The 115,343-nt window shown below is 69.7% G+C and carries 98 protein-coding genes (1 of these 98 only partly in view); 48 read left to right on the top strand and 50 right to left on the bottom strand.

Annotation, left to right across the window (positions count from 1 at the left end; all coding sequences use genetic code 11):
- Both BJ972_RS08435 and BJ972_RS08430 read left to right on the top strand, forming a co-directional pair.
- Positions 1–1,343, top strand: partial view of a M20/M25/M40 family metallo-hydrolase gene (locus tag BJ972_RS08435; RefSeq protein WP_129173901.1) — the 3' portion only. It extends 7 nt beyond the left edge of the window; the window shows 1,343 of its 1,350 coding nt (coding positions 8–1,350); its start codon lies beyond the left edge, outside the window; it ends in the stop codon at positions 1,341–1,343.
- 66 nt (positions 1,344–1,409) lie between these two features.
- Entirely contained in the window at positions 1,410–2,804 is a 1,395-nt protein-coding gene (locus BJ972_RS08430; RefSeq protein WP_129173903.1) for a hypothetical protein, read from the top strand.
- 60 nt (positions 2,805–2,864) lie between these two features.
- Here the strand turns inward: BJ972_RS08430 and BJ972_RS08425 are convergent, their stop codons facing one another.
- From BJ972_RS08425 to BJ972_RS08415, 3 genes are all read right to left on the bottom strand, one after another.
- Complete coding sequence (locus BJ972_RS08425; protein ID WP_129173905.1) at positions 2,865–3,152, bottom strand: DUF1905 domain-containing protein; 288 nt, start codon at positions 3,150–3,152, stop codon at positions 2,865–2,867.
- A gap of 9 nt (positions 3,153–3,161) precedes the next feature.
- On the bottom strand, positions 3,162–3,770 hold the full coding sequence (locus BJ972_RS08420) for a dihydrofolate reductase family protein (RefSeq protein ID WP_129173907.1): 609 nt from the start codon (positions 3,768–3,770) through the stop codon (positions 3,162–3,164).
- Between the two features lie 96 nt (positions 3,771–3,866).
- The gene (locus BJ972_RS08415; RefSeq protein WP_129173909.1) at positions 3,867–4,436 is read right to left on the bottom strand and encodes a GNAT family N-acetyltransferase; all 570 of its coding nucleotides are present in this window, start codon (positions 4,434–4,436) and stop codon (positions 3,867–3,869) included.
- A gap of 158 nt (positions 4,437–4,594) precedes the next feature.
- On the opposite strand from BJ972_RS08415, the gene BJ972_RS08410 reads away from it, so the two are divergent.
- Positions 4,595–5,983 (top strand): LPXTG cell wall anchor domain-containing protein, encoded by a 1,389-nt coding sequence (locus BJ972_RS08410; protein WP_179419936.1) that lies wholly within the window; start codon positions 4,595–4,597, stop codon positions 5,981–5,983.
- A gap of 94 nt (positions 5,984–6,077) precedes the next feature.
- Entirely contained in the window at positions 6,078–6,551 is a 474-nt protein-coding gene (locus tag BJ972_RS08405) for an NUDIX hydrolase (RefSeq protein ID WP_129173913.1), read from the top strand.
- A 19-nt stretch (positions 6,552–6,570) separates the two neighbouring features.
- Here BJ972_RS08405 and BJ972_RS08400 read toward each other — a convergent pair whose 3' ends face one another.
- Positions 6,571–7,212: an NADPH-dependent F420 reductase gene (locus BJ972_RS08400; RefSeq protein WP_129173915.1), complete on the bottom strand. Its 642-nt coding sequence runs from the start codon at positions 7,210–7,212 to the stop codon at positions 6,571–6,573.
- 153 nt (positions 7,213–7,365) lie between these two features.
- Here BJ972_RS08400 and BJ972_RS08395 point away from each other — a divergent pair, with 153 nt between their 5' ends.
- The gene (locus BJ972_RS08395; RefSeq protein ID WP_129173917.1) at positions 7,366–9,990 is read left to right on the top strand and encodes an ATP-dependent Clp protease ATP-binding subunit; all 2,625 of its coding nucleotides are present in this window, start codon (positions 7,366–7,368) and stop codon (positions 9,988–9,990) included.
- Positions 9,991–10,114: 124 nt separating this feature from the next.
- Here the strand turns inward: BJ972_RS08395 and BJ972_RS08390 are convergent, their stop codons facing one another.
- The 5 genes from BJ972_RS08390 to BJ972_RS08370 all read right to left on the bottom strand — a co-directional run bounded on the left by BJ972_RS08390 (position 10,115) and on the right by BJ972_RS08370 (position 19,130).
- The gene (locus tag BJ972_RS08390; protein ID WP_129173919.1) at positions 10,115–11,839 is read right to left on the bottom strand and encodes an HNH endonuclease signature motif containing protein; all 1,725 of its coding nucleotides are present in this window, start codon (positions 11,837–11,839) and stop codon (positions 10,115–10,117) included.
- A gap of 277 nt (positions 11,840–12,116) precedes the next feature.
- Positions 12,117–12,467, bottom strand: coding sequence for an ArsR/SmtB family transcription factor (locus BJ972_RS08385; protein ID WP_129173921.1), 351 nt, complete (start codon positions 12,465–12,467; stop codon positions 12,117–12,119).
- A gap of 49 nt (positions 12,468–12,516) precedes the next feature.
- Positions 12,517–14,073 carry a hypothetical protein gene (locus BJ972_RS08380; protein ID WP_179419935.1) on the bottom strand — a complete coding sequence of 519 codons (1,557 nt, stop codon included), beginning with the start codon at positions 14,071–14,073 and terminating at the stop codon, positions 12,517–12,519.
- Positions 14,070–17,822, bottom strand: a complete 3,753-nt coding sequence (locus BJ972_RS08375; protein WP_129173923.1) for an ACP S-malonyltransferase — start codon at positions 17,820–17,822, stop codon at positions 14,070–14,072. The genes BJ972_RS08380 and BJ972_RS08375 overlap by 4 nt, the downstream gene beginning before the upstream one ends.
- A 72-nt stretch (positions 17,823–17,894) precedes the next feature.
- A complete protein-coding gene (locus BJ972_RS08370) occupies positions 17,895–19,130 on the bottom strand; it encodes an MFS transporter (RefSeq protein WP_129173925.1) in 1,236 nt (411 codons plus the stop codon).
- A gap of 210 nt (positions 19,131–19,340) precedes the next feature.
- On the opposite strand from BJ972_RS08370, the gene BJ972_RS08365 reads away from it, so the two are divergent.
- Positions 19,341–19,886 (top strand): YbhB/YbcL family Raf kinase inhibitor-like protein, encoded by a 546-nt coding sequence (locus BJ972_RS08365; RefSeq protein WP_129173927.1) that lies wholly within the window; start codon positions 19,341–19,343, stop codon positions 19,884–19,886.
- A 6-nt stretch (positions 19,887–19,892) separates the two neighbouring features.
- On the opposite strand, the gene BJ972_RS08360 is transcribed toward BJ972_RS08365, so the two are convergent.
- Positions 19,893–20,870 (bottom strand): GTP-binding protein, encoded by a 978-nt coding sequence (locus tag BJ972_RS08360; protein WP_129173929.1) that lies wholly within the window; start codon positions 20,868–20,870, stop codon positions 19,893–19,895.
- Positions 20,871–20,921: 51 nt separating this feature from the next.
- On the opposite strand from BJ972_RS08360, the gene ykgO reads away from it, so the two are divergent.
- Positions 20,922–21,044: a type B 50S ribosomal protein L36 gene (ykgO, locus tag BJ972_RS08355; protein WP_129173931.1), complete on the top strand. Its 123-nt coding sequence runs from the start codon at positions 20,922–20,924 to the stop codon at positions 21,042–21,044.
- Positions 21,045–21,246: 202 nt separating this feature from the next.
- Here the strand turns inward: ykgO and BJ972_RS08350 are convergent, their stop codons facing one another.
- Positions 21,247–22,323: a trans-sulfuration enzyme family protein gene (locus BJ972_RS08350; RefSeq protein ID WP_129173933.1), complete on the bottom strand. Its 1,077-nt coding sequence runs from the start codon at positions 22,321–22,323 to the stop codon at positions 21,247–21,249.
- 9 nt (positions 22,324–22,332) lie between these two features.
- Positions 22,333–23,604, bottom strand: coding sequence for a diaminobutyrate--2-oxoglutarate transaminase (gene ectB, locus BJ972_RS08345; protein ID WP_129173935.1), 1,272 nt, complete (start codon positions 23,602–23,604; stop codon positions 22,333–22,335).
- A gap of 166 nt (positions 23,605–23,770) precedes the next feature.
- On the opposite strand from ectB, the gene BJ972_RS08340 reads away from it, so the two are divergent.
- Entirely contained in the window at positions 23,771–24,355 is a 585-nt protein-coding gene (locus tag BJ972_RS08340; protein ID WP_129173937.1) for a histidine phosphatase family protein, read from the top strand.
- Positions 24,356–24,384: 29 nt separating this feature from the next.
- On the opposite strand, the gene BJ972_RS08335 is transcribed toward BJ972_RS08340, so the two are convergent.
- Positions 24,385–25,848 (bottom strand): MFS transporter, encoded by a 1,464-nt coding sequence (locus BJ972_RS08335; protein WP_241830765.1) that lies wholly within the window; start codon positions 25,846–25,848, stop codon positions 24,385–24,387.
- 399 nt (positions 25,849–26,247) lie between these two features.
- On the opposite strand from BJ972_RS08335, the gene BJ972_RS08330 reads away from it, so the two are divergent.
- A complete protein-coding gene (locus BJ972_RS08330; RefSeq protein WP_179419934.1) occupies positions 26,248–28,104 on the top strand; it encodes an alpha/beta hydrolase family protein in 1,857 nt (618 codons plus the stop codon).
- 53 nt (positions 28,105–28,157) lie between these two features.
- Here BJ972_RS08330 and BJ972_RS08325 read toward each other — a convergent pair whose 3' ends face one another.
- Entirely contained in the window at positions 28,158–29,117 is a 960-nt protein-coding gene (locus tag BJ972_RS08325) for a sugar-binding transcriptional regulator (RefSeq protein ID WP_129173943.1), read from the bottom strand.
- Positions 29,118–29,233: 116 nt separating this feature from the next.
- Here BJ972_RS08325 and BJ972_RS08320 point away from each other — a divergent pair, with 116 nt between their 5' ends.
- Positions 29,234–30,949, top strand: coding sequence for a glycerol-3-phosphate dehydrogenase/oxidase (locus tag BJ972_RS08320; RefSeq protein WP_129173945.1), 1,716 nt, complete (start codon positions 29,234–29,236; stop codon positions 30,947–30,949).
- 48 nt (positions 30,950–30,997) lie between these two features.
- Positions 30,998–32,515 carry a glycerol kinase GlpK gene (gene glpK / locus BJ972_RS08315; protein ID WP_129174072.1) on the top strand — a complete coding sequence of 506 codons (1,518 nt, stop codon included), beginning with the start codon at positions 30,998–31,000 and terminating at the stop codon, positions 32,513–32,515.
- Positions 32,516–32,613: 98 nt separating this feature from the next.
- On the opposite strand, the gene BJ972_RS08310 is transcribed toward glpK, so the two are convergent.
- Positions 32,614–33,270, bottom strand: a complete 657-nt coding sequence (locus BJ972_RS08310) for a TetR family transcriptional regulator (protein ID WP_164989903.1) — start codon at positions 33,268–33,270, stop codon at positions 32,614–32,616.
- Positions 33,271–33,412: 142 nt separating this feature from the next.
- On the opposite strand from BJ972_RS08310, the gene BJ972_RS17665 reads away from it, so the two are divergent.
- A complete protein-coding gene (locus tag BJ972_RS17665; protein ID WP_129173949.1) occupies positions 33,413–34,462 on the top strand; it encodes a helix-turn-helix transcriptional regulator in 1,050 nt (349 codons plus the stop codon).
- A gap of 42 nt (positions 34,463–34,504) precedes the next feature.
- Positions 34,505–35,308 (top strand): siderophore-interacting protein, encoded by an 804-nt coding sequence (locus tag BJ972_RS08300; protein WP_129173951.1) that lies wholly within the window; start codon positions 34,505–34,507, stop codon positions 35,306–35,308.
- A 10-nt stretch (positions 35,309–35,318) separates the two neighbouring features.
- Here BJ972_RS08300 and BJ972_RS08295 read toward each other — a convergent pair whose 3' ends face one another.
- The 4 genes from BJ972_RS08295 to BJ972_RS08280 all read right to left on the bottom strand — a co-directional run bounded on the left by BJ972_RS08295 (position 35,319) and on the right by BJ972_RS08280 (position 39,003).
- Positions 35,319–36,764, bottom strand: coding sequence for a sugar porter family MFS transporter (locus BJ972_RS08295; protein ID WP_129173953.1), 1,446 nt, complete (start codon positions 36,762–36,764; stop codon positions 35,319–35,321).
- Positions 36,765–36,941: 177 nt separating this feature from the next.
- Positions 36,942–37,226: a hypothetical protein gene (locus tag BJ972_RS08290; protein ID WP_129173955.1), complete on the bottom strand. Its 285-nt coding sequence runs from the start codon at positions 37,224–37,226 to the stop codon at positions 36,942–36,944.
- A gap of 124 nt (positions 37,227–37,350) precedes the next feature.
- Positions 37,351–38,133 carry an SDR family NAD(P)-dependent oxidoreductase gene (locus BJ972_RS08285; RefSeq protein ID WP_241830766.1) on the bottom strand — a complete coding sequence of 261 codons (783 nt, stop codon included), beginning with the start codon at positions 38,131–38,133 and terminating at the stop codon, positions 37,351–37,353.
- A gap of 54 nt (positions 38,134–38,187) precedes the next feature.
- On the bottom strand, positions 38,188–39,003 hold the full coding sequence (locus BJ972_RS08280) for a shikimate 5-dehydrogenase (RefSeq protein ID WP_129173959.1): 816 nt from the start codon (positions 39,001–39,003) through the stop codon (positions 38,188–38,190).
- Between the two features lie 126 nt (positions 39,004–39,129).
- Between BJ972_RS08280 and BJ972_RS08275 the strand changes: the two genes are divergently transcribed.
- A complete protein-coding gene (locus BJ972_RS08275) occupies positions 39,130–39,423 on the top strand; it encodes a DUF4287 domain-containing protein (protein WP_129173961.1) in 294 nt (97 codons plus the stop codon).
- Positions 39,424–39,433: 10 nt separating this feature from the next.
- On the opposite strand, the gene BJ972_RS08270 is transcribed toward BJ972_RS08275, so the two are convergent.
- Both BJ972_RS08270 and BJ972_RS08265 read right to left on the bottom strand, forming a co-directional pair.
- The gene (locus BJ972_RS08270; RefSeq protein ID WP_129173963.1) at positions 39,434–40,120 is read right to left on the bottom strand and encodes an IclR family transcriptional regulator; all 687 of its coding nucleotides are present in this window, start codon (positions 40,118–40,120) and stop codon (positions 39,434–39,436) included.
- 10 nt (positions 40,121–40,130) lie between these two features.
- Positions 40,131–41,300, bottom strand: coding sequence for an adenosylhomocysteinase (locus tag BJ972_RS08265; protein ID WP_129173965.1), 1,170 nt, complete (start codon positions 41,298–41,300; stop codon positions 40,131–40,133).
- 126 nt (positions 41,301–41,426) lie between these two features.
- Here BJ972_RS08265 and BJ972_RS08260 point away from each other — a divergent pair, with 126 nt between their 5' ends.
- The 3 genes from BJ972_RS08260 (at position 41,427) to BJ972_RS08250 (ending at position 44,614) form a co-directional block, all read left to right on the top strand.
- Positions 41,427–42,065, top strand: a complete 639-nt coding sequence (locus BJ972_RS08260) for a ScbR family autoregulator-binding transcription factor (RefSeq protein ID WP_129173967.1) — start codon at positions 41,427–41,429, stop codon at positions 42,063–42,065.
- A 53-nt stretch (positions 42,066–42,118) separates the two neighbouring features.
- On the top strand, positions 42,119–42,994 hold the full coding sequence (locus BJ972_RS08255; protein WP_129173969.1) for an aldo/keto reductase: 876 nt from the start codon (positions 42,119–42,121) through the stop codon (positions 42,992–42,994).
- 264 nt (positions 42,995–43,258) lie between these two features.
- Positions 43,259–44,614, top strand: a complete 1,356-nt coding sequence (locus BJ972_RS08250) for a CotH kinase family protein (protein WP_129173971.1) — start codon at positions 43,259–43,261, stop codon at positions 44,612–44,614.
- A gap of 145 nt (positions 44,615–44,759) precedes the next feature.
- On the opposite strand, the gene BJ972_RS08245 is transcribed toward BJ972_RS08250, so the two are convergent.
- Both BJ972_RS08245 and BJ972_RS08240 read right to left on the bottom strand, forming a co-directional pair.
- On the bottom strand, positions 44,760–45,101 hold the full coding sequence (locus tag BJ972_RS08245; RefSeq protein ID WP_129173973.1) for an NIPSNAP family protein: 342 nt from the start codon (positions 45,099–45,101) through the stop codon (positions 44,760–44,762).
- 32 nt (positions 45,102–45,133) lie between these two features.
- Entirely contained in the window at positions 45,134–46,222 is a 1,089-nt protein-coding gene (locus tag BJ972_RS08240) for a LacI family DNA-binding transcriptional regulator (RefSeq protein ID WP_241830767.1), read from the bottom strand.
- 137 nt (positions 46,223–46,359) lie between these two features.
- On the opposite strand from BJ972_RS08240, the gene BJ972_RS08235 reads away from it, so the two are divergent.
- The 7 genes from BJ972_RS08235 (at position 46,360) to BJ972_RS08205 (ending at position 56,735) form a co-directional block, all read left to right on the top strand.
- A complete protein-coding gene (locus BJ972_RS08235; RefSeq protein ID WP_129173975.1) occupies positions 46,360–47,289 on the top strand; it encodes a carbohydrate ABC transporter permease in 930 nt (309 codons plus the stop codon).
- Between the two features lie 143 nt (positions 47,290–47,432).
- Entirely contained in the window at positions 47,433–48,242 is an 810-nt protein-coding gene (locus BJ972_RS08230) for a carbohydrate ABC transporter permease (protein ID WP_129174076.1), read from the top strand.
- A 76-nt stretch (positions 48,243–48,318) separates the two neighbouring features.
- The gene (locus BJ972_RS08225; RefSeq protein ID WP_129173977.1) at positions 48,319–49,662 is read left to right on the top strand and encodes an ABC transporter substrate-binding protein; all 1,344 of its coding nucleotides are present in this window, start codon (positions 48,319–48,321) and stop codon (positions 49,660–49,662) included.
- Between the two features lie 91 nt (positions 49,663–49,753).
- Positions 49,754–51,511, top strand: a complete 1,758-nt coding sequence (locus BJ972_RS08220) for a glycoside hydrolase family 35 protein (protein WP_129173979.1) — start codon at positions 49,754–49,756, stop codon at positions 51,509–51,511.
- 7 nt (positions 51,512–51,518) lie between these two features.
- On the top strand, positions 51,519–53,474 hold the full coding sequence (locus BJ972_RS08215) for a beta-galactosidase (protein ID WP_129173981.1): 1,956 nt from the start codon (positions 51,519–51,521) through the stop codon (positions 53,472–53,474).
- Positions 53,475–53,549: 75 nt separating this feature from the next.
- The gene (gene argG, locus BJ972_RS08210; RefSeq protein WP_129173983.1) at positions 53,550–54,977 is read left to right on the top strand and encodes an argininosuccinate synthase; all 1,428 of its coding nucleotides are present in this window, start codon (positions 53,550–53,552) and stop codon (positions 54,975–54,977) included.
- A 126-nt stretch (positions 54,978–55,103) separates the two neighbouring features.
- Entirely contained in the window at positions 55,104–56,735 is a 1,632-nt protein-coding gene (locus BJ972_RS08205) for an alpha/beta hydrolase (RefSeq protein ID WP_129173985.1), read from the top strand.
- Positions 56,736–56,881: 146 nt separating this feature from the next.
- Here the strand turns inward: BJ972_RS08205 and mgtE are convergent, their stop codons facing one another.
- On the bottom strand, positions 56,882–58,222 hold the full coding sequence (gene mgtE, locus BJ972_RS08200) for a magnesium transporter (RefSeq protein ID WP_129173987.1): 1,341 nt from the start codon (positions 58,220–58,222) through the stop codon (positions 56,882–56,884).
- Between the two features lie 122 nt (positions 58,223–58,344).
- On the opposite strand from mgtE, the gene BJ972_RS08195 reads away from it, so the two are divergent.
- Entirely contained in the window at positions 58,345–59,028 is a 684-nt protein-coding gene (locus BJ972_RS08195; RefSeq protein ID WP_129173988.1) for an NAD(P)H-binding protein, read from the top strand.
- Here the strand turns inward: BJ972_RS08195 and BJ972_RS08190 are convergent.
- From BJ972_RS08190 to BJ972_RS08170, 5 genes are all read right to left on the bottom strand, one after another.
- Positions 59,000–59,488 (bottom strand): LysM peptidoglycan-binding domain-containing protein, encoded by a 489-nt coding sequence (locus BJ972_RS08190; protein WP_129173990.1) that lies wholly within the window; start codon positions 59,486–59,488, stop codon positions 59,000–59,002. The two genes, BJ972_RS08195 and BJ972_RS08190, sit on opposite strands and share 29 nt — an antisense overlap.
- A 195-nt stretch (positions 59,489–59,683) precedes the next feature.
- Positions 59,684–61,096 carry a hypothetical protein gene (locus BJ972_RS08185; RefSeq protein ID WP_129173991.1) on the bottom strand — a complete coding sequence of 471 codons (1,413 nt, stop codon included), beginning with the start codon at positions 61,094–61,096 and terminating at the stop codon, positions 59,684–59,686.
- Complete coding sequence (locus tag BJ972_RS08180) at positions 61,086–61,844, bottom strand: TIGR03943 family putative permease subunit (protein ID WP_129173993.1); 759 nt, start codon at positions 61,842–61,844, stop codon at positions 61,086–61,088. Before BJ972_RS08180 ends, BJ972_RS08185 begins: the two co-directional genes overlap by 11 nt.
- Positions 61,834–62,862 carry a permease gene (locus tag BJ972_RS08175; RefSeq protein WP_129173995.1) on the bottom strand — a complete coding sequence of 343 codons (1,029 nt, stop codon included), beginning with the start codon at positions 62,860–62,862 and terminating at the stop codon, positions 61,834–61,836. The genes BJ972_RS08180 and BJ972_RS08175 overlap by 11 nt, the downstream gene beginning before the upstream one ends.
- Positions 62,863–62,941: 79 nt before the next feature.
- Positions 62,942–63,796, bottom strand: coding sequence for an SDR family oxidoreductase (locus tag BJ972_RS08170; RefSeq protein WP_129173997.1), 855 nt, complete (start codon positions 63,794–63,796; stop codon positions 62,942–62,944).
- A gap of 90 nt (positions 63,797–63,886) precedes the next feature.
- Between BJ972_RS08170 and BJ972_RS08165 the strand changes: the two genes are divergently transcribed.
- From BJ972_RS08165 to BJ972_RS08150, 4 genes are all read left to right on the top strand, one after another.
- On the top strand, positions 63,887–64,252 hold the full coding sequence (locus BJ972_RS08165; RefSeq protein ID WP_129173999.1) for a winged helix-turn-helix transcriptional regulator: 366 nt from the start codon (positions 63,887–63,889) through the stop codon (positions 64,250–64,252).
- Between the two features lie 61 nt (positions 64,253–64,313).
- Positions 64,314–65,066 (top strand): SDR family NAD(P)-dependent oxidoreductase, encoded by a 753-nt coding sequence (locus BJ972_RS08160; RefSeq protein ID WP_129174001.1) that lies wholly within the window; start codon positions 64,314–64,316, stop codon positions 65,064–65,066.
- Positions 65,066–66,784 (top strand): D-apionate lactonase family protein, encoded by a 1,719-nt coding sequence (locus BJ972_RS08155; RefSeq protein ID WP_129174003.1) that lies wholly within the window; start codon positions 65,066–65,068, stop codon positions 66,782–66,784. Before BJ972_RS08160 ends, BJ972_RS08155 begins: the two co-directional genes overlap by 1 nt.
- A gap of 146 nt (positions 66,785–66,930) precedes the next feature.
- Complete coding sequence (locus BJ972_RS08150) at positions 66,931–67,230, top strand: DUF1540 domain-containing protein (RefSeq protein ID WP_129174005.1); 300 nt, start codon at positions 66,931–66,933, stop codon at positions 67,228–67,230.
- A 169-nt stretch (positions 67,231–67,399) separates the two neighbouring features.
- Here the strand turns inward: BJ972_RS08150 and BJ972_RS08145 are convergent, their stop codons facing one another.
- Positions 67,400–67,828 (bottom strand): VOC family protein, encoded by a 429-nt coding sequence (locus BJ972_RS08145; RefSeq protein WP_129174006.1) that lies wholly within the window; start codon positions 67,826–67,828, stop codon positions 67,400–67,402.
- Positions 67,829–67,918: 90 nt separating this feature from the next.
- Positions 67,919–68,674, bottom strand: coding sequence for a FadR/GntR family transcriptional regulator (locus tag BJ972_RS08140; protein WP_129174008.1), 756 nt, complete (start codon positions 68,672–68,674; stop codon positions 67,919–67,921).
- 125 nt (positions 68,675–68,799) lie between these two features.
- On the opposite strand from BJ972_RS08140, the gene BJ972_RS08135 reads away from it, so the two are divergent.
- Genes BJ972_RS08135 through BJ972_RS08110 form a run of 6 tightly spaced genes read left to right on the top strand, consistent with a single transcriptional unit; the run spans position 68,800 to position 74,263 of the window.
- Positions 68,800–70,530: a dihydroxyacetone kinase family protein gene (locus tag BJ972_RS08135; RefSeq protein ID WP_129174010.1), complete on the top strand. Its 1,731-nt coding sequence runs from the start codon at positions 68,800–68,802 to the stop codon at positions 70,528–70,530.
- Between the two features lie 17 nt (positions 70,531–70,547).
- Entirely contained in the window at positions 70,548–71,054 is a 507-nt protein-coding gene (locus BJ972_RS08130) for a ribose-5-phosphate isomerase (protein WP_129174012.1), read from the top strand.
- A complete protein-coding gene (locus BJ972_RS08125; protein ID WP_241830769.1) occupies positions 71,048–71,860 on the top strand; it encodes a triose-phosphate isomerase family protein in 813 nt (270 codons plus the stop codon). Before BJ972_RS08130 ends, BJ972_RS08125 begins: the two co-directional genes overlap by 7 nt.
- The gene (locus BJ972_RS08120; protein ID WP_129174014.1) at positions 71,857–72,654 is read left to right on the top strand and encodes a sugar phosphate isomerase/epimerase family protein; all 798 of its coding nucleotides are present in this window, start codon (positions 71,857–71,859) and stop codon (positions 72,652–72,654) included. The genes BJ972_RS08125 and BJ972_RS08120 overlap by 4 nt, the downstream gene beginning before the upstream one ends.
- A complete protein-coding gene (locus tag BJ972_RS08115) occupies positions 72,651–73,514 on the top strand; it encodes a phosphogluconate dehydrogenase C-terminal domain-containing protein (protein WP_129174016.1) in 864 nt (287 codons plus the stop codon). The genes BJ972_RS08120 and BJ972_RS08115 overlap by 4 nt, the downstream gene beginning before the upstream one ends.
- A 53-nt stretch (positions 73,515–73,567) precedes the next feature.
- Positions 73,568–74,263: an NUDIX hydrolase gene (locus BJ972_RS08110; protein WP_129174018.1), complete on the top strand. Its 696-nt coding sequence runs from the start codon at positions 73,568–73,570 to the stop codon at positions 74,261–74,263.
- Between the two features lie 138 nt (positions 74,264–74,401).
- Here the strand turns inward: BJ972_RS08110 and BJ972_RS08105 are convergent, their stop codons facing one another.
- On the bottom strand, positions 74,402–75,823 hold the full coding sequence (locus BJ972_RS08105) for an MDR family MFS transporter (RefSeq protein WP_241830775.1): 1,422 nt from the start codon (positions 75,821–75,823) through the stop codon (positions 74,402–74,404).
- Between the two features lie 163 nt (positions 75,824–75,986).
- Here BJ972_RS08105 and BJ972_RS08100 point away from each other — a divergent pair, with 163 nt between their 5' ends.
- Positions 75,987–76,670, top strand: a complete 684-nt coding sequence (locus tag BJ972_RS08100; RefSeq protein ID WP_129174022.1) for a VOC family protein — start codon at positions 75,987–75,989, stop codon at positions 76,668–76,670.
- Positions 76,671–76,674: 4 nt separating this feature from the next.
- Here BJ972_RS08100 and BJ972_RS08095 read toward each other — a convergent pair whose 3' ends face one another.
- Together BJ972_RS08095 and BJ972_RS08090 are read right to left on the bottom strand one after the other, a co-directional pair.
- Positions 76,675–77,436, bottom strand: coding sequence for an MBL fold metallo-hydrolase (locus tag BJ972_RS08095; protein ID WP_373366815.1), 762 nt, complete (start codon positions 77,434–77,436; stop codon positions 76,675–76,677).
- A gap of 24 nt (positions 77,437–77,460) precedes the next feature.
- Entirely contained in the window at positions 77,461–77,964 is a 504-nt protein-coding gene (locus BJ972_RS08090; RefSeq protein ID WP_129174024.1) for a MarR family winged helix-turn-helix transcriptional regulator, read from the bottom strand.
- Between the two features lie 128 nt (positions 77,965–78,092).
- Between BJ972_RS08090 and BJ972_RS08085 the strand changes: the two genes are divergently transcribed.
- Positions 78,093–78,662: an NADPH-dependent F420 reductase gene (locus BJ972_RS08085; protein ID WP_129174026.1), complete on the top strand. Its 570-nt coding sequence runs from the start codon at positions 78,093–78,095 to the stop codon at positions 78,660–78,662.
- Between the two features lie 161 nt (positions 78,663–78,823).
- Entirely contained in the window at positions 78,824–78,961 is a 138-nt protein-coding gene (locus BJ972_RS08080) for a hypothetical protein (protein ID WP_164989904.1), read from the top strand.
- Between the two features lie 13 nt (positions 78,962–78,974).
- Here BJ972_RS08080 and xylB read toward each other — a convergent pair whose 3' ends face one another.
- Positions 78,975–80,378, bottom strand: coding sequence for a xylulokinase (gene xylB, locus BJ972_RS08075; RefSeq protein ID WP_129174028.1), 1,404 nt, complete (start codon positions 80,376–80,378; stop codon positions 78,975–78,977).
- A 180-nt stretch (positions 80,379–80,558) separates the two neighbouring features.
- A complete protein-coding gene (gene xylA, locus BJ972_RS08070; RefSeq protein ID WP_129174030.1) occupies positions 80,559–81,749 on the bottom strand; it encodes a xylose isomerase in 1,191 nt (396 codons plus the stop codon).
- A gap of 194 nt (positions 81,750–81,943) precedes the next feature.
- On the opposite strand from xylA, the gene BJ972_RS08065 reads away from it, so the two are divergent.
- The 8 genes from BJ972_RS08065 to BJ972_RS08030 all read left to right on the top strand — a co-directional run bounded on the left by BJ972_RS08065 (position 81,944) and on the right by BJ972_RS08030 (position 94,626).
- On the top strand, positions 81,944–83,119 hold the full coding sequence (locus BJ972_RS08065) for a LacI family DNA-binding transcriptional regulator (protein WP_257022736.1): 1,176 nt from the start codon (positions 81,944–81,946) through the stop codon (positions 83,117–83,119).
- A gap of 20 nt (positions 83,120–83,139) precedes the next feature.
- A complete protein-coding gene (locus tag BJ972_RS08060; protein WP_129176756.1) occupies positions 83,140–85,194 on the top strand; it encodes a beta-galactosidase in 2,055 nt (684 codons plus the stop codon).
- Between the two features lie 74 nt (positions 85,195–85,268).
- Positions 85,269–86,564 (top strand): ABC transporter substrate-binding protein, encoded by a 1,296-nt coding sequence (locus BJ972_RS08055; protein WP_164989980.1) that lies wholly within the window; start codon positions 85,269–85,271, stop codon positions 86,562–86,564.
- Positions 86,565–86,593: 29 nt separating this feature from the next.
- A complete protein-coding gene (locus tag BJ972_RS08050) occupies positions 86,594–87,523 on the top strand; it encodes a carbohydrate ABC transporter permease (RefSeq protein ID WP_206736548.1) in 930 nt (309 codons plus the stop codon).
- Positions 87,520–88,476 (top strand): carbohydrate ABC transporter permease, encoded by a 957-nt coding sequence (locus BJ972_RS08045; protein ID WP_206736549.1) that lies wholly within the window; start codon positions 87,520–87,522, stop codon positions 88,474–88,476. Before BJ972_RS08050 ends, BJ972_RS08045 begins: the two co-directional genes overlap by 4 nt.
- Positions 88,477–88,479: 3 nt before the next feature.
- Positions 88,480–90,855, top strand: a complete 2,376-nt coding sequence (locus tag BJ972_RS08040; protein ID WP_129176762.1) for a glycosyl hydrolase family 95 catalytic domain-containing protein — start codon at positions 88,480–88,482, stop codon at positions 90,853–90,855.
- The gene (gene yicI, locus BJ972_RS08035) at positions 90,852–93,188 is read left to right on the top strand and encodes an alpha-xylosidase (RefSeq protein ID WP_129176764.1); all 2,337 of its coding nucleotides are present in this window, start codon (positions 90,852–90,854) and stop codon (positions 93,186–93,188) included. The genes BJ972_RS08040 and yicI overlap by 4 nt, the downstream gene beginning before the upstream one ends.
- 247 nt (positions 93,189–93,435) lie before the next feature.
- Positions 93,436–94,626 carry an ROK family protein gene (locus tag BJ972_RS08030; protein ID WP_218851003.1) on the top strand — a complete coding sequence of 397 codons (1,191 nt, stop codon included), beginning with the start codon at positions 93,436–93,438 and terminating at the stop codon, positions 94,624–94,626.
- Between the two features lie 131 nt (positions 94,627–94,757).
- Here BJ972_RS08030 and BJ972_RS08025 read toward each other — a convergent pair whose 3' ends face one another.
- On the bottom strand, positions 94,758–95,750 hold the full coding sequence (locus tag BJ972_RS08025) for an LLM class F420-dependent oxidoreductase (protein WP_129176766.1): 993 nt from the start codon (positions 95,748–95,750) through the stop codon (positions 94,758–94,760).
- Positions 95,751–95,853: 103 nt separating this feature from the next.
- On the opposite strand from BJ972_RS08025, the gene BJ972_RS08020 reads away from it, so the two are divergent.
- A complete protein-coding gene (locus BJ972_RS08020; RefSeq protein ID WP_129176768.1) occupies positions 95,854–97,623 on the top strand; it encodes an ABC transporter ATP-binding protein in 1,770 nt (589 codons plus the stop codon).
- Between the two features lie 128 nt (positions 97,624–97,751).
- Here the strand turns inward: BJ972_RS08020 and BJ972_RS08015 are convergent, their stop codons facing one another.
- The 13 genes from BJ972_RS08015 to BJ972_RS07955 all read right to left on the bottom strand — a co-directional run bounded on the left by BJ972_RS08015 (position 97,752) and on the right by BJ972_RS07955 (position 113,519).
- Positions 97,752–99,077: a GNAT family N-acetyltransferase gene (locus BJ972_RS08015; RefSeq protein ID WP_129176770.1), complete on the bottom strand. Its 1,326-nt coding sequence runs from the start codon at positions 99,075–99,077 to the stop codon at positions 97,752–97,754.
- A 70-nt stretch (positions 99,078–99,147) separates the two neighbouring features.
- A complete protein-coding gene (gene arfA, locus BJ972_RS08010) occupies positions 99,148–100,656 on the bottom strand; it encodes an arabinosylfuranosidase ArfA (protein ID WP_129176772.1) in 1,509 nt (502 codons plus the stop codon).
- Between the two features lie 26 nt (positions 100,657–100,682).
- Positions 100,683–101,555 carry a sugar phosphate isomerase/epimerase family protein gene (locus tag BJ972_RS08005; RefSeq protein ID WP_129176774.1) on the bottom strand — a complete coding sequence of 291 codons (873 nt, stop codon included), beginning with the start codon at positions 101,553–101,555 and terminating at the stop codon, positions 100,683–100,685.
- Entirely contained in the window at positions 101,552–102,754 is a 1,203-nt protein-coding gene (locus tag BJ972_RS08000) for a dihydrodipicolinate synthase family protein (RefSeq protein ID WP_129176776.1), read from the bottom strand. The genes BJ972_RS08005 and BJ972_RS08000 overlap by 4 nt, the downstream gene beginning before the upstream one ends.
- 1 nt (position 102,755) lies before the next feature.
- Entirely contained in the window at positions 102,756–103,895 is a 1,140-nt protein-coding gene (locus BJ972_RS07995; protein WP_129176962.1) for a Gfo/Idh/MocA family protein, read from the bottom strand.
- Between the two features lie 159 nt (positions 103,896–104,054).
- On the bottom strand, positions 104,055–104,723 hold the full coding sequence (locus BJ972_RS07990) for a rhamnogalacturonan acetylesterase (protein WP_129176778.1): 669 nt from the start codon (positions 104,721–104,723) through the stop codon (positions 104,055–104,057).
- Positions 104,720–107,365 (bottom strand): exo-rhamnogalacturonan lyase family protein, encoded by a 2,646-nt coding sequence (locus BJ972_RS07985; protein WP_129176780.1) that lies wholly within the window; start codon positions 107,363–107,365, stop codon positions 104,720–104,722. The genes BJ972_RS07990 and BJ972_RS07985 overlap by 4 nt, the downstream gene beginning before the upstream one ends.
- Positions 107,362–108,006, bottom strand: coding sequence for a DUF1961 family protein (locus BJ972_RS07980; protein ID WP_129176782.1), 645 nt, complete (start codon positions 108,004–108,006; stop codon positions 107,362–107,364). Before BJ972_RS07980 ends, BJ972_RS07985 begins: the two co-directional genes overlap by 4 nt.
- A complete protein-coding gene (locus BJ972_RS07975) occupies positions 108,003–108,884 on the bottom strand; it encodes a carbohydrate ABC transporter permease (protein ID WP_129176784.1) in 882 nt (293 codons plus the stop codon). The genes BJ972_RS07980 and BJ972_RS07975 overlap by 4 nt, the downstream gene beginning before the upstream one ends.
- Entirely contained in the window at positions 108,884–109,852 is a 969-nt protein-coding gene (locus tag BJ972_RS07970) for an ABC transporter permease (RefSeq protein ID WP_129176786.1), read from the bottom strand. Before BJ972_RS07970 ends, BJ972_RS07975 begins: the two co-directional genes overlap by 1 nt.
- Positions 109,853–109,908: 56 nt before the next feature.
- On the bottom strand, positions 109,909–111,420 hold the full coding sequence (locus BJ972_RS07965) for an extracellular solute-binding protein (RefSeq protein ID WP_218851002.1): 1,512 nt from the start codon (positions 111,418–111,420) through the stop codon (positions 109,909–109,911).
- Positions 111,421–111,499: 79 nt separating this feature from the next.
- Positions 111,500–112,207 carry a YesL family protein gene (locus BJ972_RS07960; RefSeq protein WP_164989981.1) on the bottom strand — a complete coding sequence of 236 codons (708 nt, stop codon included), beginning with the start codon at positions 112,205–112,207 and terminating at the stop codon, positions 111,500–111,502.
- Positions 112,208–112,484: 277 nt separating this feature from the next.
- A complete protein-coding gene (locus BJ972_RS07955; protein ID WP_241830891.1) occupies positions 112,485–113,519 on the bottom strand; it encodes a LacI family DNA-binding transcriptional regulator in 1,035 nt (344 codons plus the stop codon).
- A gap of 196 nt (positions 113,520–113,715) precedes the next feature.
- Between BJ972_RS07955 and BJ972_RS07950 the strand changes: the two genes are divergently transcribed.
- Positions 113,716–115,056 carry a Gfo/Idh/MocA family protein gene (locus tag BJ972_RS07950; protein ID WP_129176794.1) on the top strand — a complete coding sequence of 447 codons (1,341 nt, stop codon included), beginning with the start codon at positions 113,716–113,718 and terminating at the stop codon, positions 115,054–115,056.
- The last annotated feature ends 287 nt before the right edge of the window (positions 115,057–115,343 follow it).

Genomic DNA, 115,343 nt, shown 5'->3' with positions numbered 1-115,343 from the left:
ACCGCGGAACCCTCGCCCAGCAGACGACCGAGCTGCTGCAGCAGCTCATTCGCAACCGGTGCGTGAACGACGGCACGCCCGATTCCGGCCACGAGATCCGCACCGTGCGCACCCTGCAGCAGTTCTTCGCGGGTTCGGGGCTCGAGGGAATCGTCGTCGAGCCCCATCCCGGGCGGGCGTCGCTCATCGTGCGCATCGAGGGCAGCGACCGTTCGGCTCCGACCCTCGCCCTCGTGGGGCACACGGACGTCGTACCCGTCGAGGAGGCGGGCTGGGAGCACGACCCGTTCGCGGCCGAGATCATCGACGGTGAGCTGTGGGGTCGCGGGGCCATCGACATGCTGAACCTCACGGCGTCGTACGCCGTCGTGACGCGCGCGCTCGCCGAGGGGGTTCCCGGGGCGGCGCGCTTCCGGCCGCGCGGCGACCTCGTCTTCGCCGCCGTCGCCGACGAGGAGAACGGCAGTCGATTCGGTGTGCAGTGGCTGACCGAGAATCGACCCGACCTCATCGACGCCGACTACGTGCTGACCGAATCGGGCGGAGCGCACGCCGGGCCGCAGCCGTCTCTCACCGTCATGGTCGGCGAGAAGGGCATCGCCACACGTCGGCTGCTCGTGCGCGGCACGCCCGGTCACGGGTCGGCGCCGTGGGGTGCGCGGAACGCGGGAGTCATCGCGGCCGAGGCGGTGACGCGCATCGCGCGATTCCGGGGCACGACCGTCATCTCGCCCGAGTGGCGCGCCTATGTCGACGCCCTCGCCTACGACACCGAGACGAGTGCGGCGCTCACCGATCCCGATCGCTTCTACGACGCGCTCGGGTCGACCGGCGCGCTCGCCGGATTCGCCCACGCGTCGACGCACACGACGATCTCTCCGAACATCGTGCGGGCGGGGGAGAAGGGCAACGTCATCCCGGGGGAGGCGAGCATCGATCTCGACATCCGGATCCTCCCCGATGTGTCGGCCGACGACGTCGAAGGGTACCTGCGCGAGGCGCTCGGCGATCTCATGGACGACATCACGATCGAGGGAGACCTGTACGGGGCGTCGACCGTATCGCCCCTCGACACCCCGGTCGTCGAGGCGCTGCGCTCGGCCGTGCGTCGCGCGTACCCCACGGCCGAACTGCTGCCCATGCTCGGCGTCGGCGGAACCGACGGGCGCTTCTTCCGGCGGCGAGGCGTGCCCGCCTACGGCTTCGGCGTCCTGAGCGAACGGTGGGACTACGGACGCTTCCGCCGGCTCTTCCACGGTCACAACGAACGCATCGACCTCGACTCCATCGACCTCACGGTCTCGGCGCTCGACCGCGTCGTGCGTGAGGTGCTCGGCGAGTAGCGCGCACCTCAGAACTGCCCTGTGGAGAACCCACCGGCGTGAACATGTTCATCGCAGAATCGGATGGTGTCTGAATCCGTCGAGTCGCGAAAGAGCATCGAGCTGAGTTGGGGGTGGCGTCGCAAGCCGGTCGAGACCGGCGAGCCGCATGACGACGCTGAGGTCTTCGTCGGGAAGCACGACGACTACTGGCGGGGGATGCGAATGACTCTCCTTCGAGCGTCGATCGTGGCCACCGTCGCTGTCGGGGCAGTGTTCCTCCTCCGTGAAATCGCTGCGCTGACGAACACCGGTACCAGCCCGATCCGCATCCTTCTTCCCCCGCTGCCCGCCGAGGTCTTCCTCGCGACTCTCGGTGTTTCGGTGACGATCGCCATCGCTCTGCAGGTCGCGGTGCGTGCAGAGGTCTCCGGTGACAGGTCCCGCGATGTCTCTGGCGCGGCCCGCCGGTATGCCCTCGCGCAGGTCGCCGATGCGCTCGCCATCGCGACTCTCGCGCTCGGGCTGTATCAGTCCGTCCAGAACGTGACCGGGCCGACGTCGATCGACGTCCTTCGACTGTTCGGGCCGCTCATCGGAGGAGTCCTCGTCGCGCTCGTCGCTTCCGATGCAGCCGTGGCGGGCGATGAGTTGCGCAAGGGTCGCGACCTCGTCCGCGAGTGGCGTCTCCGACGTCGAGAGGCGGCCGCTCGTCCCCTTCTCTCGGTGACAACGGGCACACGGCGACCCAGCGGGAGGGCGAAGACCCGGCAGTGGTCGACTCTCGTGATCGCATCGGTGCTGGCGGGACTCATTCCCCCGATCGTGATCGATTCGTGGGAGGGTCTGGGTGCTCGGGCCGCGGCGGTGCTCATCAGTCTCGCCGCAGGTGCTGTGGTCGTCGCCGTCGCTACGTACTCGTACCAGCTCTCTGTGCAGGGCGACTGGGTGACGCTCGTGATCGTGTGCGTCGTGATCACTCTGATCAGCGTGCCCGTCGTCATCCTCGTGTACATCGTCGTGTGGGACGCCGCGGTGGTCTACGGCTCGCCGTTCGGTGCGGCGATGCTTCTGACGTGGGTCGTCGTCTCGATCACCGTGCCCTCGGTGCTCGCGTCACGATATCTCGGCGTTACTGCCTCGATCCGCGGCCGAGGGGTGCTCCGCGAGATCGTTGCTCGTCATCTCGCGCGGGCGCTCGCGCGCCGGGTCGCCGAGGCGGCGCGGCAGCCGGACGAGCCCCCCGTTCCGCTCAGCGCCCTCGCCGTCGTCGCCTGCATCTTCTGCGTCATCCCACCGGTCGGCCTCGCGCTCGCGGAGGCCGCGCGTGTGCGGATCGTGCACTCACACCGGGGCGCTCAGGTGTTGCGTGGCGCGAGGGTGGCGACCTTCGCACGGTGGGCATCGATCGCCGTGCTCGCACTCGGGCTGTGCGGCGGCATCGCACTCATCGCGCTGACTGCGGACTCCGCCGGTGGCTGACCGCGAGTGAGGCCGCGCCGTGCAGCGAGAGCCATCTGACCGGGTCGTCGCCGGCGCAGCTCACACCCCGATACCGAGGCGCACCGTGACGACGTCGTCGAGCTCGATGCTCTCGGCGCGACGCACGTCGGCCTTGAGGGGAACGATGTAACCGTCATCCTTCGGCCAGAGGGATGTCGACCACGACGTCACGCCGATGGTGACCGTCACCGGCACCATGCCCCAGCCGTAGGTGACGTGGGCCGCGACCTCGCCGATCGAGTCGGCCTCGTCGACCGGAACGGTGACGAAGTGGAAGGGCGCCGGCCCGCGCCAGTACCAGACGGGACCGGTGAACTCGAGATCCATGGGTGAGGCTCAGATGTCGTCGATGTTGCCCGTCACGACGTCTCCCGCGCGTTCGTAGACGAGCGATACCGATCCGCCCTCGAAGCCGCGGGGCGGCTCGGTCAGTCGGAATGCGGCGGGGAGGGTGCCCGTGCCGAAGAGCCGCTTCCCGCTGCCGAGCGTGAGCGGGTGGAGCCAGAGGTTCAGCCGGTCGACGACGTCTGCTTCGAGGAGCGAGTTCAGCAGGTCGCCGCTACCGATGAGGTGCACCTCGTTGAAGTCGTCGCGAAGACGCCCCGCTGACGCGGCATCCCGCAGCACCGTCGTGCCCGCCCAGGTCGGGTCGACGAGCTCTCGCGAGACGACGAACTTGGGGATGCGGTTGAAGCGCTCCGCGATGGGGTCGGAGTCGCCGTGACCGGGCCAGTACGACGCGAAGATGTCGTAGGTCTTCCGGCCGAGCAGCAGCGCGTCGATCTTCGCGATGTTGGCGAGGATCGTCTCGCCCGCATCCTGACCCGGGAACCCGGCCTGCCAGCCGCCGTGCTCGAAGCCTCCGCTCGGGTCTTCGTCGATCCCGCCCGGCGCCTGGTACACGCCGTCGAGGGTGAGGAACAGGTCAGCAGCGATGATTCCCATGAGATCTCCCGGTGCGGGCGCCTGCGGACGAGAGCGCCGCTCTCCCCATCTTCGGCCTGCGGCCGAGCGGAGTAAACCGTCGGAGGCCTGCGGAGGTCAGAGGGCGAGGCGCATGAGCACGCGGGGGAAGCCGTTCAGCACCGAGTCGGTGTCGGCGGCGTGTGTGAATCCCGCCTTCTCGAAGAGGTTCCGCGTTCCCACGTACGCCATCGTGAGGTCGACCTTCGCGCCGCGGTTGTCGACCGGGTAGGCCTCGACGGCCGGTGCTCCGTGATCGCGCGCGAACGCGACGGCTCCCTCGACGAGTCGATGCGAGATTCCCGAGCCGCGGTGCCCGGGGCGCACGCGCACGCACCACAACGACCAGACGTCGAGGTCGTCGATGACGGGGATCTTGCGGTTGCGCGCGAAGCTCGTGTCGGAGCGCGGATGGACGGCCGCCCACCCGACGACCTCGTCGCCGTCGTAGGCCAGCACACCGGGCGGTACCGTCTGGCGGCACAGTGCGCGCACGCGATCGCCGCGCGCGGGGCCGACGAGCTCGCGGTTGTCGGCCGACGGGATGCGGTAGCTGAGGCACCAGCACACGTTCGCATCGGGACGCTTCGGCCCCACCATCGTCGCGACATGGGCGAACACCGTCGCCGGCCGAATGTCGATCGCCATCACGCCACTGTGCCACTCGTCGTGCCCCGCGTCGAGATACCCGTGGAACCACGGATACCGGAGGCGGCGGTCCGCTTCATAGCATCGTGAAGCCGAGTGCTTACCCCCGTTCGGGGTGTGAGCCGCGACCATGGGGAGACCACACCACGATGACATTCATGCCGACACGACCGAGAGCGAAGCGTGGCCTGTGGGCCACAGCGCTCGCCGGAGCCGGGGCCCTCGCGCTCACCGCGGGAGGGATCGCCGGTGCCGCGTTCGCCGCATCACCCGTGCCTGCCGGGCAGTACACGGGTACACAGGACGACCTCGATTCGCCCGTCTCGTTCGAGGTGAGCAGCGACGGACTCGTCAGCGGCTTCTCCACGCAGAGCGCGATCTACTGCTTCGGCATGCCCGCGATCACGCCGTGGGCCGACATGCCGCCGACTCCCGTCGAGGAGAACGGCTTCTTCGGAGCCGACTGGTACGTCGGAGATCCGGGCGCGCAGATCCGATTCGTCGTCGCGGGAATCATCGAGGCCGACGGAACCGCGAGCGGCCAGGGCGTCGCGACGATGCCCGACCTCGGCTGCTCGGGCAACACGTTCGAGTGGGTCGCCGAAGTGAGCGGGCAGCCCGAACCCGAGCCGGAGCCGGAGCCGGAGCCTGAGCCGGAGCCGGAGCCGGAGCCGGAGCCTCAGCCCGAACCCGCCATCGCCCTCTCGGCCACGAGCGTCTCGGAGTCGGCCCTCGTCGACGACGGCATCGTCGTGACCGCCTCGGGCTTCCTCGCCCAGTCGAGCGTCGAGCTCGCGGTCGATGGGTCGCCCGTCGCGACCGAGACGGCGACGGATGACGGTGAGGCGCGCTTCACGTACTCCGGCCCCCTCGGCGCGGGAACGTACTCGCTCGCCGTATCGAGCGGTGCCGCGAGTATCGCGACGACGCTGACCGTCACGGCCGATGTGCCTGCGCCGGAGCCGGAGCCCGAGCCTGAGCCTGAGCCTGAGCCTGAGCCGGAGCCCGAACCTCAGCCGCAGCCCGTCGTCGTGCCGTCGACCACGACGCCGACCGTGAGCGACCTCGCTTCCGGCATCACGATCACGGCGACCGGATTCGGTGCCGACGAGTCGATCGACGTGCAGTGGGACACCCAGAGCGTCCTGACGCTCGACGCCGACACCGACGGTGCCGCGACGGGAACCCTGACGATCGCGAACGCCGCCCCGGGGCAGCGCACGCTCAGCCTCGTCTCTGCGACGCGATCGGTGAGCATCCAGCTCACCGTGGTCGCCGAGCCGGTCGTTCCCGAGCCCGAGCCCGAGCCCGAGCCCGAGCCGGAGCCCGAGCCCCAGCCGGAGCCGGAGCCCGCGCCCGAACCTGCGCCCGAACCGGCACCGGAGCCCGCGCCTGCACCGGCGCCGGCACCTACGCAGGGTGACGCACCGCGCGAATCGCTCGCCGAGACCGGAATCGATGCCGCCGGTGCGGCGACGCTGTTCGCGGGAGGGCTGATGCTCCTCGTCGCCGGCGGATTCCTCGTCCTGCGCCGCCGAGTGGACTGACGCACACGCAGCACCAACGTCGAAGCGCGCCCCGGGAGCATTCCCGGGGCGCGCTTCCGTCGTCTCATCAGGCGCGTCTCGCTAGGGTGGCGGCATGGCCACCCCTGACTTCATCCTCGAACTCCGTCGGCACGTGGGAACCGTTCCGCTCTCGCTCGTCGGCGTCACCGCCGTCATCCTGCGGGGCGACGACGTGCTGCTCGGCCGCCGTTCCGACAATGGTGCGCTGACGCCCATCACGGGCATCGTCGATCCCGGCGAAGAGCCGGCGGACGCGGCGCGTCGCGAGGCTCTCGAAGAGGCCGGCGTCGTGATTCGCGTCGAGCGCCTCGCCTCGGTCAGCACCGTGCCGCGGATCACCTACGCCAACGGCGACCAGGCCGACTACCTCGATCTGACGTTCCGCTGCGCATGGGTCGAGGGTGACCCGTACCCGGCCGATGGCGAGATGACCGATCTCGCGTGGCATCCGCTCGCCGATCTGTCGGCGGTCGCCGCCGAGCACCGCGCCCGAATCGAGGCGGCGCTCGACGACACCGTCGCCGCGCGATTCCTCGGCGGCCGCTGAGCGACGCCGAGCACCGCGACTACGGCAGGCGGTTCGCCTTCGCGAGGTTCGCGACGAGCTCGTCGCGGTTCTGGCGCACGACGTAGGCCGGGCGGTCGCGCTCGACGCGCCACGAGTCCTCGAGGGCACCGATGTTGACGGTGTCGAAGCCGAGCTCGTCGTAGAAGCGGGTGATGAACTCGATCGCATCGGCGTGGTCGCTCGCCGTGGCGAGGGCGCGGCGGTCGGGCGTTCCCGCGGGAGTGCCGTCGGTCGGGATCGTCGCGGCGACGATGTGGTTGAAGCCCTTGACGACCTTCGACTCGGGCAGGTGCGCCTGCAGGAGCGACGATGTCGTCGTCTCGCCGCGGTCGAGGGCGTCGATGTGACCGTCGCGCTCGAAGTAGTAGTTGTTCGCGTCGACGACGATCTTTCCGGCGAGGGGAGCGACGGGAACGTCGCGGTAGTTCTTGAGGGGCACGGCGACGAGGACGACGTCGCCCGCCGCTGCGGCTTCCTCGGCGGTCGCGGCTCGCGCCTTCCCGCCCAGTTCGCCGATGAGGTCGCCGAGCGTCTCCGGTCCGCGCGAGTTCGAGATGACGACGTCATATCCCGCCGCGATCGCGGCCCGCGCGACGTTCGATCCGATGTGTCCTGCTCCGATGATTCCGAGTGTTGTCATGTTCGGGACAACGGTGCTCGCGCGCATGAATTCCTGGATGTCGGCAGATGACAGCAACCTCTCGGGAAGAAATCGACGCACGCCGGGAATACCCTCGCCCCGCTCGCGTTGAAGTTGAGCGTAAGGCACTCAAGTTTCAACCCAGGAGGTTTCGTGCCCGAGAACTTCACCCCCGAGAACGCTGATTCCCGCCCCGACGACGGCAACTCGTTCGACGACTTCCTTGCGCGCTACCTCGACGGCGAGCGTGCTCGTGCGGCACGATCCATCGACCTGAGCCGCTTCCTCACCGCGCGGACGCAGAGCATCCTGCAGCAGGCCGGGCGCTTCGCGCTCGAGCGCGGTCAGACCGAACTCGATGCGCTGCACATCGTGCGCGTGATCGTCGAGGACGAGACGGTGGCGCAGGCCATCGCACGAATCGATGTCGATCCCGAGCGCATCGTCACGGCCGCCGAGTCGCGTCTGCCCGCGGCATCCGAGGGCTTCGAGGCCGGCGACCCCCGCGCTCGGGCCGCGACGATCACCCCGTCGGCGAGCCGTGCGCTCTTCCACGCGTACCAGGTGGCGCGCTCGTCGGGATCGACGTACATCGACCCCGAGCACCTCTTCTTCGCGCTCGTGCTCGGTCAGGATGCCCCCGCGGGCCAGGTGCTCGCGCGCGCCGGCGTCACGGCTGAGGCACTCACTCAGGGACTTCGCGACGGCGTCGGCGACGAGCAGAACTTCACGGCGACGGATGACGGTGAGGCCGCCGCGCCCTCGGACACCCCGATGCTCGACCAGTTCGGCACCGACCTCACGGCGCTCGCCGCGCTCGGATCTCTCGACCCCGTCATCGGGCGCACCGACGAGATCGAGCAGGCCATCGAGATCCTCTCGCGACGCACGAAGAACAACCCCGTGCTCGTCGGCGAGGCGGGAGTCGGTAAGACCGCGATCGTCGAGGGGCTCGCTTCGGCGATCGTCGACGGCGAGGTTCCCGAGCAACTGCGCGACAAGCGCGTCGTCTCGCTCGACCTGCCCGCGATGCTCGCCGGCACGCGTTACCGCGGCGACTTCGAGGAGCGACTCACGAAGCTGATGGACGAGATCTCGGCGCACCGTGACGAACTCATCGTCTTCATCGACGAGGTGCACACCGTCGTCGGTGCCGGTGGAGCGGGCGATGGCGGAATGGACGCCGGCAACATCTTGAAGCCGCGTCTCGCGCGAGGCGAGCTGCACCTGCTCGGCGCGACCACGCTCGCGGAGTACCGCCGCATCGAGAAGGACCCGGCGCTCGAGCGTCGCTTCCAGCCCGTGCGCGTGGGCGAACCGTCGATCGAGGACGCCGTGCTGATCCTTCACGGACTGCGTCCTGCATACGAGGAGCACCATGGTGTGACCTACACCGACGAGGCGCTTCGTGCATCGGTCGAACTCTCGGCCCGGTACCTCGGCGACCGCGTGCTGCCCGACAAGGCCATCGATCTCATCGACCAGGCGGGGGCACGACTGCGCCTGCGCCTCGGGCGTCAGGTCGACGTGAGCGGGCTCATCGAGCAGCTCGCCTCGCTCGAGGGCGCCAAGAATGCGGCCGTCTCGGCCGAGCACTACGAGGAGGCGTCGCGGCTGCGCGACGAGATCGCCGGAGTGCAGGCGAAGCTCGACGAGGCCAGTGCCACGGGTCGCGCTGCGGCGTCGTCGCCGGAGGCCGTCATCGACGAGGCGCAGATCGCTGCGGTGATCGCGCGTGCCACCGGCATCCCCGTCAGCCGTCTCACCGAGGGTGAGCGCGAACGTCTCGGACACCTCGAGGCCGAACTGCACGCCCGCGTCGTGGGGCAGGATGACGCGGTCGCCGCTGTCGCGAAGGCCGTGCGTCGCAACCGCACCGGCATGGGCGACGCGCGTCGACCGGTCGGGAGCTTCCTCTTCCTCGGCCCGACGGGTGTCGGCAAGACCGAGCTCGCGAAGGCTCTCGCCGAGTCGCTCTTCGCTGACGAGTCGGCCGTGATCCGCTTCGACATGAGCGAGTTCGGCGAACGGCACACCGTGTCGCGTCTCGTCGGTGCCCCTCCCGGATACGTCGGATACGACGAGGCCGGACAGCTCACCGAGCGCGTGCGGCGCAACCCGTACTCGATCGTGCTGTTCGATGAGATCGAGAAGGCGCACCCCGATGTGTTCAACCTGCTGCTGCAGGTGCTCGACGACGGTCGCCTCACCGACGGCCAGGGTCGCGTCGTCGACTTCAGGAACGCCGTCATCGTCATGACGTCGAACCTCGGTTCGGAATTCCTCGCTTCGCGTTCGGGTGCACTCGGATTCGTCGCGCAGGCGGATGCCGCCGCCGGAGGTTTCGCGTCGGAGAAGGACCTGCGCGATCGCGTCATGGGCAAGCTCCGCGAGGCGATGCGACCGGAGTTCCTGAACCGTATCGATGAGATCGTGCTGTTCAGGAAGCTCGACACGGCACAGCTCTCGTCGATCGTGCGCCTGCTGCTCGGTGCGACGTCGGCGCGGCTCGCCGCTCGAGAGATCGACTTCTCGGTGACGGATGCCGCGGTCGACCTCATCGCGGAGATCGGATACGAGCCCGAATACGGCGCCCGGCCCCTGCGTCGCGTGATCCAGCGCGAGGTGGATGACCGCATCGCCGAACTCGTCGTGAGCGGTGAGCTCGGAGACGGTCAGGCGGTCACCGTCGACGCGCACGAGGGAGCGATCTCGGTTCGTGTCGCGCGCGCTGGCCGGTTCGCGAGCGGTGCGCAGTTCGGGGCACTCGCCGCGTAGGCGTTTCGCTCCCGCGAGAGGGTGCTCGTCGCCGGCGACTCGGTCGCCGCGACGGCACCCTTTCGTCGTCTCTGCTCCGTCATCTCCATCTTTTCGTCTTTCCGTTGCCGTCACGTCGTCGCCATCATGTCGTCGCCATCACGTGGGCACGGTCATTGCGGGCGCGCCTGCGAGCATCGGCGCGTGCTGGCGCTCGGGCTGCGGCTGAGACCGTGGCGTGGACTGGCGGTGGTTGTGCTGCGGCATTGTCTGGTGCTGCGGGGTTGCCTCGTACTGCGGGGTTGCCTGGTGCTGCGGGGTTGCCTGGTACTGCGGGACGGCGGCGGGTGGAGGGCGCGCGCGTGAGGCCTGAACCTCCGCGCCGTGGAGTGCGTGATGGATCAAGGTGGACCGGGGGTGTGAACCAGGTCTGGTTGCCGTCGATGTGAATCTTCCAACCATCCGCATGGACGCGATGGTGATGGAACGAGCACAGCATGATGCCGTTGCTGAGGTCGGTCGGGCCGTTGTCGCGAGTCCACCATCTGATGTGGTGCGCTTGGGTGTGCGAGGGCGGCATTCCGCAGTCGGGCCACGCGCATCCGCCGTCGCGCTCGGTGAGTGCGATGCGTTGCGCAGGGGTGAAGAGGCGGCGATCTCGTCCGAGGTCGAGCACTTCGCTGTCGCCCCCGAGGACGAGCGGGATGACTCCGTGCGACGCAGCCATCCGTCGTGCCGTCGCAGCGGACACCGGGGTGGAGATGCCGTCGATGGTGGCGTACCCCGAGCCGCGCTTGTCGATCGGTGTCGACGAATCGGCCTCCGGTGCGAGCGAGTCGAGCGAGTCGATGAGGTCGGCGTAGTCGATACGTGCGACGACCGTCGCGGCGCGCAGAGCGGGTGGTGCATCAGTAGACGCGAGCGAGAGCAGTGCGATCGCCGTCAACGCATCGGCCCTGATCTGACCGAGGGAGCGTGTCTCGCGAGTCGTGGGATCGGTGTCGCCGTCGTCGCCAGTACCGAGAGGGGTGGGAACGCTGCCGCCCTCAGGGCCTGTCGATGGCCGGGGTTCACCGCGACTCTCGTGCAGGGCTGCTCCGACGAGAGCGTTGATGGCTGTCTGGATGGGCGCGCCGTTCTCGGGGTCGAAGGTGCCCGTGAGGCGGATGAGTCCGTTGCGGTCTTCGCGAATGGTGAGGCTGCGGGCAGCGCGGAGCGCGTCTTCGCGCGGCTCCACCCCGTCGGGGTCGAGGTGCGCCTCGAGACGCTTGATCAGGCGTGTGATGCCGTCGGGCCCGACATGACGGGCGCGTTCGACGAGGAAGCCTTCGGCGTCGTTGAGTTCGTCGGTGCTGGCGCGGAGCGCGATGCGGTCGAGGAAGGTGCTGATGAGCGCGGCGACCGCGAGAGTCATCCGCCCGCCTGCCAATGCGGCAGCAAGGATCGGATGGCGAGCGGGTAGCCGTTCGCCGGTGAAGGACTGCCGCGGCGCGGTCGCGACTCCGACGGACACGATGCGAGAGGCGGCCCCGAACCCGGTGCCGAGGGTTGCCGCGATGAGTCGCGTAGCCGACGAATACCCCTCGGAGCGGGCCAGATCGTCGTCGTCGCCGGTGGAGCGCTCTGCGATGCCGTGCGCGACGCGAACCTGCAGCGCGTCGAGCTGTCGAGAGAGGTGGGACAGGGACCGCTGCACCCGGAGTAGACCCGCCGCGCTCATCGACATCACGTCGTCAGAGGCATCCCACTCCGACGAGCCCCACGGGTCAGAGTTCACTCGCACGCCGCCGATGAGCGCGCCGGCCCACGCATCGGCGACCGAACCGCACGCGTCGAGCAGCGGGTCGACCGCCTCGGGTGTGGTGCTCATGCGTGTGCCATCCTCTGATTTCAGAACAGATACGACAGGCACGACGTACTTTCAGTGTACCAGATAATGGAGATATGTTCTATTGGATCGCAAGATTAGAGCGTCTAATTAGAAGATGTATACGAAGAATCGCACCGAAGTACGAGCGGGTTGGGGCGGAAGAGATGGCGCTGCTGGCAAGGGTGGAAAAGATCGACAGTAGAGCGGGCGACGCGGTGAGGTGATCTGAGCTGCCAACCCAGCCGCCCAGCGCAACCGCCCCCAGTCGCCCCGATTCCTACAGGCTCTGACCGAGGCTGTCGACGACGGCCGCGATTCGCTCTTCGTTGCGGCGGTAGTGCGTCCACTTGCCGATGCGTGTCGACGTCACGAGCTGCGCCCTCTCGAGGACGCTCATGTACGACGAGACGGTGGACTGCGCGAGTCCTGCCTTCTCGGTGATGTGGCTCACGCACACGCCGACTTCATCGGGATCGGCGATGGCCCGCTCGGCGTCGAAGTGCGCCCGAGGCTCGCGCAGCCACTGCAGGATCTGCAACCGCACGGGATTCGAAAGCGCCTTGAAGACCTCAAGGGTGTCGTCGGTGAGTCCGGCCGGTGCTTCGTCGACGGTGACGCGCGGGGGCATGGGTGTCCTTCGTGGTGGCTCGATCAATCGGAATATATCGATTCATAGATTACACCGAGGCGGGCGATGGTTCGCCGTCCTCCCGGGAGAATTCGGGCCGTCCGCCAGTGACGCCGTCCCGCGCCGAACGGCCCGGCTCCGACCCACCCGCGAACGAGAACCGCCCCAGCACCCCCGGTTCCACGCTGTCGGGTGCTCGCATCCGCAACGCCCACCCCACGAGGGCGTGGTCGAGCATGTAGAGGCGCGCTGACTCCATCCGACCGCCGGGGGAGAGGTGATCGACGACCCAGTCGTACGGCGCGCGCCCGCCGTACGCGGGGTGCGGCGAGGAGAACAACTCGCCGGCCCCGAGTTCGGCCGCGATGTTGAGCGCATACGCGAACGGATACGGGCGATTGGCGCGCCCCTCCGCTGTGAGTTCGAGCGACGGGAAGGCGCCCACCATCCGGTCGAGCATCTGCTCGGTGATGAGGTCGGCGCGTCCCGTGAAGTACGCCAACTGTGCGAGGTACGGATACGAGATGCCATACAGGAAGTAGTCGCGCCCCGGGTCGATCGTTCGCCACTGCGCGACGAGCGGTTCGACGAAGGCATCCAGATCGGGCACGTCGTCGTCCAGCCGGCCGAGGTTGTGCAGTGCCACCACGTAGTAGAGCGCCATGTGCGTGCGCTCGACGGGCTCAAGCTCGGCCATCAGTCGGGAGGCCTCGGCGATCCGATCCCGCGGCACCCGACCTCCGCCCGCCACGGCGACCGCGTTGAGCATCGTGAGCAGCGGGTAGATCGCGACGAACTGTGCACTCATGGGGCTCGGGAACGCCGGGTGGATGCCGATGCGATCGGCGTCATCCAGCGCGGCGAACACGCCACCCACGGCATCCGTTTCGCCGCTACGTAGGGCATCGCCCCGCCTCAGGAGGGCGATCGCGGAGACGAGCGTCGCCCCGCCCCTCCCGCGGAAGAACGGCGCAGGGATGCGGGGGAGGGATGCCACGGCCTCGGCCACGCGATCCCGGCCGGGGGTGACGAGCCGGTGTCCGATGTCGGCCTGGCCGAAGGCGAGGAAGACGGCCGTCCAGGCGGCGACGCGCTCGTAGTCCCCGTGCCGCCCGTGATTCTCGTCCTGGATGCCATCGGGCTGGATGAGGTCGACCGCGGCGAGGATCTCGGCGGGCAGATCGCGTGCACCGGGCGCGTCGATGACGAGCGACGCATCGACGCCGAGTTTCGCCACCGCGCTGAGCAGGATGCAGCCCGCCGTCACCCGCGAGTACGGGTTCGCGATGGCTCCGAGCGCGACCCTCGCCCGCTCGACGCGAACCGCGACCTGCGCCCGGGTGAGCGACTGCGCGGGGTCGGTCACGTCGAGAGCGAGCTCCGCCACGGCGCGCGAGAACGTCGAGTACGGGCTCGCATCATCGAGCCGCGCGCCGAGCACGTCGAACGACCGCCGGATCTGCGCCGCCGCGACGCTGTCGTACCCGACCGGGTGCTGACCGAGACCGATGCCGCGCACGATGCGGCTCCAGGGCGTCGCGAGCACGCGCGCTTCGACCGACAGGTCGGCGAGCCCGGAGATTGGCGGTGAGATGAGTCGCGTCATCGTGCGAACACCTCCGAACGGACATCCACCCCGAGGAACTCGGTGCGGGTGCCCTCGAGCATCTCGAGTGCCCAGTTGAGCCACTTGATGCCCTCGCAGTAGATCGCGATCGGTCGTCGCTGCACGTCGGGCGAGTCGACGAGAGTGCCCTCGATCTCCGAGCTGAAGTGAAACGGCGGCATCGCGGTGAAGTGCGTGCCCATCGTGAAGACGAACCGCGTGATCCAGTGCGGGTCGTCCGCATCGTGATCGGATGACTCGCCGGCCCGCACGTACACGGTCGACATGACGTCTGCGAAGTGGTCCTCGATCCCGCGGGGGTGATCGCGGTCGATCGGTCGCCCGTGCTCGACGGCATCGCTCACCCGGTACGCACGCTGGTACGGGTTGTCGTCGTGGAACGCGATCGAGATCGAGGGTGTGCCGTCGGCCGCGGACGAGACATCCAGATCGAACAGCTCGTTGTGCATCTCGTCGTAGTGCCCGATCGAGTTGTGCCACGGCTTGTTGTCGTACATCGGATCGTCGCGGGTGTCGGCGCCATCGCTCCGATAACCGATCGCGCGCGGGTCGAGGAACTTCAGGCGGATCGACTCGGCGGTGATGTCCGAGAGCGCTCGGGCGACGCGGTCGTCGCTCGCCCCCGCCTGCATCAGCTCCTGAGCGCGGAGGAGGGGAGCGCTGTCGCCGATCTTGATGTTCTCCGTGTTCGTGTCGCCGATGACGAGCGAGTGGAACCGCGACTCGAGCACGCTCGCATAGGCGGGGTTCGCTCGGAACTCCGACAGCAGCGCGCGGTAGTTGCGGTACGGGCGCCCGTTGATGACGATCCGCTCCGAGTCGAGCAGAGCAGGCCCGAACGTGCGGGGCGCGGTCTGGCGACAGAGGTCGAGGCGGTCTTCGATCTTCCGGAAGTACTGCTCCTCGATCGTCGCGCCCGGTGACGGCGTGCGGCGTTCGGAGTGCACGTTGCGGTGCACGAAGCCGATGATCTCCTCGTACAGGCGCGCGATGATCGCGGCGGGCGGCGTGTGCTCCCGCACGTACTGACCGACCTCGTCGCCCGCGACGTAGCTCATCTCGTAGATGACCTCGCGGCAGACCCGCTCGCCGCGGGCCTGATCGGGCAGGGTGATCTCGCGTTCGACGACGTCGTAGACCTCGGGGAAGAACGGACGGAGCGCATCAGGCAGCGCGGCCAGGTACTCCGCCTGACGCTTGGCCTTCGTGAAGGGAGGAAGCATCGGACCGGTTCCGGCCGGGTCCCAGCGCGCGGTGGTGAGCGCCTCGCTCAGCACCTTGCGAACGAGCACCTCATCACCGCCGTCGCGTCGGAAGAAGATCGTCATCGATTCGCTGCCGCCCTCGCCGAAACCGACGACCGTCTCGCCGGCGTTGACGTAGGAACTCACCGTCGTGTGCAGGAGGTTCCGGCGCCGGGCGTACGCGGCGGTGGCACGCCGTTCCGGCGACGAGGTCAGGAGCACGCGCGAGTCGGCACGATCGAGCGCGGGATTGAGGCCCGCGTGCCAGAACTCGTCGGCGGCGCGCACCACGATGACGGCGTTCGCGTGCGGGGCCGTGTCGAGACGGGCGAGGCGGCTCGCCGATCCGAGCGCGATGACCGTGCACGACGCGTTCAGGTGGATCGACCGACGCCCGCCGCGTGCGTGACCGCGTTGGAAGACGGCGACAGTCGCCGCGTGGAGGTCGTGTCGTGCGAGGACGGGCGCTCCGTCGGGTGAGAGCAGAGGCAGGGTCGCGTCGCGAATCCGTTCGCACAGGCGAGCGACGAGATCGCTCGTCCGGCTCTCAGGCGAGCGCGGCGCGATGACGTGGGCCCCGAGCTCGATGACGTCACCGGGGTCGACGGCGCCGCCCGCGACGAGTGCCAGCAGCCATCCGACGGGGTCGCTGCCGTCGAGGAACACGTGACTCTGACCGACGAGCCCTCTCCGGTGCTGCTTCAGCAGCTCGAACATCGTCACCTGATGGATGATGACGTCGATCATGTCGGCGTGCGCGATGGTCGCACCGAGGCTTCTACTCGGTCGGTCCTCGCGGCGGAGGTGATCGACGATCGCGTCGCGCAACCGCTGGGCGGCCGGCTGCGAATCGAGGAGCTCGCGAGCGGCTCGCGCGGTCTCGCTCGCACGCGCTCGCCGAGGTCGTTCGAAATGGATGACGAGCGCTTCGGTGTCCTCGGTGGCCGAGACCTCGCGGTCGCGTATCGTGCCGCGCGCCGTGAGTATCCGCAGTTCGGTGTACGCGCGTCCGAGGCTCCGCCGCGAGCCCACCAGGCGCTTCTTCTGCCGGGCGTTCACCACGAGTTCGCCCGCGCCGAGGTGATGGCGGTGGGCGAGTGTGAACTGCAGCGTCTCTCGGAACTCGCGGAAGGCGGACGGCTCGGAGTCGTGTTCGGCGGAGGCGGCCAGGGCGCACGCCGTCGTCGTCAGATAGCGGGCGAACGCCGGCTCGTTCGCGGCGAGGCTCGTGAGATCGCGGAGCAGGGTGATGTCGCGACCGTCGGGGTGCGCGGTTGCACCGGAGCGCAGCGCGTCGATCGTGTGTGTCAGCCGGCCCGCGAGCGCCGCTCCTGAGACGATCCGCGAACTGTCGGCGGCGTCGCTCCCCATGACGGCTGCCGGACGTGACGCGTTGTCGCGCAGGAGGTCGAGCGACTTGCCGCCTCGACCGATCTCGATGACGAGGTCGGGGCGCAGGTCGTCGATGAGTTCGACCGTGCGCTGCGAGTGCATGACCTCGTTCGTCATCGCGAGCACGGCGCCCCGAACGTGGTCGCCCGTCAGCAGGAAGCCGCCGCCGCTGTTCGAGATGAGCGGGGTGTGCGGAGCCCGGATGTCGATTCCGTGCGCATCGATGAAGCGATCGAGCGCCTCGCGGGCTCGCGTCATCTTGCGCGAATGGGCGAGGAACCGCGTCGGTTCCTTGAGCTCCTCGGCCGAGACTTCGGGGAAGGACCGCAGGATGTCGGCGAACGACGGAATGAAGCTCGAGCGTACGTAGACGTTCGCCTGGTGACGGGAGTACCGCTTGTGCAGTTCGATGCTGTCGTCGTGGTGTTCGACGGCGTACGCCAGCACGCGCTCGAGAGCGTCGGGAGCGCCTCGCAACGCGATGACGTGCGCCGGTTCCGCGACCGGCGGATGCGACGACGAGTACGTCGGCATGTACTGCTCGAGGGCGTCACCGAACGTGCCCGACGCGCGCTGGTTCGCGGCGGCGAGCAGGAGCGGAGTGAATGCGCGGGCGAGGATGACGCCGTTGCCGATCGTCAGAGAGCCTGCCGCGACCGCCGAGGCGAGCATGCCGAAGCTCTCGCCGGTGAACGCCGTGAAGATCGGGTGGCCCGCGCGGCGGCCGCGCTCGACCAGATCGGTGTGGATCGCGATGTTGTGTGTGAGGACGGCGGCCCCGATGAAGCCCTGGCGCTCGACGGGGTCCGCCGGCAGATTCGCCGGGGTCAGTGCGAGCGACGATGCGGACGAGAGTCCGAGCGCCGCAGCCGCTTCGTCGTAGACCGCCCCGACGCTCGTGAACCCCGACCCGATCGTCTCGAGTCCGACTCCCCGGTAGGCCGCTCGACTGCCGAGTCCGGGGAAGAAGCCGATCGCCGTGAACCGCGCGCTGTCACCCGACGCTCCCGCACCACGGTCGACCGGCGTGATCGTCGAACTCGTCGTCTGAGAATGCCCGTGCGGGTCATCCCGTCTCTCGGTGTGCAACATGGTGTTCCCCTTTTCTCACCAGATGTGTCGTGAATGGATGACGGCCGGAACGCGTTCCGACAGCGGGTTCGATCAGTGCGGCTGCTGCTCGCGCGCCGGGTTCGCGCCGACCGAGACATCCGGACCGGCATCCCTCGGCTCGGCGGACGCGGCGGCGATACTCGCCGGAAGGAGCACGAGCAGTGCGGCGACGGCGAGGCCGGCCCCGACCCAGAGCGGCGACACGAAACCGAGGCCGGCCGCGATGGTCACCCCGCCGAGCCAGGCGCCGAGCGCGTTGCCGACGTTGAGCGCCGCGATGTTCGCGCCCGACGCGACCGTCGGCGCGTCTCCGGCGAACCGCATGACGCGCAACTGCAGACCGGGAGCGGTCGCGAATCCGACCGTGCCGAGCAGGAAGATCGTGACGAGCGTCGCCCAGATGCTCGCTGCCGTCAGGGCGAAGACGACGAGCACCACTGCGAGGAGTGCGATGACGATGAGCAGTGAACGGTCGAGAGCGCGGTCGGCGAGGCGACCTCCGATGAGATTTCCGATGAACGTGCCGACGCCGAAGAGGAGCAGCAGCCACGGCACCGCGGCGACGCCGAAGCCCGTGACCTCGACGAGCGTGAACGCGATGTAGGTGTATGCGCCGACGAGCCCACCGAACGTGAGGATGCTGACAGCCGCCGAGAGCAGCACCTGCGGGCGACGGAGCACCCCGATCTCGGAGAGCAGGCCCTTCGACTCGGGTGCCGGCGAGCGCTTCACGAGCAGTTGGATCCCCACGAGCGTGATGACGCCGATGGCCGTGATGGCCCAGAACGTCGCGCGCCAGCCGTACTGCTGGCCGACGAAGGTCCCGAAGGGGATGCCGACGACGTTCGCGACCGTCAGGCCGGCGAACATGAGAGAGATCGCTCCGGCCCGGCGATGGGCGGGCACCATGTCGGCGGCCACGACGGCGCCGACGCCGAAGAACGCTCCGTGGCAGAGCGCAGCGATGATCCGCCCGACCAGCATGATCGCGTAGGTCGGTGCGATGGCCGAGATCAGGTTGCCGATGATGAAGAGCACGACGAGCCCGACGAGAACGCCCTTCCGCTCGCGCCGGGAGACCGCGGCGGTGAGGGCGATGGCGCCGACAGCGACGCTCAGCGCGTAGCCGGAGACGAGGTGCCCGGCGACGCTCTCGCTGACGGCGAAGTCGGTCGCGATCTCGGGAAGGAGGCCGACGATCCCGAACTCCGTGAGGCCGATGCCGAACCCTCCCAGCGCGAGAGCGATGAGCCCCGCGGGTAGAGCCGTGGTCTTCTGCTGGGTCATGACATGTCCTCCGTGTGTGCGGCGTTCGCCGATATCGACAAATCGGAGATTAGCGATATGTCGATCACGAGGCAATGGTTTCGCTCGATGTGTGACGTGCCGCGTCGCCCGGTGACGGCGCTCGCGACCGATCGCCTCGAGTCGTTGACCTCACATCGTCATATCGGTAATCTCCGATGCAATCACTCACGCCTCGAACGGAGATCCCTCGTGACCACGCCCCATCCGACATCCGCCCTCCCCGCCGCCCCGGCGTTCTCGCTCGTGAGCGAGACGGTCACCGCGGGCGGCTCGTGGCCCGAACCGCAGTTCTCCGGCATCTTCGGGGTTCCCGGCGGGCAGGACCGCTCGCCGCAGCTCGAGTGGACGGGTGCGCCTGCCGAGACGAAGAGCTATGCCGTGACGATCCACGACCCCGATGCGCCGACCGGGTCGGGGTTCTGGCACTGGGCGGTCGTCGACATCCCGGCATCCGTCACCGAACTCGCGGAAGGCGCCGGCGGTGAATCGGGGGAGGGGCTCCCGGCCAGTGCGTACCAGCTGCGGAACGACGCGGCGGTCGCGCGCTACATCGGTGCGGCGCCGCCCGCGGGCGATGCGCCGCACCGCTACGTCGTCATCGTGACGGCTCTCGACGTCGAGCAGATCGGCGTCGGGCCCGACGCGACGCCCGCGCTCCTCGCGCTCACGCTCAATGCCCACGTTCTCGGGCGCGCCGTGCTCGTGGCGACGGCTCAGGTTCCGGCGCTCGTCTGACCCGGGTCAGTGCTCGTCGTGAACCCAGAGCGGCAGGTCGTCGGCTCCTGATCGCCAGGCGCCGGCGCCCTGCAGCCATTCGTCGTCGGTGAGTGCCGCGGCGTCGAGGGCCGTGCTGAGGCCTGCGGCATCGAGGTCGAATCCGGTGAACGCGATGTCCTGCCCGATGGCCGCGATCTCGGCGACGACCTCGTCGGCCGGCAGCGGGTCGAAGGCGATCACGGCGCCGACCTGATTCCAGAACGCCGACCGCTCGGGCCGGGTCGAGAAGCGGCAGAAGCCGCCCGAACGGATGACGCGGCCGAAGCTCTCCGATCCCAGGTCGTCCTCGATGAGCTCGAGCAGTCGCCCCGTGTGGAACGGTCGCAGGTTCTCGTAGCGGAACGTCGTCACGCGCGGGTGCGTCAGGTGCGGGTCGGCGGTTCCGCTGAGCACACGGCTCCAGCCGGGGCGCTCGGCGTGCGGCGTGGCGCTCTCCGTTCTCACGAGCCGATGCAGCGATCGGTGGCCGGGTGCGATCACGACGTGCGCCGTCGGGTTGAGGGCGCCGAGGAGTGCGAGCGTCGCCCCGCGTTCGTCGTCGCCGAGCCGTGTGATTCCGTCGACGACGAGGAGGTCGGCGAATTCGACCTGCGCGGCGAAGAGGTGTGACCGCGCAACGACCTCGCGTTCCGCGACGGGTTCGTAACGGCTGTCGTGCAGACGGTCGACGAGGGTCGACGCTTCGATGGCGGTGATGATCGTCGCCGGCATCCCGTCGGATCTCTCGCGCAGCTCGCCGATGAGGCTCGTCGACTCGGCGAGGCTGCTGCACGAGACGACGTGGTTGCCGGGTGCCGAGCACGCCTCGACGACCATCGCTCCGATGTCGGCTGCCGTCGCCGGAATGCGGATGACGGAGAACGCGTCACGCGGATCGAGGCGACGGATGAACCGCTCGCGGGCGTCGCGATCACCGAGGAGCAGGACGACGTGTTGCGACATGGGCGACCGCCTTCTAATCTAATGAGAAACGTTCTCATTAAGGAGAGACTAATGAAGGTCCGCGCATCACTCAAATCACTGAAGAACCAGCCCGGGGCCCAGGTGGTGCGTCGCCGCGGGCGCATCTACGTCATCAACAAGCTCAACCCGCGCTTCAAGGGTCGCCAGGGGTAGGCGTCGCGCCGGCGCGCCCGGGGGAGTGCCGTTCATGCGTGCGAGTGCACATCGTGAGTGACTCGCGCGCGCGAACGGCACTCCAGCGGGTGGGAATCGCGGGTGTGTGGGTGGTGGAGGCGCGAACGGCACTCGGGCGCGAGGAGTGCGCGGGGGCGCAGGTGCGCTGGCGCGAGTGTGTGAGCGCGAGTGCGCGCGGCGCTCAGCCGAGCGCGTCGAGGAGGTCGGCGCTCAGGTCGTCGATGTGCTCGAGGCCGACCGAGAGTCGAACGAGTCCGGCCGGGATCGTCGGCGCTTCGGCGGGCCAGCGGCGACGGCGTTCGAGCGTCGACTCGACCCCGCCGAGACTCGTCGCGTGCACCCACAGGTGCGTGCGTGACACGACGGCGTCCGCGGCGTCGGCCGCGGCCGCGTCATCCGCTCCCGCGACGACGATCGAGACGATCGCGCCGAATCCGGGGTAGCGCACCTCGGCGAGGGCGGGATGACCGTCGAGCCGCCGCACGAGCTCCTGGGCGTTCTGCTCGGCGCGTTCGAGGCGCACGTGGAGCGTGCGGAGCCCGCGCAGCGCGAGGAACGCGTCGAGCGGGGACGGGATGGCGCCGCCGAGCGTGCGACGCCCGGTGATCGCCGTGGCGTCGTCGTCGTTCGCGGTGATGACGGCGCCCATGAGCACGTCGGAGTGTCCCGCGATGTACTTCGTCGCCGAGTGCACCGAGAAGTCGGCACCCGACTCGAGCGGGCGCTGCAACAGGGGAGTGGCGAACGTGTTGTCGACCGCGACCCGGGCGCCCGCGGCGTGCGCGGCGGCGGTGATCGCGGGGAGGTCCGCGACCTCGAGGGCCGGGTTCGTGGGCGACTCGATCCACAGCAGAGCCGCGCCCTTGCAGGCCGCGGCGACGGCAGTCGTGTCGGCGATGTCGACATAGACCGCGCGGATCAGCCCGCGCGACTCGAGGTCGCTGAGAAGGCCGACGGTTCCCGTGTACGAGTGCCGCGGTGCGACGACGACTCCGCCGACGGGCACGAGGTCGAGCACGGCGCCGATCGCCGCGATGCCCGAGGCGAACGACACGCATCGTCCGCCCTCGAGAGCGCCGAGCGCGTCTTCGAACGCCGTCCACGACGGGTTCACGAAGCGGCCGTACTCGCGCGACCCTCCCGCGACGTACGTCGACGCGAGGTGCACGGGCACGTTGAGGGGTTCGTCGACGTCGTGCGGCGGACGCCCGGCGATGACGGTGAGCGTTTCAGGACGGAAGGCGCGCTGCTCGGTCATCCGTTCGCCTCAGGCCGCGAGGACCGCGTCGAGGCTCTCGCGCACGATCGCGAGGCCGCGGTCGAGCTCGTCGGCCGTGATCGTGAGTGCAGGGAGGAACTTGAGCACCTCGTCGAAGGCTCCCGAGGTCTCGATGACGAGTCCGCGCTGGAAGGCCTCGGCCGAGACGCGACCGGCGAGGGACGTGTCGCCGTCGCAGACGAGGCCGTACATGAGGCCGCGGCCGCGCGTCGTGAGTCCGAGCTCGGGGTGGGCGGCGACGATCTCGTCGAGCGCGGCACGCAGCTGCGCGGAACGCTCGTCGACCCCGTCGGTGAAGGCCGAGTCGGCCCAGTAATTCTCGAGTGCCGCGCGCGCCGAGACGAACGCGAGGTTGTTGCCGCGGAACGTTCCCGTGTGAGCGCCCGGCTTCCAGACATCCACCTCGGGCTTCAACAGCACGAGCGCCATCGGCAGTCCCGACGCGGAGATCGACTTCGACACCGTCACGACGTCGGGAACGATGCCCGCCGCCTCGAACGCGAAGAACGCGCCCGTGCGACCGATGCCCGACTGGATCTCGTCGAGGATGAGCAGGATGCCGTGCTCCTCGGTGATCGCGCGGAGCCGCTGCAGCCACGGGATGCTCGCGACGTTGATGCCGCCCTCGCCCTGCACGGCCTCGACGATGACGCCCGCGGGGAGGTCGAGACCCGAGCCGGTGTCGTGCAGCATCTTCTCGAAGAGGTCGAGCGTGTCGAACCCGTCACCGAGGTAGCCGTCGAACGGCAGCCGCGTGACGTCGCCGAGCGAGACGCCCGCCGCCTGGCGGTACTTGGCGTTGCCCGTCGTCGCGACGGCGCCGAGGCTCAGACCGTGGAAGCCGTTCGTGAAGGCGACGATGTTCGTGCGACCCGTCGCCTGACGGGCGATCTTGAGGGCGGCTTCGACGGCGTTCGCACCCGTCGGGCCCGTGAACTGCAGCTTGTAGTCGAGGCCCCGGGGGGCGAGCACGTACTGCTCGAACGCCTCGATGAAGGCCTTCTTCGCCGACGTCGCCATGTCGAGTCCGTGGATGATGCCGTCGCGCTCGAGGTAGTCGATGAGGGCGCGCGTGAAGAGCGGGTTGTTGTGGCCGTAGTTGAGGGTGCCGGCGCCCGCGAAGAAGTCGAGGTAGTCGCGGCCGTCGGCGGTCGTGAGGACCGAGCCGCGAGCGCGGTCGAAGACGACGGGGAAGGACCGGATGTATCCACGGACCTCCGACTCGCGGCGATCGAAGACCTCGAGAGACGCGTCACTCATGCGTTCACCTTCTGTTGCTCGGCTGAACGCGGGCTCGACACCGCCCGCGATCGATGTATCGAGCTTAGGTTGCCGCGCGGTGACAACTGTTCGCGTTCGCTCCGCGCGTCATCCTGCCGAGGCGGTGAGGGGCGGATGACGCTGGCGGGCGACGTACTCTGGAGTAATGGTGCTTGCTCTCATCCGTCACGGTCAGACCGACTGGAATCTCGCCGAGAAGATGCAGGGGTCGAGCGACATCCCCCTCAACGACACGGGTCGTGCGCAGGCGCTCGTCGCCGCCGCGGTGCTCGCCGAGGGCGACTGGTCGGCCGTCGTGAGCTCGCCGCTGCAGCGTGCGCGCGAGACCGCCGCGATCATCGCCGGTGAGCTCTCCCTCGAACTGGGCCCGACCTACGACGACCTCCGCGAGCAGAATTTCGGCAGCGCCGAGGGGCTCCCGATCACTGAGGTCGACGAGCGGTGGCCGGGCCGATCGATCCCCGACAAGGAGCCCGACTCCGTCGTCGGCGAACGCGGGCTCCGTGCCCTCGAGGAGATCGTCGACGCCTACGGCGACACCGACGTCGTGGTCGTCGCGCACGGAACGCTGCTGCGGTGCATCTTCGCGACGATCGACGGTCGCGACCAGCACGACTACCCCCGCCTCGACAACGCCTCGTCGTCGCTCGTCGGGCGCGGCCCCGACGGATGGCGCGTGCTCACGATCGGCGGAGTGCCGACGATCGCCTCGGAGCAGCGCCTGCTCTGACGAGGGTTCACCGAAGCGACCGTCCTGACTCAACCGAGGTGAACGGCCCCCTCGGCGCCCGCGGGCGGGAGGAGCTCGTCCTTCTTCCCGCGGATGAAGACGATCGCGATGATCGAGGCGATCACGAGGCCGATGGCGGCGCTCGCGAACGCGATCGAGTAGCCGGCGGTGAAGGCCGCGAGCTGTGAGGCCGAGTCGGTGACGACCTGCGCGCCGGCGACCGATGCGTAGAGCGTCGTGAACACCGAGAGACCGATCGATCCGCCGATCTGCATCATCGCGTTCGCCGTCGCCGAGGCGGCGCCCGCGTCGTGCGGCGCGACACCCGCGAGGGCGAGGTTCTGCAGCGGTACGAAGACCATCGCCATGCCGATGCCGAGCACGATGAGTGCGGGCAGCACCTGCACGAAGTAGTCGCCGTCGGCCGTGATGCGGCTGAGGTAGAGGAGCCCGGCCGCACCGATGAGCGGGCCGCCGATGAGCAGCGGGCGCGGCCCGATCGCGGGCAGGAGCCGCGTGGCGATGGGCGCCGTGATCATGATCGCGGCCGTCATCGGCAGCGACGCGAGACCGGCCTCGAGCGGCGGGAAGCCGAGCACGATCTGCAGGTGGAACGTCAGGTAGAGCATCGCGCCGATCATGACGCTGCCCGTGATCGCCTGGATGAGGAACGCTCCGCCGCGCACGCGGTCGACGACGATGCGCAACGGCAGGAGCGGCTGAGCGACGCGGCGCTCGATGAGCACGAAGACGACGAGCAGCAGCACGCCGATCGCGAGGAACGCGATCGTGTCGAGCGAGCCCCAGCCGCCCTCGGCGAGCGTGAAGCCGTAGACGAGCGACCCGAGACCGAGGATGACGGTGACCGCGCCCCACCAGTCGTAGCGGTTGTCTCCCTCGGCACGGCTCTCACGCACGAGCAGCACGCCGGCGACGAACGCGACGATCACGAAGGGCACGTTGACGAGCAGGCACCAGCGCCAGTCGGCGAACTCGGTGAGCACCCCGCCGAGCACGAGGCCGACGGCGGCACCCGCACCGGCGACGGTTCCGAAGACCGCGAAAGCGGTGTTGCGGTCGCGGCCGCCGGGGAACGTGACGGTCAGGAGAGCGAGCGCAGCCGGCGCCATGAGCGCCGCGAAGACGCCCTGCAGGCCACGGGCGATGATGAGCTCGGTGCCGCTCTGAGCGATACCGCCGAACGCGGACGCGAGCCCGAAGCCGACCATGCCGACGAGGTAGGTGCGCTTCCGGCCCCAGTAGTCGGCGATGCGACCGCCGAGCAGGAGAAGCGCGCCGAACGCGAGCGCGTAGGCCGTGACGACCCACTGGCGCTGGGTGTCGCTGAGGCCGAGCTCGGTCTGGGCGGCGGGCAGCGCGATGTTCACGATCGTGCCGTCGAGCACGACGATGAGCTGTGTCGCGGCGAGCACGAGGAGCACCCACCATCGGCGACGGCCGGAGGCCGTGGTCGGAACGGACGACGTGGGCACCGAACCGGTGGCGAGAGGGGAGCCGGATGACGGCATAGGGGTGACCTTCCAGAGAAGAGGGGAGTTGTTCCAGGGGTTTCCAGCCCCGGATCGCCACCCCGCTCTCGCGGATGACCGACCACCTCGACCCCGGGGTCGAGCAGAGGAAGAGTCTACCCCGGGGGTCGGCCGTGAGTGATCTGCACACATGTGCAGCCCGATTCGCTGCCTCCGTCACCGCGGTCGACCTAGAGTCGGCAGTGCATCCGCATCTTCGGATCGGTGCGTGTACGGCGGCGTCCGACGGCGAAGTGGGATGCCGCATTCGCGTGCCCCGACGGTGCCGCTGTGCGACGGTCTTGACCGTCGATACCCTCCGCGGCAGAGCCGCGCATCCCCTGACTAAGGAGTCCTCGACCCATGCGAAACGGTCTATTGCGACGCAACAGCTTCTGGCTGGTCTGCTCGCTCGTCCTCTTCCTGATCTCGGCTGTCGGTGCATCGCTCGTGCAGACGAACGCCGGCAGTGTCACCGTGAAAGACCTCAAGTGGGAGACGTCGTCGGGCCGCATGCTCAACGCACTCCTCTTCAAGCCGGCGACGGCCACGGCAGAGAACACCGCGCCGGCGATCGTCGTGAGCCACGGCTGGTGGAACAACCGTGAGATGCAGGATGCCAACTACGTCGAGCTCGCTCGCCGAGGCTACGTCGTCATCTCGATCGACATGTACGGCCACGGCAATTCGGACGATCTACCGAATGACGAACTCGCTGTCGGCGGCACCGGAATGTACGACGCCGTGAAGCTCATCGCCGATCTTCCCTATGTCGACACCGATCGGATCGGCGTCACAGGCCACTCGAACGGCGCGCGCGCCGCGAACTTCTCGGTCGCGATCGACAATGAGGCGGAAACGCCGCTCATCTCTGCCGTCGTGCTCGTCGACAACGACCCCGTCTATACCAACGCAGACAACGACAACGCGTACTTCAACCTCTACGGCGACCGTGACGTGGCCGTCGTGCAGGCCGAATACGACGAGTTCTTCTTCCGCAGCTACAGTCCCGAGGGCGTGGCCCTGACGGCGCCGCGCGACTACATCACGACGCCCAACGCGCAGTCCTTCCTGCACTTCGGCGAAAACCCCGCCGACATCACCGATGAGCGTTCGGCCGACGAGATCTACACCGAGGACATCGACGGCACGGAAGCGATGCGTGCCATCTACCCGCAGTCGCAGACGCATCCCTGGAGCACGATCTCGAAGGGCGCCGTTACCGACACCCTCACGTTCTTCGATGAAGCCCTCGGTACGCCGAACGAGATCGATCCCGCCGCTCAGGTCTGGCAGTGGAAGGAATTCTTCACGACTCTCGGACTCGTCGGCTTCGGTATCTTCCTCGTTGCGTTCACTCGTGCGCTCCTCGAGACCCGCGCATTCCGTGCCCTCAAGGCGGCTGCTCCGGTGACCGCTCTCGCGCCCTCGCGCCGAGGTCTCGCCTGGTTCTGGGGCGGACTCGTCGTGTCGGCCCTGTTCTCCGGCTGGAGCTACATCGCTCTCAGCCAGGCGAGCTGGCTGTCACCGATCGTGTTCAACGGTGCGCCGTCGATCGTGCCGCAGGGCGCCGTGTTCTTCATCGCGCTCTGGGCGGCGATCAACGGTCTCGCGGGTCTCGTGATCATGACAGTGTCGTACCTCGCCTTCGGCCGCCGTAACGGAGTCGATCTCCGACAGAACGGCGTGCTGCCGGGCTGGAAGGCCTTCTTCCACGCGATCGGTCTCGCCGGGGTGACGACCGCCGCGGCGTTCACGATCGTCTTCGTGCTCGACTACTTCTTCACGACCGATTTCCGCTTCTGGGTCATCGCGGTCAAGTGGTTCCCCGCCGACAAGATCTGGCTCGCGTTCTTCGTGCTCCCGCTCTTCCTGATCTACTTCGTCGCGAACTCGGTGGCGATCAACGCGTTCAACCACGTGTCGCTTCGTAACAGGGAGTGGATCAACACGGCAGTGCTGGCCCTCTTCAACTCGCTCGCGCCGATCGTGCTCGTCGTCGCCCAGTACGTGACGTTCTTCACGTCGGGTGAGCTGATTCCCGGCTTCGGTGGAATCTTCAGTATCTGGCTGTTCCCCGTCATCGTGATCCTCGCAGTCACCGCCGTGATCAGTCGCAAGATCTATCGCGCGACGAACAACCCCTACATCGCCGGATTCCTGAACGCTCTCGTCGTGGCGCTCATCTCGGCATCCAACTCGCTCGTCGTCACTTACTGAACGAGCACCGCACGATGCCGCCCCCGCTCCCGGAGCGGGGGCGGCATCGCCATTCAGGCGACGAGGCCCCGCGCGGTCGTCTCGTCGATGAACAGATCGGTCACGAGTCCGGCGGCGAGAGCGCCCTGGAGGCTCGGGAGCTTCGAGATGCCGGCGACGACGCACACGCGGCGTGGCGCGCGGCGAAGGGTTTCGAAGCTCGGCCCGCTCGCGCGGGCGTTCATCGCTATGCCGTTCGTCGACCCGTCGGCGCGGTAGAAGACCGTCGCGATGTCGCCGACGACCCCGTCGTCGACGAGAGCCGAGTAGTCCGGTTCGTCGAGGTAGCCGCCCATGTACACGCGGCTCGGCACCTCCGCGAGCGGGGAGCCCACACCGAAGAGCACGATGTCCAGGTGGCTTTGGATGTCGAGGAGGCGCCGCGTCGAGCGCTCCCGCCACATCATCTGCTTCGTCGCGGGGTCGTCGAAGAACGCGGGCACAGGGAACTGCTGCACGTCGGCGTCGAAGTTCGAGCCGAACCGGTGCAGGATCTCGCTCGCGTAGGCGATGCCCGTCGTCTGCGTGTTGCCCGCGCCGTTCAGCTGCACGATCGACGAATTGTGAGTGGGTTTCGGGGTGAGATGACGGCTGATCGCGCTCACGGTCGAGCCCCAGGCGATGCCGAGCGACATGTTGGAATCGACGAAGCTCGTGAGCGTTCGTGCAGCGGAGAGCGCGACGCGTTCCAGCCGATCGACGTCGCTCGTCGAGTCGGGCACGGGGATCACGTGAGCGGTGACGCCGAATCGCGCTCGCACGGCCGCCGCGAGACGTCCGGGCACTTCGAGTGGGGAGCGGATCTGGATGTCGACGAGGCCCGTCTCCCTCGCGAAAGCGAGCATGCGTGAGACGGATGACCTCGATGTGTGCAGCTCCGAGGCGATGGCCTCCATCGTCAGGTCCTGCATGTAATAGAGGTGCGCTGCTCTGAGAGCATCACGGGTGCGTTCCGGGGCATCGGGCGATGGCATGCGTGCCAGTGTGCACGTATGTGCACCCGGCTTGCAACTTCTCCACCGCGCACGGAAGAGTTGTCTGTGCACGCTCCCCGAACTGCCTCCCCGCACCGCACACAGAGACGATCACCATGGCTCACACCTCAGCCCGCACCGACCTCGACACCCTCCGCGACCGGCCCCGCGCCGACGTGCTCATCGTGGGCGCGGGCATCAACGGCATCGCGACGTTCCGCGATCTCGCCCTGCAGGGTGTCGACGTCGCGATCGTCGACCGCGGCGACTTCGTGTCGGGAGCGTCGGCGGCGTCGTCGCACATGATCCACGGCGGCATCCGTTACCTCGAGAACGGCGAGTTCCGACTCGTGCGCGAATCGGTGCAGGAGCGGAACGCGCTGCTGAAGACCGCGCCCCACTACGTGAAGCCACTGCAGACGACGATCCCGATCTACTCGACCTTCTCGGGAATCCTGAGCGCCCCCTTGCGCTTCCTGACCCACCGCTCGGGCAAGCCGCAGGAGCGCGGCGCCGTGCTCATCAAGCTCGGCCTCGCGGCCTACGACTCGTTCTCGCGCGACGGCGGTTCGGTTCCCCGCCACCGCTTCGTCGGGCGGAAGAAGGCGCTCGCCGAGCTTCCCCGCCTCGACCCGTCGCTGAAGTACACCGCGACCTACTTCGACGCCTCGATGCACGATCCCGAGCGTCTCGCCCTCGACGTGCTCGCCGACGGCCTCGCCGCGGGTGCGAACGCCCGCGCGGCGAACTACGTCTCCGCCGTCGGTGCGTCGAGCGCCGGAGTGCGACTCCGCGACACCGATTCCGGCGAAGAGTTCGACTTCTCGGCCTCCGTCGTCATCAATGCGTCGGGCCCCTGGACCGACCTCACGAACGACGCGATGGGCACCGCGAGCCGTTTCATGGGGGGCACGAAGGGCTCGCACGTCGTGCTCGACAACCCCGAGCTGCTCGCCGCGACGGGCGGCCGCGAGATCTTCTTCGAGCACAGCGACGGTCGCATCGTGCTCATCTACCCGCTCAAGGGCCGCGTGCTCGTCGGCACGACCGACCTTGAGCACGACATGACCCAGCCGATCCGGTGCACCGAGACCGAGGTCGACTACTTCTTCGAGCTCGTGAAGCACGTCTTCCCCTCGATCGCCGTCGACCGCTCGCAGATCGTCTTCCGCTTCGCGGGCGTCCGCCCCCTGCCCCGCCACGAGGACGAGGCGCCCGGCTTCGTCTCGCGCGACTACCGTCTCGAGCGCGGCGAGCTCGCCGGCGGTACCCCGCTCGTGAGCATCGTCGGCGGCAAGTGGACGACGTTCCGCGCCCTCGCCGAGCACCTCGCGAACGACGTGCTCGGGCTGCTCGGTCGCACCCGCACGACGAGCACCGACGGCCTCGCGATCGGCGGCGGCGCCGGATACCCCGCGACCGAGTCGGCGCGCCGCGTCTGGACGACGTCGCACGGCGACGAGATCGGCCGCGAGCGGGCCGACGCGCTCCTCGAGCGATACGGCACGCGCGCGTCATCCGTCATCGAGTACCTCGTCGAGGGCGACGACGAGCCCCTCGAGGGAGCACCGACCTACACGCGCCGCGAGATCGAGTGGCTCGCGAGCACCGAACGCGTCGTGCACCTGCTCGACGTCGTGCTGCGCCGCACGAGCCTCGCTTTCGTCGGCGCACTCGACCGTTCCCTTCTCGAGGAGCTCGCCGATATCGTGGGCGGAGCGCTCGACTGGAGTGCGGAGCACCGACGCGACGAGGTCGCCGAGGCGATCCGCTTCCTCGGCGAGCAGCACGGACTGACGTTCACGGCCGACGAGGCCGCCCGCGCTCTCTGAGCCCACACCCCGCCGCTCGCGGCTGAAAGGACCACCGTGCACGCAGAGGTGCAAGGCGACTACGTGATCGCCCTCGACCAGGGAACGACGTCGACGCGAGCGATCATCTTCGACAAGGCCGCCTCGATCGTGTCGACGGGTCAGCTCGAGCACGAGCAGATCTTCCCGCGCGCGGGCTGGGTCGAGCACGATCCGCGCGAGATCTGGAACAACACGCGCGAGGTCATCGGCCAGGCGCTCTCGAAGGCGAACCTCACGCGCCACGACATCGCGGCCGTCGGCATCACCAACCAGCGCGAGACCGCGGTCGTCTGGAACCGCGCGACGGGCGAGCCGGTCTACAACGCGATCGTCTGGCAGGACACCCGCACGCAGGACCTCATCGACGAACTCGCGGCCGACGAGGGCGTCGACCGGTTCCGCGAGACGACGGGCCTGCCGCTCGCGACCTACTTCGCGGCGTCGAAGATCCGCTGGATCCTCGACAACGTCGACGGCGCGCGAGAGGCGGCGGATGACGGCGAGCTCGTCTTCGGCACGACCGACACGTGGGTGCTGTGGAACCTGACCGGCGGCGCCGACGGCGGTGTTCACGCGACCGACGTGACGAACGCGTCGCGCACGCTCCTCATGGACATCCGCACCCTCGACTGGGACGACGCGCTGCTCGAGGCCTTCGACATCCCGCGGTCGATGCTGCCCGACATCCGCTCGTCGTCGGAGGTCTACGGGCACGTCGAGAGCCACAGCCTGCTGCGGGAGACCCCCGTCGCCGGCATCCTCGGCGACCAGCAGGCGGCGACGTTCGGCCAGGCCGCGTTCGAGGCGGGCGAGGCGAAGAACACCTACGGCACGGGCAACTTCCTCATCGTCAACACGGGCACCGAGATCGTCTCGTCCGAGAACGGGCTCATCACGACCCTCGCCTACAAGCTCGGCGACGAGCCCGCGCGCTATGCCCTCGAGGGCTCGATCGCCGTCACGGGGTCGCTCGTGCAGTGGCTGCGCGACAACCTCGGCATCATCCAGAGCGCATCCGAGATCGAGGAGCTCGCGCGGAGCGTCGACGACAACGGCGGCGCCTACATCGTGCCCGCGTTCTCGGGACTCTTCGCGCCGTACTGGCGTGCCGATGCGCGCGGTGCGATCGTCGGTCTCACGCGCTTCGTGAACCGGGCGCACCTCGCCCGTGCGGCTCTCGAGGCGATCGCGCACCAGACGCGCGACGTCGTCGACGCCGTGAATGCCGACTCGGGCGTCGAACTGACCGAGCTGCGCGTCGACGGGGGAGCGACGGCCAATGAACTGTTGCTGCAGTTCCAGGCCGACATCCTCGGTGTTCCGGTCGTCCGCCCCGAGGTCGTCGAGACGACGGCACTCGGCGCCGCCTACGCGGCGGGGCTTGCGGTCGGCTTCTGGGAGAGCCGCGACGAACTCCGCGAGAAGTGGCGCGAGGACGAGAGATTCGAGCCGTCGATCTCGGAGGACGAACGCGCCCGCCACCGCCGCAACTGGGCGAAGGCGATCTCGAAGTCGCTCGACTGGGTCGACGCCGACTCGCGCTGAGCTTCACCGCCCGTCATCTCCCCGGTTTGTGACCGGTTGATGTCGTTCTGCTCCCGAAGTACCGACATCAACCGGTCACAAACCGGCGCGTCGGGCGGTTAGCCGCGTCGCGGGGCGTCGGGCGCTATCGGGTGGCGCGCGCGCACGACCTCGTCGATGAGGGGTTCGGGTGCGAGGGCGCCGGCCAGGCGGAGCGATACGGCGAGGAACCGGAGCGGTTGGCTTCCGAACGATCGGTGCTTCCGCCTCTGCACGAACGCGAGCCCGATCATCGTCGTGAGGAAGTCGCCCGCCGCCTCCGTCGGGTTCGTGGAGGGATCGACCTCTCCGAGCGCGATCCCCTCGACGAGATACGACTCCACGATGTCGCGCCAGAACGGAAACGTGTCGGGGAGCGCGAGGTCGAGAGCGACGGGGTCGACGCCCACCGTCGACGCGGCGGCGTAGATGGGGTCGACCGCGTTGTTCTCACCGATCATGAGGATGACGTCGATGAGGCCGCGCAGGCCCCCGCCCTCGTACGTTGCCCGGGCCTGCTCGTTCGAGAGCGAGAGCAGGGCGATCTGGTGGTCGATGAGGGCGACCGCGATGGCCCGCTTCGACGGGTAGTGGTAGGCGTACGCCCCCTTCGTCATTCCGAGTCGCGCCGCGATGGAGGCGAGGGTCGACGCCGAGTAGCCGCGCTCCAGGATCTCGAGCGATGCCGCATCGAGCAGCCGTCGCTGCGTTGCGCTGAGATTCGAGGGCTTCGCCACACTCAGTCACACTACGACCCCGTTCGAGCGTGTGACGACGGCCGCGATTGCAAGTCTCGGCGCACGATCGATAGTCTCGCCTAGACGATCGTCTAGTCGAGTGCCGGGTGACGGCCGCCGCGGTCGGGAGAGGCAGGCGCCCGTGGCCTCGTCGTCGCGCGACTTCACCCCCGACGAGCTGTCGACCTGGTTCGCGCGACTCGGCGGACTCCGCGGTTCGAACGTCGCCTCGGCTCCCGATCCGTCCCGCCTGACCTTCCTCGCCGGGGCCGACGGGCTCGCCAAGCTCTCCGCCATCTCGCGGATCGCCGACTATTCGGCGCTCCCCGCCGGACGGTTTCGCGCGGTCGCCCTCGACTGCCGACTCGGGTCGATCGCTCTCTTCGCGCGCTTGCAGACCGATGTCACGGCGACGCGCACCGTGCAGAACATCGACCGCGACGGTCGGGCGTCGATCGTCATCGGTTCGCAGCGCCGCGGAACCGTCCAACTGCGTCAGGGTCCGGGTAGCCGAACGCCCGTGGGTGACCGTCGTGTGAGTTTCGTGCTCACGACCCAGCCGTTCGTCGTCGACTACGCCGGCGTCAACGAACCGAGCGGCATCGCCGTTCCCCTCGACCTCCTCGGCATCGCCGAGCGCGACCTCCTCGCCGCGATCGGTGAGCCCCTGCCCGACACGGCCCTCACGCGCGCCGCGATGACGTACATCGACGCGTTCATCTACGAAGCCTGCGCACTCTCCGGCGCCGTGGTCGGGCCCGACGCTGAGCTCGCCCTCGTCGACCTCGTACGCAGTCTCGTCTCGCAGGTCTCACGTCGCACCCGGCCGCTTGAGGACCGCTCCGTCGTCGTGCGCGCCGCCGTCCATGACCTGATCGACCGGCACCACCGACGCCCCGACCTCACGATCGACGCGATCGCGCGCCTGCTGAACCTCAGTCGACGTCAGCTCTACCGCTACTTCTCCGACGCCGAGGGCGGCATCGCGGGGCTCGTCGCCGACCGCCGGATCGAGACCGCGCGGCAGCTGCTGCGCACCCGCACCGACCTCTCGGTCTACGACATCTCGATGATCGCCGGGTTCACGAACTCGAACACGTTCCGCGCGCACTTCCTCCGCCGCCACGGTGTGACGCCCTCCGACTACCGCGACGCCGCGATCGCGGGTCTCACCGTGGCTCGATCCGCCTGATTCCGGCGAGGGGTGCTCCGGAGGCGGGTAGCGTGGTGAGGGATGTCTGACGCGAACGCCACCCCCACGACCCCGCCCGCCGACCGGCCCGTGCGCCGGCCCAAGCCGCAGCTCGAGCTCGAGGTGATCGACCGCCGCTCGGTCTCACCGCACCTCGTGCGTGTGACGCTCGGCGGCGAGGGCTTCGACGCCTTCGAGGATCGCCCCGAGACCGACAAGTACGTCAAGCTGCACTTCACGCAGCCCGCCGGTGACGTCGTCCGACGCACCTACACCGTGCGGAGCGTCGACCACGATCGTCGCGTCATCGACATCGACTTCGTCATCCACGGCGACGAGGGCATCGCGGGGCCCTGGGCCGCGCGCGTCGAGCCCGGCGCGACCATCACGATCGCCGGGCCGGGTGGCGGCTACGCGCCGAACCCCGACGCCGACTGGTACCTCTTCGCCGGCGACCTCGCGGGTCTTCCCGCGATCGCCGCGGCGCTCGAGGCGCTTCCCGCCGACGCCGTCGGCACCGCCCTCATCGAGGCCGACACCGTCGACGACGTCATCGCGCTCACGGCGCCCGCGGGTGTCGAGGTGCGCTGGCTCACGGGCGACGAGCCCTCGACGGATCGCCTCGCCGACGTCATCCGCTCGCTCGACTGGGCCGAGGGTCACGTCGACGTCTTCGCCCACGGCGAGCGCGAGTCGATGAAGGTGCTGCGCCGGCACCTCTTCGACGAGCGCGGCCTCGAGCGCGCGCAGGTCTCGCTCTCGGGCTACTGGGCCCGCGGCCGCACCGAGGACCGCTTCCAGGCGGAGAAGCGCGAGCCGATCGGCCAGATCTTCCCCGAGGGCTGAGCGTCGCCCGCTACTCGGTCGGCACCTTCACCGGTGCGCGCTTGATGCGACCGCCGACGAGCCGACCGGCCTCCTCGAGCGAGACACCCTTCGTCTCGGGGATGAACGTGAAGACGAACACGAACGAGAGTGCCGCGAAGAGCGCGTACAGGCCGTAGGTGAGCACGAGCGAGATGCCCGCGAGCTGCGGGAACGACACGGTGATCGCGAAGTTCGCGATCCACTGGGCCGCCGCGGCGACGCCGAGGGCACGGGCGCGGATCTTCGTCGGGAAGATCTCGCCGAGCAGCACCCAGACGACGGGGCCCCACGAGACGCCGAACGAGATCACGAAGACGTTCGCGGCGACGAGGGCGATCGGTCCCCAGGCATCCGGCAGGACGGGCGCGTCCTTCACGATCTCGGCCTGACTGAACGCGATCGCCATCGTCGCGAGCGAGACCGTCATGCCCACCGAACCGATGAGGAGGAGGATGCGGCGGCCGATGCGGTCGACGAGGGCGATGGCGACGAGCGTCACGACGATGTTCGTCACCGACGTGAAGACCGAGATGGTGAGCGACGCGCTCTCGTCGAAGCCGACCGACTTCCAGAGCGTCGTCGAGTAGTAGAAGATGACGTTGATCCCGACGAACTGCTGGAAGACGCTGAGCGCGATGCCGACCCAGACGATGGGCTTGAGCCCGAGGGCCGCACCCTTGAGGGTCGCTGTCGCCTCGTTCTGCTTGTCCTTCGCGATGTCGGCCTTGATCTCGGCGATCGCCTCGTCGGGGTCGTGCGTGCCGCCGATGCGCTCGAGGACGTCGCGCGCGTCGGTGTCGCGCTCCTTGAGCAGCAGGTAGCGCGGCGATTCGGGCAGAGTCAGTGCGATGCCGCCGTAGACGATCGCGGGCACGGCGCAGACGAGGAACATCCAGCGCCAGGCCTCCCACGACAGCCAGAAGGGTTCACCCGCGCCGCCCGCGGCGTTGGCGAAGAGCGCGTCGGAGAGCAGGGCGGCGAAGATGCCCGTCACGATCGCGAGCTGTTGCAGCGACGCCAATCGCCCGCGCAGCCGGGCGGGCGAGATCTCGGCGATGTACGTCGGCGCGATGACCGACGCGAGACCGATACCGAGGCCGCCGACGAGTCGCCAACCGATGAGGTCCCACACCGAGAAGGCGAGGCCCGACCCGATCGACGAGACGAGGAAGAGGATGGCGCCGATGACCATGGCGGGGATGCGGCCGTAGCGGTCGGCGATGCGCCCCGCGAAGTAGGCTCCGATCGCACAGCCGATGAGGGCGCTCGCCACGGCGAGGCCCGTGAGCGTCGGATCGAGATCGAACTGCTTCTCGATGGGATCGACCGCTCCGTTGACGACGGAGGAGTCGAATCCGAAGAGGAACCCGCCGACGGCGCCGGCCGTCGCGAGTCCGATGACTTTACCGTTGCTCGCGCGCCGTTGCGTGTTCATGGGGGAGTCCTTCCGCCGTCGGTAGGCACACCCTATTCCTGCGAAGGCTCCGTGTCATTCATCCGTTGCGGGGTTGCGCGAGCGTGTCGCGCGGAGTACTCGACCGGCGTCTGCACCGGGCGCACGAACGGGGACCCGCGCCTGGCGGGTCCCCGTTCGGAAGTGCGGGTGCGAGGCCTACGCGGCCTCGGTGATGGCGAATCTGACCGATCCGTCGTCGCCGACCTGCGCGTCGAGGATCTTGTCGTCGAGCGCCGTGACGGCGTTCTCGCCGACGAAGACGCGTGCTCCGTCGTGCTCGACGACCGCGTCGGTCGTCTCCGGGGCGGGGGTCACGGCGACCGTGAACTGCGTGCCGCCGACGGCGTCCGCGTTGATGCGGAGTCCGCCGTTGCCTGCCTCGCTCTCGTTGGCGATGATCGTCTTGACGACGGTGCTGGCAGTTTCGGTGAGTGTGAGCATGATGCTCCCTTCCTGTACTGGGCTCGGCGAGTGGCCCACTCTTCCGAGATGCGCGGATGATCGCAAGCCCGCAGGCCGGGGTTCGCTCTCGGCGATGAGGGTCATCCCGCGCGCGTCGCGGGCGTCACTCCGCCATGAGCCGCGCGGTGACGGGGGTGACGAGGCCGCGCGGGAGCACACGTGCGATCGCCGAACTGATGCTGTTCTTCGCGCCGGCGACGATCTTCGACGGGGTGCGGCGCGCGTCGAGGGCGCGCATCGCGACGGCGACGACCTCGGACGGCACGGCGAAGTCGCCGACGCGGGCGCCGTCGCCCGCGATGTCGAAGAACTCGGTTTTCGTGGCGCCCGGGCAGAGCGCCGTCACGCGGAGCCCGGTGTGGCGCGTCTCGTAGGCGAGGGCGTGCGTGAAGTCGAGCACGAAGCCCTTCGTCGCGCCGTACACCGCCATGAGCGGAACGGGCTGGAACGCCGCCGTGCTCGCGAGGTTGACGAGCACGCCCCGGCCCGACGCCGTCATCTCGGGCAGGAACGCGCGGGTGAAGGCGACGACGGCGCCGACGTTGAGACGTACTTCCTCGTCGAGTCGCGCAGGGTCGGTCGTGATGAACTCGCCGTGCGTCGCGAAGCCCGCGTTGTTGATGAGCGAGTCGATCGTGAGGCCCTTCTCGCGTACGAAGGCGACGAGAGTCTCGGTCGCCTCGGGCGACGCGAGGTCGAGCGCGAGAGTGTGCACGTCGACGGCGTGGGCGTCACGAAGCTCCTCCGCGAGGGTCTCGAGGCGGTCGCCGCGGCGGGCGACGAGCACGAGGTTCGCGCCCCGCCCGCCGAGTGCCCGCGCGAACTCGACGCCGAGTCCGGCGCTCGCCCCCGTGACGATCGCGGTGGTTCCGGTGTAGTCGCGCATGGTGCTCCGATCTCGGCGTGAGGTACCATCATGCGTCGTCGGGCTGTGCATCCCTCACTCGGCGCGGGAGAACTCCGACGCTCGGGTGATCTGGTCGTCGGTCAGGAGCACGCCCGTGTACCGCTCGAACTGGCGCGCGGCCTGCAGGGCGATGACCTCAGCGCCCGTGATCACGCGAGCGCCGCGTGCGCGGCCGGCCGCGATGAGCGGCGTCTCGGCGGGAAAGGCGACGACGTCGAAGACCGTGTCGGCGCGTTCGATCTGCGCCTCCGAGAAGGCGAGCTCGTCGGCATCCGTTCCCGCCATGCCGATCGGGGTGACGTTCACGATGATGTCGGCGACGTGCTCGGGCTCGGTGCCGACCCACTCGTAGTCGTACTTCTCGGCGAGGCGGCGGCCTGCGGCCTCGTTGCGCGCGAGCACCGTCACGCGGTCGAAGCCCGCGCCGCGGAAGGCGGCGACGACGGCCTTCGCCATGCCGCCCGAACCGCGAACGAGGACGCGATCGGTCGGCGCGAGCCCGTTGGAGGCGATGAGGGCGGCGATGGCCTCGTAGTCGGTGTTCGATGCCCGGAGCACTCCGTCGTCGTTGACGATCGTGTTGACCGATTCGATCGCGGCGGCCGACGGCTCGACGATGTCGACGAGCGGGATGACGGCCTCCTTGAAGGGCATCGATACGGAGCAGCCGCGGAACCCGAGCGCCCGGACCCCGCGGATGGCGCCCTCGATGTCATCCGTCGAGAAGGCCTTGTAGACGAAGTTCAGGCCGAGCTCGTCGTAGAGGAAGTTGTGGAAGCGGGTTCCGAGGTTCGACGGGCGCGCCGAGAGCGAGATGCAGACCGACATGTCCTTGTTCAGGATGGGCATGCCGCCAGTGTGCCAGACCGTCTTCGATGCTCGAAAAAAGGGGATGCGGCCTCAGCGGTTGCAGCCATAGAATCTCGTCACGCGTGCTCACGGCGCGCGAGAAAACGGCCACGAAGGGGTGTTCAGATGTCGTTTCAGGCGTATCTCGACGCAATCGAGAACAAGACGGGGCTGACGCCGCGCCAGATCGTCGAACGAGCCAAGCAGAAGGGCTTCGACGACCCGAGCGTGAAGGCCGGAGTCATCGTCGCCTGGCTCAAGGACGACTACGACCTCGGCCGCGGGCACGCCATGGCGCTCGTGCACGTCATCAAGAAGGGGCCGGTCATCGACGCGAAGCACGTGAACTCCGGGGGAGTGCACAGCGACGCCTCCGACACGCTGTGGCTCGACGGCGTCGCCTCGAAGCCGCGCGACTGAAACCGAACGATCAGCCGGCCGAACCGCCGAGCCGCTCCGTGATGCGGAGCGCGGCGGCAGCGGCGGCGGCACCGACCTCGGCGTGCGAACGCCGACTGTACGACGTGGCGACGTAGGGAACGGTGAGGGCCGCCACGACGCGGTCTCCTCGCCGCACGGGCGCGACGATGTCGGTCACCGCCGCGTTGAACGGGTCGGTGCGCGCGTGATAGCCGAGTTCGGCGATCTCGGCCGCGGCGCGCGACTCGCCCGCGAGCACGGCACCCGAGGCGGAGTCGAGGGCGAAGGCCGCCCCGACGCGCACGGTGAAGCCGAAGTCGGCGGGGGATTCGGCCTGCGCGATGATGCGCACAGTCCCCGTCTCGGCGACTCCCAGGTTGCACGACTGCTCCGTCTCGGCCGCGAGGGCGCGAAGGGGTTCGGCGGCCGCGGCGATCAGTCCGCGGAGCGGTGCCTGTCGGTGCGCGAGGTCGAACAGTGCCGTCGAGAGCGTGTAGCCGCCGGTCGCCGGGTCGCGGAACACGTAGCCGCGGCGTTCGAGCGTCGTGAGCACGCGGAAGATCTGCCCGACGGAGCGCCCGACGCGTTCGGCGACGAGCGTCTGCGAGAGACTCGCGGGTTCGTCGGCGAGCAGCTCGAGGATGTCGAGCGCCTTCTCGAGTGCGGGCGCGGAGTAGTCGTTCTGCGGGTCGGCCATCGAGCGGAGTCTAACGATCGGCCCCGAGCGCGGCGAGGAAGGCGCGGGCGATCGTGCGCTCGATGTCGTCGGGGACGCCGTGGGCGCCCGCGCCGAGGCTCTCGGGCGCCGTCGCCACGCGTTCGAGCGAGAGCGACTGCAGGAGGAACCCGAGGTCCATCGCCTCGAGCGAGTTGCCGCGCGGCGAGGGGCCTGCGAGATTGACCATGCGGCCGCCCGCGATGAGCACGAGCTCGCGGCCGTCGGGTCGGCGGACGACCTCGATCGCCTGGTCGATCTCGGACGACTCGGAGTCGCGACGAAGCGCCTCGGTGTCGATCTCCCACGGGAAGTGCCCGGCGTTCACGAGGATGCTGCCGCTCGCGAGGCGATCGAACACGGCCTCGCCGATGACTCCCGGCTGTCCCGTCGCGGTGATGAACACCTCGCCCCACTCGGCGAGGTCGTCGAGCGCTCCGACACGGTACCCGTCGAGCGCGCCCTCGAACGCCTTGAGCTCGTCGACCTCGGCGACGGCGACCTTGCCGCCGAACGCGCGCAGGTACTGTGCGATGCCGCGTCCGCACCAGCCGTAGCCCGCGACGACGAAGCGCCGGCCGGGGATCATCAGGTTCGTGATGCGCATGATCGACTCGACGACCGACTGCCCGACGCCGTGCCGGTTCTCGCCGATCGCCTTCAGCATGCTGTCGTTGATGACGATCACCGGGAACGGCACCTGCCCCGCGAGCTCCCCGCGCAGGCGCAGCCCGCCCGACGTCGTCTCCTCCGTGCCGCCGATGATGCTGCTCGCTGCACCCGACCGGATGACGTGCGCGGCGAGGTCGGCGCCGTTGTCGAGCAGGATGTCGGGATGCGAGTCGGCGACGGCCGCGACGTTCGCGAGGTGATCGTCGAACGAGTCATCGCGTCGGCCGTGCACGGTCATGCCCTGGGAGCGGAGGAAGGCGACGATGTCGTCCTGCGTCGAGCCGTGGTTGCCCGTCGCGACGATCTCGGCGCCGCCTGCGGCGAGGGTCTCGAGCAGGACGGCGGTCTTCGGTTCGATGTGCAGCGACATGCCGACGCGTCGACCCTCGAAAGGACGCGTCTCGGAGAAGGTGCGCCGCGCATTGGCGAGGAGCGGCATGCGCGAGCGGATCCATGCGGTGCGGGCGCGGCCCGAGTCGAGATCAGTCATGCAGCGAGTGTTTCATATGCGAGAGAAAATATCACCTATGAAAACCGAGCGTTGACTCGCCGTCGGCATCCGGTCGGAGTACGGTTGTCGCAGATCGGGGGACGGACGGGGCTCAGTCGGAGGCACATGGTCCAGCAAGAACGCGCACGCATCACCCGGGCGAAGATCATCGTCGGCGCGGCCGAAGTGTTCGAACGCGTCGGCTTCGGTGGTGCGTCGATCAGCGACATCCTCGACCGTGCGGGCGTCGCGAAGGGCGCGCTCTACTTCCACTTCGCGACGAAGGACGAGGTCGCGCGCGCCGTCATCGAGCGCCAGCACGAGATCGCGCGCGCGGGCAGCAACGCGATCCTCGCAACGCCGCGACCGGCGATCGAGCACATGGTGCTCGTGAGCATCGACTTGGCGGAACTCCTCGTCTCCGACCCGGTCGTGCGCGCCGGAATCCGCCTCACGACCGATACGTCGGCGTTCGACGCGCCTCTGCGTTCGCCCTACGAGGACTGGATCGACCTCTTCGTCGTGCTCGCGACGCGCGCGCGGGCAGAGGGCTGGCTCGCCGATGACGTCGACCCCGCCGTGCTCGCCCGGTTCATCGTCCCCGCCTTCACGGGCGTGCAACTCGTCTCGGAGCTCTTCACCGCGCGCGTCGACATCGTCGACAGGGTGCGGGAACTGTGGTGGTTCCTGCTGCGCTCCGTCGTGCCCGTCGACCGGCGCGGCGAGGCCGAGGCGCTCCTCGAACGTCTCGTGCCGCGAGCCTGAGAGGTACTGGCAGGCACTCCCGCCCGCCGCGACGGGGCGCGTAGCGTTCAGGCATGGACACTTTCACCCTGAACAACGGCGTCCGCATCCCCGTCGTCGGGCTCGGCGTCTTCCAGACCCCGCCCGACGAGACCACCGCGGCCGTCACGTCGGCCCTCGAGGTCGGATACCGCCACATCGACACCGCCGCGGCCTACGCCAACGAGCGCGGAGTCGGCGACGCGATCGCCGCATCGGGCCTCGCCCGTGACGAGGTATTCATCGAGACGAAGATCTGGATCAGCGACTACGGCTACGACGAGACGCTCCACTCGTTCACGAAGAGCGCCGGCAAGCTCGGTGTCGAGCAGCTCGACCTCCTCATCCTCCACCAGGCGCTGCCCGGCGAGTTCGAGAAGACGCTCGGTGCGTACCGCGCCCTCGAGAAGCTCTATGCCGACGGTGCCGTGCGAGCGATCGGCGTCAGCAACTTCATGGTCGACCATCTCGAACGCCTGCTCGACGAGACGAGCGTCGTGCCGACCGTCAACCAGATCGAGGTCCACCCCTACTTCCAACAGTGCACGGTGCAGCAGTTCGGCGACGAACACGGCATCCTCACGCAAGCCTGGTCGCCCATCGGCGGCATCACGTCGTACCGCGACTCGGCTCGCCGCAGCTTCGACGAGCCTGTCATCCTCTCGATCGGCGAGAAGTACGGGAAGTCGGCCGCGCAGGTCATGCTGCGCTGGCACATCCAGGAGGGTCGCCAGGTCATCCCGAAGTCGACGAAGCCCGAGCGCATCGCCGAGAACATCGACGTGTTCGACTTCGAGCTGAGCGCCGACGAGCTCGCCCAGATCGACGCTCTCGAGACCGGCGTGCGCGGCGGGCCCGAGCCCGAGGCCATCACCCTCGAGTCGTTCGGCCGCGAGATCCCCGACGCGTAGTCAGCGCAGTTTTGTGACGTGGACGCGTCGCACTGTGACGCCGGATGCGCCGTGGTTGAGAACCGACCGATCGGTCTCTAAGCTGTCCCTGGCACATGCTGAGGCTTCTCGCATGCAGGGCGGCGCGTTCCGGGGGGGATGCGCCGCCCGTGCTCTTTCTCCGGGCGGGTTCCCCGTTCGCGTTCGGGCGATGCTCACGTCGTCGATCGGTGACGCATAGGCGATCGAGGGTCACGCCCGAGGGTGCGGCGGTCAACTCGACGGATGACGATCACCACACGCATCCGATACCGCGCCGGGCTCCTCGCCGCCGGCTCCCTCCTCGTCGTCGGCTCCCTCGCGGGCTGCACCGCGATCACCCCGACGACCGACGCATCATCGACCGCCGTCTCGGCCGTCGACCTCCAGACGACAGGCGACTTCTGGGATTCGGGCACGGTGCACACCATCTCGGTCGAGCTCTCGGACGACGCTCTCGACGAAGCCCTCTCGACCTACCTCGACTCGGGGGAAAAGGTCTGGGTGAGCGGCACGGTCACGATCGACGGCGAGACGTTCGAGAACATCGGCCTGAAGCTCAAGGGCAACTCGAGCCTCCGCGGCGCGAGCGTCGACAGCGACCCCGTGACGCTGCCGTGGATCATCCGCCTCGACGAGTTCGTCGACGGGCAGAACCTCGACGGCGAGACCGAGTTCGTCGTGCGCGGCAACAGCTCGGAGTCATCCCTCAACGAGGCCGTCGCCCTCGACCTGCTCGATGCGTCGGGGCTCGCCGCCGAGCAAGCCGTCGCCACGCGCTTCTCGGTCAACGGGTCGGACGCGACGCTCCGGCTCGTCGTGCAGAACCCCGGTGAGGAGTGGGTCGACCAGGTCTTCGGCACGGACGGGCTGCTCTACAAGGCCGACAGCAGGGGCGATTACAGCTACCGGGGCGACGACGCGGCGGCCTACACCGACGTCTTCACGCAGAAGGCGGGCGACGACGACCTGACGCCGCTCATCGACTTCCTGCAGTTCATCAACGAGTCCGATGACGAGACCTTCGCCGCCGAACTCGGAGAGCACCTCGACGTCGAATCGTTCGCGACCTACCTCGCCTTCCAGGACCTCGTCGACAACTTCGACGACATCTCGGGGCCGGGCAACAACTCGTACCTCTACTACGACCCGGCGACGGGCCTCATGGAGGTCGTCAACTGGGACCTGAACCTCGCGTTCGGATCATCCCCGGGCGACGGGGGTGGGCAGGAGGGCGCGGGTCAGGGTGGCGCGGGTCAGGGCGGTGCGGCTCCGGGTAGCGCGGCTCAGGGCGGTGCGCGGGACGGGCAGGGCGGGATGCCGGTGGGCGACGACACCCGCGGGGCAGGCGCCGCGCCGGGTGGTGCTGCCGGCGGCATGGACTCGTCGAACGTGCTCGCCGAGCGGTTCCTCGCCGACCCCGGCTTCAGCGCGCTCTACGACGCCGCGGTCGCCGAACTGCAATCGAGTCTCGTCGACTCAGGGCAGGCGAGCGCGATCATCGACGCGTGGGTCGCGGTGCTGGGCGACCAGGCCTCCGACCTCATCGGGGTCTCGACTCTCGAGAGCGAGGCGGCCGGGATCCGGGCGTATGTCGAGTGAGTGCTGACCGTTCCGGCGGACATTCCGGCGACACGCCGTGGCTTCGGGCCGTCGCGCGGCGCGTCGCCCGCGTCATCCGCCAGAACGGACAGGCGGGCGCGGATAAGGCGGGCGCGGGCAGCGGGCTGTGGCCCGCGGGCACGGGTTAGGGGAGGCGGCGGTGCGCGGTGTCGCCCGTGTCGTCGGCGAAGACGGGGGAGAGGAAGCGGCGCTCGTAGCGGCGGATGCAACCCGTCTCGCGGGCGAACTCGAACGCCGCGAGGCACTCCGCGTCGCTCGCCGCAGCGATGCGGTACTGCTCGTACGCCGCGAGCGACTCGAACGTGAAGAGCGCGTATGCCACGTCGTTGTCGCCCTCGCTCGGCAGGAAGTACCCGTGGTGCACCCCGCCGAAGCGCTCGACGAGGCGGATCCAGATACGGCCGTACCGCTCGAAGGCCTCGACCTGGTTCGGGTCGATCTCGTAGCGCAGGTGGATGGTGATCATGCGACGATCCTACGGATTCGACAGAGGCGCCCTCAGCGGGCGATGTACGGCCCCGTCGACTGGCGCACGACGAGATCGGTCGAGAGCGTGCGTACGCCCGAGGGCACCTCGCGGCCCTCGATCGCGTCGAAGAGGAGGCTCATCGCCTGTGCTCCCGCACCCGCGAAGTCCTGGTGGATCGTCGTGAGCGGAGGCCAGTACTCGGCCGACTCCTCGGTGTTGTCGAAGCCCACGATGCTCACGTCCTCCGGCACGCGGCGGCCCGCTTCGTGGAGCGCGCGCAGCACGCCGAGGGCCATCTGGTCGTTGGCCGTGAAGACGGCCGAGATGTCGGGGTTCGCGGCGATCTCGAGTCCCGCGCGGTACCCCGAGTCGGCGCCCCACGTTCCGCGGAGCACGGGGGGAACCGTGCGTCCCTCGGACTGCAAGATGTTCCGCCAGCTCGCCTCGCGCATGGATGCCGAGTTGGAGCTTTCGGGGCCGGCGACGTGCCACACCGTGGGGTGGCCGAGGTCGAGGAGGTGGCGCACGGCGAGGGCTGCGCCCTGCTCCTGGTCGGCGTTCACCGACGGGTAGTCCTTGCGCAGCTGTGAGTCGACGATGACGACGGGGATGCGCGTGGGGAAGTGGATCGCGCTCTCCATGAGCTCGTGCGTCTCGAGGATCACGATGATGCCGTCGACGGCCTCTTCGTCGAGACGGGAGAGGGCGGTGGAGATGGTTCCCGTGCTCGGATCGAGCATTGAGATGAGGTCGATCGAGTAGCCCTTCTCGGCCGCCGCGACGGCGATGGCGTCGAGTGTGCGGATGTTTCCGAGGGTCTCGAGCGTGAACATGAGCACGCCGATGGAGTGGAATCGGCCGCTCTTCAGGGCGCGCGCTGCGCTGTTCGGGCGGTAGCCGAGTTCGTTCATCGCGGCGACGACCCGGTCGCGCGTCTCGGTCGTGACGCTGTCGCTGTTGTTGGAGACGCGCGAGACGGTCTGGCTCGACACGCCGGCCAGGCGGGCCACATCGCTCATCGACGCGGCGCGCGCGGTCATCGTGCCGTGACTGCGCCGTCGGCGATCTCCGCGCGGCTCGTCGACCGTCTCGGCCGACGTATCGTGGATCGGAGCCATGTTCACGTTCCCCCCTCAAACTCGCTCGGACGTCGTCGTTACCAGATCGTAGCTTGACCGGTGTTTACGTAAACATGTTACGCTCACATCACCAACGATGTTTACGCAAACATTTTGACAGAGAGCGCTTGACAACGATGTCCGTAACGACTGCACCACCTCCGCCCGTCCGACGCAGGGGCCGCCCGGGACGCACCCAGTTCCGCACCTCCCTCGCGGGGCTCGGATTCATGGCGCCGTTCCTCGTCGTCTTCGCGCTCGTCTTCCTGGCGCCGCTCGCGTACTCGATCTACCTCAGCCTCTTCCGCGATCAGCTCATCGGCGGCAACTCGTTCGTGGGCTTCGAGAACTACCTGCAGGCGTTCGGCGACCCGAAGTTCTGGGACGGCGCGCTGCGCGTCGCGATCTTCCTCGTCGTGCAGGTGCCGGTCATGCTCGTGCTCGCCCTCGTCGCGGCCCTCGCGCTCGACAGCGGCCGCCTCCACGGTTCGAGCTTCTTCCGCATCGGCATCTTCCTTCCCTACGCGGTTCCCGCCGTCGTCGCGGTGCTCATGTGGGGCTTCATGTACTCCGAGCGCCTCGGCCTCGCGGGCAACATCAACTCGTTCGTCGGCTTCGACCTCGTGACGCCGTTCACCCAGCAGTGGATCCTCGTCGCGATCGGAAACATCGTCACGTGGTCGTTCGTCGGCTACAACATGCTCATCTTCTACTCGGCGCTTCGCACGATCTCGCCCGACCTCTACGAGGCGGCGGGCCTCGACGGCGCCGGCCAGTTCCGCATCCTCTGGTCGATCAAGATCCCCGCGCTCCGCGGCGCCATCGTCATCGCCACGATCTTCTCGATCATCGGAAGCTTCCAGCTCTTCAACGAGCCGAACATCCTCAAGACGATCGTGCCGAACCTCATCCCCACCTACTTCACGCCGAACATGTACGCGTACAACCTGAGCTTCGTCGGCCAGCAGTACAACTACGCAGCCACCATCGCGATCATCATGGGCCTCATCACGGCGATCATCGCCTATGTCGTGCAACTTCGCGGCAACCGGAAGGAGCTCTCGTGAGCACCGAGGCCGTCGTCACCCAGGACTCCCGGGGCGCCAGCGCCCCCCGCCGCAAGCGTCTCACGACGCTCCGTCGCCCCGACCTCGATCGCAGCGACCGCAGCCCGAACCGCAGCAAGCGTTCGATCATCCTCACGATCGCGATGTCGCTGTTCATCATCTACTCGCTCCTGCCGCTCGTCTGGCTCTTCATCAACTCGACGAAGACGCAGGCCGACCTCATCAGCACCTTCGGACTGTGGTTCTCGGGAGACTTCGTCTTCTTCGAGAACGTCGCCCAGACGCTGACGTACGACAACGGCATCTTCGTCCGCTGGCTCGGCAACACGCTCCTCTACGTCGTCCTCGGCGCGGGAGGCGCGACGCTCCTCGCCACGCTCGGCGGCTACGGACTCGCGAAGTACAACTTCCCCGGCAAGAAGGCGATCTTCGCCGTCATCCTGGGCGCCGTCGCCGTTCCGGGCACGGCCCTCGCGGTGCCGACGTTCCTCATGTTCAGCCAGCTCGGCCTCACGAACACGATCTGGGCGATCATCATCCCGTCGCTCATCTCGCCGTTCGGCCTCTACCTGATCTGGGTCTACGCGGCCGACTCGGTGCCCACCGAGATCCTCGAGGCCGCCCGGGTCGACGGAGCGAGCGAGCTGCGCACGTTCTTCACGATCTCGATCCGCCTCCTCGCTCCCGGCATCGTGACCGTCGCGCTCTTCGCGATCGTCGCCACCTGGAACAACTACTTCCTGCCGCTCATCATGTTGAGCGAGCCCAACCTCTTCCCGCTCACGATCGGTCTCCAGCAGTGGAACCTGCAGGGTACGGGGGTCGGGGCCGACCCGATCTTCAACCTGGTCCTGACGGGATCACTCCTCACGATCGTCCCGATCGTGGTCGCGTTCCTCCTGCTGCAGCGGTTCTGGCAGTCGGGGCTCAGCGCAGGAGGCGTGAAGCAGTGACGGAGAGCCTGCCGATCGTTGACACACCCCTATCTCCCACACCCCCTCAAAGAAGAAGCGGAAGGAACACCACAGCATGAAGACACGTAACATCGGCCGGGTTGCCGCCGGTGCCACGGCTCTCCTCCTCGGAGTCAGCCTCGTTGCCTGCTCGGCCGACTCGGGCGACAACGGCGGCGGAGAGGCCAGCGCCGACTCGATCGAGGCTGCACTCGAAAAGGGCGGCGAGATCACGTACTGGACGTGGACCCCGTCGGCGGAGGCTCAGGTCGCCGCGTTCGAAGAGGCCTACCCGAACGTCACCGTCAAGCTCGTCGACACCGCCGCAGCTGCCGACCACAACCTCAAGCTGCAGAACGCCATCACCGCCGGTTCCGGCGCGCCCGACGTCGCTCAGCTCGAGTACCAGTCCCTTCCGCAGTTCGTCCTCCCGGGCGCGCTCGTCGACCTCACCGAGTACGGCTTCGCCGAGCACGAGTCGCTCTACACCGCCTCCACCTGGGGTGCGGTCACGACGGATGACGGCATCTGGGGCCTCCCGCAGGACTCGGGCCCCATGGCCCTCTTCTACAACACCGAGGTGTTCGAGGGTCTCGGCATCGAGGTCCCGACCACGTGGGACGAGTACATCGCCGCGGGCGAGGCGATCCACGCCGCCGACCCGACGAAGTACATCACCAACGACCCGGGTGGAGACGCGGGCTTCGGCACGAGCATGATCTGGCAGGCCGGCGGACGCCCCTTCCAGACCGAGGGTGAGACCGTCACGGTCAACCTCCAGGACGAGGGCTCGAAGAAGTGGGCCGACACCTGGAACACGCTGCTCCAGAACGACCTCCTCGGCGCCATCCCCGGATGGAGCGACGAGTGGTTCCAGGCTCTGAGCGACGGAACCATCGCGAGCCTCCCCATCGGCGCCTGGATGCCCGGTGTGCTCGAGTCCTCCGCTCCCGACGGTGCGGGCAAGTGGCGCGTAGCTCCCATGCCGACCTACGACGGTGGCGAGCCCACCACGGCGGAGAACGGCGGCAGCTCGCAGGTCGTCCTCGAGCAGTCGAAGAACAAGGCACTCGCCGCAGGCTTCCTGCAGTGGCTGAACGCCAGCCAGGACTCGATCGACGTGTTCCTCGCCAGCGGTGGCTTCCCCGCCACGGTCGCCGACCTCGAGTCGGACGAGTTCCTCAACTACGAGTCGGAGTACTTCGGCGGCCAGAAGATCAACGAGGTCCTCGTCGACGCGGCCAACTCGGTCTCGACCGGCTGGGAGTACCTGCCGTGGCAGGCCTACGCCAACAGCATCTACTCCGACACCGTCGGACAGTCGTACCTGAACAAGGGCGACATCAACGAGGGTCTCGCCGAGTGGCAGGCCCAGAACATCAAGTACGGCTCGGAGCAGGGCTTCACCGTCTCCGAGTAAGTCGGGTTCCCGCGGGCGTCGTCGGTCCCCTCCGGCGGCGCCCGCGGCCTGCCCGCTCCTCTTCTTCCCCTACGTCCCGAATCGGATGGCCATGCCTCAGTTCTCGATCGGCGAGCGCGACTTCCTGCTCGACGGTGAGCCGTTCCAGGTGATCTCCGGAGCACTCCACTACTTCCGTGTGCACCCCGGCCAGTGGCGCGAGCGCCTGCGTGCCGCGCGCCAGATGGGTCTCAACACCATCGAGACGTACGTGCCGTGGAACGAGCATGAGCCCCGCCGCGGCGAGTTCGACGCGAGCGGACGGCTCGACCTCGCGGCCTTCCTCGAGCTCGTGCACGACGAGGGCATGTTCGCGATCGTGCGCCCCGGCCCCTTCATCTGTGCCGAGTGGGACGGCGGCGGACTCCCCGCCTGGCTCTTCCTCGAGCCCGGCATCGGCATCCGTTCGAGCGAGCCCCGCTTCGTCGCCGAGATCACCCGCTACCTCGAGCGCGTCCTCGCGATCGTCGAACCGCTCCAGGTGCAGAGCGGCGGCCCCGTCATCCTCGTCCAGATCGAGAACGAGTACGGCGCCTACGGCTCCGACAAGGCGTACCTCGAAGAGCTCGTGCGCGTCACGCGCGCCGCGGGCATCGACGTACCCCTCACGACCGTCGACCAGCCCGCGGGCACGATGCTCGACGACGGCAGCCTCCCCGAACTGCTGAAGACCGGATCGTTCGGTTCGCGTTCGGCCGAGCGCCTCGCGACACTGCGCGCTGCGCAGCCCACGGGCCCGCTCATGTGCTCCGAGTTCTGGTGCGGCTGGTTCGACCACTGGGGCGCCCACCACCACACGACGACTCCCGCCGAATCGGCCGCCGAGCTCGACACGCTGCTCGCGGCCGGGGCCTCGGTCAACATCTACATGGTGCACGGCGGCACCAACTTCGGTCTCACGAACGGCGCGAACGACAAGGGCGTCTTCCAGCCGACGATCACGTCGTACGACTACGACTCCCCGCTCGACGAGGCCGGCCGCCCGACCGAGAAGTTCCACCGCTTCCGCGAGGTCATCGCGCGCTACGCCCCCGTGCCCGACGAGACCCCCGCCGGTGCCGTGCCCGCGCCCACTCCGACGGCGCCCCTCCGTACGGTCGCCGCCCTCCGCACGCTCGCCGAGGGTGCGAACGAGTGGATGCCGGCCGCCGGCCTCCCCACTCTCGACTCGATCGGTCGGTACCGCGGATTCGCGTACTACCGCACTCTGCTCGAGGGCTCGGGCGCTCCCGCCGTCTTCACCGTCGACGAGGTGCGCGACCGTGCCACGGCGACCCTCGACGGCGCCTACATCGGCACGCTCGCGCGCGAGCTGCACGAGAACGCGCTCACCCTGCCGCGCACGAGCGGCGAGTTCGCCCTCCTCATCGAGGACGAGGGTCGCGTCAACTACGGCACGCGCATCGGCGAGCAGAAGGGGCTCATCGGCCCCGCGAGGCTCGACGGTTCCGAGCTCACCGGTTGGCAGACCCTCGACGTCGACATCGACGCCCTCGCCGCCGAGGCCGGCGCGCTCGAGTCATCCGTCGACGGCGTGCTCGCCGAGCCCGCCTTCCTCGTCGCCGACGTCGAACTCGACGAGGCGTCCGACCTCTTCCTCGACACCCGCCACTTCGGCAAGGGCCTCGTCTGGGTCAACGGATTCGCCCTCGGCCGGTACTGGCGGAAGGGCCCGCAGGGCACCCTCTACGTGCCGCGCCCCGCGACGCGAGCGGGCTCGAACCGCATCGTCGTGCTCGAACTCGAGACCCTCGCCGACCCGACCATCCGCTTCGCCCCCGACCTGATCCTCGGTCACACCGACTTCTAGGAGCATCATGACCTCCCTCTTCCCCTCGATCCGTTTCGGTGGCGACTACAACCCCGACCAGTGGCCGCTCGACGTGCAGATCGACGACGTGCGCCTCATGCAGGGCGCGGGCGTCACGACCGCGACCGTCGCCGTCTTCGCGTGGGCGAAGCTCGAGCCGCGCCCGGGCGAGTACGACTTCGCGTGGCTCGACGAGGTGCTCGACCGACTGCACGCCGGCGGCATCCGCGTGTTCCTCGCGACCGCGACCGCCTCGCCGCCCGCGTGGCTCGCACGCCTGCACCCCGAGTCGCTGCCCGTCACGGAGGACGGCGTGCGCTTCGGATTCGGTTCGCGCCAGCAGTACAGCCCGTCGTCGCCCGTCTACCGCGAGCACGCCATGAAGCTCGTGCGCGCGATGGCCGAACGCTACGGCTCGCACCCCGCGCTCGAGGCGTGGCACACGAACAACGAGTACGGCTGCCACATCGCGCGCAGCTACGACGACGCGTCGGTCGAAGCGTTCCGCGTGTGGCTCGAGGCCCGCTACGGCACGATCGAGGAGCTCAACCGCGTGTGGGGCACGGCCTTCTGGTCGCAGGCCTACGGGAGCTTCGACGAGATCGACGCCCCGCGCACGGCGCCGAGCTTCCGGAACCCCACGCAGCTGCTCGACTTCGACCGCTTCTCGTCGAATGCGCTGCTGTCGCTGCACCGCGCCGAGGTCGAGATCCTCCGCGAGATCACGCCCGACGTGCCCATCACGACGAACTTCATGGGCTTCTTCCGCGACGTCGACTACTGGGCCTGGGCCGAGCACGTCGACTTCGTGACGGATGACGCCTACCCCGACCCCGCCGACCCGAAGGCGTACATCCGTCTCGGTGCGTCGCGCGACCTCATGCGTTCGCTCGGCGGCGGCCAGCCGTGGCTCCTCATGGAGCAGTCGACGAGCGCCGTCAACTGGCGTGAGCGCAACGCCCCGAAGCCCGCGGGCATGAACCGCCTGCACTCGCTGCAGGCCGTCGGCCGCGGCTCCGACGGAGTGCTCTACTTCCAGTGGCGCCAGTCGAAGGCCGGCGCCGAGAAGTTCCACGCGGCCCTCGTGCCCCACGCGGGCGAGCACTCCCGGGTGCACCGCGAGGTGCAGGCCCTCGGCGCCGAACTCGCGGGCCTCGGCGACGTGCTCGGCACGGGCGTCGACGCGCGCGTCGGCATCGTCTTCGACTGGGCGAGCTGGTGGGCCGTCGAGCAGCCCGCGACGCCCGGCCGCATCGACTACGTCGAGACCGTGCTGTCGTGGTACGCCGCATTCCAGCGCCGCGGCGTGACGATCGACTTCGTGCGCGAGGGTGCCGACCTGTCGGCGTACTCCGTCGTCGTCGCACCCGCGTTCCACGCCGCATCGACCGCCGCGGCCGACGAGCTCGCGCGCTTCGCCGATGCCGGCGGACACCTCGTCATCGGGCACCAGAGCATCGTCCTCGACGAGAACCTGCACGTTCACCTCGGCGGCTACCTCGGCGGAGAGGGCAGCGCACTCCAGGCGACCCTCGGCGCCCGCGTCGAGGAGTTCGCACCCGGTCAGGAGGGCTCGACGTTCGCCCTCGCCGGCGAGCTCGCCGGACGCGCCCTCGACTGGCAGGAGTTCGTCGTCGTCGACGACGCCGAGGTGCTCGCGCGCTTCGACGACGGCATCACGGCGGGCGAGGCGGCCATCACGCGGCGGGCCACGACCGGCGGCGGAGCAGCCTGGTACGTCGCGACCCAGCCGGATGACGCCCTCGCCGACGCGATCATCGCGCGCGTGCTCGCCGAATCGGGCACGGATGCCGACTTCGACGAGCCGCGCTTCGGGCTCGAGACGGTCGTGCGCGGCGGTCGCCGGTTCGTCTTCAACCACACGTCCGAGACCGTCACGGTCACGGTCGGAGGTCGCGACGTGACGCTCGGTGCCTACGGCGCCGAATCGTGGCGCGACTGACGCCCGCACCCGTCATCCGTTCTCGGGGCTCGTTCGCGGATTCAGCGCGCCTCCGTTCGCAATAAGGTTGTACTCATGTCCAAGGTGCTCTCCTCCCTGCCCGTCGGCGAACGCGTCGGCATCGCCTTCTCCGGAGGGCTCGACACCTCCGTCGCCGTCGCGTGGATGCGCGAGAAGGGCGCGGTGCCCTGCACGTACACGGCCGACATCGGCCAGTACGACGAGCCCGACATCGACGCCGTCCCCGGCCGCGCCCTCGAGTACGGCGCCGAGATCGCGCGCCTCGTCGACGCCAAGTCGGCACTCGTCGAAGAGGGCCTCGTCGCCCTCGCGTGCGGCGCGTTCCACATCCGTTCGGGCGGCAAGACGTACTTCAACACGACGCCCCTCGGCCGCGCCGTGACGGGCACGATGCTCGTGCGCGCCATGAAGGAGGACGGCGTCGACATCTGGGGCGACGGCTCGACCTACAAGGGCAACGACATCGAGCGGTTCTACCGCTACGGCCTGCTCGCGAACCCGCGCCTGCGCATCTACAAGCCCTGGCTCGACGTCGACTTCGTCGGCGAGCTCGGCGGCCGCACCGAGATGAGCGAGTGGCTCGTCGCGCGCGGCTTCCCGTACCGCGACTCGACCGAGAAGGCGTACTCGACCGACGCGAACATCTGGGGTGCGACGCACGAGGCGAAGCGTCTCGAAGAGCTCTCGAGCGGTCTCGACATCGTGCAGCCCATCATGGGTGTCGCCTCGTGGCGCGACGACGTCGAGGTGAAGACCGAAGAGGTGTCGGTGCGTTTCGAGGCCGGTCGCCCCGTCGCGATCAACGGCGTCGAGTTCTCCGACCCCGTCGCCCTCGTGCTCGAGGCGAACGCCATCGGCGGCCGTCACGGCCTCGGCGTCTCCGACCAGATCGAGAACCGCATCATCGAGGCGAAGTCGCGCGGCATCTACGAGGCACCGGGCATGGCCCTGCTGCACATCGCCTACGAGCGCCTGCTCAACGCGATCCACAACGAGGACACGGTCGCCAACTACCACGCCGAGGGTCGCCGTCTCGGCCGCCTCATGTACGAGGGCCGTTGGCTCGACCCGCAGTCGCTCATGCTGCGCGAGTCCATCCAGCGCTGGGTCGGCTCGGCCGTCACGGGCGAGGTCGTGCTGCGACTGCGCCGCGGCGACGACTACACGATCCTCGACACGACCGGCCCGCACCTCAGCTACCACCCCGACAAGCTCTCGATGGAGCGCGTCGGCGACGCCGCCTTCGGCCCCGACGACCGCATCGGTCAGCTCACGATGCGCAACCTCGACATCGCCGACTCGCGCTCACGTCTCGAGCAGTACGCGGCCGCCGGCATCATCGGCGGCGCGACGGCCGAGCTCGTCGGTCGCCTCGAAGCGGGCGAAGCCGACGAGATCCTCGAGGGCGGCGAGAGCGAAGCGCTCGACCGCGCGACGGATGCCGCGAGCGAGGGTGCAGCCTTCGACTTCGGCGCCGACTGAGCTTCGGCCCCCGCTCTTCCGTCTCGGCGTCACGAATGTGCCCTTCGCCGGGGCGCACGAGCACATTCGTGACGCCGAAACTATCTGCGCGGGACGCAGCGACTGCGGAGTAGTGGGGTGGGGCACGTGACTAAGCGATGGTGGCGAGCGGATGCCGGCGGCGTCGTCGTCGGGCTGCTCGGCGTCATCGGGTCGCTGACCCCCTCGCTCCTGCCGCGGCCCGCGCTTCTTCAGGGCGTCGTCGCGGGGCTGGCCTTCGCGGTCGGTTACCTCGTCGGCGCCGCGCTGTTCGCGGTCGTTCGACGGCTGGTGCCGTGGCGCCCGCCGACGCGTCTCGTCCGCGGGGCGTGGATCGCGCTCGGCGCGCTCGTCATCATCGGTGTGATCCTGCTCGCGCCCATCGCGCTCGGCTGGCAGAACGAGGTGCGCGGACTCGTTGAGATGCCCGAACTGACCGCGGCCGATCCCGCACTCTTCGTGCTCGGCGCTGCACCGGTCGCGGTGCTGTGCGTTCTGCTCGGGCGCGGCGTTCTCGCACTGCAGCGTCGCTTCGCACGGACGGTCGGTTTCGGTGTCGGCCTGCTCGGCACGACGATCGTCGTCGGGCTCGGCGGGTTCCTCGCCGGTGCGGTCGTCATGGGAGTGCTCGACGGTGTGTATGCGACGCGCAACGGGCCGCCCGCACCATGGATTGCCGAACCCGACTCCGAGTACCGATCAGCCGGCGACAGTTCTGCGATGGACTGGGCCGACCTCGGTCGACATGGCACGGCGTTCGTCGGAGGCGGGCCGACGGCGGCCGAGATCGAGACGCTCACGGGGCAGCCGGCGCTCACGCCCATCCGCGTCTACGCGGGCCTCGGCTCGGCTGATTCGATCGCCGAGCGTGCGCGTCTCGCGGTCGACGAGCTCGTGCGCACGGGCGCGTTCGAGCGCGACGTGCTCGTCGTCGCGACGGCTACGGGCTCCGGTTGGCTCGAGCCCCAGACCGTCGATGCGATCGAATACGTGCACGGCGGCGATACGGCGATCGTCTCGATGCAGTACGCCTACACGCCGAGTTGGGTCTCGTTCGTCTTCGATCCCGATGCCCCGGTCGAGGCGGCGCGCGTGCTCTTCGACGCGGTCGAGGAGGAGTGGCTCGGCCTCCCGGCCGATGACCGGCCCGAACTCATCTCGTACGGCCTGAGCCTCGGCGCACACGGAAGCCAGGCGGTCTTCGGCGATCTCGCCGACGTGCGCTCACGCACCGACGGAGCACTCTTCGTCGGAAGCCCGAACGGCTCGGAGCTCTGGCGCGAGCTCACCGCCGCGCGCGATGCGGGCAGCCCCGTCTGGCAACCCGTCGTCGACTCGGGCGAGGCTGTGCGTTGGCTCTCGCAGGCGGGCGACGCGGGCGCGCTGCCCGGGCCGTGGCGCGAGCCGCGTGTGGCCTACCTGCAGCACGCGACCGATCCCGTCACGTGGCTCGGCACCGAGCTGCTGTGGAGCGAACCCGAGTGGCTGCGTGAGCCGCGAGCGGATGACGTGAGCCCGGCCATGCGCTGGATGCCCGTCGTCACGGGCGTGCAGGTGACGATCGACATGCTCATGGGCGAGAGCGTTCCCGCACGGCACGGACACAACTACGGCGATGTCGTCGTCGATGGCTGGGTCGCCGTCACGGGCGACGGCGGGCTCGACGCCGAAGCCCTCGACCGCGTGCGTCGCGAGATCGAGTCGTACGCGGTCGTGCAGCCCGCGTCATCCGTCAACTAGCGTCGCCTGCCCCCTCGATCCCTCCGCGCGCACCTGCCCCTTCTCCTCGTCTCGGCGTCACGAATGTGCTCTTCGTCGGGGCTGAGCAGCACATTCGTGACGCCGAGACTGTTCTGCGCGGGCGCGGGCGCAGGGGCGCTCGCGGGTCAGAGGTGGAGGACGGCTCGGGCGATCGTGAAGTAGATGATGAGGCCCGTCGCGTCGCAGAACGTCGAGATGAACGGCGTCGAGAACACCGCGGGGTCGACGCGTATCGACTTCGCGACGAGCGGCATCGCGCCTCCGACGGTCGCCGCCATCGTGCAGATCGCGACGACCGTGAGCCCGATGACCCAGCCGATCTCGATGCCGTACACGAGGGTCGCGACCGTGAAGCCGATCGCCCCGAGCAGGGTGCCCATGAGGAGGCCCGTCGTCGCCTCCTTGAGGGCGACGCGGCCGATGTCGCGCCCGCGTGCCTCGCTCATCGCGATCGCGCGCGTCACCGTCACCGCCGCTTGCGATCCGGTGTTGCCGCCGATGCCGGTGAGCAGCGGGATGAAGAGGGCGAGCGCGACCATCTGGTCGAGCGTCGCCTCGAAGATCTCGAGCACATTGACGGTGAGGATCGCCGAGACGGCGAGCACGAGCAGCCAGACGATGCGCGAGCGCGTGAGCGTGAAGACCGAGGTGAGGAGATACGGACGCGTGAGCGGTTCCGCGGCTCCGGCGCGAGCGGCGTCCTCACGGTGGGCCTCGTCGATGATGTGCGCGGCGTCGTCGATGCGGAGGAGCCCGACGAGGCGATCCTCGTGGTCGACGACGGGCAGCGACAGCAGTCGGTGGTCGAGGCACTCGCGCGCGGCCTCCTCCTCGTCGGCGTCGGAGACGACCTGGATCGCCTCACCCATGTGGGCTCCGACGAGCTCGTCGCCGGGCGTCGTCACGAGTTCACGCAGACCGATGAGCCCGACGAGTCGGCGCTGCCGGTCGACGACGGGCAACGTGTAGAGGCTCTCGTCGTCGTTCGGCTGGGCGCGCACGCGATCGAGCGCGGCGCCGATCGTCTCGTCGGCGAAGACGCGCACGTACTCGGGGCTCGCGCGGCGTCCCACCGAGCCCGCGGGATAGCCGAGCACGACGGCCGTCTGCGCGCGGTCGGCGGGAGCGAGCGACTGGATGAGGCGCTTCGCGACCTTCGCGGGCAGCTCCTCGACGACGCGCACGCGTTCCTCCGCATCGAGCGCGGCGAAGACGGCCGCGACCTCGGCATCGGCGAGCGTCTCGATGAGGTCGCGCTGCAGGGCGGGATCGACACGCTCGAACACATCGAGCGAGCGGTCCTTCGGCAGGAGCCGGAACGCGACGGCTTGAGCGGCGCGCGGAAGTCGGTAGAGCGCCTCGATCGTGTCGTCGACGTCGAGCGGGGCGAGAAGGGTGGATGCCTGCACGAGCCGCCCCTCGTCGAGGGCGTCTCGCAGGTCTGCGGCGGTCGTCTCGGCTGCCATGGCGACTTCTCTCGGTGAGGGGCGGGGGATGACTCTGGCCGGAGGCCACCCCCGAGTCTGCCCTGTCGGGGCGAGCGTAGGCTGGATGAGGCGGCACCTGTCGTCACGAGGAGGTACCGAACATGTCACGAATCCTGATCATCGGCGGACACGGCAAGATCGCGTTGCTCACCGCCCCCCTGCTCGCCGCGCGCGGCGACGAGGTCGATTCCGTCATCCGCAACCCCGACCACGCCGCCGATGTGCGCGCGGCCGGAGCGAACCCGATCGTCGCCGACATCGAATCGGCGAGCGTCGACGAACTCGCCGACATCATCGCCGGGCACGACGCCGTCGTGTGGTCGGCCGGTGCCGGCGGAGGAAACCCCGAGCGTACGTACGCCGTCGACCGTGACGCGGCGATCCGATCGATCGATGCCGCCGCGAAGGCGGGCGTCTCGCGCTACGTGCTCGTCTCCTACTTCGGTGCGAGCACCGACCACGGCGTGCCCGCCGACAACTCGTTCTTCGCGTACGCCGAGGCGAAGGCCGCGGCCGACGAGTACCTGCGCGCGAGCAGCCTCGACGCGACGATCCTCGGCCCGAGTGGTCTCACGCTCGACGAGCCGACGGGGCTCATCTCTGTCGACGACGACGAGAGCGCGACCGTCGCGCGCGCCGACGTCGCCGCGGTCATCGCCGCCGTGCTGCGCGAGCCCGCCACCATCGGCCGTACGATCCGCTTCAACTCGGGCCGGACCCCGATCGCCGACGCGATCAGGCCTGACCGGGCCCGGCTCAGCCGGTCTGCGTCCAGTCGAGGTTGATGACCTGGCCGATGTAGACGGTCTCGCCGAAGTCGTGGATCTGCGGGTTCATGCGCAGCAACTGCTGCTGCGGCAGGTCGAAGCGCTGCGCGATGTCGAAGAAGCTGTCGCCCGAGACGACTACGTAGCGCACGAGAGACCCGTCGCCCGCGGTCTCGGGTGTGCCCGTCGCGCCCGCGATCGATCCCGTGTCGTACGCCGGACCCCATTCGATCTCGGGTGCGGGGGCATTCGGCACGGGCTCGGGTGCGGGCGGGGCCTCGGGCTCGGGAGCCGGGGCGGCCTCGGGCGGGGGAGTCGGTGTGGGTGTCGGCGTGGCCGTGACCGTCACGTAGATCGTCTCGGCGGGTGGGGCGGGCGGCGCCGAGCACCCCGCGAGCGCGAGCACGCTCCCCGTGAACACGACCGCCGCGACGTGCGGCCCCCGTCCTGCGCGCGCCATCGTTCCCCGCTGTCGCATGCGCGACCCCCTCGCATCGATACAGACATCCCTCGGCCCACCCCTCGCGGACACGCGTTCCACCCTATGCTCCCGCCGACTCGCCGCCGAGAATCGCCCGTGGTGTCGAGATGACCCGCTCTACCGGCGATTCTCGACGCGAACGGCGATTCTCGACGACCGTGGGGGTGCGGGGTGGGTGTGGGGGGACGAGGCTCAGCGGCACCAGTCGGGGAAGGCGCCGGGGCTCGACGCGATGACGGCGCCGGTCACGGCGTCGACGATCGTCGTGAGGCTGTCGGCGAAGCCCGGGGCGACGCCATCCGAGTCGGGAACCGCACCGAGCGGCACCGTCACGACCGCGACCGATCGACCGTTCGGCGCCGGGCAGTACTGGTCGACGCGGCTCGACGTCGTGGCGGGGGCGAAGAGCTCGGTCGTCGTGCCGTCGGCGTCGACGCGCGCGACGCTCGAGAACAGCCGCGTCGACCCGGTCGAGTAGTCGGCGACGGAGAACGACTGCACATAGGCGCCGTCGGGGGAGAGCAGGTGCGTGCGCCCCGCGTAGGTTCCGTCGGCGAGCTCGCTCAGCGGAAGTTCGAGGCGCGTGACGCTGCCGGTAGCGAGGTCGATGAGCGAGCCGGCATCCGGATCGGCGACGACGAGGGTCGTCGTGCCGGGGATGAACCCGCGCATCTCGTCGAAGCGGCCGAGGGGCTGCGGCGGTCGGAGTCCGAGGGCATCGACGAGGAAGAGTGAGAACTCGGCATCCTGCACGACGACGCTCGACGTGCCCGGCACGAACGTCCAGTGCAGCACGCTCGCCGGCTTGTCGCCGAAGACGCCGACGAACCGCGCGGCCCCGTCGGACGTACCCGAGAGATCGTGCAGCACGAGGGCGTCGGTGAGCCCCGGCGCCTCGGGCGTGCCCGGCGTCGAGACGGTGTAGCCGACGAGAGGGTTCGTCGGCGAGGCGTGCAACTCCGACATCGTCGCGCCGACCGCGGCCTCGGGCGGCGGCACGAGCTCGGCGGCGCCGTCGGGCCCGCCGACCCACGCGCGCGTCGAACCATCGGGCTCGACGGTGAGGGCGGCGACGAGGCCGTCGCTCGTCATGTCGAACGAGCGGATGACGGGGGCCGAGAACAACACGGAGCCCGCCGCTCCGCCGTGGAGGTCGCGCACGAGCACACGGTCGTCACCGCTGGCCGAGCGCGAGAGCACGCCGATCGGGCGGTCGGGGGTCGAGAAGCTGTATGTCCACTCCGAGTGCGTCGGCTGGATCGTGCCCACGACGCCCGAGAGGGTCACGTCGTAGTCGGTCGCGTCGGCGAGGGGCCGCTCGAAGGCGAGCGAGACCGTGCGACCGTCGATCGCGACGTCGACGGCCTCGTCGGGCGAGACCCGCACGTCGGCGATCGAGTCGATCGGCTGGTTCGCGGTGAGCACGAGGGTCGTGCCCGCGCGATCGGTCGCGAGACGCGTGTCGATCGCGGCGTTCGTGAGCTTCGCGCCCTGCAGCATGTTGAGCACCGCGAAGGCGCCCGTGAGCAGAGCGAGCACGAGCAGGGTCACGAGGAGGCGCCGACCGAATGCACGCGAACCGGACGCCGGAACCTCAGTAGACATACGGTTCCGCGGGCTGTTCGACGGGCTCGATCGTCTCGGGGAGGAGCGTGAGGGGCGTCGCGCCCGTCGCATCGGGGTTACGGATGAAGGCGCCGCTCGCCTCGACCCAGTCATCCGTCTGGAACTGCTCCTGCCAGCCGGGGAAGTGCACGGGCACGCCGACGGGCTGGGCGTCGACCGCGCAGCACGTGACGACGAAGCGCGCGATGTAGAAGACGTCGGCCGAGCCCGCGGGGTCGGCGGTGACGAAGCCGACCACGTCGACGGGGGTTCCGGCGACATCGTCGGGGCTCGGGTTCTGCGCGAGGAGCGACGCCCAGTCGCGCACCGTGAATGCTGCGGTGTCGGCGCCGACGAGGTCGGGCGCATCGACCGCGGCCGACCCGCTGTTGAGCTCGCGCTGCTCGACCGTCGCCGAACTGAGTGCCGCGGGCGGGAGGGCGAGGAGGGCGATCGCGGATCCGATGATGATGGCCGCGCCGCCGAGCATCGCCCAGCGTCGGCCGCGGGGCGCCGGCGTGGCGTGGCCCTCGTGCTCGTCGTCCTCGTCGGTCGAACCGGGTACGAAGGCGAACGCCGCGAGGCACAGCACGGCGGCGAGCACGGCCATGATGACCGTGAAGCCGTAGTAGCGCGGGTGGATGTAGAGGCCGAGCTGATCGGATGCCGCGAGCCACAGCGTCGCGACGATGCCGAGGAGGCTCAGCACGACGCCCTGCCAGCGCGAGAGGAGTCGACTAAACCGCATAGTTCACCGCCAGTCCGAGGGCCGCCGACGAGAGTCCGACGACGGCGGTGACGATCACGAGGGTGCGTGTCGTGAAGGTCGTGCGCATGAGCGCGAGCATCTTGACGTCGATCATCGGCCCGAAGACGAGGAACGCGACGATCGCGCCGGGGAGGAACGTCGAGCCGAACGCGAGCACGAAGAAGGCGTCGACGTTCGAGCAGATCGCGATGACGAACGCGAGCACCATGAGCGCGAGCACCGACCAGATCGGGTCGGAGCCGAGCGTCGTGAGCAGGTCGCGCGAGACGGCGACCTGAATGAGCCCGGCGACGGCCGAACCGACGAAGAGGGCCGGGAGCATCGCGCCCGATTCGCGCGCGAACATCTGCACACTCTGTGTGAACCGGCTCGCCGTCGAGGGGTGGGCGTGGTCGCGCTCGCACGCCGCCTGGAACCGCGGGGTCAAGAGCTCGCTCTGGGCGGGATGACGGCTGAAGAGCCATCCGATGAGGTTCGCGATGACGAAACCGCCGAGGATGCGGGAGACGAGGATCCCGTCATCCCAGCCGAAGGCCTGGTAGGTCGTGATGATCGTCACGGGGTTGAGGATCGGGGCAGCGAGCAGGAACGTCATCGACTCGGCGGGCGAGAGGCCGCGCATGATGAGGCCGCGCGCGAGGGGCACGTTGCCGCACTCGCAGACGGGCAGGAGCACGCCGAGGAGCGAGAGCACCATGCGGCGGAGCGGTGCGCTCTTCGGCAGGCGGCGGAGCAGCAGGCCCTCGGGCAGCCAGAGCTGCACGAGGATCGAGAGAAGGATGCCGAGGAAGACGAACGGCAGCGACTCGATGACGACCGAGATCGACAGGGTGACGAAGTCGCGCGTGCGGTCGTCGAGTGCGGCGCCGAACTCGGCGGGTGCGAACAGCCGGATCGAGAGGATCGCGAGCAGGAGTCCCGCCCCGATGACGAGACCGGTGCCCGTGCGGGTGGGTGCGCCGGTGCGGGTCGCGTGTCGCACCGGGGGATGAGGCATGCGATCCATGCTAACCGCGAATCGTTCTCAGGAAGCGCGGGGCGCGGGGCCGGCCGGGTGACCGGCCCCGCGGGCGGGATCAGGCGATCGCGCGCAGGCCGTCGACGAGGGGCGTGGTCGGGCGGCCGATGAGGCGGGCGAGCGTCGGGTCGGCGTCGGCGAGTGCACCGGCACGGATGCCGGAGTCGATCGCCGCGACGAAGCCGGCCGTTCCTGCATCGAGACCGACCGACTCGAGGATCGCGACGTGCTCGTCGGTCGAGACGGGCGTGTACTCGACGGGAGCGCCGATGACCTCGCCGATCGCTGCGGCGAGCTCGTCGTAGCTCCACGCGGTGTCGCCCGAGAACTCGTAGACCTGGCCGATGTGGCCGTCTTCGAGCAGCACGACCGCTGCACCCTCGGCGAAGTCGGCGCGGCTCGCGCTCGCGACGCGTCCCTCGCCGGCGCTCGACACGAGGCGACCGCTCGTGCGGGCCTGGGCGAGGTCGCCCGCGTAGTTCTCGGTGTACCAGTTGTTGCGCACGATCACGGCGGGAACGCCCGAGGCGGCGATGAGCTCTTCGGTCGCCTTGTGGTCGGGGGCGAGCACGAGCTCGGACGTCGTCGCGTACGGCGCGCTCGTGTAGACGAGCTTCGCGACACCGGCATCCTTCGCGGCGTCGATGACGTTGGCGTGCAGTTCGGCGCGGCCGCCGGGCTCCGAACCCGAGATTAGGAGGACGCTCTCGACGCCGTCGAGTGCGGCGGCGATCTGCTCGGGCTTCGCGTAGTCGAGGGCGACGGTCGCGACGCCGCGCTCGGCGAGGTCGGCGATCTTCTGCGGGTCGCGTGCTCCGGCGACGATCGAGGCGGGTGCGGCTCCGCGGCCGAGGAGCGAGTCGATGACGAGGCGGCCGAGCTGTCCGCTGGCGGCGGTGACGAGGATGGTCATGAGTGTCCTTTCGGTTGACATCTGAGCCAACGGGCCGCGCCGCCGAAACCTTCCCGAGAGTGGGTACCCACTTTGCGGTAAGGTACCCACATGTCGGTAAGTATTGTGGATTTCCGGGAGAGCGAACCGAAGTCGTTCACCGAGGGGTGCCCCACGCGCGTCGTGCTCGATCACGTCATGAGCAAGTGGGGCGTGCTCGTGCTGCTCGCGCTCTCCGACGGAACCTTGCGCTGGGGTGAACTGCGCCGCGCGGTCGACGGCATCTCCGAGAAGATGCTCGCGAGCACGCTGCGCACCCTCGAGGCCGACGGCATCGTGCACCGCTTCGCTCACGCGACCATCCCGCCGCGCGTCGACTACAGCCTCACCGAACGCGGCTCGGAGCTCATGGCGCGCATGCGGCCGCTCATCGACTGGGTCGAAGACAACGCGGGAGCGATCGTCGACGGATCGTAGTATTGGTCAACCGGTTGTCCGCGAGTATGCTGTCGCTGACCCATCCATCGAAGGAGATGCCATGACCGATCGCCTCACCGGCAAGACCGCACTCGTCACCGGAGCAGGATCGGGCATCGGCCGCCAGGTCGCCGAGCGCTTCGCCCGCGAGGGTGCACGCGTCGCGTTCACCGACCGTGACCTCGCCGCCGCACAGGATGCCGCCTCGGCCTTCCCGACATCCGTCGCCGTCGAACTCGACATCGCCGACGAGGCGAGCGTCGCGGCGGCCTTCGAGGGGCTCGCCGTCGACGGCTTCGACGTCGACGTCGTCGTCGCGAACGCGGGAGTGCAGCTCTTCGGGCAGGACGCGAAGATCGCCGACCTCGACCTCGACGTGTGGCGTCGCACGATCGACATCAACCTCACGGGCGCCTTCCTCACCGTGAAGTATGCGGTGCGCGCGATGCTCGGTCGCGGCGGCTCGATCATCCTCACCGGCAGCCCGACGGCACTCAACGGCGAAGGGGCCGACTTCACGGCCTACAGCGCCTCGAAGGCGGGTATGCACGGCCTCACGCGCACCGTCGCGGCGGCATATGCCGCCGAGGGAATCCGCGTCAACACCGTCGCTCCGGGCTACACCGAGACCCCGCTCGTCTCCGCGATCTCGGGCGACCCCGAGAGCCGCGCGGCGATCGTCTCGCGCATCCCGCTCGGCCGTCCCGGCACGCCCGCCGACGTCGAGGGCATCATGGTGTACCTCGCGAGCGACGAGGCGACCTTCGCGACCGGCTCGACCTTCCGCGTCGACGGCGGCATGACGACGCTCTGATGACGACGGCGCCCCGCGACCTGCTCACCCCTCTCGAGCGCGAACCGATCGCGTTCGCGGCCGGCCCGTGGAGCGCGGAGATCCGCGGTGGCGAGGTCGACGACATCCGCTTCCGCGGGCGACTCGTCGCGCGGAGCATCCGCTTCGTCGTGCGCGATGCCGACTGGGGCACCGTGCCGCGCAGCGTCGTCGGCGTCGACACGACAGATCACGGCCTCGTGCTGCACGGACACAGCGCGGGCGACGGGCCGGAGGTCGCGTGGCGGCTCGAGATCGGCGCGGGCGACACGGTCTTCGAGGCGCGGGTCGACGCGAGCATCGAGTCGCCGTTCGACCGCAACCGCATCGGACTCGTGCTGCTGCACCCCACGGGCGTCGCGGGATCGTCGCTCCGCGTCATCCACCCCGACGGCACCGAGACGGCGACCGAGTTCACCGTCGCGATCGCGCCGCACCAGCCGGCCCACGACATCGCCGCCCTCGAATGGTCGACGCAGGGTGTCGCCGCGCGAGCCGTCTTCGCCGGAGACGTCTTCGAGATGGAGGACCAGCGCAACTGGACCGATGCCTCGTTCAAGACCTATTCGACGCCGCTTTCGCGTCCGTTCCCGGTCGCGGTGCGCGTCGGCGAGACGATCAGCCAGTCGATCCGGCTCGAGTGCCGCGCGGGTGATGAAGGTGCGGCGACGGATGACGGTCGGCCGGCGCTTCGACTCGGAGCGACGCTCACCGGGCAGACCATGCCGCGCATCACGGCTCTCGCGAGTTCTGTGCACACCGGCACCCCGTCGCCGGCCGCCGGACTCGTCGTCGAGGTCGATCCGCAGCACCCGGGCTGGCGCGAATCGCTCGCGAGCGCGCGACGCGATGCGGGGGAGCGACCGCTCGACGTGCGCATCGTCGTGGGCGAGGTAGCCGAGCTCGCGCCCGTCGTGGCCGTGCTCACCGAGTGGAGCGTGCCGCCCGCGTCGGTGGCGGCGTTCGACCGGGTCGACCACGTCGCGACGCCCGATCTGCTCGACGCGCTCGCGGCCGCCGTGCCGGGTGTGCCGGTTCTCGGCGGCGTGCGCGCGCACTTCACCGAGCTGAACCGCGAGCAGGCGCGCATCACGTCGTGGCGCGGCCCCCTGACCTTCAGCATGACGCCGATGATGCACGACCTGAGCGGGCATCAGCTCGTCGAGGCGCTCGACGTGCAGCGCGACGTCGTGCGTGACGCGCGCTCGATCGCCGACGGGCGCCCCCTCCGCATCGGACCCATCACGCTGCGTGCGCGGTTCAACGCCGTTGCGACGAGCGAGGCCGGTCTCGCCGCCGAACCCGCGACGGACGATCGACAGGGCGCCGACTCTCTTGCGGCCTGGGTCGTCGCGAGTGTCGCGGCGCTCGCGGGCGACGGCGTCGAGTCGCTCTGCTACTTCGAGGAACGCGGCCCGCGGGCGGCGTCGGGCGCTGCTGCGGTCGCGCTCGGCTGGCTCGCCGCGCTCGAAGGGTGCGACCTCGTCGACGTGAGTATCGGCGAGCCGCTCGCCGCGATCGGGGTGGATGCGGGCGACGAGGTCGTCGTGCTCGTCGCGAATCCGACGGACACGGATGTCGCACTGCCGCCGATTCCCGGGCTGCGGAGCGCGGTCGATGCACGTGGTTCCGCGCTCGAGCCGGGCGGCGATCTGGTCGTCGAAGCGGGTGCCGCGCTGAGCCTCGTGCTTGCTCGATAAGGGTCGGCTCAGTTAGGCGAGCCTCACCTGTAAAGGGCTTCTGACCAGCGAAAAGAGTGGTCGACGATGCTGGATTCTCGACTGATCGCGGCGTAACATCGGGGCACCCGTCCGCGTCGACGCGGACCCCGAGCACGGAGGTCGCCATGACAACCATCGCCGAACTGCCCGCCGTCACGGAGTGTTCCGTCGCCGGATGCTCGTACAACGACCATTCGCACTGCCACGCGGCCGCGGTCACGATCGGCGGCTCGGGCCCCGACGCCGAGTGCGCGACGTTCATCCCGCTCGGGGCGAAGGGCGGCCTCGACAAGGTGCTCACGCACGTCGGCGCGTGTCAGCGTTCGGACTGCTCGCACAACACGTCGCTCGAGTGCTCCGCGCCCTCGGTGCGCGTCGGCGCCGGCCGCGACTCGGCCGACTGCCTCACCTTCGCCCCGCGCTGAGCGCCCGCCCGCGTCATCCGTTCGCCTGCCTCATCCCCTCGCCGGAGTGCCGTTGGTGCGCGTGAGTGCCACTCGAGTGGCACTCCGACGCGCGAACGGCACTCCGCCGGTGAGATCGGGTGTGAGCGAGCCGGCAAGCGTAGGGCAGGGGATGCTGAGCGCGCGCGCTTCACTGCAGGCAGAACTCGTTCCCCTCGGGATCCTGCATCTGGTAGTAGTGCTCGGGCAGCGGGCCCCAGCTCTGGTCGACGAGGCGCACGATGGTCGCTCCGAGCGCGATGAGTCGGTCGCGTTCGGCGTCGAGCTCGTCGGGTGACGGGCGTCGGCCCGGCGTCGCCTGCACGTCGAGGTGCACACGGTTGCGCATCTGCTTCGGCGCTGACGCGTGGTGGAAGAAGAATCGTGGGCCGACACCCTCGGGGTCTTCGGCGATCGCGCGATTCGTGAAGTCGGCTTCGGTGAGTCCGCCCGCGAGGAGCATCTCGCGGAACTCGCCCTCGATGCGCGAGGGCGGGTATCCGAAGACCGCCGACCAGAACTCTGCGAGGGCCGGCGGGTCATCCGCGTAGAAGACGATGTTGCCGAGCTTTCCCGCCATGATGCCCTCCTGTCGCGGGCTCCGCCGTCGGAATCCCGCCGTCACCGTCCAGTCTGCGCGCGACCCCCGACACGTACAAGCACGGCGTGATCAGCCCTCGGCGGGATGTGCCTCGATCGTCGCGGAGAGGCGCGCGCCCGCGGTCTCCATGTGGTGCTGCATCGCGGCCTGGGCCCGCGCAGGGTCGTGGGTGCGGAGCGCCTCGAGCACCTCGCGGTGCTCGTCATAGGCGAGGTGCGCCTCGCTCTCGCTGCGGAGCCCGCGCTCGACCCAGATGCGGAGGAGGGAGCGGATCGACTGCAGCAGGTCGAAGACGACCTTGTTGCCCGACGACTCGGCGACCTGCAGGTGGAACTTCAGGTCGGCTTCGATGAAGCGCACGGGGTCGTCCTGGTGGGTGCGCATCGCGTCGAGGTGCTGTTCGAGCAGTCGCAGTTCGTCGTCGCCGATGCGCGTGGCCGCGAGGCGTGCCGCGGCGATCTCGAGCTCGCCGCGCGTCTCGATGAGGTCGCGCGTCTGCGGCTCGCTCAGCAACATACCCCAGCTGAGGGTCTGGGGGAGGAGCTCGGACGCCCCGCCGCGCAGGTAGGTGCCCGACCCCGGCTTCACGTCGACGACGCCGAGGATCTCGAGCGCGGCGAGCGACTCGCGGATCGCCGAGCGGCCGACGCCCATCGACTCGGCGAGTGCGCGCTCGGGCGGAAGCCTCGTGCCCTTGTCGATCTCACCGCTCGTGAAGAAGTCGAGCAGGCGCTTCGTGACGCCCGCGACCGACGAGTCCGTCGCGGGAACCCTCGCGAGCGCGGCGGCGATGCGTTCTGCGCTGTCTCCGGGATAGGCGGGCATAGGCCCAGGCTACAACCGGGCGACCGGTTGCCAGGGAAGGCCCGCCCGCGGAAACCGGCCAACCGGTTGACGTGTTCTCGTTCGCGAGGCAGAATAAGGGCGACGATCGAAGGAGCATCCGTCGCATGACCCGTCTGTACAACGACCCCACGGCGTTCGCCGACGAGATGATCGACGGATTCGCCCGCGCGAGCGCTCGCTGGGTGCAGCGCGTTCCCGGGGGAGTGACGCGCTCGACGCGCAGTGAACCCGGCACCGTCGCCCTCGTCATCGGCGGCGGCTCGGGCCACTACCCGGCATTCGGCGGACTCGTGGGCCCCGGCCTCGCGCACGGTGCCGCCCTCGGCAACCTCTTCGCGTCGCCCTCGGCCCAGCAGGTGCGCCACGTCTCGGAGGCGGCCGACCAGGGCGGCGGCATCCTGCTCTCGTTCGGCAACTACGCGGGGGATGTCGCGAACTTCGGCCGCGCCCGTGACGAACTCATCGCGCACGGCGTCGACTGCCGCATCGTGACGATCACCGACGACATCTCGAGCGCTCCGGCCTCCGAGCGCCACAAGCGCCGCGGCATCGCGGGCGACTTCACCGTCTTCAAGTGCGCGGGCGCCGCCGCCGAGCGCGGCGACGACCTCGATGACGTCGAGCGCATCGCCCGGAAGGCCAACGACCGCACCCGCTCGTTCGGCGTCGCCTTCTCGGGCTGCTCGCTGCCCGGTGCGGCCGAGCCGCTCTTCACCGTTCCCGAGGGCCGGATGGCCGTCGGCATGGGCATCCACGGCGAGCCGGGCATCGACGAACGCGACGTGCCGACCGCCGACGAGCTCGCTGAGCTCTTCGTCTCGTCGCTCCTCGCCGAGCTGCCCGATGACATCGAGGATGTCCGTGGTGCGCGCGTCGCCGTCATCCTCAACGGTCTGGGGTCGGTGAAGTACGAAGAGCTCTTCGTCGTGTACTCGGGTGTCGCGCGTCGTCTCGACGCGGCCGGCATCGAGGTCGTCGAGCCCGAGGTCGGCGAGCTCGTGACGAGCTTCGACATGGCCGGTGCCTCGCTCACACTGTTCTGGCTCGACGACGAGCTCGAGGAACTCTGGCGCGCACCCGCCGATGCGCCCGCCTACTCGAAGGGGAGCGTCGGCCCGACCGTCGCGGCCGACGTGTGGCAGGCCGACGACGAGACCGTGCCCATTCCGGAGGCTTCCGAGGCCTCGCGTTCCGCAGCGCTCACCGTGCTCGCCGCGATCGAGGCCCTCACGACGATCGTCGACGAGCACGCCGATGAGCTCGGCCGCATCGACGCCGTCGCGGGTGACGGCGACCACGGCATCGGGATGCAGCGGGGTTCGGGCGCCGCGCTCGTCGCCGCCCGAGACGCCGTCGAACGCGGAGCGGGGGCGGGCACGGTGCTCGCGCTCGCCGCCGATGCCTGGTCGGACCGCGCGGGCGGCACCTCGGGTGCGCTCTGGGGTGCCGTGCTCGCCGCCCTCGGCGACGCCCTCACCGACGATGCGGCACCCGACCGCGCGAGTGTCGCAGCCGGTGTGACCGCGGCGACGACCGCCGTGCTCGGCTTCGGTGCGAGCCCCGGCGACAAGACCATGGTCGACGCGATCGTGCCGTTCCGCGACGCGCTCACGGCCGCGCTCGACGAGGGCGACTCGCTCGCCGAGGCCTGGTCGGACGCCGCCGACGTCACCGAGCTCGCCGCCGCGGCGACCGCCGACCTGCTTCCCCGCATGGGCCGGGCCCGCCCGCACGCCGAGAAGAGCCTCGGCACGCCCGACGCGGGCGCCGTCTCGTTCGCCCTCATCGTCGTCGCCGTCGGAGCCGTGCTCCGCGACGCGGCCACCGACAACTGACCCCCCCGGAGGACACCATGACCGATCAGCTTCGCCTCGTCATCGGAAGCGATGACGCCGGGTTCGACTACAAGGAGATCCTGAAGGCCGACCTCGAGGCCAACGCGCTCGTCGCGTCGGTGCACGACGTGGGCGTCGACGCGTCGTCGCACACGCCGTACCCGAGCGTCGCGATCGCCGCCGCCGAACTCGTCGCCTCGGGCCAGGCCGACCGGGCGCTGCTCGTCTGCGGAACCGGCCTCGGCGTCGCGATCGCGGCGAACAAGGTCGCCGGCATCCGTGCCGTCACGGCCCACGATTCGTTCTCGGTCGAGCGCTCGGTGCTCTCGAACGACGCGCAGGTGCTGTGCTTCGGGCAGCGCGTCGTCGGCATCGAACTCGCCCGCCGCCTCGCGCGCGAGTGGCTGACCTACCGTTTCGACACGTCGTCGGCGTCGGCCGAGAAGGTCGCCGAGATCGTCGCGTACGAGTCATCCGTCGCCGGCTCCGCCGAGCCGGGCGCGAGCGGATCGAGCGCGTGTTGAGCGAGCCGCTCGCCGCACCCCTCGCCGCACCCTTCACCGTCGGCGTGAGCCTCAAGATGTACTTCGGACACGCGCAGACGCTCGCGTGGGCGGGCGCCGTCGCCGACATCGCGCGCCGCCACCCGGCCGTGACCGGGGGCGTCGTCGACCTGTTCGTCGCGCCGTCGACCGCGGCCCTCGCGCCCGTCGGCGCGCTGCTCGCCGGCACCGGAGTGCGCCTCGCCGCGCAGAACGCGTTCTGGGAGGACGCGGGCGCCTTCACCGGTGAGACGAGCCCCGCCGAACTCGCCGAACTCGGCTGCTCGCTCGTCGAACTCGGCCACGCCGAGCGCCGTCGGCACTTCGGCGAGACCGACACGGTCGTCTCACGAAAGGTGCGGGCCGCGATCCGCAACGGACTCGCCCCCCTCCTCTGCCTCGGCGAGAACGACCGGTCGACGGATGCCGCGAGCGAGGTCATCGCCCAGCTCGACGCCGCGCTCGCCGACTCGGGCGATCTCGTCGGCCCGATCGTCGTCGCCTACGAGCCCGTCTGGGCGATCGGTGCCGCCGAACCCGCGCCCGTCGAACACGTCGTCGCCGTCGTCCGCGCGCTCGAGGAGCGTCTCGCGCTCGATCCCGCGCGCGCCGGAAGCCGCGTCATCTACGGCGGGAGCGCCGCGCCCGGACTGCTCACGGCGTTCGATGGTGCGGTGCGGGGCCTCTTCCTCGGCCGTTTCGCCCACGACCCCGCGGCCGTCGAGCTCGTGCTCGATGAGGCGCTCGCACTCGCGGGCACGCCCGCGCCGCAGGAGGTGCTCTCATGATCGGTCTCAGCACGTACGCGTTCTTCTGGCGCTGGTCCGACCGCGTCGACGAGCCGCTGTCGCTCGCCGACATGCTGCGCGCGACGGCGGCTGACGGCGTCGGCGTCTTCCAGATCTGCGACTACCCGCCCCTCGACGCGCTGACCGCGAGCGACCTCGCCGATGTGCGGGCTCTCGCCGACGACCTCGGAATCGTGCTCGAGGTCGGCACGAAGGGCACCGACCCCGCACTGCTCGAGCGCTACCTCGGCATCGCCGAAGCGCTCGGCGCCTCGCTCGTCCGCAGCATGTGGACGGCGGGTGACGACCGGCCGACGCCCGCCGAGGCCGAACGCCGCGTGCGATCGGTGCTCGGCGCCTACGAGTCGGCGGGCATCACGCTCGCCCTCGAGACGTACGAGCAGGTACCGACATCCGACCTCGTCGCCCTCGTCGAGACCGTCGGCAGCGCGAACCTCGGCATCTGCCTCGACCCCGCGAACCCCGTCGCGAACCTCGAATCGCCCGTCGACGTCACGCGCGCATGCGCCGAGTACACGGCGAACTGGCACGTCAAGGACTTCGACTTCACCCGGTCGCCGGGCTGGGTCGGCTTCGTGCTCGCGGGCGCACCACTCGGCACCGGTCGACTCGACTACGACGACATCGCCCGCCAGGTGCGCACCGAGGAGCGCGGCATCAACCGCATCGTCGAGCACTGGCTGCCCTGGGCCGGCGACGCACACACCACCACCCAGCTCGAAGCGGCGTGGACCGCGACGAGCATCACCTATCTGCAGGAGAAACAGCCATGACGACCCTCACCCGCCCCACGACCGTCGCGCTCATCGGAGCGGGCGGCAAGATGGGCATGCGCGTCTCGAACAACCTCAAGAAGAGCGACTTCACGGTCTTCTACAGCGAGGCGTCTCCCGCCGGCCAGGAGCGCGTGCGCGGTCTCGGCCTCGACATCACGCCGACCGACGAGGCCATCGTCGACGCCGACGTCGTGATCCTCGCGGTGCCCGACGTCGTGCTCGGCGCCGTCTCCGAGGACGTCGTGCCGAAGCTCAAGGACGGCGCGATCGTGCTCACGCTCGACCCTGCCGCGGCCTACGCCGGACTGCTCTTCGCGCGCGACGGCATCGAGTACGTGTGCGCTCACCCGTGCCACCCCTCGGTCTTCCTCGAGCGTCGCACCGACGAGGAGTACGCCGACACGTTCGGCGGCATCGCGGCCCCGCAGGAGGTCGTCGCGGCCATCGAGTCGGGTGACGAGACCGCTCGCGTGCTTGCCGAATCGGTCATCTCGACGATCTACGCGCCCGTCATCCAGGTGCACTGGGTGACCGTCAAGCAGCTCGCCGTGCTCGAGCCGACCCTCGTCGAGACCATCGCGTGCATGATCGGCGAACTGCTGCAGGAGGCGCTCGACGAGACCGTCAACACCGTCGGCGTTCCCTACGAGGCGGCCCGCGCCATGCTCTGGGGCCACGTCGGCATCGCGCTCACGAACGCCCTGCGCGGCTCGAACCCGTTCTCGGACGCGTGCCACATCGCCATGGACTACGGCCGCGAATCGATCATCAAGGACGACTGGAAGAAGATCTTCGACGACTCCGAGCTCGACTACGTCATCGCGCGCATGCTGAAGATCGACGCCGTCAAGCGCTGATCGTTCCGCGCGGGGCCGATGCGCGGGCGGATGACGCGGGGTAGCGTGATCGCGTGACCGACGACGTTCCTCCGCCCGCGGGTGTGCCCTCGGGTGTGACTGTGCCCGCGGGCCAGGCCGTGCCCGGGTCCGCGCTCGCCGCGACGGTCGTGCTCGTGCGCGACTCCGAGACCGGGCCCGAGGTGCTGCTGCTCGAACGCCCGAGCGACCGCGGCTCGTTCGCGGGGGCGTGGGTCTTTCCGGGCGGCGCCGTCGAGGCGGATGACGCGGGCCTCGGCGCCGCGGCCGTGCGCGAGACCCGCGAGGAGACGGGACTCGTGCTCGGGGAATCGGATCTCGTCGAGCTCTCGCACTGGACCCCGCCGGCCGACACCCCACGCCGCTTCGACACGTGGTTCTTCGTCGCGCGGGCGCCCGGCGGCTCCATTGCCCTGCCCGCGGCCGAGATCGTCGGGTCGCAGTGGCTGCGGCCCGCCGATGCGCTCGCACTGCACGCCACGGGCGCCCTCACGCTCTACCCGCCGACGTGGGTGACGCTCGCCGGACTCAGGGGCGACGCCGATGTCGACGCGCTGCTCACCCGGATCTCCGCCCTCGAGCCTCCGCACTTCGTCGGCCGTTTCGCGCCCGGCCGCGTGCTCGTCTGGTCGGACGACGTCGCATTCGCCGACGACGCGCTGCTCGAGGCGCCGGGCGCACGCCACCGGCTCGACCTCTCGGCCCTCCCCTGGAGCTACGAGCGCTCCTGAGGCCTGCCGCCTGTCGCCTGCCGGCGCCCTGCCGTCTTCTCGGGCCTGCTGCGTGGAGGGACCCTGCCGTTACGGCGGATCAGCGCGCGACGCGCCGTCGCGGCACGCGCGGGGGCGGCGTGTCGCGCCGTGCATCCGTCAGAACGGTCGCGACGCGTCATCCGTCGAGGGGTCGCGCGGGCCCGCGTCATCCGTCGCGGGGTCGCGGTGCTCGACGTCGGCCGCGCTGACCTTCGGCATCGCGAGGGCGAAGACGAACGTGACGACGGCGGAGATCGCGACGGCGAGGAAGACGGCGTTCGCTCCGGCGACGATCGCGGGTTCGAAGGTGTCTCCGCGGCCCGCGTCGGCGATGATCGCGTTGGCGATCGCGCCGAAGATCGCGACACCGACGGCGCTTCCGGCCGAGCGCGCGAACATGTTCGTGCCCGTGACGACTCCGCGTTCACGCCAATCGACCGAGGCCTGGGCCGCGACGAGGGTCGGCGTTGCGACGAGACCCATGCCGAGCCCCACGACGAAACAGCTGATCGCGACGGCCGCGACCGACTCGGCGGGTGCCGTGACGAAGAGGGCGATCGCGCCGACCACGGTGATCGCGAGGCCGATGAACGCCGTCGCGCGGAACCCGATACGCAGGTACAGCCGCCCCGACTGCGACGCCGAGATCGGCCAGCCGAGGGTGAGCGCCGCGACCGCGAGACCCGACACGATCGGTTCGACGTGCAGCGCGGCCTCGAGGAAGGTCGGCACGTACGACGTCAGGCCGATGAGGATCGCGCCGATCCCGACCGAGATGAGCGACGTCGTGACGATGAGCCGTCGCCGGAACAGCCCGAGCGGGATGATCGGTTCGGCCGCACGGCGTTCCACGAACACGAAGGCGATGAGCAGCAGCCCGCCGAGCGTGAACGCCCCGATCGACTGCCACGAGTTCCACGCCCATGCGAGGCCGCCCTCGAGCACGGCGAGGATGAGGAGTGTGAGCGAGAGCGTCAGCAGCACGGCACCCGCGTAGTCGATGCGGTGGCGTCGGTGCTCGATCGTCTCGTGGTGGTTGCGCCACAGCACGTACGCGGCGATGAGGCAGAGGGGGATGTTGATGAAGAAGATCCACCGCCACGTGAGGAACTGCGCGAAGACGCCGCCGAGGCTCGGCCCGACGACCGACGAGATCGCCCACACGCTCGCGAGGTAGCCCTGCGCCTTGGCGCGCTCGGCGACCGTGTAGATGTCGCCCGCGATGACGATCGCGATGGGCAGCACGGCTCCCGCGCCGAGGCCCTGGATGGCGCGGAATGCGATGAGCGACGTCATGTCCCACGCGAATCCGCAGAAGATCGAGCCGATGAGGAAGAGTCCGATGCCGAACAGGATGATGGGCTTCCGGCCCAGGGTGTCGGCGAGCTTCGAGTAGATCGGCACCGACACGGCCTGTGCGAGCAGGTAGATCGAGAAGAGCCAGGGGAACTGCGTGAAGCCGCCGAGATCGCGCACGATCGTCGGAACGGCCGTCGCGAGGATCGTCGCCTCGATCGCGATGAGACCCGTCGCGAGCATGAGCGAGATGAGGATGGGGCCGCGATCGGAGCGGAAACCCACCGAGAGCTTCTGACTGTTCACGCGCCTCCTCGAGCCTTCTGGGTGCAACGCGCGGGGGCCGTGGGCATTCCCGATCGGATGACACGGGCGGGTGTCGGTGGGGCTGCGTAGCGTGTCGTGCATGAGTGAAGCGGGGTGGCGGGCGTTCCTGTCGAGCGAGGGCGTCGACGACTGGGTCGTGCTCCACGGCGGGCCGACGGCGGTCTTCCGGGTCGAGGGTCTCGGTGAGGCCGCGCGACTGGCCGCCGCGATCGCCGAGGTGCCGGGCCTCGGGCCGCGCACGGTGCTCACCGCGACATCCGATCGCCTCACCGTCAAGCTCACCCGCGAGCTCTGGGCGACGGAGGACGACGACGTGGCCCTTGCGCGAGCGGTCTCGGCGGTCGCGCGTGAGCACGCGGCACCGCCCGACACGAGAGCCGTCCAGGAGGTCCAGCTGGCGATCTCGGCGAAGCCCGACGCCATCGATCTGCCGTTCTGGCGCGCCGTGCTCGGCTACGCGCCGATGGCGGGCGACAACGCGATCGACCCGCTGGGGCAGGGCTCGACGGTGTGGATGCAGGACCTCGACCCCGCGAAGCCCCTGCGGCACGCGATGCACCTCGATGTGTCCGTCGCGCGCGAGCACGTCGATGCACGTCTCGCCGAGGCGCTCGCCGCCGGTGGGCGGATCGTCGACGACTCCGAGGCTCCCGCCACCTGGGTGCTCGCCGATCGCTCCGGCAACAAAGTGTGTCTCGCGTCGTGGCCCGACGGGGCGACACCCGCGTCCGCCGACCCGGCCGAGCGCCCGGCGAGCGGATGACGGTTCAGACGCCTCGCAGATAGTCGAGCTGAGCCCGCACCGAGGCCTCGGCTGCGGGGCGGACGCCCGGCGCGATGTCGGAGTACACGGCATCGGTGACAGCCTCGACGCCGGCATCCTCACCGAGCTCGGCGAGGGCGGCGCGCACCTGCTCGAGTCGCTCGCCGCGGTGGGCGAGGTACTCGTAGACGACCGCTCGGAGGTTCGGGCGGCGCGGCCCGTGGCCCGGCAGCACGGCGGCGCGCGGGAAGTCGAGCAGCCGGTGCAGCGAGGCGAGGTAGGGGCGGAGCGCGCCGTCGGGCCACGCGATGATCGTCGTGCCCTGCCCGAGGATCGTGTCGCCCGTGAGCATCGAGCCCGTCGCGCCGTCATCCGGCAGGTGGAACGACACCGAGTCGGCCGTGTGCCCCGGCGTCGCGACGACCTCGATGCGCGTGCCCGCGACCTCGATCACCTCGCCGTCGACGAGAGGATCGCCGCCGACGCAGAACTCGGGAGAGACGGCCCTCACGGGCGCACCCGTCCGCTCGACGAGGCCCGCGATGCCGTCGGTGTGATCCGGGTGCCGGTGCGTGATGAGGATGAGCGCGACGTCGCCCGCCGCGGCGATGCGATCGAGGTGCGCGGCGTCGGCGGGGCCGGGGTCGACGACGACGAGTTCGCGGCCTCGACCGACGAGATAGGTGTTGGTGCCCTCGAGGGTCATCGGGCCGGGATTCGGCGCGAGGAGCGTGCGGGTGAGGGGTGTCTCGTCGGCGGGGGTCACACGCGGCACGTTACCCGGTCGGGCTCAGCCCGCGTCATCCGCCGGAGTGAACTGGCATGCCGTCGCCGTGAGCCGGCCCTCGGGGTCGAGCTTCTCGAGCACGGTTCCGGCGATGTCGTAGAGCTGGCGCAGCTGCTCGGCGCTCAGCGCGTCGAGCACGATGCCGCGAGCGGTGTCGCGGTGCGCGGGCGTCGCCTCGGTGAGCGCGTCGAGGCCCGCGGGAGTGAGGCGGGCATTGGTCGCGCGGCGGTCTTCGGGGCACGGGAAGCGCTCGATGAGGCCGCGGTCCTCGAGTCGGCGGGCGACATGCGAGAGGCGGGGGAGCGTCGCGTTCGTCTGTGACGCGAGGGCCGTCATGCGCATCGTGCGCGTGGGCGCTTCGGCGAGCACGAGGAGGGCGCCGTACTCGAAGTGCGTGAGGCCCGAGTCGCGCGTGAGCTGGGCGTCGAGCGCCGTCGGCAGCAGCTCCGTGAGGGCCACGAGACGCACCCACGCCGCGGATTCCTCGGGAGTGAAGGCGTTCGACATGGTTCTAGTCTACCGGCAATGGTTGACGAAACAAGTAAAAGGGTCTAGCGTCATTGATTGTTGGAACAACTAAATCCGACATCCCATCTTCGAGAACGCAGCGGCCCCACCGGGCCGGAGGAGGAATCATGACGAACGTCAGCATCATCGGCACCGGAAACATGGGCAACGCGATCGGAGCGATCGCCGCAGCGGGCGGTCACTCGGTCGAGCACATCGGCCGCGACGCGCAGGCGATCGCCGGTGACATCGTCGTGCTCGCGGTGCCGTTCCCCGCGGTCGACGACATCGTCGCCACGCACGGCGCAGCCCTCGCGGGCAAGATCGTCGTCGACATCACCAACCCCCTCGACTTCTCGACGTTCGACTCGCTCGTCGTGCCCGCCGATGGCTCGGCCGCTCAGGTCATCGCCGAGAAGCTCCCGCAGTCGACCGTGCTCAAGGCGTTCAACACGAACTTCGCCGCGACGCTCGCCTCGAAGACCGTGGGCGACGCCCCGACGGTCGTGCAGATCGCCGGAGACGACGACGCCGCGAAGACCCTCCTCGCCGACATCGTGCGTGCGGGCGGCCTCGGCGTCGTAGATGCCGGTGCGCTCAAGCGCGCTCGCGAGCTCGAGGCGATCGGATTCCTGCAGCTCACGCTCGCCGCGAGCGAGAAGATCAGCTGGACCGGCGGCTACTCCCTCAGCGCCTAACCCCCGCCCGGCGCACCCCCACACCCCTGTCTCGGCGTCACGTTTGTGCTCTTCGCGGCCCGCGAAGAGCACAAACGTGACGCCGAGACGGGTGGGGAAGCACGGGTGGGGCGCTCGCGCAAGGGGTGGTGGGGTGCCGGGGCGGTGCCTAGCGTGGAGGCATGAGCGATCCGCGAGAGACCACCGAAGGACCCGACGACGCGAGCGACGGCACCGAACAGGTGAACGACGTCGTCGCCGACAACGACGCCGAGCAGGAGACGGTCGACCTGCTCGATCCGGAGAACCCCCCGGCCTGACGGGCCGACCCGCTCAGTGCCGGTCGCGCGCCCGCGCGTACTGCGCGCGGATCTCGGGCCGCGTGTCGACCGCGAGCTCGGCGTCGACCGTGAGCGGCCACGACGGACGCTCACCCGTGAGTGCCCACGCCGCCTGACGCGCGGCACCGTCGGCGACGTACTCGCCCGCGGCCGGAATCACGACGGGCACGTCGAACACCTGCGCCGCGACGGCACGCACGGCGGGGTTCGCCGCAGCACCGCCGATAAGCAGCAACCGCTCCGCGGTGACGCCCTGCGCGCGCACGGCGTCGAGTCCGTCGGCGAGGCCGCACAGCATGCCCTCGATCGCCGCGCGGGCGATGTTCTCGCGCGTCGTGCTCGCGAGCGAGAGGCCCGAGAACGCGGCCGTCGCGTCGGGCCGGTTCGGGGTGCGCTCGCCCTCGAACCACGGCACGAGCACGGCACCGGATGACGCGGGCGGCGCGCTCTCGGCGAGTGAGCCGAGCTCATCGTGCGAGACGCCGAGCAGGCCCGCGACGGCGTCGAGCACGCGCGCGGCGTTGAGGGTCGCGATGAGCGGCAGGAACTCTCCGTCGGCCGAGGCGAAGCCGGCGACCGTGCCGCTCGCATCGTTCGAGACCGTCGGCGTCACGGCGAAGACCGTGCCGCTCGTGCCGATCGAGACGACGACGTCGCCCGCGCGCGCATCGAGGCCGAGACCCGCTGCGGCGTTGTCACCCGCACCCGCACCGACGATGACGCCCGACGGCGTCGTTCCGGCGTGTTCCGCGGGGCCGAGCACGCGCGGCAGGACGGCGTCGTGACCGAGCGCGCGCACGAGCAGCTCGCGGTCGTAGTCGCCCGTCGCCGGTGACCAGTACGCCGTGCCGCTCGCGTCGGAGCGGTCGGTCGTGAGCGCGTCGAGCACGGGGCCCAGCTCGGAGGAATCGGCGGGGCCGTAGCCGAGCAGTCGCCACGACAGCCAGTCGTGGGGGAGGGCGACGGCCGCGACGCGTGCGGCATTCTCAGGCTCGGCATCCCGCAGCCAGCGGAGCTTCGTCGCCGTGAACGACGCGACCGGCACGACGCCCGTGCGCCGCGCGTACTCGTCGGCTCCGACCTCGGCGATGAGCTCGCTCGCGGCATCCGCCGACCGCGTGTCGTTCCAGAGCAGGGCGTCCCTGATCACCCGACCGTCGGAGTCGAGCACGACCATGCCGTGCTGCTGCCCGCCGATCGAGATCGCCGCGACGTCATCCAGCCCGCCGGCCGCCGCGATCGCGCTCTCGAGTGCCGTCCACCACGCCCCGGGGTCGACCTCGGTTCCGTCGGGGTGCGCCGCGCGGCCCGAGCGCATGAGCTCGCCGGTCTCGGCGTCGCGCACGACGACCTTGCAGGACTGGGTCGACGAGTCGACTCCGGCGACGAGAGGCATGGCGATTCCGTTCGTTGTCGGCCCGTCATCCCCCTCGCTCCCGTTCGCAATTCAGGTCGGGAGCGGCGTGTCGCCCGGGCCGAGTGGCCGACCGGAGCCGCGACACGAGTGCGGACCTGAATTGCGAACAGGGGAGGAGTGAGGAGGGGGAGAGAGGGTGCGAGGGGAGGGGGATGCGGGTCAGCGCGCGCCGAGGAGGTGCTCGGTCGCGAGCTGCTGCAGACGCACGAAGCCGAAGCCCTTGCCGCCGAGGTAGGCCGAGGCGTCGAAGTCCTCGTAGGCCGAGGCGTCGCCGAGCAGGTCGTCGTACGACTCGGCCGCGCCGAGTGTCGGCTCGGAGAGCTCGAGCACCTTCGAGGCCGCGAGGGCTTCCTGCACCTCGGGGTCGGCCCGGAAGGCCGCGGCGCGCTCCTTGAGGAGGAGGTAGGTGCGCATGTTGGCCGAGACCGAGTCCCACACGCCCGACTCGTCTTCGGTGCGGCTCGGCTTGTAGTCGAAGTGACGGGGGCCGTCATAGGCGGGCGTGCCGTTCGGGCCGCCGTTCTCGAGGAGGTCGACGAGCGAGAACGCGTTGTGCAGGTCGCCGTGACCGAACACGAGGTCCTGGTCGTACTTGATCCCGCGCTGGCCGTTGAGGTCGATGTGGAAGAGCTTGCCGTGGTACAGCGCCTGAGCGATGCCTGCGGTGAAGTTGAGGCCCGCCATCTGCTCGTGGCCGACCTCGGGGTTCACGCCGACGAGCTCGGGGCGCTCGAGCGAGTCGATGAAGGCGAGGGCGTGGCCGAGGGTCGGCAGCAGGATGTCGCCGCGGGGCTCGTTCGGCTTCGGCTCGATCGCGAAGCGGATGTCGTAGCCCTTGTCGGTGACGTAGTCGCCGAGGAGGTTCACGGCCTCGCGGTAGCGCTCGAGCGCCTGGCGCACGTCCTTCGCGGCGTCGTACTCGGCGCCTTCGCGGCCGCCCCACATGACGAACGTCTTCGCGCCGAGCTCGGCGGCGAGGTCGAGGTTGCGGAGCACCTTGCGGAGCGCGAAGCGACGCACGGAACGGTCGTTCGACGTGAAGCCGCCGTCCTTGAAGACGGGGGCGCTGAAGAGGTTGGTCGTGACCATGGGCACGATGACGCCGGTCGCCTCGAGGGCGCCCTTCAGGCGGTCGATCTGCTTCTGACGCTCGGCGTCGGTCGAGCCGAACGCGAAGAGGTCGTCGTCGTGGAAGGTGAGGCCGTAGGCGCCGAGCTCCGAGATCTTCTCGACGGCGTGCACGACATCGAGGTCGGGGCGGGTGGGGCCACCGAACGGGTCGGTGCCGTTGTAGCCGATGGTCCAGAGGCCGAAGGAGAACTTGTCGGCGCGGGTGGGGGTGAGGCTCATGCGTGCTCCAGCATCGTCGGTGGTTTTGTTCTGACTAACAACATAGTGCCACCGAATCGTCGCGAATCCAAGTGCACCCCAGCTTTTCGTGCATCACGATTTGTTGACCCTTGATACATAAGGGTTGCAAACGGAGCGCCGCTGACGTAGCGTGCTGTCCGTCGCCCCTGTCGAAACGTTTAGACAGCGAGCGGATGACAGTGACAAGCACCGAGCAGCACGAGACGAGGGAGTCGCCGATGGCCAACATCCATGACGTCGCCCGTGCTGCCGGGGTCTCGATCTCGACGGTCTCGTACGCCCTCAGCGGCAAGCGGTCGATCGCCGAGTCGACGCGACGCCGGGTCGAAGAGGCCGCCCGCAGTCTCGGCTACCAGCCGAACGCTGCCGGCCGCATGCTCGCCGGGACCCGCACGCGCATCCTCGCGCTCACCGCGCCGCTCCGCGAAGACACCTACGCCCCGGCGCACATGACGTTCGTGCTCGCCGTCGCCACGGCCGCGCGGCGCCATGACTACGACATCCTGCTGCTCACCGAGGACGAAGCGACGAAGGGCCTCCGCCGCGTCGCCTCGAGCCGTCTCGTCGACGGCATCATCGTGCTCGACGTCTCGGTGCACGACGAGCGCGTCGCCCTCGTGCGCGAGCTCGGTGTGCCGTCGGCCCTCATCGGAATCCCCGACGACCCCGACGGCCTCTACTGCGTCGACCTCGACTTCGAGGCTGCCGCGGCTCTCGCCGTGGACCGGCTCGCGGATGTCGGTCACCGGCGTATCGCCCTCGTCGGCCACCCGCAGGAGATCTACGACCGCGGCTCGAACTTCCCCCTTCGCCTCCGCGACGGCTACCTCGCCCGCATGCGGGAACGCGGACTCGAGCCCGTCGTCGTGACGCCCGACACCTCGAGCCCCTCGGTGCGCGCCGCGACTGCCGAGCTCTTCGACGGGCCCGATGCCCCGACGGCGCTGCTCTTGCACTGCCAGGAGTCGGTGCAGACGACGATGCTCGACCTGCTGCGCGAGCGCGGGCTCTCGGTTCCGGGTGACGTCTCCGTCGTGACGGTCGCCTCGACCTTCGACACCACGCGGCTCGATCCGCCGCTCGACGTCATCCCCCTGCTCGCCCCGCCGTCGTGCGAGGCCGCCGTCGACTACCTCGTTCGCGCCCTCGAGGGGGATGCCGCACCGCGCATCGAACTCGTCGCGCCCGAGTACCGCGCCTTCGGGTCGGTCGCCCCGGCGGCGGCGCCCGCACTGCCGGCGACACCGGTGCTGCCCGCGGCCCCCGCGACGCCCGCAACGCCCGCGGCCCCCGCGACCGCCGCCGCACCGGCAGCCACTGCGACCTCCGACCTCACCCCCGCCCTCTGATCGACCGACCAAGGACCCGCATGTCAACTATCGAAACGCTTCGACACGGCGAGCTGCCCGCGTGGGGGTCGCGCCTCGTCTACGGCGGCGACTACAACCCCGAGCAGTGGCCGCGCGAGGTCTGGGCCGACGACGTGCGACTCATGCGCGAGGCGCGCGTCAACACCGTGACCGTCGGCGTCTTCGCATGGTCGTCGCTCGAACCGCGTGAGGGCGAGTACACGTTCGAGTGGCTCGACGAGGTCATGGACCTCATGGCGGCCAACGGCATCCACGTCGTGCTCGCGACCCCGACCGCGTCGCCCCCGCCGTGGATGAGCCTCGCGTACCCCGACGCCCTGCCCGTCACGCGCGAGGGCGTGCGCCTCATGCACGGCAGCCGCGACACCTATAACCCGGCCTCGGCCGACTACCGCCGCCTCGCCCGACGCATCACGCGTGTGCTCGCCGAGCGCTACGGCGACCACCCCGCACTCGCGATGTGGCACCTGCACAACGAGTACGGCACCGTCTCGTACGGCCCGGTGACGGATGCCGCGTTCCGCATCTGGCTGCGAGAGCGCTACGGCGACCTCGAGACGCTCAACCACACGTGGAACTCGGGCTTCTGGTCGCAGGGCTACGGCGCGTGGGACGAGATCCACGCCCCGCAGGCGACTCAGTACCTGCCGAACCCCGTGCACGCCCTCGACTTCAAGCGATTCAGCGCCGACCAGCTGCTCGAGTGCCTCATCGAGCAGGCCGAGATCGTGCGCGCCGTGAGCCCCGGCGTGCCCGTCACGACGAACTTCATGCTGCCGACGTGGAACCACATCGACCAGTGGGACTTCGCGGCCGAGCTCGACGTCGTCTCGATCGACCACTACCCGAGCGCGCGCGACATCGAGGGCGAGACGCACGTCTCGTTCGGCGCCGATCTCGCCCGGTCGTTCAACGGCGGGCGGCCGTGGGTGCTCATGGAGCAGGCGACGAGCCTCATCTACGACTACGCCCAGGCGCGCCTGTTCGCCAAGGAACCCGGTCGTCTCGCCCGCAACACCGTGCAGTACCTCGCGAAGGGCGCGACGGGCTCCCTCTTCTTCCAGTGGCGCTCGCCGCGCACGGGCGCGGAGTTCTTCCACTCGCCGATGGTGCCGCACGCGGGCGAGGACTCGCGGGTCTTCCGCGAGATCGTCGACCTCGGACGCCTCCTCGAGCAGCTCGGCGAGCTCGCCGAACCGGCGACGGATGTCCGTGTGAACGAGAACCGTGTGGCGATCGTCTGGGACGCCGACTCGTGGTGGTCGGTCGAGACGCGCGCCCTGCCGTCGGACGACCTCGCGTTCCTGCCCGCCGTGCGAGCCGCGCACCGCGCGCTCTGGTGGGAGGGCATCAACGCCGACGTCGTGCGACTCGACGCCGACCTGAGCGGCTACGACGTCGTGCTCGTCCCGAGCAAGTTCGCGGCATCCGACGCCGAGGCCGACGCCCTCACAGAGTTCGCGGAGAACGGCGGCCACGTCGCCTTCTGGTACACGGCGGGCTCGACCGACGAGAACCTCTCGGTTCGCCTCGGCGGCTTCAGCGGAGCGTTCGCGTCGCTCGCCGGCATCCGTGTCGAGGAGCACCACCCGCTCGCTCCCGACGAGACGATCGCCCTCACCGACGGCTCCGTCGGCGAGGCATGGTCGGAGGACGTGCAGCTGCGCGGTGCCGAGAGCATCGCCGACTACGCGTCCGGTCCGCTCGCGGGTCGCCCCGCGATCACGCGCACCGATGTCGGCGACGGCGTCGTGCACTACCTCTCGACGCGGCTGAGTGCCGGCGACCTCCGCCGTCACCTCGCCCGCATCGCCGAGGCGGCCGGCATCACGCGCGACCACCCCGACGCGGGAGACGGCCTCGAGGCCGTACGCCGCGTCGGCGCACACGGAACGCACCTGTTCCTGATCAATCACACCGATTCGCCACGCACGCTCGACGTGTCGGGCGAGGACGTTCTCACGGGTACCCGCCTCGCGGGTGCCACGACGATCCCGCCCCACGGCTGGCTCGTCGTCCGAGAAGAGACCGAGGCCCGCGCGCCCCGCGCGTAAGCCCTGAACCGGCGCACCCGAGAGGGCTCGCCACCCGGCCACTCCGGTGGCTCGCCAAAGAAAGGATGCCAATGATGGCACGGAAACGCACGAAGAAGTGGTTCGTCCCGACACTCGCTGCAGCGGCGACGTCGGCCCTGCTCCTCGCGGGATGCTCCACCGGTCCCGCTGACACCTCCGCCGACGGCCCCGTCACGCTCGAGTTCTGGGGCTGGGCCACCGGGCTCGAGTCCGCCGTCGAGGCGTGGAACGCCGAGAACCCCGACATCCAGGTCGACTTCTTCCGTATGACGGGTGACGACGGCGCGAAGGTTCCGCCGGCGATCGACGCCGGAACGGCACCCGACGTCGTGCAGATGTCGATCCACTCGCTCGCGGGTCACATCGTCAACAACCGCCTCACCGACATCACCGACTACGTCGGCGACCTCGGCGACGAGTTCACCGAGAGCTCGTGGGGTGGCGTGAGCTTCGACGGCGCCGTCTACGCCGTGCCGCAGGACTCGGGCCCCACCGGCCTGCTCTACCGTTCCGACATCTTCGAGAAGTACGGCGTCGCCGTGCCGACGACGTGGGCCGAGTACCTCGACGCCGCTCGTGCGCTCAAGGCCGCCGACCCGAACGTCTACATCGCGCAGTTCTCGCCCAACGAGACGGGCCTCTGGCTCGAGCAGGTGTGGCAGAACGGCGGCACCTGGAACACGATCGACGGCGACGCGTGGACCGTCGAGGTCGACAACCAGCAGAGCCAGGAGGTCGCCGCGATCTGGCAGACGCTCCTCGACGAAGACCTCGTCAAGGTCATCGACATGTGGACGCCCGAGTACTGGGCCGAGATCAACGCGGGAACGATCGCGTCGATCAACTACGCCGCCTGGTTCCCGGCCCTCCTCGAGGAGAACGCCGGAGGCCTGTCGGGCCTGTGGAGCGTCGCTCCGACCCCGACCTTCCCCGACAGCGACGCCGCCGGTGAGACCGGCGGAAGCGTCGACGTGGTCCCCGCGGGAACCGAGAACGTCGAGCAGGCCGTCGAGTTCATCACGTGGCTCAACAGCTCGCCGGAGTCGCTCGAGATCCTCATCGGTGAGGGCGGTCTCTTCCCGACCGCCATCACGGGCCTCGAGAGCGACGTGCTGCTCTCGGAGGAGGAATACTTCGGCGGCCAGGTCATCAACGAGGTCTTCGCCGATGCAGCACAGAAGGTGCCGAACACGTGGGTCGACGGCCCGAACTACGACCTCACGCAGGACGCCCTGAAGGACGCCTTCGCCCAGGTCGCCAACGGCAACTCGACCTTCGCCGAAGCCCTCGCTTCGGTTCAGACCCAGACCGTCGGCATCCTGACCGACATGGGATTGAACGTGCGATGACCGCCGCGCCGCTCACTCAGGGAACCCGAGTGGGCGATCAGACTCCCCGCCGTCGACGTAAAGTCGGCGGCGGGGGAGTCCGCATCGCTCCCTACGTCTTCCTCGCTCCGTTCATCCTTCTCTTCCTCGTCTTCCTCGTGCTCCCGATCGTGGTCGCGCTCTACACGAGCTTCTTCCAGGTCGAACGCAGCGGACTGGGTTTCGGCGGCTCCAACGACCCCGTCTTCGTGTGGTTCCAGAACTACGAGCGCGCGCTCGCCAACAGCGCGTTCCTCGAGAGCTTCGGACGGGTCTTCCTCTTCGGCATCGTGCAGGTGCCGGTCATGCTCGGGCTCTCGCTCGTGCTCGCCCTCCTCTTCGACTCGGCCGTGACGAAGTGGAAGCGCTTCTTCCAGCTGAGCGTCTTCCTGCCCTACGCCGTGCCGAGCGTCGTCGCGGCCCTCATCTGGGGCTTCCTCTACCAGCCGAAGGTCAGCCCGATCGTCGAGGGCCTCGCGTCCATCGGCATCAGCGCCGACTTCCTCGCGCCGGGCACCGTGCTGTGGTCGATCGCGAACGTCTCGGTCTGGTCGGTCACGGGCGTCAACATGATCATCCTCTTCTCGTCGCTGCAGACCGTGCCGCGTGAGATGTACGAGGCGGCTCGCATCGACGGCGCGGGCGAGTTCCGCACCGCGATGCAGATCAAGGTGCCGATGATCTTCCCCGCGCTCATCCTCACGACCCTCTTCTCGATCATCGGAACGCTCCAGCTCTTCAACGAGCCGATGACGATGCGCTCCGTGACGTCGAACATCTCGGGCAACTACACGCCCAACATGGCCGTCTTCCAGGCGACCACCCTCGGCGGCGACATCAACATGGGCTCCGCGATGGCGATCCTCATCGGCGTCGTGACGTTCGTCCTGTCGGTCGTCGTCTCGGCGCTGTCCAACCGCAAGCGGGGAGCCGCATCATGACGCAGATACCCACGCAGATCCCCGTCGCGACGGCTCCGGCAGACCCCGAGAAGGTCATGTCCCTGAAGAACGGTCGGAAGCCGAAGGCGTCGACCGTCTACGCCGAGGGTGAGCGGCCGAGCCTCGCCGCGCGCATCGCGACGTGGGTCTTCATGATCGCGATCACGCTGTACTTCCTCGTGCCGGTCTACTGGCTCGTGGTCGCCTCCACGAAGACGACGACCGACCTGTTCGGCACGCCGGGCTTCCTGTTCGCCGACATGAACTTCTTCGAGAACCTGCAGAAGCTCTCGACGTACGACAACGGCATCTTCTGGCGGTGGATGGGCAACTCGCTCATCTACTCGGGCCTCGGCTCGGTGCTCATGACGTTCATCAGCCTCATCTCGGGGTACGCCCTCGCGATGTACCGCTTCCGCGGCCGGAGCGTCGTCATCGCCGCCGTCCTCGGCAGCATGCTCATCCCGCAGACGGTGCTCGCGCAGCCGACGTACCTGCTGCTCGTCGAGCTCGGCATGAACAACACGATCCTCGGCGTCCTCCTGCCGAGCCTCGCGTACCCGTTCGGCGTGCTGCTCGCGTTCGTGTTCGCCCAGCAGGCGGTTCCCCTGGAGCTCCTCGAGGCGGCACGTCTCGACGGTGCGAGCGAGGCGCGAGCGTTCTTCTCGATCGCGCTCAAGCTCCTGAGCCCCGGCGGCGTGACGATCCTGCTGTTCGCGTTCATCGGCAGCTGGAACAACTTCATGCTGCCGCTCCTCGTGATCAGCGACGCCCGACTCATGCCCGTCACGGTGGGTCTCAGCGGCTGGAGCCAGGCGTCGATCACGATCCCGGGTCTGCAGACGCTCGTCGTCATCGGCGCGCTCATCTCGATCATCCCGATCATCATCGTGTTCGTCTCGCTGCAGCGGTACTGGCGTTCCGGCCTCGCCGCCGGCGGCGTGAGGTTCTGATCCATGGGTGAGCTCCGCTACCGCCGGCCCTCGGTCGACTGGCTCGATTCGCTGCCGCTCGGCAACGGTCGCACGGGCGCGATGGTCTCGGCTCGCGCCGAGTCCGTGCTCCTCTCGCTCAACGACGGCACCGCGTGGTCGGGGTCGGCGTCGAGCGAGGACCGTGACGAGCGGGTGTCGCCCGAACGGGCCGCGGCGGCGCTCGCCGCGGCCCGCCGGGCGATCGAGCTCGGTCGGCCGGCGGATGCGGAGCGCGAGCTCGCCGTGCTGCAGAACCGGTACACGCAGGCCTACCTGCCCGTCGGCGACGTGCGGCTCGAGATCGCGGGGGTCGCCCCCGAGACCCCGCTCGAGCGTTCGCTCGTCCTGGATGACGCGGTGCACGCCATCACGGTCGCGGGTGTTCGCGGCGACATCGAGCACGAGTCGTTCGTCTCGACGCCGCAGAACGTGCTCGTGCACCGACTGACCTCGGCGACGCCGATCGACGTGTCGCTCACGGCCGCGACACCGCTCGCCGTGCTCACGGATCGCCGCACCGCGCGCCGCGCGCGGCTCGCGTTCCGGCTGCCGGCCGACGTCGCACCGGGCCACGAGCCCGACGAGCCGGCGGCGATCGACCACCTCGACGGCATCACCCCGCTCGAGGGCGCGATCGCCCTCGGCTGGGAGCACGACGGCGAGGCGAGCGTCGACGGCGACCGCGTGAGGCTCTCCGGGATCACCCGACTCGTGCTCGTCGTCGCGACCGAGACGACGTTCGCCGGCATCGGGCGCGAACCGATCGGTGACGCCGACGGCGCGGCCGCCCGGGCCGGCGCCCGCGTCGAGGTCGCCCTCGCGATCGGCATCGACGCCGTGCGCGAGCGTCACGTCGCGACGCACCGCGCGCTCCTCGGAGGGGTGTCGCTGTCGTTCGGCGGCGACGATCCCTCGGGCCCCGCGGCACTCGATCCCGACGAACGCGTCCGGCGCGCGTCATCCGCCGTCGACCCCGTCACGACGACCGACCCCGCGCTCCTCGCCCTGCTCTTCGAGTACGGGCGCTACCTGCTCGCGGCCTCGTCGCGGCCCGGCGGCCTGCCCGCGACGCTCCAGGGCATCTGGAACGCCGAGATGCGCCCGCCGTGGTCGTCGAACTACACGCTCAACATCAACACCGAGATGAACTACTGGGCGGCCGAGCCGACGGCGCTCGCCGACACCCAGCTGCCGCTCCTCGACCTGCTCGACGCCCTCGCCGATCGGGGCCGCGCGAACGCGGCCCGTCTCTACGGCGCGCGCGGCTGGGTCGCGCACCACAACTCCGACGCGTGGGCGTACTCGTCGCCGACGCGCGGCGACGCCTCGTGGTCGCAGTGGGTGCTCGGCGGAGCCTGGCTCGTGCGCCAGTTCGACGAGCGCCGCCGCTTCGGCTCGCTCACGACGCACGAGGCCGAGCGCTTCTGGCCGATCGTCGCGGGCTGCGCCGCCTTCCTCGTCGACTGGCTCGTCGAGGCCGGCGACGGCGCTCTCGACACGCGCCCGTCGACGTCGCCCGAGAACCAGTACGCGAGCGACGCCGGGCCCGTCTCGGTCACGACGTCGAGCGCGATGGACCGCAGCCTCATCCGCGAGGTGTTCGCCCTCGCGCCCGCCGTCGCGCTCGCCGCGGGTGCGGGCGACGACGCCCTCCTCACCGAGATCGCCGCAGCGGCGGCGCGGATCCGCCCCGTCGACGTCATCGACGGCGACGTCGTCGAATGGCATGCCGGAGCCGTCGCCATCGACCCGCACCACCGGCACGTGTCGCACCTCTTCGCCGCGTTCCCCGGCGACAGCGGGCTCCCCGACGCGGCCGCCCGGCACGTGCTCAACGCTCGCGGTGACGACTCGACGGGCTGGTCGCTCGCGTGGAAGCTCGCCCTGCGGGCTCGCCTCGGCGACACCGATGCCGTCGGACGCCTCCTCGAGCTCGTCACCCGGCCCGCCGCCGATGGTCACTTCCGCGGCGGTCTCTACGCCAACCTCTTCGCGGCGCACCCGCCGTTCCAGATCGACGGCAACCTCGGCTACACCGCCGCCGTGGCCGAGATGCTCGTGCAGAGTCACGGCGACGCCATCGTGCTGCTACGCGGTCTGCCGGCCGCACTCGCTCACGGCTCGGTGCGCGGACTCGTCGCACGCCCCGGCATCGTCGTCGACCTCGACTGGTCGGGCGGTGCCCCGACCCGTGTCACGCTCCGCGCGCGGCACGCCTCGGCCGCCGGCATCCACGTCGTCGAGCACGACGGCGAGCGACGATCGATCTCGATCGGCACCGACGCGCCCACGGTCATCGACTGGCGCACCCCACCGACATCCCCCGACCACCCCTTTCGTTCACGAGGAGCAGTGTGAAGTTCACCGACGGATTCTGGCAGGCCCGACCGGGCGTCGAGGCGCTGTATGCGCAGGAGGCGTACGCGATCGACGCACTGCCGAACCGGCTCGTCGTCGAAGCACCCACGCGTGTCATCACGCGGCGCGGCGACACGCTCAACCGGCCCCTCCTCACCGTGACCCTCTCGAGCCCGCTCGAGGGCGTCATCGGCGTGCGCATCGACCACCACGTCGACCCGGGTCACGAGGGCTTCGACCTCGTCGGCGCTGACTCGCCGCTCGTCGAGATCGAGACGGATGACGCGGGCGCGAGCCTCACGTCGGGAAGCCTCACGGCTCGCGTCGGCCGCGGCGCGCCCTGGTCGCTCGACTTCACCTCCGGCGGACGCACGCTCACGCGCTCGGGCCCGAAGTCGCTCGCGCACCTCCGACTCGCCCCCGACGCGAACGTCGCCGTGGAGCCCGCGGGAACCACCGGCGTCAGCGAGGACGGCCGGCCTCCGGCATCCATCTACACCCACGCGCGCCTCGGACTCGGCGTCGGCGAGCAGGTCTTCGGACTCGGCGAGCGGTTCGGTCCGCTCGCGAAGAACGGCCAGACGGTCGACGTGTGGAACGCCGACGGCGGCACGTCGAGCGAGCAGTCGTACAAGAACGTGCCCTTCTACCTGACCGACCGCGGCTACGGCGTGCTCGTCAACCACCGCGGGCACGTGTCGTTCGAGGTCGGCTCCGAAGCCGTCGAGCAGGTGCAGTTCGCGGTACCCGGCGAGACCCTCGAGTTCTTCGTCATCGACGGCCCGACGCCCGCCGACGTGCTCGAGCGCTACACGCGCCTCACCGGTCGCCCGCCCGTCGTGCCCGCGTGGTCGTACGGCCTGTGGCTCTCGACGAGCTTCACGACCGACTACGACGAGGCGACCGTCACGAGCTTCATCGACGGCATGGCCGAGCGCGACCTGCCGCTCAGCGTGTTCCACTTCGACTGCTTCTGGATGCGCGAGTTCCACTGGACCGACTTCGAGTGGGACCCGCGCGTGTTCCCCGACCCCGAGGGCATGCTCGAGCGCCTGCACGAGCGCGGCCTCCGCGTGAGCGCGTGGATCAACCCGTACATCGCAGGGCGCTCGAAGCTCTTCGACGAGGCCGCCGAGTTCTTCGTGCGCCGCGCCGACGGCTCGATCTGGCAGTGGGACATGTGGCAGTCGGGCATGGCGCTCGTCGACTTCACGAACCCCGCGGCCGTGTCGTGGTTCCAGGAGAAGATCCGCGCGCTGCTGCGCCAGGGCGTCGACGCGATCAAGACCGACTTCGGCGAGCGGATCCCCACCGACGTCGTCTGGCACGACGGCTCGCGCGGCCCCGACATGCACAACTGGTACACGCAGCTCTACAACCAGGCCGTCTTCGACGTGCTCGTCGAGGAGCGCGGCGAGCGCGAGGCCGTGCTCTTCGCCCGCTCGGCGACGGCCGGCGGGCAGCAGATGCCCGTGCACTGGGGCGGCGACAACTCGTCGTCGTTCGAGTCGATGGCCGAGACGCTGCGCGGAGGGCTCTCGCTCGCGCTCAGCGGCTTCGGCTACTGGTCGCACGACATCGGCGGCTTCGAGGGACTGCCCGACCCCGCCGTGTTCAAGCGCTGGGTCGCGTTCGGCATGCTCTCGAGCCACTCGCGCCTGCACGGGTCGACGAGCTACCGGGTGCCGTGGGCCTTCGACGAGGGCGGAGAGGCGCCCGGGCAGAGCGCCGTCGAGGTCACGCGCTTCTTCACGAAGCTCAAGCTCGGACTCATGCCGTACCTGTTCAACGCCGGGCTCGAGGCGAACCGCGTGGGCCTGCCCGTCATGCGCGCTATGCAGCTCGCGTTCCCCGGCGACCCCGCGGTGACGCACCTCGAACGCCAGTACATGCTCGGCGGCGACCTTCTCGTCGCCCCGGTCTTCTCGGCCGACGGCGACGTGCAGTACTACCTGCCGGCGGGGGAGTGGACGAACTACCTCACGGGCGAGCGCGCCACGGGCGGATCGTGGCGTCGCGAGACGCACGGCTTCGACAGCATGCCGCTGTGGGTGCGGGAGGGCGCCGTGCTCGTCACGGGCTCCCGTGACGATCGCCCCGACTACGACTACCGCGACGACGCGCTCGTCACCGTGTATCCGGGCGGAGCCGACGAGCGCCGCGTCACCGTCGTCGACCCGGCCGACCCCGAGACGGGTGCGGTCGAGTTCACGGTGCGCCGAACGGATGCCGGCCTCGAGGTCACGTCCTCCGACGGTCGCGTCTTCCGCGCGCGCGTCACCGGCGGCACGACCCACGCCGCCTCCGGCTCCGTCACCCTCCCCCTCGCCTAGCCGCCCCGTCCTCTCCACCCCCGTCTCGGCGTCACGACACGCCGGTCATCTCGCGTGTGGCCAGCGTGTCGTGACGCCGAAACCGGGTCGGTCCCTGTCGTCTCGGCGTCACGAATGTGCTCTTCGCGGGGCGCGAGCAGCACATTCGTGACGCCGAGACGGGTGGGGGAGAGTGTGCAGGAGCGGGGCGAGGGAGCGGATGCCGCATAATTGTGCGTCAGACCAACAAAAAGGGTGGGGGTGCGGAATGACGACGATCACCGAGAGCGCGCTCGGCAACAACAACGAACTCGTGCGGCGTCGCAATCTCGGCGTCATCCTGAGCCTCGTGCACGCGAGCGGCGGACTGTCGCGCTCGACCCTCACGCGCGAGACCGGCCTCAACCGCTCGACGATCGGCGCGCTCGTCGGCGACCTCGCCGAACACGGACTCGTCGAGGTGCTCACCCCCGACTCCGCGGGCACCGTCGGGCGCCCGTCGCCGATCGTGTCGCCCGCGCCCGGCGTCGTCGCCCTCGCCGTCAACCCCGAGATCGACGCCGTCACGATCGGCATCGTGCGGCTCGGCGGCGAACTCGTCACGCGCGTGCGCTACCCGACCGATGCCCCGCCGACACCCGTCGAGGCCGTGCGCATCTCAGCCGCCGTCATCGACGGCATGCGCGGCGAACTGCAGGCGAACCTCGTCGCGGGCATCGGCGTCGCCGTTCCCGGACTCGTGCGCGCGAGCGACGGACTCGTGCGCTGGGCGCCGCACCTCGGCTGGCGCGACGTGCCGTTCGCCGAGATGCTCGCCGAGGCGACGGGCTACCGCGTCGTCGCCGCGAACGACGCGACCCTCGGCGCGATGGCCGAGCGGGCATTCGGTGCGGCGCGCGGCATCGACGACTTCATCTACCTCAACGGCGGCGCGAGCGGCATCGGCGGCGGCATCGTCGCCGGCGGCGTACCCGTCGCGGGTAAGGCGGGCTACGCGGGAGAGTTCGGACACGTGCGCGTGACGGGCGAGGTGAACGCCGGCGGCGACCCCGAGGCGGGCGCGCTCGAGAGATCCGTGAACCGCGCGGCGCTCCTCGCCGCCGTGGGCCGCACCGACGCCGAGGCCGACGGACTCGAGGCCGCGCTCCTCGCCTCGGACGACGAGCACGTGCGCGCCGAGGTGCGTCGCCAGCTCGATCACCTGAGCGTGTCGCTCCGCAACGCGATCGCCGTGCTGAACCCCGAACGCATCGTGCTCGGCGGGTTCCTCGCGTCGCTCTTCGCCGTCGACCCCGAGCACCTGCGCTCGCGCGTCGCGGCCCAGGTGCTGCCCGTCGCCGACGAGGAGGCCGAGATCGTGCGGGCCGAGCTCGGCCAGGGCATCCTCATGATCGGCGCGGCCGAGCTCGCCTTCCGCGATCTGCTCGTCGACCCGCTCGGCATCGTCGCCCGCGTCTGACGCGCGTCACCGGATGACGCGAGCTCGCGTCATCCGCCCATCCCAAGAGTCTCGGCGTCACGTTTGTGCTCTTCGAGTGAGTCGAACAGCACAAACGTGACGCCGAGACGGTGGGTGGGGTGGGGTGCGGATCAGGCGAGGGCGGGGGCGACCTCGCGCTCGAAGAGCTCGATGCCCGAGCGGTCGTACGCGGCCTCGGGGAAGTAGTGGATCGAGTAGCCGAGGCCCGCGTCCTTCCAGGCGCCGAGCTTCTCGACGACCTGCTCGGGGGTGCCGACCGCGGGGCTCGACGCGTAGTCGCCGAGGAACCGCGCCGTCGCCTCGTCGCCGAGGAACGGGCGCACGCGCGCTTCGACGACGGCGAGCCGCTCGGCGACCTCGGCCTCGGTCGCGCCGACGATCGTGTTGAAGTTCGACGAGCGCACGATCGAGGATGCATCGCGCCCGAGCTTCTCGCAGTGACCGGCGAGCACGTCGTTCTTGTGAACGAACTCGTCGAGCGTGTTGCCGTAGTTCGTGTACGACGCGTACTTCGCGGCGATCTTGAGCGTCACCTTCTCGCCTCCGCCGGCGACCCACATCGGGATTCCGCCGGCCTGCAGCGGCTGAGGCTGGACGATCGCACCGTCGACCTGGTAGTGCTTGCCGTCGAGGGTCGCGCTGCCCGTCGTCCAGGCCTGGTGCATGATCTCGACGCCTTCGCGCAGGCGTGCGAGGCGCTCGGGCGCGTCGGGGAACCCGTACCCGTAGGCGAGCCACTCGTGCTCGTACCAGCCCGCGCCGATGCCCATCTCGGTGCGTCCGCCCGAGATGAGGTCGACCGTCGCGGCGACCTTCGCGAGGTAGGCGGGGTTGCGGTAGCTGATGCACGTGCACATCTGGCCGAGGCGCACGCGCTCGGTGCTCGCGGCGAAGGCCGACATGAGGGTCCAGGCCTCGTGGGTCGCCTCGGTCGCGCTCGGCACGGGAACGGTGTGGAAGTGGTCGTAGACCCAGATCGACTCCCACGTCTCGCCGCGGTCGGCGTGCTGCGCGAGGTCGTTCATGGTGGCCCACTGCTCGGCGGGATCGATGCCGACGAGGTCGTGCCGCCAGCCCTGGGGAATGAAGAGTCCGAATCGCATGGAGTCGAGCCTACGCGTCGTGAAAGCGATTCCCCGAGATTCTTTCGCAGCGGATGACGCGGAAGCCGGTGTGGTCAGAGAGCATCGATGACAGACTTGTCGAGTGACTGTGAAAGCGCATTCCCGCATCGTCGACGAGGTCGACTGTCGCCACCCGACGCGCTCGATCTTCCGCCTGCTCGGGCGCCACAAACGGGGCGTCGCGTTCGCGGTGTTCTTCTTCGCCCTGAAGGAGACCCCGGTGTGGCTGCTGCCCGTCATCACCGGTGCCGTCATCGACATCGTCGTGTCGGGCGGGCCCGCGTCATCCCTTCTGCTCTGGACCCTCATCGCGTTCGTCGCGCTCGCCCAGAACTTCCCGAACCACCTGCTCTACACGCGCTTCTTCATGCGCGCCGTGCGGCAGACGGGAGCCGACCTCCGCAACGCCCTCGCCTCGCGGCTGCAGAGCCTCTCGATCGGTTTCCACACGCGTGCGTCGAGCTCGATCGTGCAGACGAAGGTCGTGCGCGACGTCGAGAACGTCGAGGTCATGCTGCAGCAGGTGACGCACCCGCTGCTGTCGGCCGTCATGGTCATGGTCGGTGCGCTCGTCATGACGGCGATCAACGTGCCCGCGTTCCTTCCCGTCTACGCCCTCACGATCCCGATCGCCGTGATGCTCCGCGCGGTGCTCGCGAAGCGGTCGCGGGAGCGCAACGAGAAGTTCCGCCGCGAGGTCGAGCACTTCTCGGCGCGCGTCGGCGAGATGGCGACGCTCATGCCCATCACGCGTGCCCACGGCCTCGAGTCGACCGCCGTCGACCGCGTCGCGCAGGGCGCCGAAGGTGTGCGCACCGCGGGCTACAGCCTCGACCTGTTGAACGGACGCTTCGCGTCGCTGTCGTGGGTGAGCCTGCAACTGCTCGGCGTCGGTTGCCTCGTGCTCGCCGCGTGGATCTCGATCTCGGGCTGGCTGCCGATCACGGCCGGTCAGGTCGTGCTGCTGAGCTCGTACTTCGCGCTCCTCACGGGTGCCGTCACGGGCCTCCTCATGCTGCTGCCGATCGTCGCGCGCGGCACCGAATCGGTGCGCTCGATCGCCGAGGTGCTGCAGGAGCCCGACATCGAGTTCAACGAGGGCAAGTCGCCCGTCGATGCCGTCGCGGGCGGTATCGCCCTCGAGTCCGTCGGTTTCCAGTTCCCCGATGACGACGTGCCGGCGATCACGGGCATCGACCTCGAGATCACGCCCGGCGAGACGATCGCGTTCGTGGGGTCATCCGGCTCGGGCAAGTCGACGATGCTGAACCTCGTGCTCGGGTTCCTCCGCCCGACGTCGGGGCGCATCATGCTCGACGGCGTCGACATGGAATCGCTCGATCTCCGCTCGTTCCGCCGGTTCGTCTCGGTCGTGCCGCAGGAGTCGGTGCTCTTCGAGGGGTCGATCCGAGAGAACATCGCCTACGGACTCGGCGACGTGAGCGACGAGCGCGTGCTCGCCGCCCTCCGCGATGCGAATGCGCTCGAGATCATCGAGGCGCAGCCCGACGGCTGGAACACCGTCGTGGGCGAGCGCGGCGCGCGGCTCTCGGGAGGTCAGCGTCAGCGCATCGCGATCGCTCGGGCGCTCGTGCGCGACCCGCGCGTGCTGCTGCTCGACGAGGCGACGAGTGCGCTCGACCCGGCATCGGAGGCGAAGGTGCGCGATGCGCTCGGGCACCTCATGCAGGGTCGCACGACCCTTGTCGTCGCGCACCGGCTCTCGACGATCCGCTCGGCCGATCGCATCGTCGTGCTCGAGAAGGGCCGCATCGTCGAGGTGGGCCCGCACGACGAGCTCATCGCCCGCAACGGCCGCTACGCCGAGCTGCACCGCGTCCAGACCGGCTGACCCGCCCGCGCTGTCCCACGTCCCGCCCCGGCTCACGCCGTCCGAGCCCTCGGTCTCGGCGTCACGTTTGTGCTCTTCGCGAGCGCTGAAGAGCACAAACGTGACGCCGAGACGGAAGAGAGTGGCGGCTAGAACCAGAAGCCGAGGTGGGGGGCGCGCTCGGGCGCGAAGAGGCGATCGAGCGTCGCGGCGACGCCGGGCGTCTCCTCCGCGAGCCGGCCGGCCGCGGCGAGGGCGCTCCACCGCACGTCGCCGAGGAGCAGGGCCGACAGTTCGCCGACGCCGAGACGGATGTCGCCCGCCGGGGCATCCTCGCGCGCGGCGTCGATCGTCTCGACGCGCGCGTCGCCCGCGTCATCCGTCACGAGTTCGTAGCGACCGGACGCGAGCCCGAGCGCATCGTCGACGTCGATCACGACGCGGCCCGCGGCGGCGTAGCGGCGCGACTCGAGCGCCGCCTGCACGTCGAGGATGCGGAGCCACAGGTGGTCGCTCGCGCTCGACGTCGCCACGGCGCGGGGGTCGTCGAGCATCCACGGCACGCGCTCGTCGCTCGCGCGAAGACCCGCCCGGATCGACCCGACGAAGTCCTGCTCGAGGAGGAACCGCCAGAGCGCGGCCTCGGCGTCGTCGGTCGCGGCGACGAGCTCGTCGAACTCGACGCGACCGGGCGACGGGGGAGTGCGCACGACCCGGTAGACGGCGAAGCCCTGCAGCTCGCCGTGCTCGTCGTCGTAGCGCACGACACGCGCCTGACGGCTCGACTCGCTCTCGGGGTCGTGGAGGCCGAGCAGGTGGCGCACGTGCGACTCGGGTCGCGTGACCGCTCCCGGGGTGCGGAGGGCGGCGCGCTCGGACACGGCGGACGCCTCGGCCGCGAACGTCGCGGGGTCGGCGAACTGCACGCGCCCGGCGGGCCGGGGGCCGCGCCACGAGACCCGGCGCCGGTCGATGTCGAGCGTCGTCACGCGCGCGGCGGGCGCGAAGCCGTAGCGACCGTAGATCGTCGCCTCGGTCACCGTGAGCATCGCGAGCGGCAGTCCCGCGGCGGCCGCCGTACGGAGTTCGCCCTCGAGCAGCGCCCGGGCGATGCCGCGACGGCGGTGCGTCGGCGCGACCGTCACCGAGCTGATCGCCCACGCCGGAATGCGACGCTCGGGCGAGACGGTGAGGGATGACACCCACGAGCTCACGGTCGCGACCGGGGTCGACGCGTCGGCGATCGTGGCGTCCCAGACGCCCGTCGTGCGACGCTCCGCGAGATGCTCGACACTCTCGGTGAGCTGGGCCTCGGTCGACCGCGGCTGGTGGAAACCGCGGGCATCGGCCTGCAACCACGCGACGAACGCGGCACGGTCGTCGGTCGCGACGCGTCCGTAGTCGAGGTTCTGCGACGCGAGCGCCGCGTGCGAGGTCGTGTCGTCGGGCAGGGTCGATGCGTCCAGAACCGTCATGCGTCCAGCCTACGAGGGCAGACGGATGTCGCGGGCCGGGGTCACCGGCCCGCGACGAGAGCGAGACCGCTCAGACGCTCGCGGTGAAGCGCACGAGCGACCACGACTCGGCGGGAAGCGTGAGCGACACGATGCCGCCGTCGACCGAGACGCCGTCGAGCGCCTTCGGGGTCGCGGCCTCGGCGTCTTCGCGCGTCTTCCGCGGGCCGGCGTGGTCGGCGATGATCGTCTGCGCGTCGACGAGGGTGAGGCCCGAGAAGGCGCTCGCGTCGATGGTCGTCTCGCTCGCGGCATCCGTTCGGTTCGAGAGGATCGCGACGAGCGAGCCCGTCTCGGCGTCCCACGTGATGGTCGAGGCGACGCCGTCGACGTCGCCGTACTTGCCGGTCGTGAGCGTCGGGGCCTCGATGCGGGCGTCGAGCGTGACGCCGCGCGCGTGCTCGGCCGTGAGGGCGATCGGGTAGAACGTCGTCTGCTTCCACGCCTCGCCGCCCGGTTCGGTCATGATCGGGGCGATGACGTTGACGAGCTGCGCGAGGCACGCGATCGCGACGCGGTCGGCGTTCCGGACGAGGGTCGCGAGCAGGTCGCCCGCGACGACGGCGTCGAGCACCGAGTAGACGTCTTCGATGAGGCGCGGCTGCTCGAGAAGCTCGAGGTTCTCTTCACCCGCGAAGCGCGAGAGGTACCAGACGTTCCACTCGTCGACCGAGAGCTTCAGGCGCTTCGTCGAGTGCTTGCGCGCGGCGACGGCGTCGGCCGTCGCGATGACCTCGTGCATGAACGCCTCGAAGGCCGCGGCCGAGGCGAGGAACGACACGCGGTCGCCGTCGTGCTCCTCGTAGTAGGCGTGCATCGACAGGTAGTCGGCGTCGTCGAAGGTGTGCTCGAGGACGATGCGCTCCCACTCGCCGAACGTCACCATGTCGCGGCTCGAGGAGCCGCACACGACGAACTCGATCGTCGGGTCGACGCGGCGCATGGCCTGGAGCGCCTGGCTCGCGATCGTGCCGTACTCGTCGGCCGTCTTGTGGCCGATCTGCCACGGGCCGTCCATCTCGTTGCCGAGGCACCACGTCTTGATCGCGTAGGGCTCGTCGGCGCCGTTCGCGCGGCGCTTCTCCGACCACGTCGTGCCGCCGGGGATGTTGCAGTACTCGACGAGGTTCGCCGCGGCGTCGGCCCCGCGCGTGCCGAGGTTCACGGCCATGACGGGTTCGGTGCCGGTCTTCTTCGTCCACGCGAGGAACTCGTCGGTGCCGACCGTGTTCGGTTCGAGCGTGCGCCACGCGAGGTCGATGCGCGTCGGGCGCTCCTCGCGGGGGCCGACGCCGTCCTCCCAGAAGTAGTTCGAGACGAAGTTGCCGCCGGGGTAGCGCACGACCGTCGTGCCGAGCTCGTTCGTGAGGTCGGCGACGTCCTGCCGGAAGCCCTGCTCGTCGGCCGTCTCGTGCCCGGGCTCGTAGATGCCGGTGTAGACCGCGCGCCCGAGGTGCTCGACGAACGAGCCGAAGATGCGGCGATCGATCTCGCCGACGACGTAGGACGGGTGGACGACGATGCGGGTGGACGGCGACAATGCAGGCTCCGGTTCGATGGGGGGGACTAGGTCGTCAGGACCGACAGGTGCGGCGCGACGACGTCGGCGAAGGATGACGCCGTGCGCGCGACCACGGTCGGCCACGCGTCATCCCAAATTGTCTCATTGAAGATCTCGACCTCGATGTCGCCGGCGTAGCCCGTCGCGTCGACCGCGCGCGTGAGCGCCGAGAAGTCGATGACGCCGTCGCCCGGGTAGTGCCGCGCGAGCAGCACGTCGGCGGGCAGCGGAGTGGCCCAGTCGCACACCTGGTAGCTCGCGATGCGGCCTGCGGCGCCCGCGCGCTCGATGGCGGCGAAGACCTGCGGGTCCCACCAGATGTGGAACGTGTCGACGACGACGCCGACCTCGGGCCCGAACTGCAGCGCGATGTCGAGCGCCTGGTCGAGCGTCGAGACGACGGCGCGGTCGGAGGCGTACATCGGGTGCAGCGGCTCGATCGCGAGCGTGACCCCCGCGGCCCGGGCCTCGGCCGCGAGCTCGCCGATGGCGTCGCGCACCCGTTCGCGCGAGCCCGCGAGGTCGGTCGTGCCCGCGGGGATGCCTCCTGCGACGAGCACGAGCACGGCGGCCGAACCGTCGGCACCCGCCGCGGCGAGCACACGCGTCTCCTCGATCGCCCGGCGGTTCTCGTCGATCGCCGCACGGCGCTCGGGGCCCTCGGGCAGCGTGAAGAAGCCGCCGCGGCAGAGGCTCGAGATGCGGAGGCCCGAGTCGTTCAGACGGCGGGCGGCCTCGGCCAGTCCGACATCGGCGACGGGCTCGCGCCACAGTCCGATCGACTCGTAGCCCGCACCGGCCGTGAGGCGGAGCGCCTCGTCGAAGGGGGCGTACTTGATCGTCGCCTGGTTGAGCGAGAGGCGCGGGTGGGCGCTCATACGAGCACCTCCTCGAGGGTCGATCGTGCGGGTGCCGAGCTGACCTCGACGCCGTTGAGGGTGAGGAGCGAGTGCCAGCGCGCCGCGGCGAGTTCGGGCCGCTCGAGAGCGCCCGACTCGTTCGCGAGACGCACGATCTCGGAGAGGTGCGGCAGGCTCCGCGCGGCGTGCAGGCCACCGACCATGCTGAAGGCGGGCTGGTGCCCGTTCAGCCACGACATGAAGGCGACGCCCGTCTTGTAGTAGTAGGTCGGGGCGGCGAAGATCTGCCGCGAGAGCGCCTCGGTCGGGCCGAGGATGCGCCGGTACTCGGCGACATCGCCCGCGTCGAGCGCCTGGATGGCCGCCGAGGCGTGCGGAGCGATCGTCGTGAACGCGCCGAGCAGCGCATCGGAGTGCGATCGCTCGTCGCCCTCGATGAGGCCGACGTAGTTGAAGTCGTCACCGGTGAACATGCGCGCCGACTCGGGCAGTCGCTCGCGCACGGCGATCTCCGACCCCGCGTCGAGCAGACTCATCTTGACGCCCGCGACCTTGTCACGGTTGTACTCGATGATCGACACGAGGGTGTCGCTCGCGGCATCCGTCTCGGTCGAGCCGAAGTACGACGCGAGGCTCGGGTCGAAGGCCGCACCGAGCCAGTGCAGGATGACGGGTGTGCCCGCCGCGGCGAGCACCTCGCGGTACACGCGGCGGTAGTCGTCCGCCGTCGTCGCGGCCCGCGCGAGGTGGCGGCTCGCCATGAGCACGACGCCCGCGCCGGCATCCTCGGTGAAGTGCAGCTGCTCCTTGTACGCGTCGATCACCTGATCGAGCGAGATGGACTCGTCGTCGACGTGGTCCGTATTCACGCCGACGACGAGGTTCGCGCCCACGGTGGCCGCCTCGGCGGCACTGCGGGAGATGAGTTCACGCGTCGCGGCGGCATCGAGGCCCATGTTGCGCTGCGCGGTGTCCATGGCGTCGGCGACGCCGAGCCCCCACGACCACACGTGGTGGCGGTAGGCGAGCGTGCGGTCCCAGTCGATCTCGGCCGGCTGACCGGGGGTGTTGTCGGCCCACACTTTCGGCACGACGTGCGCCGCGGCGTAGGCGACGCGGCTCTCGAGGGGCCGTCGCGGCTTCGAGAACGACGGCGCGGCGGCGAGCGGGATGACGGTCGTCGAGCCGTCGGCGGCGAGGAGCGTGAGCCCGGTCATGTCAGGCCTTGGCCCCGTCGAGGGTGACCTCGGGCAGGTCGATGCGGCGACCGGTCGTCGACGACTCGAGACCGAGTTCGGCGAGCAGCACACCGCGCGCACCGGCGAGGAAATCGAAGTGGTTGGGGGCGTCGTCGGCGACGTGGCGGATGAACTCCTCCCACTGCGTCTTGAAGCCGTTCTCGAAGACGTCGTTCGACGGAACCTCGATCCAGTCGCCGTCGTAGTCGTGCTGGTCGGCGAGGTCGGGGTTCCAGACGGGCTTCGGGGTCGCGTTCCGCGGCTGGATCTTGCAGCCGAAGAGACCGACGACGGCCGAGCCGAGCGTGCCATCGACCTGGAACTCGACGAGCTCGTCGCGGTTGACGCGGGTCGTCCAGCTCGAGTTGAGCTGGGCGACGACGCCGCCCTCGAGCTCGAAGATCGCGTAGGCCGCGTCATCCGCGGTCGCCGTGTAGGTGTTTCCGGCCTCGTCGACGCGCTCGGGGATCTCGGTGACGGCGCGGGCGTAGACCGACTTCACACCGCCGAAGAGGTTCTCGAGCACGTAGTTCCAGTGCGGGAACATGTCGACGATGATGCCGCCGCCGTCTTCGGCGCGGTAGTTCCAGCTGGGGCGCTGCGCGGGCTGCCAGTCGCCCTCGAACACCCAGTAGCCGAACTCGCCGCGCACCGAGAGGATGCGACCGAAGAAGCCCGAGTCGATGAGGCGCTTGAGCTTCTGCAGGCCCGGGAGGTAGAGCTTGTCGTGCACGACGCCGTTCTTGATACCGGCGGCGTCGGCGAGACGGGCGAGTTCGAGCGCCTCCTCGAAGCTCTCGGCGGTCGGCTTCTCGGTGTAGATCGCCTTGCCGGCCGCGATGGCCTTCTTGATCGCGACGGCGCGCGCCTTCGTGACGAGGAAGTCGGCGTAGATCTGCCAGCGGTCGTCGGCGAGCGCCTCGTCGAGGTTCGTCGTGTAGTGCTCGATGCCGTGGCGGTCGGCGAGCTCCTTGAGCTTCGCTTCGCTGCGGCCGACGAGGATCGGCTCGACCTGCACGCGCGTGCCGTCGGCGAGTTCGACGCCGCCCTGATCGCGGATCGCGAGGATCGAACGCACGAGGTGCTGGCGGTAGCCCATGCGGCCTGAGACGCCGTTCATGATGATGCCGATGGTCGGTGTGTTCTGCGGCTGGGGAGCGCCCGAGGGAGCGGCACTCGACGATGAGTCGTTCACGGTGGTTCTTTCTGTCAGGCGAGCGGGAAAGCGTTTACCCGAGTGTAGGGCACGCAGAGACGCCGCGCAATATCGGTGGAGGTGTCAGGCGACGGTGGGTGCCCCGCGGGCCGGGGCGTCGCCGCCCTGGCGTTCGATCGCACGGAGCGAGCGCGCGACGAAGGCGGCGATACGGCGTGCTCCCGCGCGGCGGAAGTGCGTGTCATCCCGGAGGCCGTCGGGCCACATCGCGGTCTCGCCCGGCGCGAAATGGCAGAACAGGTCGCGCGATGCGGCGTCGCCGAGGTCCTCGTAGAGCCACATCGTGAACGCGGTGAGGTCGATGAGGGGAACGTCGCACTCCGCCGCGAGGTCGCGCACCGCGTTCGGGTAGTCGCCGTGCGTGGGCGTGACCCGATCGGCCTCGAACCACCTCCGCTCGCACGACGTGCAGAGGACGGGCGAGCCGCCTCGTGCGCGGACGTCCGCGATGAAGCCGCGCAGCCGCTCGGAGTAACCGCCGCGCGAGTCGAGCGCCGCATCCTTCTGGTCGTTGTGACCGAACTGGATGACGACGGTGTCGCCCGGCGCGAGCGCGTCGAGCGTGGCCCGCCAGAGGCCGTCGTCGATGAAGCTCTGCGTCGTCGCGCCGCCGCGTGCCCGGTTCTCGACGGGCGCGTCGACGAACTCGGCGAGAGCCCCGCCCCAGCCCGACATCGGCGACGAGTCGACGGGTGACTCGACCGTCGAGTCACCCGCGAGATGGTAGGTCACGATCGCTCCTCGGGGAGGGCATCGCCGATGAGGGCGAGGTTCTGGATGAGGGCGAGCCCGTACTGGGCGGCGTCGTTCGTGGAGACCGACGGCACCTCGTCGACCGGTCGGAGCGTCGCGGGGCCCTCGACCCTCCGCAGCGTGAAGTCGCGCCGGTGCACGAGCCACTCGCCGACGCCCTCGAACTCGCGCCACGCACGCGCGGCGAGTTCGGGGTCTCCGGAGCGCGCCGCCGCGTACGCGGTCAGTCGACTGTGCGCCTGCTCGAGATGGATGCCGCTGAGCGGTGCGCCGACCGCGCGCTCCTGCTCCTCGGGCGAGGCCAGGAACAGTCGGCAGTAGTCCGCCCACGCATCGGCGAAGCCCGGCACGTCGACGAGTGAGATGAGTTCGCTGCAGACCTCGACGAGGCCGAAGACGGCGCTCAGGTGCGACACCGAGACGCGGTCGCGCGTCGTGTCGAAGCGGCCCGACTCGAGGTCGTAGAGCGCCTCGCCCGTCAGGAATCCGTGCGGAAGCTCCGCGATGTCGGCCATCGTGCCGAGCAGGCGGTCGCGCGAGCGGGTGTTGCCGGTCCGCTCCCAGTCGGCGAGCCACGTCGCCGCGAGCGCGCCCCAGTCGGTCCCGAGCCCGACGGCGAGGGCGTGGCGATCGGGGCGGTACGTCGCCGCGTCCTCACGCACCTTGCGCGTCGGATCGGTGTCGAGGAAGCGCTCGTCGCTGTCGCGGAGCTCCTCGAGCAGGTCGCCGATCCGCTCGTCGGCGGTCAGGTAGTGCAGGAAGCGACGGTAGATCGGGCTGCTGATGCGCAACTGCTTGGCGCTGCATCCCCAGTGCTGCACGTTGTGCCGCGAGCCGAGTCCCTTCCAGCGACCCGAGTGGTAGACGTCGACCTCACCGGTGTGCCGGGTCATCGCCTCGGCGAGACGGAAGACGTCGGCGCGGCCGCTCCGCAGGTACGAGTACCAGAGCCACAGGTCGGGCGAGAGCTCGCTGTTGTCCCATGCGTAGCCGCCGACGTCGTAGCGCCACACGTGACGGTCGAGGTCATAGGCGTGCATGACGTCGCCGTAGTTCCAGAATCCGTACCAGCGTCGCTGGTCGATCTGGCCGAGATAGAACGAGAGCAGGAAGTCGTTGCTGTCCTCGATCTCTTCCTGCATCGGGGTCGAGCGGCTGACGGGGGACCAGTCGCCGAAGACCCCCACCGCGTGCAGGTGCTCGGGCGTGGGTTGCAGCAGCGGCGGGCGCTGCAGGTGCTCCACGGCGCGCGCGACGCTCTCGATGGCCGGCGTCGCCTCGAGGGCGAAGAGGGTCAGTTCGTGCGTGCGGGCGATTCCGTGCGCGTCGCCGAAGCCCGGCTCGTAGTCCTCGTAGGTGATCTCGAGCGCATCGAGCTGACTGGCGTAGTCGTCCTGCCCGAGGCCGTCGTGGTAGAACCGCATGTCCATGGGGCGGGCCTCGGGGGCGTGCAGCCAGGCCGTGAGGGTCGCGGTCGCGCCGTCCATGCCGCGGATGTCGAGCTGCCCGGGGTGCGACTGCCAGAACGAGCGCACGCCGATGCCGAAGCCGCCGGCCGGGTCGCTGACCGCGACGTAGCCGTCGGCGCGCGTGCCGGCGCCCGCGTCGATCCATGCGTGGCCCGGCGCGGTGCGCTTCCGGATGCTGAAGCCGTCGGCACTGAGCTGCGTGAGCGTGATGTCGCCCCACGTCGGGATCCAGCGCAACCGAGTGCTTACCGTGGCATCCCACTGCTCAAGCGGCGGGGTCGGGCGTCCCGCGATCTGCGCGGATCGCACGTCGGCCCCCGGATCGCGTCGGAGCCCGGTCAGGCCGCGCACGGCCTCGGAGAAGAACCCTCCGTCGGAACCGGCGAGACGGATGTGGCGGTCGTGGGGCTCGGCCCGCAGCGGTACGTCGGCGCGCACGCCGAGGCCCGCGAGGAAGTCGGAGTCGGCGTCGCCGTCCCAGAGGAATGTGTGCACGACGCGCACGCTCTCGGCGCCCGCGAGGATCACGAAGCGCACGGTGAAGGTCAGCCACTCGCGGTCGCCGGCCTCGGCGCGGTGCGTGCCCTCGACGCGGATGACGGCGCGCACGGGCCCCGCCTGCTCGACGTCGACGGTCTGCACGTGCGAGGCGAAGTGCGCACGTGGAGCGCTGCCGCCGTCCTCCGGGATGTCGGACTGCAGGAGGCTCACGAGCCGGATGTTCTCGGCGACGATCTCGCCGCCACGGCGGATGCTCCGGAGGAGGGAGGAGGAATCGGGGCCGCCGGGCTCGGAGAACTCGACGCGCAGCCCTCCGGTGGAGACGACGATCGCGTCATCCGTGCGGGTCACCGACACCTCGGCGGTCGACGACGGAGCGGGTTCGGCGGCCGTCACGATCTCGTAGCGACCCGGGTGATCGGTCGCGCCGAGGGCGCATCCCACCCACTTCACGGAGCCGTCGGGCCACGTGGCGAGCGGCCAGAACTGTGCCGGCACGGCGTCGCCGTCGACCTCGCGCAGGCGCACGTCGTCGAGGGAGTGCACGAGGCCGCGCGGCAGCGGCGCCCCCCAGGTGACCCCGTCGATCGTGTCGGGCGCGTCGCCGTCGAGCCAGCGGAGCGGAACGCGGAGCGTGTCGTGCGCGGTCATAGTGAGTGCACCTCCAGGTTGCGGTAGCACGCGATGAGAGGTGCCATCTGTCGGAATCCGAGCCGCCCGCCGCCGACGCGCGGGCCGGTCGATCCGTCGTCCCGCCAGCGGAACAGGGTGAGGTCGTCGATCGAGAGCTCGACCTCGCCCCGGTCGTGCACGACCGACATCCGGTAGAACGCCTCGCGGGCGTCGACGACGGGAGGCAGCGGGTCTGCCCCCTGTGCGACGAGGTGGAAGCCCGGCGACTTCCGGAGGTTGCACGTGTGGAACGCGCGCTCGTCCTCCCAGCGCCGCCGGAAGTACGACACGTGGAGGGTACGGATGTCGCTCGAGTGATACTGCGGGTAGCTCCCGGAGCGCTCGGCGAGGCCCTCGTCGAAAATGCCTCCGCCCGCGACCGACGACGCCCCGAAGAAGAGCATCGCGAGCCCCGGCTCCGCGCGCGGCGAGAACTCCCACGTGATGCGCACGCGGTCGCCGAACACGTCGGGGCACCAGATCGTCCAGTGGTCGTCGATGCCGCCGGCACCCGAGAGCAGGAGCCCGTCGTCGCCCTCCGCGATGTCGACCGGCCCTTCCGCGATCCAGTCGTCCAGATCGGAGAGGTGCGTGAGCGGATTGGCGTACAGCAGCGTCATCCCTTCACCGAACCGATCAGCATGCCCTTCGCGAAGTGCTTCTGGAGGAAGGGGTAGAAGAGGAGGATCGGCAGCGTCGCCACGACGATGACGGCGAACTTGATGCCCTGGGCGGGCGGCAGCTGACTCGGATCGGCGTCGACGATCGACAGGTCGGTCGCGACGGTGACCTGCCGGAGGAACATCTGCAGGGTCCACATCGAACTGTCGTTGAGATAGAGGAGCGGCGACATGAAGTCGTTCCAGATGCCGACGGCGTAGAACAGCGCGAACGTCGCGAGCACGGGCTTCGACAGCGGCAGGACGACGCTCCAGAGCGTCTGCATCTCGTTCGCTCCGTCGATCATCGCCGATTCCTCGAGGCCCGCGGGCAGCTGCTGGAAGAAGTTCTTGATGATGATGAGGCTGAACGGGTTGATCGCCATCGGCAGGATGAGCGCCCAGTAGGTGTCGAGCAGGCCGAGGTCCTTGACGACGAGGAACGTCGGGATCATTCCGCCCGAGAACACCATCGTGAACACGATGAGCGCGAGGATGACGCGTCGCCCCGGGAAGTTCAGCTTCGAGAGCGGGTAGGCCATCGACGCGGTGAGGAGGAGCTGGATGACCGTGCCGACGACCGTCACGCCGATCGTGGTGACCATCGCGCGGATGAACGCGTCGCTCGTCAGGATCGACTCGTAGGCGCGCAGGCTGAACGTCTCGGGCCACAGGAAGAACGAACGCGTCGCGAGCTCGGCCTCGGTCGCGAACGACCCGGCCGTCACGAAGATGAACGGCAGGAGGGCGAGGACGCCCACCGCGATCAGCAGGACGACGTTGAAGACGTCGAAGGCGCGCCCGGCGCGGGTGTTGAAGCGGTACTTCTCGCGAGGCATCAGAAGATTCCCGTCTGGTTGAAGCGGCGCGCCAGCCAGTTGGCGCCGAAGATCAGCACCACGCCGACGATCGCCTTGAAGAGGCCCACCGCCGTGCTGTAGCTGTACGACCCTTGCGTGATGCCCATGAAGTAGACGTAGGTGTCGAACACGTCGGCCACACTGCGGTTGAGCGCGTTCGTCATGAGGTAGATCTGCTCGAAGCCCGTGTTGAGCACCTGGCCCATCTGCAGGACGAGCATGACGATGATCGTCGGCATGATCGAGGGGATCGTGATGTGCCACACCCGCTGGAAGCGGCCGGCGCCGTCGATGATGGCCGCCTCGTACTGCTCCTGATCGACACCCGCGAGCGCGGCGAGGAAGATGATCGTTCCCCAGCCCGTGTTCTTCCAGATGTCCTGCAGCACGATGATCGGCCGGAACCATCCCGGATCGGTGAGGAAGTCGATGTTGGTTCCGAGCACGCCGTTGATCAGCTGGAAGAGCGGACCGATGTCGAGGGCGAACAACAGGTAGGTGAGCGACGCGACGACCGTCCACGACAGGAAGTGGGGGATGTAGATGAGCGTCTGCACCGAGCGCTTGACCATCGTGACGCGGAGCTCGTTGAGGAGGAGCGCGACGACGATCGTGAGCGGGAAGGCGACGAGGAGGCTCAGCAGCGCGAGGATGAGGGTGTTGGCGAGGAGCCGGGGGAAGTCTGGGCTCGCGAAGAAGTCCTCGAAGTGCGCCCAGCCCACCCACGGACTGTCGTTGATGCCGAGGAACGGCACGTAGTCCTTGAACGCGATGACGGCGCCGTACATCGGTCCGTACCGGAAGAGCGCGAAGTAGATCGCGCCCGGCAGCAGCAAGAGGTACAACCACTTGAACTGTGTGAAGTGGGCGCGTGCGCCCCGGCGGCGTGCCGGCGGTCTCGTGTCGAGCGCCGTGCTCGCCGCGACCGCAGTGTCGAGAGCGACCATGGGAGTTCCTGTCGGTCAGCGGGGCGGATGCCGCGTGGCATCCGCCCCGAGGTGACTCAGTTGTTCTGAGAGGCCAGTTCGTTGATCTCGGCGATGACCGCGTCGCCGCCGCTCGAGCGCCACAGGGCGATCGCGTCGGTCAGGCCGTCGCGATCGATCTGACCGGCGATGTACTGGATGCGCGCGTCGGCGATGATCGTGTCGAGCTGGGCGCCCTTCGAGACGTACGTCTTCGAGACGAACGCCGCAGCGGGGTCGTACTCGGCGGACTCGAGGTCGGACTCCTCGATCGCCTTGCGCTTGTCGTACATCTCCTGCTCGTACTCCGTGGGCTGCTTCGGGAGGTAGCCCTGGAAGCCGGTCACGTTGGTGCCGAGCTGCGAGTAGCTGAGGACGGCGTCCTTGAGGGCCTGGGGGGCGCTGTCGACGGCCACCGCGAGGTCGCCGTCGAGGGTGTACGTCGTTCCCTCGATGCCGTTGTTGAGGAGCGCACCGGCTTCGGTCGAGTTCATGTTGTTGAGGACTTCGAGCACGGCGCGCAGCTCGGCCTCGGTGCGCACGTTCGTCTTCGGGATGGCGAGGAAGCCGCTGTACCCGGTCGTCGGGTGCGCGTGGAGGACGCCGTCGGGGCCCTCGAGGTTGCCCGTGATCTCGACGTAGTTCTGGAACGAGTCGGGGTCGGACTCCTTGAGGAGGCTCATCAGCACGCCGGCGCGCGAGTGCACGTCGATGATGATGCCGCCCTTGCCGTTCAGGAACGGCTCGTTCCAGTTCGCCGAGTCGAAGGTGGCGTAGTCGGGGTTCACGAGGCCCTCGTCGACGAGGCGCTTCTCGTAGTCGACGGCCTCGAGCCATTCATCCGTCGTGAAGCTCGGGACGAGTTCGCCATCGCGCTCGGTCCAGCGGTTGCCGGCGCCGTGCCACGTCTCGATGACGTCGTAGGGGCTGTTGCTGCCGATCGCGCCGGGCCACTTCGGGATGATGAGGCCGTAGGTGTCGTCGGCGCCGTTGCCGTCGGGGTCGTTCTGGGTGAACGCCTTCGCCACCTCGTAGAGGTCGTCGGTCGTCTTCGGGACCTCGAGGCCGAGGTTCTGCAGCCAGTCCTTGCGGAGGATGACCGCGGCACGCATGCCGTCGCGGGCGCGGAACACGCCGTACACCTCGCCGTTGATGCTCGCGGCCTTCTGCACCTCGGGCAGCGTCGTCGCGAGGTTCGGGTAGTCGGGGAGGTACTCCGAGAGCTCCCAGAACGCGCCGGCCTGGGCGTTCCGCACGAAGCCCGGGTCCTTGCCCTGCACGACCATGACGTGCGGGATGTCGTCGCCCGCGAGGGTGATGTTCGTCTTGTCGAGGTACGACGAGTTCGGCACCCACGTGATGTCGAGCGTGACGCCGGCGATCTCTTCGAGCGCCGTGTGGATCTCGTTGTCGCCCGAGGGGGCGTTCGTCACGAGGTACGGGGCCATGATCGACACCGTCGTGAGATCGGCGGCCTCGCCGCCGGTGTCGCTCGCCGAGCAGCCGGCGAGGACGACGGCGCTCGTCGCGATGAGAGCGGCTGCGGACAACTTGGTTCTGTGTAGCACGTGAACTCCTTCGTTCGGACGGGGTGCGCGCCGAAGCGCGCGGAGATGCAAGTGGAGGGGGTCAGACGTCGCGCCGAGAGCGACCGCTGAGCACTGCGGTCGGCTTCGCGGACGGACCGACCGGCGTGGGCGGCACCTTCTCGTCGCGGAGCATGCGGTCGTTCGCCGTGAAGAATCCGACGCACAGCGCGGTGCTGATCGAGAGCCATGCCCCGATCGACACGAACGGGATGAGACCGGGAAGGGCGAGGCTCGCGCTCGTCACGCCGGTGGCGGCGACGCACAGGAGGAGCGCGTGAGCGATGTTGCGCGTCATCCATCGCGACGCCGTGGGCAGGTAGGCCGAGAGCGGCAGCTCGTAGTGCGCGTAGAGCGGCGCGATGAGCGTGGTGATGACGAGGGCGATCGCCGTGGCGACGGCGACCGTGATTCCGAGGGGGGTCGTGAGCGTGTCGCTCGTCACCACCGAGATGAGCTGGAGGGCGAGCAGGGTCGAGACGAGGAGCGGCGCGGCGAGGATGCCGTTCGCGCGCCAGAATTCGCGTCGCCAGGCGGCCGCGAACTCACGGAGCGTGGAGGTCTTCTCGTCGCGGAGTCGCCGCCGCGTCAGTTCGGTGGCCGCCACGGTCGCCGGAGCGGCGCCGAGGACGATGCCTCCGGCGGCGGTGAAGAGCAGCCAGAGGGCGTTCATGACCATCGCCCACCAGATCCAGTCGCAGACCGAGTGGATCCGCAGAGCCCACGTGCTCGGGGTCGTCTGCGAGGTCATCGTCATCTCCATCGATACGTCCGGAATGCGTTTTCCGGCCAACACCTGGAGAGTGTATGTCGACTTTTGCGAGGGTGTCAAACAATTCAGTGAATCGTTTTAACCGGTTGAGCGGATGTGGGGTCGAGCGTCGCGCGCGCGTGCGAGAGGGTGGTGCGAGGGTCTCGGTGGGGTCGTCGGCGACTCTGTCGGGCTCGCTCGCGGGCCCGCGCGACGGGCGGGTTTCTGGCACGCGCGACGGGTCCGGAAATCCGCTCTGATCAGGCCGTGCGACGCGTCAGCGGCGGGGCGTGCTCGCGCGCAGGACGACGGCGCCGTCGACCGTGACGACAGCGCGGGAACCGCCGCGCTCGCCGAGGGCGAGTTCGATCGCGGCCTGGCCGACGTGCTCGAGCGGCAGGCGCACCGTCGTGAGTGCGGGGGTCACGTCGCGCGCCGTGAGGATGTCGTCGAAGCCCGCGATCGCGAGCCGGCCGGGAACGTCGATGCCGGCATCGCGGAACCCCGACATCGCACCGATCGCCATGACGTCGTTGACTGCGAAGACGACGTCGAGGTCGTCGATGCCGCGTTCGATGAGCTGCCCCGCGGCCGCGTATCCGCCGTCGCGCGTGAAGTCGGTCTGCATGACGCGATCGTCGGTCAGGTCGATGCCGTGAGCGGCGAGCCCCTCGCGGAATCCGCTCAGACGGTCGCGGCTCGTCATGAGCGAACTCGCACCCGTGAGTGCGGCGAACGAGCGGTAGCCCTCGGCCACGAGCGCCTCGGCGAGGGCCTTCGCGCCCGCGTGGTTGTCGGTCTGCACGGTGTCGAAGGGGAGCTCCCGCTGCGAGATGATGACGACGCGGCCACCCGTCTCCTCGAAGGCGGTGAGCTCCTTGACGAGGGCACCCTCGAGTTCGGCGCCGACGTAGCGCGATCCCGAGAGGATGAGCACGCGCGGGCGCTGGCCGCGCAGGGTCTTGACGAGTTCGAGCTCGCGTTCGGCGCTGCGCTCCGTCATGGCCATCGTGACGATGAGGCCGGCCGATTCGGCGCTGCGGATGACGCCCGCGGCGATCGACGAGAAGTACGGGTCGGCGATGTCGCTCACGACGAGGGCGACGGTCGAGGTCGAGCCCTTCGCGATGGCCTGCGCCGAGAGGTTCGGGGTGTATCCGAGGCGCTCCGCCGCGGCGACGACGCGCGCGCGGTACTCCTCGTTGACCTTGCGGGTGCTGCCGTTGAGCGAGCGCGAAGCGGTGGCGAGTGAGACGCCCGCTTCTCGCGCGACGTCGTGCAGTGTTGCGGGGCTACGGCCGGGTTCAGCCACGGGGCGCCTCCATCGGTGTCGACTCCCTCGCGGGCGAGCCGAGGGCGATTCCGACTCTAGCGCCGGGCATACGCTTTCCGACGTATTGTGCTCGAGCTTTGCCTCCCAGGGCGGGGCCTGATACAACTGATACAGACCTGAGATAGCGCTTTCCCGAAATCTCGACCGGTCGACGCGCGAAGAGAGTAGACGAGCAATGACGCACATCGAGCGATACGCCCTCATCGGCACGGGAGGCCGCGCCGACATGTACGTGCGCGCCCTCACTGGAACGCACTTCGGGGTCGAGAGCCTCGCCGACGTCGCCGAACTCGTCGCCTGGAGCGACGTCAACCCCGGCCGCCTCGACGTCTACGAGCGACAGGTCGTGGAGGCCGGCATCCCCGCCCCGGCGCGGTACGCGCCTGACGACCTCGAGACGATGATCCGCGACGAGCGGATCGACCGCGTCATCATCACGACGCCCGACTACACGCACGCCGACCTCGTCTCGCGCTCGCTCCTCGCGGGTGCCGACGTCGTCGTCGAGAAGCCGCTCACGATCGACGCCGACGGTGTGCGCCAGATCGGTGCGGCCATCGCCGAGTCGGGCCGCGAGGTCATCACGACGTTCAACTACCGGTACAGCCCGCGGAACTCGGCGCTCCGTCAGGTCATCGCCGAGGGACGCATCGGCGAGGTCACGAGCGTGCACTTCGAGTGGGCGCTCGACACGGTGCACGGCGCCGACTACTTCCGCCGCTGGCACCGCCAGAAGTCGAACTCGGGCGGACTCCTCATCCACAAGGCCTCGCACCACTTCGACCTCGTCAACTGGTGGATCGACGCCGCACCCGTGCGCGTCTTCGCGAGCGGCGGCCTGCGCTTCTACGGCGCCGACAACGCGGCCAAGCGCGGCCTCGGCGAGCGGCCCGAGCGCGGAACGGGCACGACGGGTGACCCCTTCTCGCTCGACCTCACGCGCGACGAACGGGCCAAGGCGCTCTACTACGACAACGAGCACCACGATGGATACCTGCGCGACCGCGATCCGTTCGATGCGGGCATCACGATCGAGGACAACCTCGCGGTGCTCGTCGACTACGACTCGGGCGCGACGATGAGCTATTCGCTCAACGCCCACGCGCCGTGGGAGGGTTACCGCGTCACGGTCAACGGCACCGAGGGCCGCGCCGAGCTCGAGGTCGTCGAGCGCGGCGCCGTGCTCATCGGAGAGGACGGCTCGGTCGTCGTCGACCCGAGCGCGAACCCGGGATACTCGCCCGAGGACGACGTGCGCCCCGACTCGGAGCGCCTCGTGCTGCAGCGGCACTGGGAGGGCGCGCAGATCGTCGAGATCCCCGAGGGGATCGGCGGTCACGGCGGAGGCGACGCGTTTCTCGTCGATCACCTCTTCCACCGCGTCGCCGTCGACGCGCCGCTCGGGCGCATCGCGCGCTACGACGACGGCGTGCGTGCCGTCTCGGTCGGCATCGCGGGCAACGTCTCGCTCGAGACGGGCCTCCCCGTCACGATCGACGCCCTCGCTCTCCGCTGACCCGCCCCGCCCCCGTCATCCCGCGCGCCTGCGCCCCCGCACCCCAACGTCTCGGCGTCACGAATGTGCTGTTCGGGACGCCCGAACAGCACATTCGCGACGCCGAAACGAAGAGCGCGAGTCGCCCCGGCAGCGGCGCTCGCCCTCGCCCGCGCTCGCCCTCACGCCCGCTCTCGCCTACCGTTTCGGCGTCACGACACGCTGGCTATCGCGCCGATAGCCAGCGTGTCGTGACGCCGAGACGGGAAGGGAGGGTGAGGTTTAGCGCGGGGATGACTGGAGCGGGC

Source organism: Agromyces atrinae, from assembly GCF_013407835.1.
In the GTDB taxonomy this organism is placed as follows: domain Bacteria; phylum Actinomycetota; class Actinomycetes; order Actinomycetales; family Microbacteriaceae; genus Agromyces; species Agromyces atrinae.
Note: the sequence above shows the minus strand (reverse complement) of the source record. Positions and strands in the feature narration are given on the sequence as shown.

Bases quoted from the DNA above. Each gene is read 5' to 3' on its own strand.
- BJ972_RS08320 (WP_129173945.1), top strand. From the start codon at position 29,234: ATGGCTCACACCTCAGCCCGCACCGACCTCGACACCCTCCGCGACCGG.
- BJ972_RS08400 (WP_129173915.1), bottom strand. From the start codon at position 7,212: ATGACAACACTCGGAATCATCGGAGCAGGACACATCGGATCGAACGTC.
- xylA (WP_129174030.1), bottom strand. From the start codon at position 81,749: ATGAGCCTCACCCCCACCCGCGCCGACAAGTTCTCCTTCGGCCTCTGG.
- BJ972_RS08015 (WP_129176770.1), bottom strand. From the start codon at position 99,077: ATGACGGTTCTGGACGCATCGACCCTGCCCGACGACACGACCTCGCAC.
- BJ972_RS08275 (WP_129173961.1), top strand. From the start codon at position 39,130: ATGTCGTTTCAGGCGTATCTCGACGCAATCGAGAACAAGACGGGGCTG.
- BJ972_RS08405 (WP_129173913.1), top strand. From the start codon at position 6,078: ATGGCCACCCCTGACTTCATCCTCGAACTCCGTCGGCACGTGGGAACC.
- BJ972_RS07970 (WP_129176786.1), bottom strand. From the start codon at position 109,852: ATGGTCGCTCTCGACACTGCGGTCGCGGCGAGCACGGCGCTCGACACG.
- BJ972_RS08295 (WP_129173953.1), bottom strand. From the start codon at position 36,764: ATGAACACGCAACGGCGCGCGAGCAACGGTAAAGTCATCGGACTCGCG.
- BJ972_RS08225 (WP_129173977.1), top strand. From the start codon at position 48,319: ATGAAGACACGTAACATCGGCCGGGTTGCCGCCGGTGCCACGGCTCTC.
- BJ972_RS08065 (WP_257022736.1), top strand. From the start codon at position 81,944: ATGACAGTGACAAGCACCGAGCAGCACGAGACGAGGGAGTCGCCGATG.
- BJ972_RS08175 (WP_129173995.1), bottom strand. From the start codon at position 62,862: ATGCCTCATCCCCCGGTGCGACACGCGACCCGCACCGGCGCACCCACC.
- BJ972_RS08420 (WP_129173907.1), bottom strand. From the start codon at position 3,770: ATGGGAATCATCGCTGCTGACCTGTTCCTCACCCTCGACGGCGTGTAC.
- BJ972_RS08235 (WP_129173975.1), top strand. From the start codon at position 46,360: ATGTCCGTAACGACTGCACCACCTCCGCCCGTCCGACGCAGGGGCCGC.
- BJ972_RS08240 (WP_241830767.1), bottom strand. From the start codon at position 46,222: ATGGCTCCGATCCACGATACGTCGGCCGAGACGGTCGACGAGCCGCGC.
- BJ972_RS07995 (WP_129176962.1), bottom strand. From the start codon at position 103,895: ATGAACGGCGTCTCAGGCCGCATGGGCTACCGCCAGCACCTCGTGCGT.
- BJ972_RS08215 (WP_129173981.1), top strand. From the start codon at position 51,519: ATGACCTCCCTCTTCCCCTCGATCCGTTTCGGTGGCGACTACAACCCC.
- BJ972_RS08385 (WP_129173921.1), bottom strand. From the start codon at position 12,467: ATGCCCCCGCGCGTCACCGTCGACGAAGCACCGGCCGGACTCACCGAC.
- BJ972_RS08115 (WP_129174016.1), top strand. From the start codon at position 72,651: ATGACGACCCTCACCCGCCCCACGACCGTCGCGCTCATCGGAGCGGGC.
- BJ972_RS08140 (WP_129174008.1), bottom strand. From the start codon at position 68,674: ATGCCCGCCTATCCCGGAGACAGCGCAGAACGCATCGCCGCCGCGCTC.
- BJ972_RS08105 (WP_241830775.1), bottom strand. From the start codon at position 75,823: ATGCTCGCGACGGGTCTCATCGCGATCGAGGCGACGATCCTCGCGACG.
- argG (WP_129173983.1), top strand. From the start codon at position 53,550: ATGTCCAAGGTGCTCTCCTCCCTGCCCGTCGGCGAACGCGTCGGCATC.
- BJ972_RS08055 (WP_164989980.1), top strand. From the start codon at position 85,269: ATGGCACGGAAACGCACGAAGAAGTGGTTCGTCCCGACACTCGCTGCA.
- BJ972_RS08290 (WP_129173955.1), bottom strand. From the start codon at position 37,226: ATGCTCACACTCACCGAAACTGCCAGCACCGTCGTCAAGACGATCATC.
- BJ972_RS07950 (WP_129176794.1), top strand. From the start codon at position 113,716: ATGACGCACATCGAGCGATACGCCCTCATCGGCACGGGAGGCCGCGCC.
- BJ972_RS08370 (WP_129173925.1), bottom strand. From the start codon at position 19,130: ATGACCCAGCAGAAGACCACGGCTCTACCCGCGGGGCTCATCGCTCTC.
- BJ972_RS08170 (WP_129173997.1), bottom strand. From the start codon at position 63,796: ATGACCATCCTCGTCACCGCCGCCAGCGGACAGCTCGGCCGCCTCGTC.
- BJ972_RS08190 (WP_129173990.1), bottom strand. From the start codon at position 59,488: ATGCGACAGCGGGGAACGATGGCGCGCGCAGGACGGGGGCCGCACGTC.
- BJ972_RS08360 (WP_129173929.1), bottom strand. From the start codon at position 20,870: ATGTCGCAACACGTCGTCCTGCTCCTCGGTGATCGCGACGCCCGCGAG.
- BJ972_RS08145 (WP_129174006.1), bottom strand. From the start codon at position 67,828: ATGGCGGGAAAGCTCGGCAACATCGTCTTCTACGCGGATGACCCGCCG.
- BJ972_RS08230 (WP_129174076.1), top strand. From the start codon at position 47,433: ATGTCGCTGTTCATCATCTACTCGCTCCTGCCGCTCGTCTGGCTCTTC.
- BJ972_RS08390 (WP_129173919.1), bottom strand. From the start codon at position 11,839: ATGAGCACCACACCCGAGGCGGTCGACCCGCTGCTCGACGCGTGCGGT.
- BJ972_RS08060 (WP_129176756.1), top strand. From the start codon at position 83,140: ATGTCAACTATCGAAACGCTTCGACACGGCGAGCTGCCCGCGTGGGGG.
- BJ972_RS08120 (WP_129174014.1), top strand. From the start codon at position 71,857: ATGATCGGTCTCAGCACGTACGCGTTCTTCTGGCGCTGGTCCGACCGC.
- BJ972_RS08250 (WP_129173971.1), top strand. From the start codon at position 43,259: ATGACGATCACCACACGCATCCGATACCGCGCCGGGCTCCTCGCCGCC.
- BJ972_RS08155 (WP_129174003.1), top strand. From the start codon at position 65,066: ATGACGACGGCGCCCCGCGACCTGCTCACCCCTCTCGAGCGCGAACCG.
- BJ972_RS08220 (WP_129173979.1), top strand. From the start codon at position 49,754: ATGCCTCAGTTCTCGATCGGCGAGCGCGACTTCCTGCTCGACGGTGAG.
- BJ972_RS08030 (WP_218851003.1), top strand. From the start codon at position 93,436: ATGACGACGATCACCGAGAGCGCGCTCGGCAACAACAACGAACTCGTG.
- BJ972_RS08160 (WP_129174001.1), top strand. From the start codon at position 64,314: ATGACCGATCGCCTCACCGGCAAGACCGCACTCGTCACCGGAGCAGGA.
- BJ972_RS08130 (WP_129174012.1), top strand. From the start codon at position 70,548: ATGACCGATCAGCTTCGCCTCGTCATCGGAAGCGATGACGCCGGGTTC.
- BJ972_RS08415 (WP_129173909.1), bottom strand. From the start codon at position 4,436: ATGGCGATCGACATTCGGCCGGCGACGGTGTTCGCCCATGTCGCGACG.
- BJ972_RS07975 (WP_129176784.1), bottom strand. From the start codon at position 108,884: ATGCCTCGCGAGAAGTACCGCTTCAACACCCGCGCCGGGCGCGCCTTC.
- BJ972_RS08260 (WP_129173967.1), top strand. From the start codon at position 41,427: ATGGTCCAGCAAGAACGCGCACGCATCACCCGGGCGAAGATCATCGTC.
- BJ972_RS08280 (WP_129173959.1), bottom strand. From the start codon at position 39,003: ATGCCCATCCTGAACAAGGACATGTCGGTCTGCATCTCGCTCTCGGCG.
- BJ972_RS08090 (WP_129174024.1), bottom strand. From the start codon at position 77,964: ATGTCGAACGCCTTCACTCCCGAGGAATCCGCGGCGTGGGTGCGTCTC.
- BJ972_RS08085 (WP_129174026.1), top strand. From the start codon at position 78,093: ATGACGAACGTCAGCATCATCGGCACCGGAAACATGGGCAACGCGATC.
- BJ972_RS08425 (WP_129173905.1), bottom strand. From the start codon at position 3,152: ATGGATCTCGAGTTCACCGGTCCCGTCTGGTACTGGCGCGGGCCGGCG.
- BJ972_RS08195 (WP_129173988.1), top strand. From the start codon at position 58,345: ATGTCACGAATCCTGATCATCGGCGGACACGGCAAGATCGCGTTGCTC.
- xylB (WP_129174028.1), bottom strand. From the start codon at position 80,378: ATGCCTCTCGTCGCCGGAGTCGACTCGTCGACCCAGTCCTGCAAGGTC.
- BJ972_RS08100 (WP_129174022.1), top strand. From the start codon at position 75,987: ATGAGTGAAGCGGGGTGGCGGGCGTTCCTGTCGAGCGAGGGCGTCGAC.
- BJ972_RS07960 (WP_164989981.1), bottom strand. From the start codon at position 112,207: ATGACCTCGCAGACGACCCCGAGCACGTGGGCTCTGCGGATCCACTCG.
- BJ972_RS08040 (WP_129176762.1), top strand. From the start codon at position 88,480: ATGGGTGAGCTCCGCTACCGCCGGCCCTCGGTCGACTGGCTCGATTCG.
- BJ972_RS08375 (WP_129173923.1), bottom strand. From the start codon at position 17,822: ATGTTGCACACCGAGAGACGGGATGACCCGCACGGGCATTCTCAGACG.
- BJ972_RS08285 (WP_241830766.1), bottom strand. From the start codon at position 38,133: ATGCGCGACTACACCGGAACCACCGCGATCGTCACGGGGGCGAGCGCC.
- BJ972_RS08325 (WP_129173943.1), bottom strand. From the start codon at position 29,117: ATGCCATCGCCCGATGCCCCGGAACGCACCCGTGATGCTCTCAGAGCA.
- BJ972_RS08270 (WP_129173963.1), bottom strand. From the start codon at position 40,120: ATGGCCGACCCGCAGAACGACTACTCCGCGCCCGCACTCGAGAAGGCG.
- BJ972_RS08165 (WP_129173999.1), top strand. From the start codon at position 63,887: ATGTCGGTAAGTATTGTGGATTTCCGGGAGAGCGAACCGAAGTCGTTC.
- BJ972_RS08255 (WP_129173969.1), top strand. From the start codon at position 42,119: ATGGACACTTTCACCCTGAACAACGGCGTCCGCATCCCCGTCGTCGGG.
- mgtE (WP_129173987.1), bottom strand. From the start codon at position 58,222: ATGGCAGCCGAGACGACCGCCGCAGACCTGCGAGACGCCCTCGACGAG.
- BJ972_RS08180 (WP_129173993.1), bottom strand. From the start codon at position 61,844: ATGCGGTTTAGTCGACTCCTCTCGCGCTGGCAGGGCGTCGTGCTGAGC.
- BJ972_RS08025 (WP_129176766.1), bottom strand. From the start codon at position 95,750: ATGCGATTCGGACTCTTCATTCCCCAGGGCTGGCGGCACGACCTCGTC.
- ykgO (WP_129173931.1), top strand. From the start codon at position 20,922: ATGAAGGTCCGCGCATCACTCAAATCACTGAAGAACCAGCCCGGGGCC.
- BJ972_RS08350 (WP_129173933.1), bottom strand. From the start codon at position 22,323: ATGACCGAGCAGCGCGCCTTCCGTCCTGAAACGCTCACCGTCATCGCC.
- BJ972_RS08005 (WP_129176774.1), bottom strand. From the start codon at position 101,555: ATGAGCGCCCACCCGCGCCTCTCGCTCAACCAGGCGACGATCAAGTAC.
- BJ972_RS08265 (WP_129173965.1), bottom strand. From the start codon at position 41,300: ATGACTGATCTCGACTCGGGCCGCGCCCGCACCGCATGGATCCGCTCG.
- BJ972_RS08340 (WP_129173937.1), top strand. From the start codon at position 23,771: ATGGTGCTTGCTCTCATCCGTCACGGTCAGACCGACTGGAATCTCGCC.
- BJ972_RS08380 (WP_179419935.1), bottom strand. From the start codon at position 14,073: ATGACGCGACTCATCTCACCGCCAATCTCCGGGCTCGCCGACCTGTCG.
- BJ972_RS08410 (WP_179419936.1), top strand. From the start codon at position 4,595: ATGCCGACACGACCGAGAGCGAAGCGTGGCCTGTGGGCCACAGCGCTC.
- BJ972_RS08185 (WP_129173991.1), bottom strand. From the start codon at position 61,096: ATGTCTACTGAGGTTCCGGCGTCCGGTTCGCGTGCATTCGGTCGGCGC.
- BJ972_RS08150 (WP_129174005.1), top strand. From the start codon at position 66,931: ATGACAACCATCGCCGAACTGCCCGCCGTCACGGAGTGTTCCGTCGCC.
- BJ972_RS08045 (WP_206736549.1), top strand. From the start codon at position 87,520: ATGACGCAGATACCCACGCAGATCCCCGTCGCGACGGCTCCGGCAGAC.
- BJ972_RS08135 (WP_129174010.1), top strand. From the start codon at position 68,800: ATGACCCGTCTGTACAACGACCCCACGGCGTTCGCCGACGAGATGATC.
- BJ972_RS08245 (WP_129173973.1), bottom strand. From the start codon at position 45,101: ATGATCACCATCCACCTGCGCTACGAGATCGACCCGAACCAGGTCGAG.
- ectB (WP_129173935.1), bottom strand. From the start codon at position 23,604: ATGAGTGACGCGTCTCTCGAGGTCTTCGATCGCCGCGAGTCGGAGGTC.
- BJ972_RS08080 (WP_164989904.1), top strand. From the start codon at position 78,824: ATGAGCGATCCGCGAGAGACCACCGAAGGACCCGACGACGCGAGCGAC.
- BJ972_RS07985 (WP_129176780.1), bottom strand. From the start codon at position 107,365: ATGACCGCGCACGACACGCTCCGCGTTCCGCTCCGCTGGCTCGACGGC.
- BJ972_RS07980 (WP_129176782.1), bottom strand. From the start codon at position 108,006: ATGACGCTGCTGTACGCCAATCCGCTCACGCACCTCTCCGATCTGGAC.
- BJ972_RS08300 (WP_129173951.1), top strand. From the start codon at position 34,505: ATGTCTGACGCGAACGCCACCCCCACGACCCCGCCCGCCGACCGGCCC.
- BJ972_RS08330 (WP_179419934.1), top strand. From the start codon at position 26,248: ATGCGAAACGGTCTATTGCGACGCAACAGCTTCTGGCTGGTCTGCTCG.
- BJ972_RS08000 (WP_129176776.1), bottom strand. From the start codon at position 102,754: ATGACCGGGCTCACGCTCCTCGCCGCCGACGGCTCGACGACCGTCATC.